We start from the raw sequence: 114,519 nt of genomic DNA on the forward strand, positions 1-114,519 counted from the left end.
TCGAACTGGCCTTCAAGCGCCTGAAAAGCCTGATCGGCCTCAAAACCCCGCCCGGAACAAGTGAAACGTCCGCCAGACCCTGGGTTCTGGCCCACCTGATCATGGCTTTGCTGCTCGAACCGCTCACCAGCGAGTTCGAGGTCTCTCCACACTCAGCCAAGGGCGCCTGACAAGCCCCACTGTGTGGCGGCGCCTCAAGAAACTGACCGCGTGGCTGCGAAACACAATCATCGTGCAGCCAACCATCGCTCAGATCCGTGCAAACATCCAAAAGATCGACCGGCACCTGCGAGAGCCGACAAGAAAAAAGCGAAAATACCAATCAATGAAATTCATAAGTTAGCGCGTATGGGCCTTGTGCCGGGACCTGTCAGGTGTTTGCGGCCTATAGAGGCCCCACCCACCCGGAATGGTTGCTTGTGCAGAAAACTCGAGAAAAGAGAGACAAAAACCCCCGGAACCTTCCGGTCCCGGGGGCCTGAAACTCAGCAGTCCTTTAGACTGATCAAGCCGTCAGGCCAATCAGGCCTTCAGGATGGAGCGGCCGGCGAAACGGGCCTGGGAGCCCAGTTCCTGCTCGATGCGCAGCAGCTGGTTGTACTTGGCAAGCCGGTCGGAACGGGCCAGCGAGCCGGTCTTGATCTGCCCGCAGTTGGTGGCAACCGCGAGGTCGGCAATGGTTGCGTCCTCGGTTTCGCCCGAACGGTGCGACATGACGGCGGTGTAACCGGCCTTGTGGGCGGTTTCCACGGCGTCCAGCGTCTCGGTCAGGGAGCCGATCTGGTTCACCTTCACGAGGATCGAGTTTGCGGTGGCGCTGGCAATGCCCTGGCGCAGACGGCTGGTGTTGGTCACGAACAGGTCGTCGCCCACCAGCTGCACGCGGTTGCCGCACAGCTCGGTCACGGCCTTCCAGCCGGCCCAGTCGTCTTCGGCCATGCCGTCTTCGATGGAGATGATCGGGTAACGGGCGGAGAGGTCGGCGAGGTAAGCGGCCATCTGGTCCGAGTCGAGCGTCTTGCCTTCACCGGCCAGAACGTACTTGCCGTCCTTGTAGAACTCGGTGGAAGCGGCGTCGAGCGCGAGGTAGATGTCCTCACCCGGCTTGTAACCGGCCTTCTCGATGGCCTTCATGACGAAGCCGATGGCAGCGTCGGTCGATTCGAGGTTCGGCGCAAAGCCGCCTTCGTCACCCACGTTGGTGTTGTGACCGGCGTCCTTCAGGGCCTTCTTCAGCGTGTGGAACACTTCCGCACCCATGCGCAGCGCCTCGGAAAAGTTCTCCGCGCCCACCGGCATGATCATGAATTCCTGGAAGTCGATCGGGTTGTCCGCATGGGCGCCGCCGTTGATGATGTTCATCATCGGCACCGGCAGCAGGCGGGAAGACGCGCCGCCGACATAGCGGTAGAGCGGCAGGCCGGAGGACTGGGCAGCAGCCTTGGCAACGGCGAGCGACACGCCGAGGATGGCGTTGGCGCCGAGACGGGCCTTGTTCGGGGTGCCGTCCAGCTCGATCATGGTCTGGTCGATGTGGATCTGGTCTTCCGCATCAAGGCCACCGATGGTGTCGAAGATCTCGCCGTTGACGGCATCGACGGCCTTCAGCACGCCCTTGCCCAGGTAACGGGAGCCGCCGTCGCGCAGCTCGACAGCCTCATGCGCACCGGTCGAAGCACCGGAAGGCACGCCGGCGCGGCCAAAGGCGCCGTCTTCCAGCAGCACGTCCACTTCAACGGTCGGATTGCCGCGGCTGTCCAGAATTTCGCGCGCCGTGATATCGACAATGGCGGTCATTCGTATCTCCTCGAGATCAGCCCGGCCGGCCTTCCGGCACGGGCAAGGTAGGTTCCGGACATTCGCCCGGCCATTTCAACGCTGCAAGCGGCAGTCAGCCGCAGGAGCAAACTCAGGACTGCGCGGCGGCCTTCACCACGCGGTCAATGTCGCGCACCGTCTTCAGCAGTGCGCCCAGATCCTTCAGCGGCACCATGTTCGGACCATCGGACGGAGCATTGTCCGGGTCGTCATGGGTTTCGAGGAAGAGCCCTGCAATACCTGCAGCGGCGGCTGCACGGGCGAGAACCGGCACCATGGTGCGGTCACCGCCTGTGGAAGCCCCCTGCCCGCCCGGCTGCTGAACCGAGTGGGTGGCATCAAACACCACCGGCGCACCGGTGCGCGCCATGATGGGAAGAGAGCGCATGTCCGTGACAAGCGTATTATAGCCGAAGGAGGCGCCGCGCTCGGTGAGCAGCACATTCGGATTGCCGCTCTCGACGATCTTGGCCAGCACATTGGCCATGTCCCAAGGCGCCAGGAACTGGCCCTTCTTCACATTCACAGTCCGCCCCGTCAGGGCAGCGGCGACGAGAAGGTCCGTCTGGCGGCAGAGGAAGGCGGGGATCTGAAGGATATCAACAACTTCCGCAACCGGCGCACACTGGGCCTCGTTGTGGATGTCGGTGATCACCGGCATGCCGAATGTCTCGCGCACTTCGGCGAAAACCGGCAGGGCTTCCTTGAGGCCAATGCCGCGCCTGCCCGTCAGAGAGGTGCGGTTTGCCTTGTCGAAAGAGCTCTTGAAAACAACGGGAATGCCGAGATTTCCGGCGATTTCCTTTACCGCCGCTGCCATCTCCAGCGCGTGGGCGCGGCTTTCCATCTGGCAGGGACCGGCAATGAGGGAGAAAGGCGCGTCATTGGAGAATGTGACGTTGCCAACAACGACTTCCTTGTTCGGAGTCACCATGTGCAGATCATCCTTTGGGCGTAGGGGCCAACGGGGGTCTGCATACAGGCCTTTTGCCCCAGCCGCAACAGCACAGCGCCACAAGCAACCCCGTTTCGCATTTGCGAAAAATTTGATATTCAGAAGGTGTTGCTTGCAATCTTGCCATGTTTCGGCGCCAGCGTGAGCAACCGGTAGCATATTGACCGGACAAACAGTCCACGTGTTTCAGGAGTATTTCATGAGCAGACCGATCCGCAAGGCCGTATTGCCGGTGGCAGGTCTCGGTACGCGTTTTCTCCCCGCGACCAAGGCCGTTCCGAAGGAGATGCTCACAATTGTTGACCGCCCGATCATCCAGCATGTGGTGGACGAAGCCCGCGCTGCCGGTATCGAGCACATTGTTTTCGTGACAGGCCGCAACAAGCACGTCATCGAGGATCATTTCGACATCAATTACGAGCTGGAAGACACCCTGCGCCGCCGCAACAAGGCCGCCGCGCTGGAGCTTCTCGACAAGATCCGCCCGGATGCGGGCTCCACCAGTTTCACCCGCCAGCAGGAGCCGCTGGGCCTTGGCCACGCCATCTGGTGCGCCCGTGACATCATCGGCGACGAGCCCTTCGCCATCCTGCTGCCGGACGTGATCGTCAAGTCGCAGAAGAGCTGCCTTGCCCAGATGGTGGACGTCTACAACGAGCGCGGCGGCAACGTCATCGCCGTTGAAGAAGTGCCGGAAGACCAGACCCACCAGTACGGCATCGTCAAGCTGGCCAATGGCCCGCGCAACCGCGCCATGCCGATCGAAGGCATGGTGGAAAAACCGGCTCCGGGCACCTCCCCGTCCAACCTGATGATCACCGGCCGCTACATCCTGCAGCCGGAAATCTTCAAGCTGCTCTCCGAACAGGAGAAGGGCGCAGGCGGTGAAATCCAGCTGACCGACAGCATGATCAGGCTGATGGAGAACCAGACCTTCACCTCGCTGCAGTTCGAGGGCCGCTCCTATGACTGCGGCTCCAAGATCGGCTTCATCGCCGCCAACATCGCCTTCGGCCTGGAACAGTCCGACATTTCCGGCGAGCTGATGACGATCATGTCCGACCTGACCCGCGCCAAGGCCGCCGAATAAACGGCACTCCGGCAGCAGAGCATTTCAAGGGGCGGAGCAATCCGCCCCTTTTCTCTGCACACACCCACTCTCCTCCCGAAAACGTGACGAAACAGGCAGATCCCATTTCCGTTTTCTGGCGTAGTCTCATCATGTTCCACACGCGAGGAGACGCGCCATGAACAAGGTGGCCAGAAGGGTGATGTGGGTTTTATGCGGCAGTCTGGGCCTTTTGCTGTCCCCGGACCCGGCAGCGCTGAGGCTCGGGCCTCAGGCGGTTCAGGCCGAAGACGCCTCGGGCCAGGAGTTCCGCCAGCTCATCCAGCAGCAGATGCAGGCCTTCCGGCGCAATGACGCTGCGGGGGCCTTTTCTTTTGCGACGCCCGGATTGCAGCAGCAGTTCATGACGCCGGACATCTTCATCAACATGGTGAAGGAGGTCTATATGCCGGTCTACCGGCCGAAGAGCGTCAGCTTCGGCAAGCTGCGCCAGACCAAGAACGGCCCCGTTCAGGAGGTCTTCGTCACCGGTCCCGATGGGGATGACTGGCTGGCGCTCTATTCCTTCGCACAGCGGGAAGACGGCACCTGGGGCATCTCCGGCTGCATCCTGCGCAAGGACAAGGGCTTTCAGGCCTGAGGTTTTCTTTGGACGTGAGCCGGCCTGCGACGCATCGGGCAAACACTAGGGCCCCATCCCCACCTCACGCGCCGTCCCGGCCTTGTGCCGGGACCTGTGAGGGACGCAGTCGCGTAAGATTGCATGCCTAGCCTGCGGGTACCAGACCTAACGTCCGAAGGGGGGCGAACGCGGTACGCACATCACAGGCCCCGGCACAAGGCCGGGGCGGCGCGGAAAGTGTGAGGTGGGCTGCAAAATGGCGAAGCAGGCAGCGAGCCACGCCATCCCCTCACAGCGGCGGCAGGTCGCCCCTGGCCCAGCCTTCCTTGACGCTGAGGCGGTGGTCCTCGAAGCGGCCGGCCTCGATGGCATCGCGCATGCCCTGCATGAGCTGCTGGTAATAGGCAAGGTTGTTCCAGGTCAGCAGCATGGCCGCCAGCCCCTCGCCTGCCTTCACCAGATGATGCAGATAGGCGCGCGAATACTCACGCGCGGCCGGGCAGTCGCTTTCCTCGTCCAGCGGGCGCGGATCATCCGCATGGCGGGCATTCTTCAGGTTGATCTTGCCGCGGCGGGTGAAGGCAAGGCCATGGCGGCCGGCGCGGGTCGGCATCACGCAGTCGAACTGGTCGATGCCGCGGGCGACGCTCTCCAGAATGTCGTCCGGCGTGCCGACGCCCATCAGATAGCGCGGCTTGTCCACCGGCATCACCGGTGTGGTGACTTCCAGCATGCGCAGCATCACCTCCTGCGGCTCGCCCACGGCAAGGCCGCCGACCGAATAGCCCTCGAAAGGCATGGCCGCGAGACTTTCGGCGGAGCGGATGCGCAGATGCGGCACGTCGCCGCCCTGCACGATGCCATAGAGCCCTTGCCCCTTTTCAACGCCGCCCATGGCCTCGAACTTGGCGCGCGAGCGCTCGGCCCAGCGGAGCGACAGTTCCATCGCCCGCTGCACTTCCTTTTCAGGGGCCGGCAGGCCGATGCATTCGTCCAGCTGCATCTGGATGTCCGAGCCCAGCAGCCCCTGAATTTCGACGGAGCGTTCCGGCGTCAGGTGATAGCGCTGGCCATCGATATGGCTCTGGAACTTCACGCCCGTCTCGTCCAGCTTGCGCAACTGCGCCAGCGACATGACCTGAAAGCCGCCTGAATCGGTCAGGATCGTGTGCGGCCACTTCATGAAGTGATGCAGGCCGCCGAGGCGCGCCACGCGCTCGGCACCGGGGCGCAGCATCAGGTGATAGGTGTTGCCCAGCACCACATCGGCGCCAAGCTCCCGCACCTGATCGGTGTACATGGCCTTGACGGTTGCCTGCGTGCCCACGGGCATGAAGGCAGGCGTGCGCACAAGGCCGTGCGGCGTGGTGATCTCCCCGCGCCGGGCCATGCCATCGTTCGCAAGCAGGCGGAAGGAAAAGCGCTGGGTGTCACCGGTCATCGGTCGGTCTCGTCGTGGGCGGCGATGCTTCCGGCGGCAGGAAACAGCAGCGAGCTGTCGCCATAGCTGTAAAACCGGTAGCCATCGGCAATCGCATGGGCATAGGCCGCGCGCATGGTCTCGAGGCCGCTGAGGGCGGACACCAGCATGAACAGCGTCGAGCGCGGCAGGTGGAAATTGGTCATCAGCGCATCAATGGCGCGGAAGCGGTAGCCCGGCGTGATGAAGATGCGGGTCTCGCCCCGGAAGGCGGCAAGCCCGCCGGGCCCTTGCGCGGCGCTCTCCAGAATGCGCAGCGAAGTGGTGCCCACGGCAACCACCTTGTTGCCCCGCGCCCGCACCGCCTTCAGCGCCGCAGCGGTTTCGCCGGAAATCTCGCCCCATTCGGCGTGCATCTCGTGCTCGTCCGTGTCATCGGCCTTCACCGGCAGAAAGGTGCCGGCCCCCACATGCAGCGTCACCGTGTGGCGCTCGATGCCGCGTGCATCCAGCATCTCGAACAGGCGCGGGGTGAAATGGAGGCCCGCAGTCGGTGCCGCCACGGCGCCTTCCTTTTCCGCATAGATGGTCTGGTAGTCTTCCCGGTCCTGCGCATCTTCGCCGCGCTTGGCTGCGATATAGGGCGGCAGCGGAATGTGGCCGGTGGCGTGGATGGCGGCGTCGAGATCCGGCCCCGAAAGATCAAAGACGAAGAGCACTTCGCCCGTGTCCTTTTTCTCCGCCACTGTCGCATCCAGCACACTGGCCATGCAGGCCACGCCCTCACTGGCCGCACCAAAGCGCACCCGGTCACCGGGCACCAGCTTTTTGGCCGGGCGGACGAAGGCCCACCAGCGGCCGGCACCGGCACGCAGATGCAGCGTGGCGCCAATGGTGGCGATGGCCTCACCGCGCTGGCGCGTGCCTTCCAGCTGCGCCGGGATCACCTTGGTGTTGTTGAAGACAAGCGCGTCACCGGGCTGCAGCAGCGCAGGCAGATCGAGCACGCCCCGGTCCTCCAGCACAGGCCCGCCCTGCGGGCGCACCAGCAGCATGCGCGCCGCATCACGCGGCCGGGCGGGCCTCAGGGCGATACGCTCGGGCGGCAGGTCGAAGTCGAAATCGTCAACGCGCATGGGGCGGTTCTTCAGCAACGGTGTCGGAGCAAGGGCACAAGCAATCGGGCGCGGCAGATCCGATCCGCCACGCCCGCGCAACATGATGCCGGTTTCCCGGCTCATACGAAAATCAGGCGTCCGCCGCAACCTTCAGCGACACGATGCTGTCCGGGTCACGGACCGGCTCGCCGCGCTTGATCTGGTCGATGTTTTCCATGCCGGAGATCACCTCACCCCAGACGGTATACTGGCCATCGAGCCAGGGCGCGTCGGTGAAGCAGATGAAGAACTGGCTGTCGCCGGAGTTCGGGTCCATGGCGCGGGCCATGGAGCAGGTGCCGCGCTTGTGCTTCTCCTTGGAGAATTCGGCCTTCAGCTTCTTGCCCGAACCGCCGGTGCCGGTGCCATGCGGGCAGCCGGTCTGGGCCATGAAGCCCTCGATCACGCGGTGGAAGACGATGCCGTTGTAAAAGCCCTCGCGGACCAGTTCCTTGATGCGGGCCACGTGGGCCGGCGCAAGGTCCGGACGCATTTCAATGACCACGGCTCCCTTGGTCGTTTCCATCAGGAGCGTGTTTTCGCTGTCCTTGTAGTCTGCCACTTGGATCTCCAGTTCGGATGCTTGTGTATGAACGGGTTTTAGCCTGCACAGCGCCGCGGTCAACCCGCGTCGGCAGCAACCGTCATCTTGATGATCTTGTCCGGGTTGGCGGGCGGCTCGCCCTTGGCAATCTTGTCGACGAATTCCATGCCTTCGACCACTTCGCCCCAGACCGTGTACTGGCGGTTCAGCCAGTCGCCATCGGCAAACATGATGAAGAACTGCGAATTGGCGCTGTTGGGCGATGCGGCGCGGGCCATGCCGAGCGTGCCGCGCTTGAAGGGCGTGGCGGTAAACTCGCCGGCGAGATCCGGCTCGTCCGATCCGCCCATGCCGGTGCCGGTGGGGTCACCCGTCTGGGCCATGAAGCCGTCGATGACGCGGTGGAAGATCTGACCGTCATAGAAGCCTGCGCGGGTCAGCTTCTTGATTCGCTCCACATGATTGGGCGCAATGTCCGGACGCAGGCGGATGACGACGCGGCCATCCTTCAGATCCAGATAAAGGGTGTTCTGAGGGTCGAGGGTCTGCGCCTGCGGCATCGCGGGGGCGAGGACGAGCGACATGATGACCGCAAGGCAAGCAATAATGCGTTTCACGCGATGCTCCTGATGCAACAAAAAACTGGAACGGCTGAACGCTCAGCCCTTTTCCGCAGCCCGGGCCGCAGCCCGGGCCGCAAGCGGGCCTGCAACCGGTGCCGGGACAAAGGGGGTGATATCACCGCCCATGCGCGCGATCTGACGCACAAGCGTGGCAGTGATGTGACGCACACCCGGTGAAGCAGGAAGAAAAACGGTATGAACTTCGGGCACCATGGTGCCGTTCATGCCCGCCATCTGCATCTCGTAGTCGAAATCCGTGCCGTCGCGCAGGCCGCGGATGAGCATGCCGGCGCCCTCGGCCTTCGCCGTTTCCACCACAAGCCCGCTGAAGGACAGAACGGACACCCGCTCCCCCGCCCCTGCCCCGAGCCGGTCCGCCACACAGGCGCGGATCAGATCCGCCCGTTCCTCGAAGGAGAACATCGGCGTCTTGCCGGGGTGGACACCAATGGCAACGATGACCTTGTCCGCAAGGCTGAGCGCCTGCACAAGCACATCGAGATGGCCGTTGGTGATGGGATCAAAGGATCCGGCGTAAAGGGCGGTACGTGTCATGGCAAAGTGATAGCGCCCTTGGCATTGGCGGGCAAGCCGGTGCGGCGTCAGAGAGCACTTGCTTTGCCAGCGGCCTCGCGCCGGTGCGGCGCATGAGACATTTCGAGGCGTGATGCATCAGCTCCGGAAGACTTGGCATGACGCTGCGTTTCCGGCACCTGAAACCCGCCTGCCGTTCACTGAACGCAGTTTCAACGTGTTCACATAACGTTGACAATTTGTTTAGCCAGCTTGGCTGGACACGGGGCCCGAACAGGCCCATATCCCACCCATCATGAACACGACATTCCTCTCCTCCCTGAGAGACGGGCTCTTTTCGCGCGTCTCAACTCCTGTTGCTTTCTGGCTGGCGGCGCTGGCCGGACTTGTCCTCCTCATGGGCGCGGGCATTGCCCGCCTCGAAACGATTGCCGCTCCTGCAGCGCCTCTGCCCGTCACGCCCGGCAAGGCGCTGGTGAAGGACCCTTACGGTTGCGCCGAACTGAAGTTCCTGAAGGAAGAGCCGGCCTGCTCCTACCGCGCCCGCGACGACCGGCCGCGCAACGGCGGCCCGGCTCTCTGAATTCCGGCGCTCTGAATTCTGGCTCTCTGAATTCTGGCGCTCTCATCATGGCAGCAGGCCGCCCGATCCGGATCTGACCCAAGGTAAGCTCCGGCAGGATCGTGGCGGCCTGCAGCTTTTTCGTGACAACTTGTGATGCCGGTCACGGAACCAAAGCCGTTTCTGAGGTGTTATGCTCTCACAACCTGACCAGATGGCAGGAGAGAGCCAGATGACGACGCAGCACAGCTTTACACCGCATGTTTCCGTTACCGCCAGCTTCAACATTGCCAAGTTGAGCTTCGCAGGAGTTGCCGGACTTTTTGCGCTGGCCATCCTCGGCGTCTTTGCCTCCGTGGCGCTGGCCTTCGCCCAGTTCGAAACCACCCAGACCGCTCAGGCCACCAAGGGCAACCGGGTCGAAGCCAGCCTTCCAGCCGCCTGTGATGGCCAGAGCTGGGGCAACTGGTCCGCCGCCTGCCTCGCCACCCTCAACGGCGAACGCACGGTGCGCTCCATCTCCACCACCACAGTGGAACAGCGCCCCGGCGGCCCGGTTTCAGTCCTCGTGCGGACCCCGATCGAAGGCTGATCCCCACCCCAGACCTCCTCCCTCCCCCAAACTTCCCCCCGCGACTGAAGGCGGATGAGAGCAGCAGCCTCATCCGCCTTTTTGTTTGGGGATGGGGCATTCCTGCCCTTTGACTTGAGCCTCACCCGCAGCTCTCCAGCGAAATTCTAAGCTCATTTCATTTTGTAAAGTCGACAAGAGATGGTTTTTTGTCGAGGTCGAAAAGGCAGGCAACAAGTGCTCGACGGGCGAGTTGCTCTGCGAATGGACGCAACCATGTCCAGTCTTCTAGATGCGCCTTGGTGCTACCGTGCAAAAACTGACTTCTCGCCGTACCATAAATGTCCCGGACGATCTGTGCTGTAGTCAATCCATCCGCGTGTATTAGCGCATCATCCCTCAGCCCTGTACGTACACACAGCAGCGACAGTATGCCTTTATCGCCACCAGCACCCGCCAATGTATCCAAAGTAGACGCAAAATGTGTGACCGCTAGGAGACTCTCATCGGCTCGACAACCTTCGTAAAACCAGCGCAACGCGATCTCCAGCTTCTGGATTACATCGATTTGCTTTTGATCGGATATCCCCGTCGCGATGTATGTTGCTATAGCGCCGATCTGGCGCAACATCGGGCGGTTGCTTTCAAGTTGAAGCTGGAAGTCCTTGAGGTCCATTCGTGGCCCGGAGGGCATGCTTTGCCGTTTGTAGCTTGCTGAAACCGGGCCGTTGTCAGATAGCCACAGCAAGACACGCCGTGAAGGCAGATCGTCGTAACTCAGATGCAAGCCACGCAACACATTGGATGGCTTGTTCCACATGAGCGACACGGCTGTCTGGAGCAAACGGGCTATACGAGCGCCCCGGTCTTCGGCAAAACTCGAAGAGAAACCTTGTAGTACAACGCTAATAACAAAAGGAGCGCCTCCCACCGCATCAATGATGGAACGTTCCGCATGCTGTTCCCAGCTGGGTTTGCGAGCCTTTATTTTCTTACCAGCCCAAACTTCCTGGAGACGTTTCAGTGTCTTTTTGGAGATCTGCCCCTTCTCCTGAAGACGCATCGCCCACATGTCGCGGGATTCGACTCTTGCAGGACCGACTTCAAAGGACGAGTGCTCAACATTGATCCACGTCGTCCCGAAAGCAAGTTCAACGGACGGTGGCTTTATCAGTTTCAGCTGCGCAATCGAGGCATTGATCTGACGTTTCAGCCATTCCCCTGCTATTTCATTGGTATCGGAAAGCTCGAGAGCTGATAATGGGTCGCCAAATATTTTGCGAACGGTGGCCGTCCAGTCGGCTTGTGAATAAGCAAACTTTATTCCCGGCGCGTTGGAACGCGCCTTGCGCGCTATCGCAGCGATCGCTTTATCGATTTTGGCGCTTACAAAAACTTGGCGACCGTCCGACAAACCGATGATGCTAGGGAACGATAGGTCGCCGTCCTCGTCATCGAAGGGAGGCTCTTTGTCTTCAAGTCGCTTAAGTTCGCGGACAATTTCTTCGTAGTGGTAGAGAACAGGCTTCATAGCCAAAAGCTATTCTAATTATGTCCGAGACGTCGAGAGAAAACGATTAACAGCGGCAGCGGAGCGGAGATCCGGGACCGGTGAGCCACGGGCTATCTGCTTGACCATCAGACAAAACCAATCAACACCCCGGCTCACCGGTCCCGGATCGCGCAGGGCGCGTCCGGGAAGACGATGGAGGGGTGGGAGATGAGCGGCGCGAAGGAGTTAGAGCTGCCCACACAGAACGGCCCTCAGATTGTTGACACACCTTCGGCCTCTCCATCGTCATCCTCGGCCTTGTGCCGAGGATCTGCAAAAGTCAATGGCTTGCAGATGGCCGGGACAAGCCCGGCCATGACGAAAGAGAAGAAGGCCTGCTTTGCCATCATCCTCGGGGCCGCACATATTGGATGGCCCTGAAGGCGTACCCAGGCTTGGGGTTTTGCTGGCTCACACGTGAGGCCATGCGTTTTTTTTCCCCACCCTACCTCTCCATCGTCATCCCGGACGCAGCGGAGCGGAGATCCGGGACCGGTGAGCCACGGTCTTGCGGCTCTGGCTCTTGGGACAACCAACTTATACCCCGACTCACCGGTCCCGGATCGCGCGGGGCGCATCGGGATGACGATGGAGGTGGGAGAGAGAAGAGGCGCAAGAAAGCGAAAGACCGCCCGCATGGGACAGCCCGGAGCGCGATAACAAAGCAGGAGATCGGCTCCTCCGTCATGGCCGGGCTTCTCCCGGCCATCTGCAACTATTGATTTGTATAGATCCCCGGCACAAGGCCGAGGATGACGATGGAGAGGTGGCCATGCAAGGCAAAAGGGCCGCCCACACGGGACGGCCCTTGTTCGTTTCAGCGAGAACACCGTGCGGCTTAGTCTTCGCCGCCAGCCTCCGGGGCAGCGTCCTCACCGCCAGCGTCACCACCACCAGCTTCCGGGGCAGCGCCCTCACCGGCAGCACCCTCAACGGCGATGCCGTCCACGGCGTCTTCGCTGTCGTCTTCCTCGCTGACGCGTTCCACGGCGACGACCTTTTCGTCATCGGCGGTGTTGAAGACGATGACGCCCTGGGTGGCGCGGCCGGCGACGCGGATGCCGTCAACCGGGCAGCGGATCAGCTGGCCGCCGTCGGTCACCAGCATGATCTGGTCGCGGTCTTCCACGGGGAAGGAGGCAATCAGCGGGCCGTTGCGCTTGTTCACCGCCATGGCCGTGATGCCCTTGCCGCCGCGTCCGGTCACCCGGTACTCGAAGGACGAGGTGCGCTTGCCGTAGCCGTTTTCGGAGACGGTGAGGATCACCTGTTCCGCCGCGCTCATTTCTGCGTAACGCTCCTGCGGCAGTTCGCCTGCTGCGGCTTCCTCGCCGTCCTCGGCCACGGCTTCGCTGCCCGCGTCATCGGCCTCCCCGCGCATCAGGCGGCGGAGCTTCAGATAGGCGGCACGCTCTTCCGAGGTGGCGTTGAAGTGGCGCAGGATCGTCATGGAGATCAGGCGGTCATCGTCGGCCAGATTGATGCCGCGCACACCGACCGAGTTGCGGCCCGCAAAGACGCGCACATCGGAGACGGGGAAGCGGATGCACTGGCCGGCCGCCGTCGTCAGCATCACATCGTCATGCTCGGTGCAGGTGAAGACGCCGACAATGCCGTCGCCCTCTTCCAGCTTCATGGCGATCTTGCCGGAGCGGTTGATCTGGGTGAAGTCGGACAGCTTGTTCCGGCGCACGGTGCCGCGCGTCGTGGCGAACATCACGTCCAGATCGCCCCAGGTGTCCTCGTTCTCCGGCAGCGGCATGATCGAGGAGATCTGCTCGCCGGGCTCCAGCGGCAGCATGTTGATCAGCGCCTTGCCACGCGACGTGGGGCCGCCCAGCGGCAGGCGCCAGACCTTCATCTTGTAGACGATGCCGCGCGAGGAGAAGAACAGCACCGGCGTGTGGGTGTTGGCCACGAACAGGCGGGTGACGAAATCCTCGTCCTTCGTCGCCATGCCCGAGCGGCCCTTGCCGCCCCGGCGCTGGGCGCGGTAAGTCGCCAGCGGCACACGCTTGATGTAGCCGCCATGGCTGACGGTGACCACCATGTCCTCGCGCTGGATGAGGTCTTCGTCCTCCAGATCCGCGCCGCCTTCCACCAGCTCCGTCTTGCGGGGCGTGGCGAAGTCGTTGCGGATGGACAGAAGTTCCTCGCGGATGATCTGCTGCACCCGGGCGCGGGAACGCAGGATTTCCAGATAGTCGGAAATCTCGTCGCCGAGCTTGTTTAGCTCATCGCCGATTTCATCGCGGCCAAGGGCGGTCAGGCGCTGCAGGCGCAGGTCGAGGATGGCGCGGGCCTGTTCCTCGGAAAGCCGGTAGCTGCCATCGGCGTTGACGGTGTGGCGCGGGTCGTCGATGAGGCGGACCAGCGGCTCCATATCCTTGGCCGGCCAGTCGCGGCCCATCAGCAGGGCGCGGGCGGTGGCCGGGTCCGGCGCGGTGCGGATGAGGTGGATCACCTCGTCGATGTTGGCAACGGCGATGGCAAGGCCCACCAGCACATGGGCGCGGTCGCGCGCCTTGGCCAGCAGGAAGCGGGTGCGCCGGCCGATGACTTCCTCGCGGAAGACGACGAAGGCCTTCAGCATGTCCATCAGCGTCATCAGCTCGGGGCGGCCGCCGTTCAGCGCCACCATGTTGCAGCCGAAGCTCTGCTGCAGCGAGGAGAAGCGGTAGAGCTGGTTCAGGATCACGTCGGCGACGGCATCCTTCTTCAGCTCGATCACCACGCGCATGCCGAGGCGGTCGCTTTCGTCGCGGATGTCGGAGATGCCCTCGATGCGCTTTTCACGCACCAGTTCGGCGATCTTCTCGATCATCGTGGACTTGTTGACCTGATAGGGGATCTCGGTGACGATCAGCGCCTCGCGCCCGGCGCGGATCTGCTCTACCTCGACCTTGCCGCGCATGACCAGCGAGCCGCGCCCGGTTTCAAAGGCCGAACGGATGCCGGAGCGGCCCAGGATCGTGCCGCCGGTCGGGAAGTCCGGACCAGGGATGATCTCCATCAGCTCGCCGAGGCTGATCGCCGGATTTTCCATCACGGCAATGGCGCCGTCGATCACTTCGCCCAGATTGTGCGGGGGAATGTTGGTGGCCATGCCGACGGCGATGCCGCCTGCGCCATTGACGAGCAGGTTCGGGAACTTCGCCGGGAGGACGACAGGCTCGGTCTCGGAGCTGTCGTAGTTCTCCTGGAAATTGACAGTATCCTTGTCGATGTCATCCAGAAGCGTGTGGGCAACCTTCTGCAGACGGCACTCGGTGTAGCGCATGGCCGCAGCCGGGTCACCGTCCACCGAACCGAAATTGCCCTGCCCGTCGATGAGCGGCAGACGCAGCGAGAAGTTCTGCGCCATGCGCACGAGGGCGTCATAGATCGCGCTGTCACCATGCGGGTGATATTTACCCATCACGTCACCGACCACGCGGGCCGACTTGCGGTAGGGCTTGTTCCAGTCGTAGCCGTTCTCGTGCATCGAATAGAGGATGCGCCGGTGAACAGGCTTGAGCCCGTCCCTCACGTCGGGAAGCGCGCGGCTGACAATCACGCTCATGGCGTAATCGAGATAGCTGCGCTTCATCTCATCCGTGATGGAGACGGGGCGAATGTCGGACGGCAGGGATGCGCCCGGCGTACTTGAATCCTGATCGGCCAAGGAGTTGCTCGCCTTCTCTCTTTATGCTGCGCCGTTTATAGCCGATTCCGCCCTGCTCTCCAAATCGCTCTGCCCCGGAGCTGTCAGATATTCGCCATGCTCTTCAATGACTTACAGCGACAATTCACAACCCCCGGAAAAGAATGCGGCAGCATGCGGGCAAAATGGCCCGCTGCGCTGCTATAAAGAAGCACATGGTCACCGGAATCCTTGGGGGGAATGGTCTTGATCGAGTTCATCCTGAACGCATTTGCCACGCTCTTCGTCACCATCGATCCGGTGGGTCTGGCGCCCATGTTCCTGGCGCTGACCGCGGGCGTCTCGGCCGCCGACCGGCGCCGCGTGGCGGTGCGGGCGACGCTGACGGCGGGGGCCATTCTCTTCGTCTTCTTCTTCAGCGGCCAGACGGTGCTGAACCTTCTGGGCATTTCCGTGCCGGCCTTCCGCGTTGCGGGCGGCCTGCTGCTCTTTGCCATCGCCTTTGAAATGGTGTTCGACCACCGCAACAAGCGCAAGTCGGAGACGGCCGAGAAGGCCGTGGTGCACAGCCGGCAGGATCTGCAGGCCCTTGCCGTCTTTCCGCTATCCATCCCGCTCATAGCAGGTCCTGCGGCCATTTCCGCCGTCATCCTGCTGTCGAGCCAGGCACCGGATACGGCGACCTACGCCGGGGTCGGTGGCGTCATCCTCAGCATCCTTGCCTGCTGCATGGGCGCGTTCCTGCTGGCCGACCGGATCGAGCGGCTGATGGGCGACACGGTGCAGATGGTCGTCACCCGGCTTCTGGGCGTGCTTCTGGCGGCCCTTTCCATCCAGTTCATCGCCGACGGCGTCATTGCCTTTGCCAATGGCGCCATGGCGCCGTGAGGAAGATCACGGCCTGAAAAGATACGGCCTGAGACAAGGACATCTCAGGCCGTTTCCCTCACGCCCGGCCATCCTCCCGCAGCACCACATAGATCGCCGGGATCACCAGCACGGTGAGCAGCGTCGAGGATGCAAGGCCGAAGAGCAGCGAAATCGCCAGCCCCTGGAAGATCGGATCGGTGAGAATCACCGCCGCGCCGATCATCGCCGCCACAGCCGTCAGCAGGATCGGCTTGAAGCGGATGGAGCCTGCCTCCAGCAGCACATCGCGCAGGGAGCGTTCCGGCTTGCGGGCATGGCGGATGAAATCCACCAGCAGGATCGAGTTGCGCACGATGATGCCCGCCAGCGCGATGAAACCGATCATCGAGGTGGCCGAGAACGGCGCGCCGAAGATCCAGTGCCCGAGCAGGATGCCGATGAGTGTCAGTGGCACCGGCGTCAGGATCACCAGCGGCAGGGTGAAGGAGCGGAACTGCCCCACCACCAGCACGTAGATACCGAGCAGCGCAACGGCAAAGGCCGCGCCCATGTCGCGGAAGGTGATGAAGGTCACCTCCCACTCCCCGTCCCACAGAAGCACGGTTTCGTCATCGCTGACAGGCTGGCCGTGATAGCTGATCTGCGGCTTCGGCAGATCTGCCCAGCTTGCGGCATCGATGCCATCCGCCACCGCCAGCATGCCGTAGATGGGTGCCTCGAAGTCCCCGGCAAGCTCCGCCGTCACCAGTTCGGCCGGGCGGCCATTGTGGCGGTAGATGAGGTGGGACGCCGGTTCGCGGGTCAGGCGCACCACGTCGCCCAGTTCGACGACACCCCGGCTGCCCGGCATGGCATTGGCGGCCACGGGCGTCGAGAGAAGCCTCTGTCCGAGGTTACGGTCTGCCTTTGGCAGCGCCAGCACGATGGCGAGCGGCGCCCGCCCCTCGCCCCGGTGCGAATAGCCCGCAGGCGTGACGCCGAGAAGCGTGCTGATGGTCTGGTAAACATCGGCCTCCGAGACGCCATGGAACTCCAGATTCTCGCTGTCGATCTCGATGCGGATGCGCCCGGCAGGAAGCCCCTGGCTGAGATCAATGTCCACGATATAGGGCACGGCGGCGAAGATATCCGCGATCCTTAGGGCCACGGCCCGGCGTGTGTCAGGGTCCGGCCCATAGATCTCCGCCTGCAGCGTCGCCATCACCGGCGGTCCGGGTGGCACTTCCACCACCTTCACCGAGGAGCCGCGCGGCAGATCGAGCCCCGCCAGCCGCTGACGGATTTCGAGTGCAATGGCGTGGCTCTCGCGGGACCTCTCGCCCTTCGGCAGGAGATTGACCTGCAGGTCGCCCAGTTCCGGCCCGCTGCGCAGGAAGTAATGCCGCACAAGGCCGTTGAAGTTGAAGGGCGCCGCCGTTCCGGCATGGGCCTGCACCGACAGGATTTCAGGCACGCCGTCCAGCAGCCGGACGGCTTCGCCCAACTGGCGGGCGGTCATTTCCAGCGCCGTGCCTTCCGGCATGTCCAGCACCACCTGCACCTCCGATTTGTTGTCGAAGGGCAGCAGCTTCACCGTCACATGCCGGGTGTAGATCAGCACCGTGCTGGCAAGCGTGGCCACGCCGACCAGCAGCAGGAAGGCAAGCGCCCGGCCCCGCGTCTTCAGCACAGGCCGTGCAGCGGCGCGGAAGATCCGCCCCAGATTGCCCCCGTCTGCCGCATCGTGATGGCCCTCGCCCGCCTTGCGCCCGGCGATCTTCAGCATGGCCCAGGGCGTCAGCACCACGGCGACGAAGAAGGAGAACAGCATTGCGGCGGAGGCCACAGCCGGGATCGGGCTCATATAGGGGCCCATCATGCCGGAGACGAACATCATCGGCAGCAGGGCGGCCACCACCGTCAGCGTGGCGATGATCGTGGGATTGCCAACCTCCGCCACAGCGGCAATCGCTGCCGTGGCCCGGCTGCGGCCATCATTCATGGCCCAGTGGCGGGCAATGTTTTCGATCACCACGATGGCATCATCCACCAGAATGCCGATGGCGAAAATCAGCGCAAACAGGCTAACCCGGTTGATGGTGTAGCCCATCATCTGGGCGGCAAAGAGCGTCAGCAGGATCGTTACGGGAATGACGATGGCCACCACCAGCCCCGCTTGCCAGCCGATGGCCGCCACCACCAGAATGACAATGGACACCGTGGCCAGCGCCAGATGGAACAGCAGCTCATTGGCCTTTTCATTGGCCGTTTCGCCATAATCGCGGGTGATGTGGACGGAAACACCCTCCGGGATCAGCGAGCCTTCAAGGCTCTCCAGATGCTCGCGGACCTCTTCGGCGATCAGCACCGCATTGGCCCCTGCCCGCTTGGCCACGGCAATGGAGACGGCTGGCACCGGCGTGAGGCTGCCGGAGGACGCGTCACGGCCGTAATGCCAGACCTGACGGTCTTCCGTGCCCGCGCCGACCGTGATGGTGGCCACGTCCTTGATATAGACCGGACGTCCATCCCGGCTGGTGATCAACAGGTTGCCGATGGCCGGAATGGTGCCGAGCGTCTGCCCCGCCACAGCCTGCAGCGCCTCACCGTCCTGCCGCACGGTTCCGGCGAGGAACGAGCGGTTGGCGCTGGTGATCTTGCCTAAAAGCTGGTCCAGCGTCACATTCAGCCGCGACAGCCGTTCCGGGTCCGGCTCCACCCGGATCTCGTCCGGGCCCGTGCCCACCAGATAGGTCAGCCCCACATCATCCAGCCGCGCCAGCGATGTGCGCACTTCCTGCGCCAGGCCGTAGAGCGCTGACGGGCTCCAGGTCCCGGCCGAGGCCGCATCCGGGGCGAGCGTTGCCACCACGATGGCCACGTCATCCACCCCGCGCCCGACGACGAGCGGCTCGGGAATGCCGGAAGGAATGCGGTCCATGTTGGCGCGGATTTTCTCATGCACCCGCAGGATGGCGCTGTCGGAGGGCGTGCCGGTCAGAAACCGGGCCGTCACCATGACCCGGTCATCCTGAGTCTGGCTATAGACATGCTCCACGCCATTGATGGCCTTGACGATGGTTTCCAGCGGCTCGGTGACGAGCTTGACCGCATCGGGGGCCTTGAGGCCATCGGCGCTGACCAGAATGTCAACCATCGGCACGGAAATCTGCGGCTCTTCCTCGCGCGGCAGCGTTGCCAGCGAGATGAGCCCGACAATCAGCGAGGCAAAGAGCAGCAGCGGCGTCAGCGGCGAGGCGATGAAAGCGGCGGTCAGGTGGCCCGACAGGCCGAGGCCTGCCTGCGGCGGCATGCCGTTGGGTGTCTGGCTCATGGCAGAACCACCACATCACCGGCGGCAAGACCACTCAGGACTTCCACCTGCGGGCCATCCTGCGTTTCGAACACCTGTCCGCGCTGCACGGTGATGGCCGCAGCGCTGCCGTCCTTGCGGCGCAGCTGCACATAATCAAGCCCGTAACGGGTGGTCAGCGCCGCCTCCGGCACGGCCAGAACGCTTCGGGTGCCCGTGGCGATCTCGACCGGAATCCGTTCGCCGACGAAAAAGTCGCCCATGTCCGGCGCCGAGGCATCGGCAATCACCCGCCCGCCGCGCAACTCCGGATAGACCAGCGTGATCTCGCCGCTGCGCCGGGCAGCGCCCGCCTCTTGCGGCAGGTGCAGGGTGTCTCCGGCCTTCATCAGACCCGCATGGCGTTCGGGCAGCTCCAGCCGCAGGATGAAGCCTTCCCGCGCGATTTCGGCGATGGTTTCACCGGGCATCACCAGCGCCCCAAGCGCAACGGGCACGGACAAGACTCGACCGCTGGCCGCAGCCAGTATTTCGCCCTCCCGCTCCTGCTGATCCAGCACGTCGCGCCCGGCCTCAGCGGCCCTCAGGCTGTTGCGCGCCACCTCCAGCTGGGTTTCCAGCTGATCGACACGGGCCTGCGAGATAGTGCCGCGCGCCAGCAGCTGCCGCGCCCGGCCCGCCTCCGTCTCCAGATTGGCCGCTTCGGACTGCGCTGCCGCAATCTGGGCGCTGAGCGCCTGCCGCCGCAGCGCCAGCTTCTCATCGACGATACGGCCGATCCTCTGACCGGCCTGCAGGGCGTCGCCCTCTTTCACGGCCAGTTCCGTCACCGTGCCTTGCGTGCGGGCCCGCACCGGCACCCGGACGGCCGGTTCGACGGTCGCATAGACCGCCTTCCAGTCGGTCACCTCCAGCGGCTGGACCGCCAGATCAGCCGCACCAGCCCCCGCGGGCAGCAGCAAGGCGGCAATGACAGCGGCCATACAGATCAGGCGCTGAGGATCACAAACGCTGCGCGAACGCGCGGGCGGAAAGGGGCAAGTCGAAGCGGGCATTGGGATTCCCATATTTTCATTATTTTGAAAATATAAAGATAAGCCTCAGCCCTGCCAATGTGTAATTCCCGGTATGCCAGTGCCCGCCCGAACGCCGATTGGCGGCATATTTGGCCAGGCCTCAATGCCCGAACAGCACGAAGGCATAGGTCAGTTCCGGATCAACACCCTCGATCCGCCCGGCCCAGGCATCGCGCTTGGTGGCGATGAAGGCCTTGGAATAGGACATGCCATCGCGCAGCAGGTGTTCATGAAAGCGGATCATGAAACGGGAGGTCGCCCGGTCTGGTATGCTGTCGATGGTCAGCAGCGAGCGGCGGGCACCGGCGATGGCCAGCGCCATCGGCAGACCGCGCACCGTGGCCGTGACCCCGGGGTCTCCCAGTGCGGTTTCACAGGCGGCGATGATGACAAGCCCGGCACCGCTCAGGTTCCAGTCCAGCACCTCGCGGGCATGGACAACATTGTCGGACGGATCATCCCCCTCCCCGCTGTCCTTGAGATCCGCCAGCACGAAACCCGTATTGGTCAGCCGCGCGGCACCGTCATCATCTTCCCGGTAGAAACCATGGGTGGCGAGATGGATGATGGAAGAGCTTTCCGCCCCGGCCCGCACTCCGCTCTCAGTCGCCGTCTTGCCGGTGAGAAGGCTGGGCTTGAAGCCGGCCGCACCGGCAAGCTCCGCAATCGCCTGAACCTCGCTGGCCGTTCCGGGCAAGGGCAACACACTGGCATCCGGCCCATAGTCCAGCCCGCCAGCCAGCAGAATCCCCGCGCCCGGTTCCGGCCTGCTCTGGCTGTCCCGGTAGGCATAGGCCTGACGGCTGGTGATGAGATGCACGTCCACCAGCTCGCCCAGCCGCTTGCCATCTCCTGTCCTCAGTTCGGCAAGCGCCCACTGATAGAGCGAGTCGTCCGGGATGATGTAAAGCGAGCCCGCGCCCTCTGCGGCCGAAGCCAGAACCTTGGCAAGGCGTGTCTCGACCGCCTTCATGACGAAGCCTGCCGGGGCCTCGCCGTCCTTCATGCGGATGGTGCCGATCTGGTTCACCTGCGGCGGCTGGCCGGGGCGTGAGATTACGGCACGGATCTCATAGGCATCCGGATAGCCCCGGCGCTCCAGCGGCCATCTGCGGGTGACCGCAAGATCCACGATTACATCCCCCGCTTCCGGTTCGGCAACCGCTTCGGGAACCGTCACCGGCCCACGGAACCAGGGTGTCACCTCGGTCAGGCCACGCGCCGCACGGGCCTCGTTGAGTGCCTTGCGGGCCTCCTCCATTTCCTGCCGCTGCGGATCGAGCTCATCCGTATAGAGCGCGCCCGTCACCAGCTCGCGGAAGCGGCCGAACTTGCGGAAATAGGTGAGGATCAGCTCCCGGTAGGCCTGGTCATCCGTTGTTTCGGCTTCCCGGCGCAGATCGAGCTCGGTCTGGCGCGTCAGGGTCTTCCAGCTATCCAGCGAGGCGGCGAAGTGGCGGGCAGCATCCGCGTTGTCCCGCGCAAAATCCGCAAAGGCTGCCAGCATGCCGTCGGCCAGAATGCGCGCCGAGCGGGCGGCGCTCAGGCTTCCGGCCGCCGTGACATTCGCCCGCGTCCAGCCGGACATCACCGCATCCAGCTGCCGGAAGCCCTCTGCGGCCTCCTCCGGCTTCAACCGGCTCAGCAGCCGCAGGCGCGCAAGCTCCGCGTCGAAACTCAAGGGATGAGCGTCCGTGAACCGCTCATAGGCCACATCCCGGGCGCTCTCGCGGTAGGTCAGCGCCAGATCATCAAGCCCCCGCCGCTCCGCCTCCGAGGCGTAGAGATCGAGATAGGCCAGTCTCTGTTCGGTTCCGGCGGTGCGCCCTTCAAGCCTGGCAGTATCGCGCAGCGCCCTATCCTCAATCGCCTTCACACCGCTGCGGTAGGCCACATAGTCCCGCCAGGCGGCGATCATCTGGATGTAGCGCGGGGCGTAATCCATGTCGGTGGCGATGGCCTCAAGCGACTTCAGAGTCCGCTCCGCATCCTCCCAGCGCTCCAGATCCAACTGGTCATGGGCAATGTTCAGGGCGGAAGCGAGGGTCAAGGGCGCCGCATTGCCGTATTTGTCATGGCGCCTGAGATAAACGTCAAAGTCGATGATCAGCGCATCGGACGGCAGCTTCAGCGAACGCAGCACGGCTGCATGATTGTTCCTGACACGCCAGTAATCCGGATCGTCCGCCCCGAACAGGCGCCACATCTGCGGCACCATATAGCTGTAGGCCGCCTCCGCCCCCGCCAGCTGCCCGGCGGCATGCATGGTCTGGGCAAGACCGTCATAGGCATCATAGCCCTCCTTGCTCTCCGGCCCGAAGATGCTGAAGAGCTCGTTCATCGCGGGCAGGTGCAGCCGCAGCGCCTCGTCATACGCCCCCGTATCGCGCAGGAAGACGGCATAGTTGAACATGAGGAAGGCGCGGCCGGGGCTCGAGGTGCTGGCGAACAGGGGCGAGGTCATGCCGCGCTCGTAGATTTCGGCCGCCATCTCCGCAGAGGCGTGGGTCATGAAGGCATCACCGCCCTCGGACACGGTGTTGAAGAAGTGGCCGTCCTCGCCGGAGGCCTCCAGCGTATCCAGCGCGTCCATCATTGCCGGAAAGGCCTCATCGTCCCGGTCCGTGGACAGAAGCGCATAGGCCTTGTTCACCAGCGCCCGGTGGTAGCGGCGGGCGTCCTCCGCCTTGTTCTCCTGCGCCCCTTCAACCATCTGCCGCAGCAGGGCATCCTGCTCGGCGGGCTTTCCGGCATTGCCGGCAGCGACAGAGAAATCGAACAGGAAGGCGTCAAGCTCAGCCCCCTCCAGCCGCTCCATCAGCGGAGCCGCCTGCGCAACAATGATGGCATAGGTTTCGGGCCAGCCGCCGGCGGTTGCCGTCCTGTTGACCAGCGTAGTGATGAGCTTGCCCGCCCGCGACGGTTCCTTCTCGGCAAGCTCATGGGTCAGCGCCTGCCGCAGATCATCCCGCTCCGCCACCACCGGCCCGATGTAGCGGGTCATGTCCTGCGGGATGGTGAGGTCTTCTTGCCTCTGTGCAAAGGCAGATGGCGGCAAGGCAGTTCCGCCCAGCAACAGGCCGAGCAGCAGAGCGCCCGTGCTGATTTTCAGCCTCACTGCCCGGTCTCTCAAGACGGCCTGGAAGGGCTTGCGGGACAGGTGAACAGGCGTCTGGCTGAACATGCAGGACGGCTCCATGGACTTGCGCGCAACGGATCACCGCCGCTTTGGACAAGGACTAACGCCCTCGCCAAATTCCGCAAGCCCGAGGAAGGTTCCATCCGGCCTTGCCGGCAGCTCCGCATACAAGGGCGTTCGATTCTGCCGCATCACGCCTTGAAATTGCTCATGCGCCGCACGGGCTTGACCAGCACTCAAGCGGTCAAGTCCGTTGAGTCCTGGTATCAGCCGAGCGCTGCAATCTTCTCACGGAACTGCGCCGTGCCCTGCTCGATCCGGTCAAGGATGACATCCAGCGCCCAGAACTTGTCGAAGATGTCATAGGTGATGGTGCGGCAAAGATCGTGCCGGAAGGTGCCGAGGCGCTGATGGTAGACCTTGGCCAGCTTCGGATAGCCCATCGGCTCGCACATGGCGGCAAGGGCGAGGAACACGGCCAGTTCCTCGGCCAGTTCCGGATGAGAGGTTCCGTGATCTTCCAGCCAGCGGTAGAGATCCGGATGGACATTGTTCATGACGCCGCAGAAGCCCTTGGAGCCTGCCTGCATCGCCGGATAGGCAATGGCCGCATTGGCATTGCTGATGGCAAGCGGCGAGCCTTTGGTCAGGGCGACGCGGCGCTTGACCACGTCCAGATTGCACGAGACATCCTTCAGCATCAGGAAGCGGCCTGTGTCTGCGCAGAACCTGATCTCGTCATCCGTCAGCAGGCGGCGGTAAGGCGCAGGGCATTCGTAGAGGCCCAGCGGCACATCCTTCGGCAGAGCTGCCAGAAGATCATCGAGGCGGGCGCGGAACACATCCGTCCCCTCGTCCTTCTGCGCCAGGCGGTTGGTCACCAGCACCAGCCCGTCAACGCCCGTGGCGGCAATGGCGGTCATTTCCGCCTTCTGGTCTTCGGCGCTGTCCGAGATATGGCCGGAGGCCACGACCGGCACGCGGCCCTTCACCTTTTCCATGGTGAAGCGGGCAAGGTCCACCCGCTCCTCAAGGCTGAGGAACTGCATTTCGGAAGACTGGCAGACGGCAAAGAGCGCCTCGCTGCCATGGGCCAGATACCACTCGATCAGCGCCTCGTAGCCCTCCCAGTCGATCCGGTTGTCCGGGGTAAACGGGGTCAGGACGACAGGCACAATTCCGCCAATAGGAGCGAACACGTCAGGTTCCTTTCAGCACTAAGAACAGGTGAGGTCAGCCGGCGTAGCCGAACATGCGGGGCAGCCAGAGAACCAGATCAGGGAAGAGGATGAGCGCCAGCAGCGCCAGCAGCAGTGCACCAAGGAAAGGCCAGATCTCGCGGATCATGTCCCTGAGGGCGATGCCGGTGACGGCGTTGATGACGAAGAGAACGATGCCATAAGGCGGCGTGATCAGGCCGATCATGCAGTTCACCACGGCAACCACGCCGAAATGCACCAGATCGATGCCAAGTTCGCGGCAGGCCGGCAGGAACAGCGGGATGATGACGAGGATCAGCGTCGAGGCATCCAGCAGACAGCCAAGCAGCAGCAGCAGCACGTTGATCATCAGCAGGAACATCAGCGGCGAAATGTCGAGCGCTCCGGCGAAGGCCCGCATATGCGCCGGAATGTTCTCCGAGGCGACGATGTAGTTGAAGATCAGCGCTCCGCCGATGACGACGCCCACCGAGGCCGACTGCCTCGCGCTGACGCGCATGATGTCCCAGAAGGCGCGGAACGACAGCGCCCGGTAGAACACAACCGACAGGAACAGGGCATAAAGCGCAGCAAGCGCGGCAGCTTCCGTCGGCGTGGTCATGCCGCCGTAGATGCCGACCAGCAGGATCACCGGCATCATCAGCGCCGGGAAGGCATTGACCGTCAGCCGCGGGATGTCGCGCGCCGGAACCGGCTCCTCCAGCTTGAAATTCCGGACGCGGGCAATGCGGGCATTCATCACCATGAGCACAAGGCCCATGATCAGGCCCGGCACCACACCGCCGAGGAACAGGTAGCCGATCGACTGGTCCGAGACGAGCGCATAAAGCACCATCGGGATCGACGGGGGAATGATCGGACCGATAGTGGAGGAGGCTGCGGTGATGGCTGCGGCATAGCCGGCCGTATAGCGCCCGCCCTCGCGCATCATGTTGATGATCAGCTTGCCGATGCCGGCTGCGTCAGCGACTGCCGAACCGGACATGCCGGCGAAGATGAGGCTCGCCACCACATTGACGTGGCCCAGCCCGCCCCGGAAGCGCCCGACGATGGCAACGACGAATCCCAGCAGCCGTTCGGAGACGGTTCCGGCATTCATTATATTGGCAGCAACAATGAACAGCGGCACGGCGAGAATGACATAACTGTCATAGACGCCCTGGATGAGCTGTTCGGCTGGCAGCGCCAGATCCTGCCCGCGCATGGCCACATAGACGATCGAGGAGACGATCATCGACAGGGCAATCGGTGCCCCGAGAGCGGCCAGCGCCAGCAGCACGCCCAGGCAGACGATGAATGCAAGGGTCACAGCCGCCCTCCCCCGCTGGCCAGGATTTCGGCCGAGTTGTCGGTATCGTCTTCGCCGGGCGCTTCTCCGCGCACAATCTTCGCAGCCCGCCAGATGTAGCGGCCGATGATGGCCACAGCGAAAAGCGCGTAGATGCCGAAGACATAATCAAGGCGCCACTTCAGGATGGCGCTCTTCTTGATCTTGTAGAAGGTGATGTAGTCCCAGGTGGCCGGGAGCGCTGCGGCAAAGGCCGCGACAATGACCAGCGCAGCCACAAGCGCCATGACACGGCGCGTGCGCCGGCCGGCAGCCTGATAGAACAGGTCGAAGCGGACGTGGGAGGTTTCCGGGAGGCAGAAAGCCGCCCCCCAGAGCACCACCCACAGCCACAGGGTCATGCTGAATTCCACCGTCCAGCCAAGCTCGATCCCCGGATAGAACCGGAGAAAGACATAGCGGGCGAGGACCTGAAAGATGAAGGTGGCGAACAGGGCGGCGAGCAAGCCCGCCGCCACATGATCCGCCCCGGCCTGCAGGCGGCGGGCGATTTCACGCATAACCTCTATCTCCGGAACTCAGAGGGCGTTGATCTGATCGACCATGCCTTCCGGCCAGGACTTGGAGAAGTCCGACTCCAGATACTGCTTCTGCACATGGGTGCGGAATGCCTCGATATCCGGCGTATAGACCTTGAGCCCCTGATCCTTGAAGAACTGCTCCAGCTCGGCCTCAAGCGCCAGCTGCTTCTGGCGTCCGCTCTCGGCAGCCTCATCGGCCGCCTGCTGCACCGCAGCCTGCTGTTCTGCCGTCAGGCTGTCCCACACCTTCTTGGAGAAGGCGATGTAGTTGAGATCCACCAGATGCGATGTCAGAACGATCTGCTTGGTGACTTCATAGAACTTCACGTCCCGGTTCGTCGGCAGCGGATTGTCCTGCCCGTCGATCGCGCCGGTCTGCAGGCCGGTGTAGACTTCCGTGAAAGCCATCGGTACGGGGCTCGCGCCAAGCGCCTTGCCGAGGAACTGCCAGGCATCGGAGCCGGGCATGCGCAGCTTCAGGCCCGCCAAATCCGCCGGGGTCTTGATTTCCTTGTCGGTGCGCAGGTTGAGCTGGCGGCGGCCAAGATACATGACGGCCAGCAGCTTCACACCCAGCTCATCCTCGATCTTCTTTTTCATCGGCTCCATGAATTCGGCCGCGAACACCTTCTTCTGGTGCTCAGCGTCCTTGTGCAGGTAGCCGGCCGTGAAAATGGAGAACTCGGGGAAGATGGCAGCCAGTTCCTGCGCGGAGGTGATGGCCATTTCGAGGTTGCCGCGGGCAATGGCTTCCAGCTCGGTGCCCTGCTTGAACAGCGAGGCATTATAATGCGGCTGATACTCGGCGAACTCTGCGATTGCCGGGGCGAAGACGGTGGACAGAGCTACGGTGCGGCTGTCGGTTTCGGTCGCAGGCGTCGACATGCGCAGGGTAATCTTGTCAGCGGCAAAAGCCGGCACGGAGCACAGAACGGCAGCGCCGGCGGAAACGGCAGCAACCGTGCTCAGAAACTTGCGGCGGGTAAGGCTCAGATCCATCGTATCCTCCCAGATCATCTCTTGTTACGGCCCCGGTCATGCTCCTCCATGCCGGCGGCCGCCCCGGCCTCCGGCAAGCGTGAAATTCACCCCACTGGAAACCGGCGTGACAATGTCGTAACATGTCAGTGCGCGGTTAGCAATCTGGGTAAAGCAAGAATGAACACGCAGGCGACGGTCAGGGAGAAGTACCGGACCCCGGACGGGGACGCCACGGCACAGAAGCCTGTCTCGTTGCGTCAGGCCGCCTATGAGGGGATAGAGGAGATGCTGAACTCCGGCCGCCTGCGGCCCGGCCAACTCATCAGCCAGCGCGAGCTCATGGACATGACCGGCGCAACGCTGGGGGCCGTGCGCGAGGCCATCCCCCGGTTCGAGGCAGAAGGCCTGCTGGTGACCGTGCCCAAACGCGGCCTGATGGTGCCGGGGCTCGACATTCACTTCGTTCGTGACGCCTATCAGATGCGCCGCCTGCTCGAAGTCGCAGCCCTGCCGGAGATCGCCGCCAAACTCGACCCTGCCTTGCTGAGAAACTGGATTGCCCGGCACCAGGAAGGCCAGGCGCAGCTGTTGCAGGCAGACCCCGCAGGCCATGACGCCGCGGCCCACATGATCCAGCATCTCGACTGGGAAATGCATGAGGGCCTGATTGCGGCGCTGGGCAATGCGGTGATGAGCAACGTTTACCGCGTCAACGCCATCAAGGTGCGCATGGCGGTGCAATCGCAGATCAAGGTGACACCGGCCAATGCGGTGCGCGTCATCCGCGAGCATCTGGCTTTTCTGGAGCCCATGGCGGAGGGGCGGCATGCCGAAGCGCAGCAGGCACTGGCCCACCACATCACCAATTCCATGCGTATCGCGCTGGGCGAACCGATCACCGGCGGCCCGTAATCCGCTCGCCGGACCTGATGTCAGGCGCTGGCCTGCTCCAGCGTGCGCACGGCAAATTCACCGCGCAATTCGCCGTAAACGGCCGCCTGCACCTGAATATGCGAACGCATCAGCCGCTCTGCCGCAGCCGTGTCCCCTGCCTCCAGAGCATTGAGGATATCCCGGTGCTCCTGCATGGAGGCGCGCAGCCGGTCTGCGGCCGAAAGCTGTGCCTGCCGGAAAGGCCTGAGGCGCCGCTGCATGGCACGCGTTTCTTCCGCCAGAAAACTGTTGCCGGAGGCATCGTAGATCAGGCCGTGAAAGATGGCGTTCTCGTCATAGTACTTGCGGAAGTCGCCGGCGGCGAAAGCCCGCTCGCACCCGTCCGCAGCCCGCCGGAGAAGCATCAGCTGAGCGGCCGTGATCCGGGCTGCTGCGAGACGGGCACACCAGGCCTCAAGCTCGGCCATGACCTCAAACATCTCCACCAGCCGCACGAAGTCGGGCTGGCGGACGAAGGCGCCGCGGTTGTGGATAAGTTCGACAAGGCCGGAGGCCGCCAGCAGCCGCAAGGCCTCGCGCAGCGGCGTGCGCGACACGCCAAACTCACGGGCCAGCGACACCTCGTCCAGCCTTTCGCCCTGGCTAAAACGCCCCTCGGCAATAAGACCTTCCAGCTGCTCGAAAATATGCTCTGCGGTTGGCAGTCTGACAGTGCTCACAGCCGTTCTCCTTCTCCCGCAAATCTCTATGGCGGGAAGCCGGACTTCCCGCAAGGTCAAGACAGCGTAGCACCCGATTGCATGTAGAGTGTCATTTTTTGTGTACAAAATCAAAAAATCGCGTACGCTGACAATGTAACAAGCTCGAAACGGGCAAGAGGGGAAGATTGATGAAGCTTTTGACGACTGCCGTGGCAGCGATCCTGCCTGCATGCCTGCTCTCCACCTCAGCACTCGCCGGAAAGGCGGACGATACACTCAATATTGCCTTCACGAAGGAAGTTGAGCACATCGATCCCTACTTCAACACAGCACGTGAAGGCCTGCTTCTGGCGACAGCGATCTGGGATGAACTGGTCTACCGCGATCAGGAGACCGGTGAATACAAGGGCGTTCTGGCCACCAGCTGGAGCTGGGTTGACGACAAGACGCTGGAACTGAAGCTGCGCGAAGGTGTCAAGTTCCACAACGGCGAGGCATTCGATGCCGACGACGTCGTCTACACCCTGAATTACACCGTCGATCCGAAGAACGGCATCAAGGCCACCGCCAAGACCAGCTGGATCGATCACGCTGAAAAGGTGGACCCGTACACGGTCCGCATCCACACCAAGGGCCCCTTCCCGGCCGCCCTCGAATATCTCGCCAATGGCGTGATAATTCACCCCAACGAATATTACGCGGCCGTTGGCCCGGATGGCGTTGCCACCAAGCCGGTCGGCACAGGCCCCTACATGGTCACGTCCATGGACCCGGGCAAGCACTATGTGCTGAAGCGGTTTGATGACTATGTCGAAACGGCCAAGCCCAAGGCCTCCATCGGTACCGTCGATATCCGCACCGTTCCGGACACCAACACCCAGATGGCCGAGCTGTTCAGCGGCTCCGTTGACCTCGTCTGGGGCGTGCCGGCCGATCAGGCGGAAAAGATGGCGACGCTGGAGCAGTTCCAGATCATCAACGCCCCGACCATGCGCGTAGGCTATCTGTCGATGGATGCCGCCGGCCGCTCCTCCCCCGGCACGCCGATGAAGGATGTGCGGGTGCGTCAGGCGCTCTATCACGCCATCAACCGTCAGGGGATCGTCGATGCGCTGCTGAAGGGCTCGTCGCAGGTGGTGGACAGCGCCTGTTCGCCCGTTCAGTTCGGCTGCGATCAGGACCTGCCGACCTATGCCTATGATCCGGACAAGGCTCGCGCCCTTCTGGCAGAGGCAGGATATCCGAACGGCTTCGAGATGGACCTTTACGCCTACCGTGACCGCCCGCTCGCCGAAGCCATGATCGGCATGCTGGCTGGCGTGGGTATCAGGGCCAACCTCAACTACCTGCAATATTCGGCCCTGCGGGAAAAGCGCCTCAAGGGCGAGGTTGCGATCTCCTTCCAGACCTGGGGCTCGAATTCCATCGCCGATGTGTCAGCCATCGCCAGCCAGTTCTTCAAGATGCAGGGCGAGGATGATGCCCGTGACGCGGAGCTTCAGGCCATCCTCGACAAGGGTGACTTCTCGGTGAATGACGACGAGCGCAAGGCCGCCTACAAGGAAGCCCTGACCTACATCGTCGACAAGGCCTACTGGGTGCCGCTGTGGACCTATTCGTCCAACTACGTGATGGGCCAGGACGTGTCCTTCACTCCCACCCCGGACGAGCTGGTACGGTTCAACGAGATCAGCTGGAAATAAGCTCCTGATCCGCCGGAGCCGGGTCCGCCCGGCTTCGGGCCGACCGTGCCTTCGCCCCCCCCCGGGCGAAGCTGCGCCAAGACAAGACCGGAGGCGGCAAGCCCGTCTCCCTTCCTTTTCATGCAGGCGGCAAGATGCTCAAATTCATTCTCTCAAAACTCGGACTGGCGGCCCTTGTAGCGCTGACGGTCTCCTTTTTCAGCTTCATGCTGCTGTTCATGGCAGGCGATCCGGCCATCGCCATCGCCGGTCATGAAGCCCCGCCGGAAGCCATTGCCGCCATCCGGGCCCAGTATGGCTTCGACAAGCCTTTGCTGACCCAATACGCCGAGTGGCTGATGCGGGCGCTCTCCGGCGATTTCGGCATGAGCTACTATTTCAAGGTGCCGGTGGCTGATCTCATTGCCGACCGGCTGCCCGTCACCTTCATCGTCGGCAGCCTGGGCATGAGCTTTGCCCTCATCGTTGCCATTCCGATGGGCGTCATCGCCGCCGCCTTTCCGAACACGATCATCGACCGCATCGCCCTGACCATCGCCGTCGTCGGTCAGGCAATCCCGAGCTTCTGGTTCGCACTGATCCTGATCGTCATCTTTGCCGTCAATCTCGGGGTCGTTCCGGCCTCCGGCACGCGCATGTGGACCGGTTACATCCTGCCCATGGTCGTGCTCGGCTATTACGCCACACCCGCCATCATGCGCCTGACCCGTGCAGGCATGCTGGAAGTGCTGAACGCCGATTACATCCGCACCGCCCGGGCAAAGGGCCTCAACTGGCGCATCATCATGTTCAAACATGCGCTGCGCAACGCCATCATCCCGGTCGTCAGCCTCGCCGCCGTACAGCTTGGGTTCATGTTCGGCGGTTCGGTGATCGTGGAAACCATCTTCGCGCTGCATGGCGCCGGGTATCTCGCCTGGGAATCCATCTCCCGCAACGACCTGCCGACCCTGCAGGCGCTCATCCTGATCTTTGCGATGCTCTACATCGTCTTCACCTTCCTGGCCGATGTGCTGAATGCCTGGCTGGACCCGCGGCTGAGGAGCGCCTGACATGAGCACACCGTCTTCAACCCCGGCCACAGTTGCACCACGCGTTGCGCTTTCGCCCTCACGCCAGATCCTGCGCAGGGCCTTCCGCCACAAGGGCTTTCTCATCGGCTTCATCATCGTCGCCTTTACGGCCGCCGTAGCGCTGCTGGCACCGGTCCTTGCCCCGCATGATCCCTATCATCAGGATCTTCTGATGCGCATGAAGCCGCCCGTCTTCATGGGGGGCACCTGGGACCATATTCTGGGCACCGACCAGCTCGGCCGCGACTATCTCTCCCGCCTCATCTATGGCGCCCGCATTTCGCTGCTGATCGGCCTTGTGGCTGCGATGATCTCCGCCGTCATTGGCACTACGCTGGGCGTGCTTGCCGGTTATTTCGGCGGCCGCGTCGATGCGGTGGTGATGTTCATCCTGTCCGTGCGCCTCGCCCTTCCGGCCACGCTGGTGGCGCTGGCGGTGGTGGCCATTTTCGGCGGCTCGCTGCAGGTGGTGGTCACCGTACTCGGCCTGCTGCTGTGGGACCGCTTCGCCGTGGTCATGCGCGCCGCCACCATGCAGGTGCGGCAGATGGACTACATCTCTGCCGCCGAAGTGCTGGGCGCCAGCCTGCCGCGTATCCTGTGGAAGGATGTGCTGCCCAACGTGATGAATGCGCTGATCGTCGTCATCACGCTGGAAATGGCCCATGCCATCATTCTGGAAGCCGCCCTCTCCTTCCTCGGCCTCGGCGTGCAGCCGCCGCTGCCGTCCTGGGGGCTGATGATCTCAGAAGGCCGTCCCATGATCCTGTTCGAGAGCTGGCTGATCACCATCCCCGGCATCGCCCTCTTCGCCCTTGTTCTCGGTATCAACGTGCTGGGCGATGGCATCCGCGACATCACCGCGCCTGAAGGGAGAAACTGATGACCATGACCGGCAACACCGTTCTGTCCATCAAGGGCCTGACCATCGACCTGCCGGAAGGCGGCGACCGGCCCCATGCGGTGGAAAATCTCTCCGTCGAAATCCGCGAGAACGAGATCCTCTGCATCGTCGGAGAGTCTGGCTCGGGCAAGTCGATCACGTCCTTTGCCGCCATGGGGCTGTTGCCCAAGGCGCTGAAGCCATCGGCCGGAGAGATCTGGTTCGAGGGCAAGGATCTGCTCAAGCTGTCCCCGCGCGAGCACATGCAATTGCGCGGCAACCGCATGGGCATGATCTTCCAGGAGCCGATGAGCGCGCTCAACCCGTGCTACACGGTGGGAGAGCAGATCGAGGAAGTCTTCCGCGCCCACACCACCATGCCCCGCGCCGAGCAGAAGGCCCGCACGATCGCGCTGCTGACGGAAGTGCGCCTGCCCGATCCGGAGCGGATCTATCATGCCTATCCGCACCAGCTCTCCGGCGGCCAGCGCCAGCGCATCGTCATCGCCATGGCGCTGGCCATGGAGCCGCGCCTGCTGATCGCCGACGAGCCAACGACGGCACTGGACGTGACGACGCAGGCGCAGATCCTGAGCATGTTCAAGCAGCTGAAGGAAACCCACAAGGCCGGCATCCTCTTCGTCACCCATGACTTCGACGTGGTAGCGGAACTGGCCGACCGTGTGGTGGTGATGCAGAAGGGCATTGTCGTCGAGCAGGGCACGGCAGACGAGGTGCTGAACCGGCCGAAACATCCCTACACCCGCATGCTCATCGACGCGGTGCCACGCAAGCACAGCGGCAAGGGCGGGCCGGAAACCGGCAAGCCCGTGGCTCTCAAGGTCGCCGGCATCGAAAAGACCTTCCGCTCCCCGCGCAGCCTGTTCAAGCCCGCAAGAACGGTCCATGCGGTGCGGCCCATCGATTTCGAGGTTCTGCAGGGTCAGACCCTCGGCATTGTCGGCGAGTCCGGATCGGGCAAGACCACACTGGTGCGCTGCCTGATGGGTCTGGAAGAGCCGGATGAAGGCTCGGTCTACATCGGCAACGAGCGGCTGGACATTACGACAGCCGCGGGCCGCCGCGCCTTCCGCCGCCACATCCAGATTGTCTTCCAGGACCCTTACGGCTCGCTGAACCCGCGCCGCAAGATCGGCGACCTACTGCTCGAAGGCCCCACCAACTTCGGCGTGCCGCGTGCGCAGGCGATGGAAAAGGCGAAGGAGCTGCTCAGGATCGTCCGGCTGGAACAGGATGCCCTCGACCGCTATCCGTCCCAGTTCTCCGGCGGTCAGCGCCAGCGCATTTCCATCGCCCGGGCGCTGATGGTCGATCCGAAGATCCTGATTGCCGACGAGGCCGTCTCGGCGCTTGATGTATCGGTTCAGAAGGACGTTCTCAAACTATTGGCGGATATCAAGAAAAAGGTCGGCCTGACGATCCTCTTCATCACCCACGACCTGCGGGTGGCGGCCGAGATTTCCGACCATATCCTCGTGATGCAGAAAGGCGTCGCGGTGGAATATGGCACGGTGGACGAGGTCTTCGGCAATCCGCAGAACGATTACACCCGCCAGCTTCTCTCCGCCATGCCCGGCCGTGGCTGGGAAGTGCCGGACATCGCCGCCCTTGGCCCCGCCATTCCGGCGGCGCAACCCATCCCAGCATGAGCATTTCAGACATGACCACACGACAGGACCTCATCGCCGCCGCCTCCCGCTATGTCACGGAAGGCGGGCTGGAAACCGATCTCGCCCGGCTTGTGGCGCACAAGTCCGTCAGCCAGTCCGAAGGCACGCCGGAAGACCTGATGGCCTATCTCACCGGCGAAATGCAGCCGATGCTGACCGCCATGGGCTTTGACGTGGCCATCCATGCCAACCCGCGTCCGGGCGGCGCGCCGCTGCTGACGGGTATGCGCATCGAGGATCCCGCGCTGCCCACCGTGCTGGTCTATGGCCACGGCGATGTGTGCAATGGCGAGTCGCACCGCTGGCGCGAGGGCCTCTCTCCCTTCGTGCTGACCCGCGAGGATGACAAGCTTTACGGGCGCGGCACCGCCGACAACAAGGTGCAGCATCTGATCAACCTGAAGGCCATGGAACTGATCCTCAAGGAAAACGGCCGCCTCGGCTTCAATGCCAAGGTCATCATCGAGATGGCCGAAGAGACCGGCTCCTATGGGTTGAGGGATTTCTTCGAGGAGAAGAAGGATCTGCTCGCCTCGGACGTGCTCATCGCCTCGGACGGCCCGCGCCTCGCCGCTGACACGCCGACCATGTTCATGGGCTCGCGCGGTGGCATGGGCATCGATCTCACCGTGGATCTGCGCCCCTCGGACCATCACTCCGGCAATTTCGGCGGGCTGCTGGCGGATCCGGCGATCATCCTCGCCCACGCCATTGCCTCGATCACCGACAAACGCGGCCAGATCCGCATCAAGGAATGGCTGCCGGACAGCCTGACACCCGACATCCGCGCCGCCCTCAAGGATCTGCCGCCCCGGCGCCATGATGCGGACTGGGGACAGGAAGACCTGACGCCATCGGAGCGCGTCTTCGGCTGGAATTCCGTTGCCGTGCTCGCCATGGCCAACGGCAACATCGATGCCCCGCAGAATGCCATCTCCGGCAAGGCACGGGCGACGATCCAGTTGCGCTTTGTGGTCGGCACCGATGTGGAGGGCGTCATCCCTGCCCTGCGCCGGCATCTGGACAGGGAAGGCTTCCCGCAGGTCGCCGTGAAGCCTTCGCGCGGCGAAGCCTTCCGCGCCACGCGCTTCCCGCCGGATCACCCCTGGGTCAAGTTCGTGGAACAGTCGCTGGCGGAAACGGCCGGCAAGAATCCGCATGTGCTGCCGAACCTCGCCGGTTCCCTGCCCAATGATGCCTTCACCGAGATCCTCGGCCTGCCGACCATCTGGGTGCCCCATTCCCACGCCGAATGCGGCCAGCACGGCCCCAACGAGCACGTGCTGCTGCCGGTGATGGAAGAAGGCATGCGCCTGATGACCGGGCTGTTCCTGGACATCGCGGAAAAAGGCCAATCCCTGCCGCGCCGGAGGTGAGAGGGGACAAGGTTTCAAGGGGCTGGGCTAAAGGGGCACAATCCTCAGTGCACGCCCCCCGCCGCGCCGTCCCGGCCTCTGTGCCGGGACCTGTCATGGACGCACGATCCTGAAGAAATTAGCGCGACCCGCAACCTCTTTGCCGTCATCCCCGCGCAGGCGGGGATCCAGTAACCCCGGTATCAGCCATCTCCCTTTCCGGGCGTACTGGAACCCGGTATTGCGCGCTGCGCGCCAAACCGGATGACACTCCGGGCTCGCGCAGTCACGCTTGCGTGAGCCTCCGGCCCATTCCCGGCCTCCCTTGTTGGTTCTCCCGATCCCCTGCCCCATATGCGGGTGACGCCCCGGGCGGCCTAGGCTGCCCGGGGCTACCCCTTGTTCAAGCTGCGGAGATCCTTGATGCCCCTGTCACGCCTCTTCCCCCTTGGTCTTGCCGCCCTCATGGCGGGCGCCGCACCTGCTGCCATTGCGCAGGAAACCGTCCGCTCCAAAGCCGCAGATTTCAGGATCGTGGAAGTCGCCACGGATCTGGAGCATCCCTGGGGCCTTGCCTTCCTGCCCGATGGGCGGATGCTCGTCACCGAGCGGCCGGGACGGCTGCGGATCGTGGGTGCCGATGGCAGCCTGAGCGCGCCGCTGACCGGCCTGCCGGAGATCTACGACAGCGGCCAGGGCGGGTTGCTGGATGTGATCCTCGATCCGGATTTTGCTTCGAACAGCACCATCTACTTCTCCTATTCCACGCCGGTGGAGCGGCGCGGCACCACGCGCATTGCCAAGGCAAAACTGACGGATACAGGGCTGGAGGACGTGACCGTCCTCTTCACCGCGACGACGCCGGGCTCGAACGGACGCCATTTCGGCTCCCGGCTCGTCATCGGGACAGACGGCTATCTTTACGCCAGCATCGGCGACCATGGTGCAGACGATACGGCGCAGGATCTGTCGCTGCACTCGGGCAAGATCATCCGCATCACGAAGGATGGCGCGCCTGCACCGGATAACCCGTTCCTCGGCACCGCTGGCGCGCTGCCGGAAATCTACACCTATGGCAACCGCAATCCGCAGGGCATGACGCTGACGCCAGACGGTGAGATCTGGGCCAACGAGCACGGGCCGCGCGGCGGCGATGAAGTGAATGTCATCAAGGCCGGGCTCAACTTCGGCTGGCCGGAAACCACCCACGGCCGCGCCTATTCCGGCCTTCCCATGGGCGAAGGGCCGGAGAAGGAAGGCGTGACGCCGCCGATCCAGGTCTATGTGCCCTCCATCGCCCCATCCGGCATGGCCTTCTATCAGGGCGATGCCTTCAAGGGCTGGCAGGGGGACCTGTTCATGGGCGCTCTCGCGCTGACCCATCTCAACCGGCTCGACATGGAAGACGGGAAGATCGTGGGCGAGGAGCGGCTGCTGGAAGACAAGGGCTGGCGCATCCGCGACGTGCGGACAGGCCCGGACGGCTTCCTCTATCTCCTGACGGATGCGGAAGACGGCAAGCTGGTGCGGCTGGAACCGGCAGGCTGAACTCAGTAACCGCCAGCCGAACGCCCATCGATGGTCACCCGGCTGGCGGTCACGCCATCGGGCCCCGTTGAAAGCCCGGCAGCACCGCCGCGCACCTGCGTGCCATTTTCCGGGCTGGATGTGATCACTGCACCGCCAACGCCGACCGAGGCGCAGCCTGCCGGAACAAGGGCTGCGGCCAGCACGGCCGCAAGAGCAAAGGCGCGGGAGGGATCTGGAACAAGGCGCATGACGGTGCTTCCTGCATCTGAAATGGCTCGATCTGCCGCCTCACAAGCCGGATACGGCCGGAGACGCACAGATCGTCTTCATTCCGCAGCATGCAGACGCGCATGGCAAAGATGCGGCAGAATGAAAGGCGTTCCGGGGGGCGGCACGGCACCGACGCGCAAGGGGCAGGAATAGACCTCGGAAAGCACCTCCGTCGTCAGCGTTTCGGCCGTCGCGCCGCAGGCAATCACCTGCCCCGCTTTCAGGGCCAGCACGCGCGCCGCATACATGGCCGTCAGGTTGAGGTCATGCATCACGGCAACGACACCGCCTCCGGCCCTTGCGTAATCTGCGGCCAGATCCATGATCATCAGCTGGTGGTGAATGTCGAGACTGGCGACGGGCTCGTCGAGAAACAGCCAGCGCGGCCCTTCCGGCCCCACCGGCTCCCAGATCTGGCACAGCACGCGGGCCAGCTGGGCCCGCTGCTGCTCGCCGCCGGACAGCGATTGATACTGCCGCCCGCCGAAGCCGCTCAGCCCGACCCGCGCCAGCGCTTCCCGCACGCGCGAATCCACCGGGGGCGTGCCCGCCCCGCCAAGCCGCACCAGTTCGGTCACGGTCAACGGAAAGGCGATGGCCGAGCTTTGCGGCAGCACCGCGCGGAAGCGGGCCAGCACAGGGAACGGAACGGTTCTGAGATCATGGCCGTTGAGATGCACTTGCCCGCCATGGCGGTGCTCGCCGCAGATGGCCTTGAGCAGCGTGCTCTTGCCGGAGCCATTCGGCCCGGCAATCGCCGTCACCTCGCCCGCCCGCGCCTCGAAGGACACCTGCCGTACGATCTCGCCCCCGGAGAGCGAGACGGTGAGATCCTTCACATCCAGCGTTGCCATGTTCATTACCCCAGCGAAAAGCCCCGCCGTGTCAGCAGGATCCAGAGGAAGAAGGGCGCGCCGGCCAGCGCGGTCAGAATGCCGATGGGCAGTTCGGCGGGTGTCACGATGGTGCGCGCCACCGTGTCGGCAAGAAGCAGCAGGCTTGCCCCCAGCAGCGCCGAGGCAGGCAGAAGGTAGCGGTGATCAGGACCGATGGTCAGCCGCAGCAGATGCGGCACGACGATGCCGACAAAGCCGATGCCGCCGCTGACGGCCACGCTTGCGCCGGTCGCCGCCGCCACGGCGACGATGCTCAGCCGCTTCAGCCGCTGCACTGGAATGCCCAGATGGCCTGCCGCCGCCTCGCCCAGAACGAGTGCATTCAGTCCGCGCGCCATGAAGGGCATGGACAGAAGGACGGCGGCAATCACCGGGGCACACATCAGGATCTTGTCTGTTGTCGCACCCGCGAGCGATCCGAGAAGCCAGAAATTGATATCCCGCAGCTGCCGGTCATCGGCGGTGAAGATCAGGAATCCGATGGCAGCCTGTGCCAGCGCAGCCACCGCAAGCCCTGCCAGAAGCATGGTCGCCACGTCTGTGTAGCCGCCGCGCGTGCCGATCCGGTAAAGCAGTGCGGTGGCAGCAAGTGCACCAAGAAATGCGGCAACGGGCAACGCCAGAATGCCGAACGTGACCATCAGACCGGCCGGCAGCCAGGACCCCGCAACGATCATCAGCGCGGCCCCAAGGCCTGCCCCTGACGAGACGCCGACGATGCCGGGGTCGGCCAGCGGATTACGGAACAGCCCCTGCATCAGCACGCCGGAAACCGCCAGCCCCGCGCCCACAAACACACCCACGACCATGCGCGGAAAGCGGATGTCGGCGAGGATGATCCGGTCGCGCATGGCCATGGGGCCCTCGCTCTCCCGGCCCGTCAGAATGCCGGCAAGAGCATCAAGACTCGCAAGTCCGGTCGGGCCGGTCATCAGCGCCAGCAGGATGGCCAGGAAGAGCAGAACGGTCAGCCCGGCAATCACCGCCTGCGCCCGCCCGCTGCGGTCCCCTTCGAGAGGCCCGTGCTCTGCGGCCATGGTTTCAGCTGCTGTCATGGCCATCTGCCGGTCCCTCACTGGCTGGCCGCAGCGGCCTTGTCAAAGGCCTCGGAAAGCTCACGCACGGCATCGGCGGTGCGCGGGCCAAAGCCGATCATGAACAGTCCGTCCATCCGCACGACCGCCCCGGCCTGCACGGCAGGCGTCAGCGACAGCGCCGCATTGGCGCGCATCTGGTCCAGCGTTGCATCATGCTGGCCACCGCGCTCCATCATCAGAATAACGTCGGGCTTGGCTTCGGTGATGGCCTCATCGCTCAAGGGCTTGTAACCGTTGAAACCGGAAACCGCGTTGACGCCGCCGGCAAGCTGAATGACAGCGTCGGCAGCCGAGCCTTCACCCGAAGCCATGATCCGGCCGCCCTGCATGGACAGGATGAAGAGCACGCGCGGTTTGACCTGACGCTTGGCCGCAGCTTCCGCCACAGCCTTGAGATCGGTTTCCAGCTTCGCCGCCAGATCTTCCGCCTTGTCTTCCAGCCCCAGCGCCTTGCCCACCACCCGCACCTTTTCGGCAACGCCTTCTGCGGTGTATCGGTCCGGCACCATGACGAGCGGCACACCGGCCTTCTTCAGCACATCCAGCGCTTCCGCCGGGCCGCTGCCCTCGATGACCAGCAGGCCATCGGGGGCGACCGCCAGCACGCCTTCTGGCGACAGGGCACGCATATAGCCCGTATCCGGCAGCGCCAGAGTCTCGGGCGGATAGGAACTGGTGCTGTCCCGCGCCACCAGACGGTCTTGCGCGCCAAGAGCGTAGACCACCTCCGTCACGGCTCCGCCAACGGAGACGATCCGCTGCGCCCCGGCAAGAGAGACAGGCTCCTGCGCATGGGCTTCGGGCGCCGTGAAGCCAAGACCAAGACACAGCAGCGCTACGGCCATGGGCGTGAGCGGCAGGCTGTACGCACGGGAGAGAGAAGAAAGCAGACGCATCATCTTATCCTTGCAAGGCGCCGGGCTCATTCGGCTGCAAACGGGAGTGCCACTGTCTGCGGAGCAAGGCGCGGCAGGTGTTCCACCAGTTCGCGCCAGTCGCTGCGCTCATGGTTGCCCTCGCCGCGCACGCCGAAGAACTGGATGATCAGATTGCCATCCGCACCATAGGCTTCCAGCGACGTCACATGCCCCACATCCGCGCCCTTGCGCACGGCCCAGATCTCGCTGATGTGGTCGAGCCGCAAGTGCAGATGGAAGGTTGGGTCCATGACATTGATCCACGGCCCCATCTCCTTGATGTTCATCACAGGACCGGAGTGGATCTGGACGCATCCCCGGTTGGCGACGAAGCACATCAGCGGGATCGCGTTGTCAGACACGAGCCGCAGCATGGCGCGGATGCTTTCACCATCCACCTGCCAGGCCTTGTCCTCGCCCGCCAGCGCCAGCGCATTGATGCGCTCGATGTCGAGTTCACGCAGGATGTTGAAGAACTGATGCGGATCGTTCATGGCTGACCAGCGGCTGCGCAGATCACCCGCCTTGCTGCCATCGACAGGCCGGCAAGGCTCAGCCTGCGGGCGCTGCGGGACTGTGCCGAGGCCCGGCGTCTGGTCCGCGCGTGCAAGGCGCTCCACCAGCGCCTCATAGGCCTCCAGATTGGAAGCCGCACGCAGATGCACCTTGAACACGGCCTCTCCATGGGCGTCGAACACCTGCAGGCTGCGGCGCGGGCCCTGATCAGAGGGCTTTTCCACCGCAAAGGCATGCACCCAATGCGATGGGAACATGCGGGTGTCGATCTGGCTGCCCAGCATCAGGCCGGTGCGGGTGCCGTTCACGAACTTTTCAAACGGCCCGATCTTTTCATGGACGGCGCTTTCGTTGCGGGTCAGAGCCATCACCTCCCCCACAGCCTGCATGCCCTCGCAGATGCCGGCCATCGAAGCCTCGACACGGCGCACGCCATGGCCGCAGAACGCGGCCACAAGCTGTGCTTCGCTGATCCCCAGTTCCTGCGCCAGATCGCGCTCACGGCGGTCCGGATTGGCGCTGACAGCGGCGCGGATCTCCTCCGGCGCCAGATCGCGATAGGCAGTAGACGTCATTGTTTCCCCCGGTTTTCTGGGCGCCCTGCTGCTGACAGCAGGCAAGCGTTTGCAGAACGCGTTTCAAGCATGGTGCGTGATGAGAACCGGCGGCCGGAAGCTGGGGTTTTGCCTGGCAGGCCCGCCGTTCTGTTCAAATTCATCCGGCGGCCCAACCGCGCCAGATCCCGCAAAAAATGCTGATCCGCGACAGGATTGCCACCGCCGATAGTTGACTTCAATATTCATCTTTTGTATCGACCGCAATACCTGAATACGTTAATCAGGTTTTAGAGTTTGAAAGTTCAGCGAGCGAGCCCTTTGCCAGCCAGCGAGACACACCAGAAAGAGGCACATAAAATGACTCGCGGACGGGGCACGGCAGGGTATTGGCTGAGCGGCGTGGCGCTGATTGCGCTCGCATATGCTGGCAGCGCAAATGCGCAGCAGGCACCAGTGGCAGAAAAGGCGGCAGACAAGCCGCAGGCCACGACGCCACTGCAGAAGATCGTTCTCGGCGCCGGGCAGGAAAAGGTCGCAATCGATACGCCCCAGGCAGTGACGGTGATCGATCAGGAGCAGATCGACAACGCCCAGGCGACAACCATCGGCGACATTTTCAGCCAGACACCGGGCATCACCGTGGTGGGCAGCGACCGCATCGGCGGCCAGGCCTTCAACATCCGCGGCATCGGCGATCTGGGGTCGGCGGACGAGTCCAAGATCATCATCACGGTCGATGGCGCCAACAAGTTCTTCGAAATGTACCGCATGGGCTCCTTCTTCTCGGACCCTGAGCTCTACAAGCGTGTCGAGGTGCTGCGCGGTCCCGCCTCCTCCACCCTGTATGGAGCCGGCGCCCTCGGGGGTGTCATCAATTTCGAGACGAAGGATGCGTCCGATTTCCTTGAAGACGGAGAAACGGTGGCAGTCCGCCTGAAGACCGGATTTGACAGCAACAAGAACGGTCTGATGACTTCGGCCATTGCCGCCATGCGGCTTGGGCCCAATACCGAAGCCCTGATCAACGGCAACTTCCGCCGCTCGTCCGACTACGAGACGGGCAATGGCACCCGTGTGGTGGGCTCGGCATTCGACAGCTTCTCCGGCCTTGCCAAGGTCACCCATCACTTCGGCGAGAACAACGAGCAGTCGGTCCGCCTGTCCTATGAGCGCTGGCAGAGCGACGCAGACAACACCGCCTATTCCCAGACCGGCACGCTGGATGCCTTCGGCAACATCGACCGCGAGATCACTGACCAGACGGTGGTTCTGGCCTATGCGAACCCGGCCAGCGACAATCCGTTCCTGGATCTGAAGGTCAATCTGTCCTTCTCCGACACGCAGGTCGCGCAGAACAACGCCCGTGCGCCGCTGGCCTCCATGATGCGCTCGCCCGAGCTGTTCTATGACGCAGACTACGGCTACCGCACCTGGCAGGCGAAGGTGGAAAACACCTTCGAGTTCAAGGGTGACACCTGGGAGAACTATCTGACCGCCGGCACGCAGGTCAGCTACCAGGAGCGCACTGCCAGCACCAAGGGCGGTGCGGGCTGGATCGACTTCCATCCGGAAGGCACGGACACCAAGGTCGGCGTCTTTGCGCAGAACGAGTTCATCTGGAACGACCGGCTGACCATCACTCCGGGCATGCGCCTTGACTATGTGACCGTGCGCCCGGACAGCGTGATCCCGAACGCATCGACCCAGTCCGACTACGCCTTCTCGCCGAAGCTCGCCGCGCTCTACAAGTTCACGGACAGTTTCTCGGTCTTCGGCTCGGTTGCCCGCACCGAACGCCTGCCGACACTGGACGAACTGTTCTCGACAGGCCCGCGCAACGCGACCTACCCCGGCGGGCGCAGCGTCAGCCTTGACCTGAAGAAGGAGGAATCCTTCAACTACGAGGCCGGCTTTGCCATCAACCGGCAGAACCTGTTCCAGGACAACGACAGCATCGCGCTGAAGACCACCGGCTTCTACAACGATCTGACGAACCTGATCACCACCGGTCCGCAGCGCCAGCGCACGGCTGTGCCTTACTATGTGAACGTTCACAGCGCCCACATCTACGGCGTGGAACTCGAAGCCGCGTATGACTCGCGCTACGTGTTCGCCAGCGCCGCCTACAGCTGGACGCGCGGCAAGAACGAAACCACCAATACCGCACTGACAACCATTCCGGCTGAAACGGTTGCCCTCACGCTTGGCGGCCGTATACCGGACTACAACGTCAATTTCGGCTGGCGCGCCAACTTCACCGGCTCTGCCGATGCCGGCGCCACCACAGGCCCCTTCCCCGGCTATGCCCTGCATGATGCCTTCGTGAACTGGAAGCTCGATGAGGGCCAGTTCAAGGGACTGGAGCTGCGCGCCTCCGTCGAAAACATCTTTGACAAGCGCTACCGCAACAATCTCTCCGGCGATGACGGCAAGGGGCGCACGTTCAAATTGTCCGTCAACAAGAAATTCGGATGGTGACATGACACTGGCACGCAAATTCGAAGTGATCGCAGCCGCCGCGCTGTCGGTCTCCACTCTCTCCGGTGCAGCTCTGGCCCAGACAGGCCCGGCTGCGGCAGAAGGGGTCAAGCTGGAGCTGAACCGTGCGGCGGATGCCGGCAACGGCTGCCTGCTGACCTTCGTTGCCACCAATGGCACCGGGGCAGCGCTGGAGACGGCAGGCTTCGAATTCGTGCTTTTCAACAAGGAAGGCCTGGTGGACCGCATGACCGTCTTCGACTTCGGCGCCCTGCCGGAAGGAAAGACGGTGGTCCGCCAGTTCCAGATCCCGAACCAGCCCTGCGCGGGCATCGGTTCCATTCTCGTCAACGGCGCATCCGGCTGCAAGGCAGCCGCTGCCAGCCCGCTGTGCAGCGCGCCGCTGACCACCACAAGCCGCACTGACATCGGCTTCACCCGGTAAGGACACGGACATGCTGGATTCTGCCTATCTCGCCCCGATCTTCAGCTTCATCGAGCTTGGCGGCTCGGTTGTCGCCATCATTGGGCTCATGTCGGTTGTCGCCGGTGCCATTGTCATCGCCAAGTTTGTCCAGTTCGCCCGCTTCCGCACCGCCCGTCCGGGCCGGGCCCGGGAAGCAGCCGGCCTGTGGCGGGCCGGCCGGCGCAAGGAAGCGCTGGTGCGCCTCGCACGCCCGGTCAGTGCCGCAGAACATGCGGTCGTCACCGCCATGCGCCTGACGGCAGCCGGCCAGATGGACCGCAGTGCCATCGAGGACGAGATTGCCCGCGTAGCAACCCAGCAGCTGCATTCGCTCCAGTCCGGCACCCGCGCACTCGACAACATTGCCCAGCTGGCTCCGCTTCTGGGTCTGTTCGGCACGGTTCTGGGCATGATCGACGCCTTCCAGGCGCTGCAGAATGCGGGAGATGCGGTTGATCCGTCGATCCTCGCCGGCGGCATCTGGGTGGCTCTGCTGACCACCGCAGCGGGTCTTGCCGTCGCCATGCCGGTGGCTGCCCTGCTGGCCATGTTCGAATCCTGGATCGAGGCCGAGCGCATTGCCGTCGAGACCCTGAGCGCACAGGTTCTGGTGGATGTTGCCCATCATGACCACGAGCGCCATGCGCCTGCCGCTCAGGATGGTGCTGCACTCGGGAAGGTCTCCCATGCGCATTGACATGCCGCAGCGGCGCAGAAAGCCGCTGTCGATGACCTCCCTCATCGACGTGATCTTCCTGCTGCTGCTGTTCTTCATGCTGTCCACCACCTTCACCCGCTTTGCGGGGGTGGATCTGGGCAAGCCCGGTCAGGCTGGCGGCGGCGCCTCCGGCACACCGGGCATCCTCGTTTTTGTCGAGGCCGATGGCCTGCGCATCAACGGCGTGACCGTATTGCCCGAAGAGATGGCAGACCGGCTGTCAGGCCTGCAGGAGAAGGGCGCGACCTCTGCCCTTGTCGTCGCCCGTGAGGGGGCCAACGCCCAGGCCCTGATCGACACCGTCCAGACCGTGCGCCGCCTTGCGCCGGCGCTCACCCTGCACGTCGCCCGCTAACGGCTGCGGAAGCAAGGAGCTACAGACATGGCTGTGCGGATCCCGCGCGAAAAAACCAAGCGGCAGATGGAGACAACCATCTCGCTGATCAACATCGTCTTCCTGATGCTGATTTTCTTTCTGGTCGCAGGCCAGCTTGCGCCCCCGGCCGACAAGCAGGTCGATCTGGTGGAGACCACGGATGCGGAAAATCTGCCGCCGCCGGAGGCGCTTTATGTGCGCGCGGATGGCACGCTGGTGTTCCGCGGCCAGCCCACGGATGCGGCTTCCTATCTCGCCGCCAACCCGCTGCCCGCCGAAGGGCCGGACAGCCTGTTGAAACTCGGTGTGGACCGCAACCTTGATGCGGCACGTCTCGTGGAAATCGTTGACGAGCTCTATGCCGCCGGTGCGCCGGCAATCCGTGTCGTGACACGGAAGGCAGGCACGCAATGAAACTGAGACCCTGGCATCTGGCAGCTGCTCTGATGGCCTCCGTGAGCCTCCATTTCGGCGCGGTCGCACTGACTGTGGACACGTCCGGGGAGCCTGCCCTGCTTCAAGGCGGCGGTGGCGGGGCCGTCTCCATGCTGGGCGAAGCCTATGCGGACATGCTGACCGCAGGCGATCCGGACACCGCCAACGCGGTTGCCGCCGAGTCGCCCGACACGCTGGCGCCGGTTGATCCCGATGCCGCCGAACCGGAGACGCAGGAGCAGATCACCGCGCAGGATGTCCCGGTGCAGGAAGCCACCGAGACGCCTGTTCAGGAACCACTGCAGCAGGTGGCGGAAGTTCAGCCGCAGGATATCCAGCCGCAGGAGATCGCGCCGGTGGAAGAGCTGGCCATTCAGCCGCTAACAAGCGCGGAGGCCATCGCGCCGGTCAATGAGACGCCGGAGGAGCCGGTGACCGCTGTCGAGCCTGTTCCCGTGCCGGAAATACGGCCGAAGGATCTGCCCGTCAAGGTGGCCGAGGCAAAGCCCGTCCAGCCGGTGAAAAAGACCCAGACGAAGAAACCGGAAGCACAGCGCCAGCCAAGCACACAGAAGGGCAACAGCAGGGCGAATGCGGTTCAGGGCGCGGGCGGCGCCGCCGATCAGGTGGCCTCGCAGGGCAGTTCCGAAAATCAGGGCCGGTCAACGATCCTCGGCAATTCGGACCGCACCAACTACAAGGGCCAGGTTCAGCGCGCTCTGCAACGTGCTATGCGCCGCGTCCGCTCCCGGGATTCGGGCCTTGCCACCGTCTCCTTCGTCGTCAGCAAGGATGGCAGCGTTTCGGCCATTCGCATCTCCCGCAGCTCTGGCAATCCGCAGGTGGATGAAGTCGCGCTGGAACTCGTCCGCCGCGCCGCGCCCTTCCCGCCCATTCCGGCAGAGGAAGGCAGACCTACATGGAGTTTCAATGTTCCCGTCGAGATCGCGCGCCGCTAAGCTGAGTTGACTGGCCTGCCGACCGCATGACGGCAGGCCACCATACAGACAGAAAGCGGAGAACACCGATGCCTGCACCGGAAGATGCCACGATGATGACCGCCAGCGACGGACTTGATCCGGCCATACGCGGCACAAGGTGGCAGCACCGCAAGACAGGTGGCATCTACCGGATCGTTGGCAAGTGCCGGATCGAGGCTACAGGCGAAGAAGCCTTCCTCTATCAGGGGACAGATGGCACCATCTGGGCCCGCCCCTGCGGCGAATTCATGGACGGGCGGTTCGAGCCGCTGGACGCAGACTGAGCCTCAGGCCGCGAGAATCCGGTCTTCGAGCCGGAAGCGGAAGATGCGGGCGATCTGGGCCAGAGCGGTTTCAAATTCGGCCTGCGGGCTGTTGCCAAGCCGTGCCTCGAAAGCGTCGAGGATCATGTGCTTCGTTGCGCCCTTGACCGCAAAAATGAACGGGAAGCCGAAGTGGGCGCGGTAGGCATCGTTGAGCGTGGTGAAACGGGCAAATTCTTCTGCCGTCAGCCGGTTAAGGCCAGCGCCCGCCTGTTCCTTCCGCGAATCCTCGGCAATGTCCCCGGCAATGGCGGCCCTGCCCGCCAGATCCGGATGGGCCCGGATCAGCGCCAGCTGCTGCTCGTGCGAAGCCGCGCGCATGGCTGCTTCAAACGCGGCAATCAGATCCTCCCGCCGGACAAAAGGCCCCGCCGCGAATGCATCCTCCGCCACCCAGGGCGAGTGCTCTGCCACATCCGCGAAGGCGGCCATGAAGGCCTCGTGATCGAGCCCGGCAAGCAAGGCTTCCGAAATGGGAAAGGCAATCGGCGTGGCGGACATGAGGGTGTGCTCCAACTGTCTTTTGTCCCGGTCCATTCACTTGTTCTGGGCGATCCAGCGGCCCAGTTCCTCACGCTGCTCCGGGGTCATGCCCGTCTCGTTGCCGAGCGGCATGGCATCGGAGAGCACGGACTGGGCCATCACCTGATCAGCATAACGCCGCAGCTCTGCCAGCGTTTCCAGATGAATGCCCTTGGGCGCGTCCGTGAAGCCTCCTTCATGGGTCGGGGTTGCCGCATGACACATGGCGCAATGGCTGCGGATCAGCGTCAGCGCCGTGGCATCGGAAACAGCCTCGCCGCCGGAGAAGTCACGCGGGGCGGTCATCACCAGCGCTGCGGCAAAGCCAAGCGCGGCGATGGGCAGGCTCCACCAGTAACGGTTCAGCGGATCGCCCGCCTCATGCCGGTTGAGGAAATGCCGCACCATGCCGCCCATCAGCAGCACGAGGCCAACGAGGAGCCAGGCCTGCGGATGGCCGGTGAGCATGGGATAGTGGTTCGACACCATCATCAGCAGTACGGGCAGCGTCAGATAGTTGTTGTGCACCGAGCGCTGCTTGCCCATCTGGCCCAGCCTCGGGTCCGGCGCCTCACCGCGCAGCAGGCTGGCGACGATCTTCTTCTGGTTGGGGATGATCAGGCCGAACACATTGACGGCCATGATCGTGCCGATGAATGCGCCCACGTGGATCAGCGCTCCGCGCCCGGAGAACACCTGCGTGAACATGTAGGACGCAGCCATGATCAGCGCGAAGACACACAGCGCCAGCAGCGGCGTGCTGCGGCCGATGGGCGAACGGCAAAGCCCGTCATAGATGAACCAGCCTGCCACAAGGCTCAGAACGGAAATCAGAACCGCCTCTGACGGCAGCATATGAAGCTTATTCACATCAATCAGATAGGACGATGCGTTGAAGTAATACTGCACCACCAGCAGGGCAAATCCGGTCACCCAGGTGAGATAGGCCTCCCACTTGTACCAGATGAGATCCTGCGGCAGGTAGGCCGGGGCAACCGTGAACTTCTCCACGTGATAGAACCCGCCGCCGTGCACCTCCCAGGCCGTGCCGTAGACGCCCTCGCGCATGCCCTCGCGCTTGCGCAGCGAAAGATCGAGGGCGATGAAATAGAAGGACGTGCCGATCCAGCCGATGCCCACCACCAGATGGGCCCAGCGGAAAAGCAGATTCAGCCATTCAGCGGCAAAGGTCATGGTCATGGGCAGGCTCTGGATCGGGATTGTTATTATCTGAAAGACATGCGCAGCCCCGCCGGAAGGCCCGGCCGCGCACGGTCATGGTGCAAGAGCAAACCGGCCCGCAGGTTCCGCACCTGCGGGCCGAAGCTCTTTTTACTGCGGCAGCTTGTCGTCGATGCCCTTGACGTACCAGTTCATGCCGAGGATGGCGCCGTCGTCGAGACGCACGCCGTCAGCAGCGGCTTCCGAACCGTCCTGCTTGGTGATCGGGCCGGTGAAAGGCTCCCAGCCGCCCTTGATCTTCTCTTCGGTTTCCTTCGCCATGGCGACGACATCGTCCGGCAGGTTGGTGTAGGGCGCCATCACCACATGACCTTCCTTGAGGCCGGCCCAAGTCTGCTCGCTCTTCCAGGTGCCGTCGAGGACAGCCTGAACGCGCTCAATGTAATAGGGGGCCCAGTCATCGATGATGGCGGTCAGCTGCGACTTCGGTGCGAAGTTGATCATGTCGGAGGCCTGACCGAAACCAAGCACACCGCGCTCCTCGGCCACCTGCAGCGGTGCGGTGGAATCGGTGTGCTGCGAGATGATGTCCGCGCCCTGATCGATCAGCGCCTTGGCCGCATCGGCTTCCTTAGCCGGATCGAACCAGGAATTGGCCCAGACGATCTTGACCTTGAAGTCCGGGTTGACGGACTGGGCGCCGAGCAGGAAGGCGTTGATGCCGGAGACCACTTCCGGGATCGGGAAGGAGCCGATGTAGCCGGCGGTGCCGGTCTTGGACATCTTGGCCGCGATCTGGCCGATGATGTAGCGGCCTTCGTGGAACTTGGAGTTATAGGTCGCAACGTTTTCGGCCGTCTTGTAGCCGGTCGCGTGCTCGAACTTCACGTTCGGATACTTCTGCGCCACCTTGATGGTCGGGTTCATGTAGCCGAAGGAGGTGGTGAAGATGATGCCGCAGCCTTCACGGGCAAAACGCTCGATGGCGCGCTCGCTGTCCGGGCCTTCCGGCACGTTTTCCAGATAGGCGGTCTCGACCTTGCCGGCAAAATGCTTCTCGACAGCCTGGCGGCCCTGGTCGTGCTGGTAGGTCCAGCCGAAGTCACCCACCGGGCCGATGTAGACGAAGCAGGCCTTGAGATCGGCAGCCTGAGCAGTTGCAAGCGAGCCGGCCAGTGCGGCGGCGGCGACAGTGGCTTTCAGCAGAGTCTTCATTTTGACACTTCCCCTTCGGTTCTCGTTGGGACCGGGTATGCAGCGGGTCCAAAGATGGCGGCCGGGACCGGACCCCATTGAGGTCCCGGCTCGGACCGGATGTCAGCGATCCGGCACGAACGGCTTGCCGAGGCAGGCCGGCGTATTCACGAGCGTCAGGCGCCGGTTGGCGGAAATCAGCACCAGAACGATGATGGTGGCGAGGTAGGGCAGGCTCGACAGAAGCTGCGAGGGAATGCCCATGCCCTTCGCCTGCGCATGGAAGGTCAGCACCGTGACCATGCCGAAAAGATAGGCACCGGCCACGACGCGCCAGGGCAGCCAGGAGGCGAAGACCACCAGCGCCAGCGCGATCCAGCCGCGCCCCGCCGTCATGTTCTCCACCCACTGCGGCGTATAGGCGAGCGACATGTAGGCGCCCGCAAGACCGGCGCAGCCGCCGCCGAACAGCACTGCCAGAAAGCGCACCTTCAGCACCGAATAGCCAAGCGCATGGGCCGAGGCATGGTTGTCGCCCACGGCGCGCAGGATCAGCCCCATGCGTGTGCGGGTCAGCATGTAGGAGACACCGGCCACCAGGGCGAAGGCGAGATAGACAACGGCATCCTGCCCGAACAGCACGGGCCCCAGGAACGGCAGGCCGCTCAGGAGCGGAATCTCGAGCTTCGGCAGCTTGAGGCCCGGAACCCCGATGAAGCTCTCCCCCACAAGACCCGACAATCCGAGGCCGAAGAGCGTAAGCGCCAGCCCGGTGGCCACCTGATTGGTGACAAGGCCCAGCACCAGGGCGCCGAACAGGGCCGACATGGCCATTCCGGCCGCAATGGCCGCGAAAATGCCGAGCGTGCCGGAGCCGGTGAGATTTGCGGCGGCAAAGCCGGTCACCGCGCCCATCACCATCATGCCTTCCACGCCGAGATTGAGAACGCCGGAACGCTCGACGACCAGTTCGCCGATTGCCGCCAGAAGCAGTGGCGTTGCCGCAGTGATGACGGTGAGAAGAATGGCTTCAAACATGGGCGCCCTCCCCGGAATTTTCAGAAAGCACCTTCCGGTGCAGGCGGACGCGGTAGAAGATCAGGGTGTCGCAAGCGAGCACGAAGAACAGCAGCATGCCCTGCACCACGCTGGCAATCTTGTCGGAGATGCCAAGCGACGCCTGCACGCTTTCCCCGCCGATGTAGCTGGACGCCAGAACAACACCAGCCACGACAATCGCCAGAGGATTGAGACGGCCAAGGAAGGCGACGATGATGGCGGTGAAACCGTAGCCCGGCGAGATGGTGGGCAGCAGCTGGTTCAGCGAGCCGGACACCTCCATGATGCCCGCAAGGCCCGCCAACGCCCCGGAAAGCGCAAAGGCGAAGACCGTCATCCGCTTGGCCGAGAACCCTGCGAATGCGCCGGCCCGGGGGCTCTCGCCCAGCACACGGATCTGATAGCCGCGCAGCGAGCGCGACAGCACCACCCACAGGAGAAGCGCAACGCCGAGGGCCACGAAGACGGATACCGACAGACGCCCCATCCCAAGGGACGGCAGCGTGGCGGAAGCCGAGAACAGGGCCGTCTCAGGGAAATTGAACCCCTGCGGATCGCGCCAGGGGCCGCGCACCAGATAGTCCAGCAGCAGATTGGCCACATAGACCAGCATCAGGCTGGTGAGGATTTCGTTGGTGCTGAAGCGGGTCTTCAGGATGGCCGGGATCATGGCATAGGCCGCCCCGCCAAGCGCGCCGCAGAGAAGCATCAAGGGCAGAGTGTAAAAGCCCTGCAGATGCGGGAACATGACAGGCAGGATGGAACCGGCCATCGCCCCAGCCACAAACTGGCCTTCCGCACCAATGTTCCAGTTGTTGGAGAGGTAGCAGACGCTGAGGCCGCAGGCGATCAGCACCAGCGGCGTCGCCTTCACCAGCACCTCCTGCAGGGACCAGGCTTCCGTCAGCGGCTCAATGAAGAACCGGAACAGCGCCTCCAGCGGGTCCGCGCCGGACATAGCAAAAAGGATGCCAGCGCAGATCATGGTCAGCATGACCGCGATCAGCGGGGAAACGGCGGTCATCAGCCCGCTGTGCTCGGTGCGCTTGACGAGTTCGATACGCATCACGCGCCCTCCCCGGACAGACTTGCAGACGAAGGCTTTTCCGCACCGCCCGCCATCAACAGGCCGATCCGCTCCAGCGTCATGGACGAAGCAGGCTCTGCCTGAGACAGGTGCCCGCGCGAAATGACGGCGATGCGGTCGGCGATCTCATAGATTTCATCAAGGTCCTGGCTGATGACCAGAACCGCAGATCCCTTGCGGGCAAGATCCAGCAGGCACTGGCGGATCAGAGCTGCAGCGCCTGCATCCACGCCCCAGGTCGGCTGGTTGACCACCAGAATGCCGGGATTGCGGCTTAGCTCACGGCCAACGACGAATTTCTGCAGATTGCCGCCCGACAGCGATCGCGCCTCCGGATCGTCATGGGACATGCGGATGTCATAGGCCCGCGTGATGTGCTTTTCCATCTCCCCGGCCCGGCCATAGGCGGCAAAGCCGGAGCGGACCAGATCATCGCCGGTGGAATGGCGCGTCAGAATGATGTTGTGCGACAGCCGCATGCCGGGCACTGCACCATGGCCCAGCCGCTCCTCCGGCACGAAGGCCGCCCCGCGCTGGCGGCGGCGGGTGACGCTTTCATTGCCGCAAGGCGTGCCATCGATTTCCACCATTCCCGGCGCGCAGCGCCGCTCACCGCTGATGGCATCGAACAGTTCGCCCTGCCCGTTTCCGGCAACGCCGGCGATTGCCACGACCTCACCGGCGCGCACGTCCAGATTGACGCCCGCCAGCGGCACGGAGAAAGGCGTCAGCGGACTTGTCGCAAGATTGCGCACGGCAAGGCGCACCGGTCCGCTGCCCGTCAGCGCGCCGGAGCTGGTCACATGCGAGACATCGGCACCGACCATCATGCGGGCAATCGAGGCGGGGGTTTCCAGCGCCGGATCGCATTCGCGCACGAAGCGGCCATGGCGCAGAATGGTGGCGTGGTGGCAGATGCGGCGCACCTCGTCCAGCCGGTGGCTGATGTAGAGCACCGCGCAGCCTTCGTCCGCCAGGCGCTTCAGCGTCACGAACAATTCGTCCGCCTCCTGCGGGGTCAGGACGGACGTCGGCTCATCCATGATGATCAGGCGCGGCGCCTGCAGCAGGCAGCGGACAATCTCGATGCGCTGGCGTATGCCGACCGGCAGATCGGCCACCAGCGCATGCGGGTCCAGCGGCAGGCCATATTCGCGGGAGACCTTTTCGATCCGCGCCGCCAGCTCGCGCATGGAGCCGGGTTTCGGCAGCGCCAGCGCGATGTTCTCGACAACGCTCAGGGCCTCGAACAGGGAAAAATGCTGGAACACCATGCCGATGCCCAGCTGGCGGGCGGCGGCGGGGCTGTTGATGCGCACCTTGCGCCCGTCCCATTCGATGGTGCCGGCGTCCGGTTGCAGAGCGCCATAAAGGATCTTCACCAGCGTGGATTTGCCCGCGCCGTTTTCGCCGAGGAGCGCGTGGATTTCACCCTTGTTGATGGTGAGATTGACCGCATTGTTGGCCGCGATGGCGCCGAAATGCTTGCTGATGCCGCGCGCATTCAGCAGCGGCGCACCTTGCGCCCGCCGCACCATGCCCCCAGCGGCCTGCTGCCCATCTGCGGTCTGATCGAGACTGCCCACTCCACACTGCCCCTTCTGCCGTCGGGTTCACCCCGCGTTATTGACCGGCTTCTGCCCCTGCGCAAGAGGCTGATTGTATAGACCTTCCAGCTTTACTGCCTCATTTTTAATCAGGAGCTCAACAGCAACAGAGGCCGCGATGGCCGCCGGCAATTTCGACTTCACCCCACCTGCCCCGATGGGGCACACCAGCCCGCCAACCTGCCGTTCCGCGAGCCCCCGGCGGCGCAGGCGGCTCGTGAACCGCGCGCGCTTGGTCTCGCTTCCGATCACGCCGACATAGGCAAACCGGTCCTGCGCCAGCGCTGCCGCCACAATACCCTCATCCAGCGCATGGGAATGAGTCATGACGAGAATGAAGGCACTGTCCGGCGCATCCTTGAGCAAGTCCGCCGGGCGGCTGACGCTGACGTAGCGCAGATTTCCCGGCATCGCCGGTGGAAAAAAGTCCGGCCGGCTGTCTATCCAGGTGACGTCAAAGGGAAGCGGCGCCAGCGCCAGCACCACCGCACGGCCCACATGCCCGGCCCCGAACAGCCACACGGGCTGAAGCTCCAGCCCGAAACGCTCGGTGAGACTGCCATCCGCCAGCTGGAAATCCGGCCCGGCGGGCAGATCCCCCAGCACCTGCCGCTGCAGGGGCATGCCTTCCTGCGTGAAAGCCGCCCGGACCGCCAGCTGTCCGCCGCGCTCCTCCTGCGCATGCACCAGCGCCCGCACGGGTTCGATATCCTCTGCCGTGAAATGCTCCAGCGCCAGATCGACCCTTCCGCCGCAGCACTGGCCGAGATCCGGCCCCAGCGACACACGGCGGAAGGCAAGCCCCCTTCGGCCTTCGCGCATGCCGGAAAGCGCCCAGCGGATCGCCTCGAACTCCAGCGTTCCGCCGCCGATCGTGCCGGAAATGCTGCCATCCGCGCGCACGGTCATGCGCGCACCCGCCTCACGCGGGGCGGATCCGGCCGATGCTGCGACGGTGACGAGGCAGCAGGCCCCGTCCTTGCGCAGCTCATCCAGAATCCGCCGCCAGAGGATCATCGCGCGCCTCCCGCCTGCCGCATGGCCTGCACCGCCTTGAGGATCGCTTCGGGTGTAGCTGGCGCATCAAGCTGCGGCACTGTGCCCGGACGCAGCGAGGCAACCGCATCAGTAATGGCGCAGAAGACGGAGTTGGCGAGCATCACCGGCGGCTCACCCACCGCCTTGGAGCGGTAGATCGTCTCCTCCGGATTGCCCGGCGAGGCATAGAGCGCGACGTTGAACTCGGCCGGTGTGTCCGATATGGCCGGGATCTTGTAGGTGGAGGGAGCATGGGTGCGCAGGCGCCCCTGCTCGTCCCACACCAGTTCCTCGGTTGTCAGCCAGCCCATGCCCTGAATGAACCCGCCCTCGATCTGGCCAATGTCGATGGCCGGATTGAGCGAGCGGCCCACATCGTGAAGGATATCCACACGGTCCACGGTCATCTCGCCGGTCATGGTGTCGATGGTGACTTCGGATGCCGCAGCACCATAGGCGAAATAGAGGAACGGGCGTCCACTGGCGCTTTCCCGGTCCCAGGTGATCTTGGGGCTGGCATAGAAACCGGCATCGGACATGTGGACGCGGCCCATGTGGGCAAGCTTGGCGAGTTCCGCCAGGCTCATCACGTGGCTTCCGGCACGCACCTGATTGCCGGCGAAAACAACGCTGTCGGGCGCGCAGTGGAAGTGCTCAGACGCAAAGGCAATGAGCCTGTCCTTGATGGCGCGTGCCGCATTGCGTGCAGCCATGGCGTTCAGATCAGTGCCGGAAGAGGCAGCCGTCGGCCCGGTGTTGGGCACCTTGCCGGTGGAGGTGGCGGTGATGATCACCTTGTCGAGGGTGACGCCGAATTCCTCGGCCACCACCTGCGCCACCTTCTGATAAAGCCCCTGCCCCATCTCAGTGCCGCCATGGTTCAGCTGGATCGAACCATCGGTGTAAAGATGCACCAGAGCCCCGGCCTGATTGAGATGCTTCAGCGTGAAAGAGATGCCGAATTTCACCGGCGTCAGCGCCAGCCCCTTGCGCAGCACGTGGTTGCGGGCGTTGAAAGCGCGCACCTCTTCCCGGCGCTGCCAGTAGGCGGAAGTGACCTCCAGCTGCTCCACGATGGTGTGCAGCGTCTGCCACTCCTCCACCACCATGCCATAAGGCGTCTGGTTGCGGGCCCAGTCATAGAAATTGCGCTTGCGCACTTCCAGCGGATCGAGCCCCAGCGTGATGGCGATGGCATCGATCATCCGCTCCGCCGCCAGCATGCCCTGAGGCCCGCCGAAGCCCCGGAAGGCCGTGTTGGAGCAGGTGTCGGTGCGCAGGCGGCGGCTGCGGATCTGGGCGTCGGGATAGAAATAGCTGCTGTCCGCATGGAACATGGTGCGATCCACCACGCCCAGCGACAGATCTGCCGAATAGCCGCAGCGGGCGAAGAAAGTCATGTCCACGGCGCGAATGCGGCCCGTATCATCGTGGCCAACAGCCCAATCGACACGGAAATCATGCCGCTTGCCGGTCATGATCATGTCGTCGTCCCGGTCGAGGCGCAGCTTGCAAGGCCGGCCAGTGACGCGGGCAGCAAGCGCGGCAAGGCAGGCCCACTGGTTTGCCTGCGATTCCTTGCCGCCAAAGCCGCCGCCCATGCGGCGCACATCAACTGTCACCAGCGCATCGGGCACGCCCAGAACCTTGGCCACCACATGCTGAACTTCGGTCGGATGCTGGGTGGAGGAATGAACCTGAACGGCCCGATCCTCGCCCGGAATGGCCATCGCTATCTGGCCTTCGAGGTAGAAATGCTCCTGTCCGCCCACATGGAACGTGCCGGATTGCAGGTGTCCGGCACTCGCCAGCCCTGCTTCCGGAGCACCGCGCCGGAACTGGTAATCCGGCAGAACGGTTACGTCAGCAGCGATTGCATCTTCAACGGAGATGATTGGCGTCTGCGGCCCAACATCAATCTGCGCAAAGCGTGCTGCGCGGCGCGCAGCATCCCGGCTGGTGGCAACGACGGCAAAGGCCACCTGCCCGTAAAAGAGGATTTCCTTGTCCGCCAGAACGGGATCGCCGCCAAAGGAGGCTGAGCAGTCATTGAGACCAGGCACATCGGCAGCGGTCAGCACTGCCACCACACCCGGCGCATTGCGCACAGCCTCAAGATCCATCGCCAGCAGCGGCCCGCGCACCGCATGGCGCGCCCAGCCCGGCACCACATGCAAGGTGCCCTGCGGTTCAGGCATGTCGTCAATATAGACCGCCGTGCCCGTGACATGCCGTTCGGCGCTGTCATGAGGCAGCGACCGATGCACATGGGTCAGCGCCTCTGCGCCTTCCGTAATGGCGGTTTCATGCGGCGCGTTCATGATCGCCTCCTTCCGGCTGAAGGGCGGGCAGACGCAAGGGCTCAGCAGGACCGGCGATTTCCATCAGCGCCTTGGCCAGCAGGGAACGGGCAACTTCCATGCGATAGGCCGCACTCGCACGCATGTCAGTGATCGGCTTGAAATCGTCCTGCAGTGCCCGGATGGCCGCGCCCCAGGTGGCAGGATCATCAATGCGCGCTCCGGCCAGAGCTGCCTCTGCCCCCAATGCCCGGCGCGGTGTGGCCGCCATGCCGCCGAATGCTATCCGCGCAGCGGTGATTTCGCTCTCCACGACCGTCAGATTGAAGGCGGCCATGACGGCGGAAATGTCCTGATCAAACCGCTTCGACACCTTGTAGCACCGGAAATGCTGGTTCGCCCCCGGACGCGGCACGAAGATGCCAGCCACGAATTCGCCCGGCTGCCGGTCCTGCTTGCCGTAGTCGATGAAGAAGCTTTCCAGAGGCAAATCGCGCAGATTGTCGCCCTGCTGCAATTCGATGCTGGCGCCAAGGGCAATCAGCGCCGGTGGCATGTCGCCGATGGGTGAACCATTGGCGATGTTGCCGCCAATGGTGCCCGATGCGCGGACCTGCTTCGACCCAATGCGCCCCAGCAGCACGCCGAGATCCGGCGACAGAGCGCGCAGCGCCGGTTCCGCCGCCGCATAGGTGGCCGCAGCGCCAAGAATGATGCCCTCTTCCGAGGCTTCGACCCGGTCCATGCCAGCCACATGGCCAAGCCAGATGATGCGCGGCAAGGACTTCAGACTTTTGGTGATCCACAGGCCCACATCCGTGGCGCCGGCCACAAGCGTGGCATCGGGAAACTGGCTGTAGAGTGCGGCGAGGCCTTCAACCGTCGCTGGAGCGGCAAAAAAGCTATCGGTAGAACCGATGAACACATCCCGGGAATCCGCGAGCCGCCGCAGCGCTTCGCGGGTTTCGGCAGCACGCCAGGAGAAGGCGTCATCCGCAGCCTCGAAACAGCTCGCCAGTGCTGCATCGATGATCGGCCGGTAGCCGGTGCAGCGGCAGAGGTTCCCCGCCAGCCATTCCGTCACTGCCTTGCGGCTCTTTGCCATGCCTTCCGCGTGATAGAGCGTGAAAAGGCTCATGATGAAGCCCGGCGTGCAGAAGCCGCATTGTGAACCGTGCAGATCGCGCATGGCCACCTGAACCGGATGCAGGCGGCCATCAGAGGACAAATCCTCCACCGTCACCAGCTCCGCACCGTCGATCATGCCCAGAAGCTGGATGCAGGCATTGACAGGCTGATAGGTCAGCCTGCCGCCAATCACCCGGCCAAGCGCCACCGTGCAGGCGCCGCAGTCGCCCTCGCCGCAGCCTTCCTTGGTGCCGGTCGCCCTTTCGGTGAGGCGCAGATAGTCGAGCACCGTATCCATCGGCCCGATATCCGTGAGCTCCACCACTTTTCCTGCCCGCAGGAAGCGGATCGTGTCCCGCATGGCTCAGCTCCCCCTGTAGGTCGAATAGCCGTAGGGCGAGAGCAGCAGCGGCACGTGATAATGCTCGCGCGCATTGGAAATGCCGAAACGGATCGGGATCATGTCGAGGAAGGCAGGCTCCGTCACCGGCGCGCCGCTGGCCTTGAGGTAATCTCCGGCAAAGAACCGCAGCTCATAGATGCCGGGACCGAACTCCGATCCTTCCAGGATAGCCCCATCAACCCGGCCATCGGCGTTGGTTTCCACCCGGCGCAGGCGCGAGGGCTTCGGCTCCACCGCCCAAAGCTCGATCACAAGTCCTGCCGCAGGCTTGCCCAAGGCGGTATCAAGGACATGCGTGGTCAGACGGCCCATTCTGCTCTCCCTCTCGTCCGGCCCCGGGCTGCCGCGCGTCCGCAAGCCCGGGCTGGCTGGCGCCCCGCGCCAGCCGCAATTTCTCAACCCTGAGGTTGCCTTACTTTCCGGGGAAACAATAGAACCGATTAGGGGGCGGAGCGATGCCTAAATGGCATCAATCAACGGCAAGTGCTCTTTGATGGCGAGCATGGCATGATCGTAGAACATGCCCGGCGCCAGCCCCAATGCCCTGAGCGAAGAGGTGACGACTGCCAGCCGGTCCGCCTGAAGCGGCGCATCACCCAAGGGCCGGAAGACCAGAAGCCCGCCAGCGAGATCTGCTTCAAGCCCGATCTTGGTCTGAAAACTGACCACCGCCCCGCGCCGCGTCAGCGCCCGCATGAAGCTGAGGGAATTGGCTTCCACATAGGTGCGGATGTTGCCCGGCAGGCGGGCGAGCGCAGCATCGATGCGGGTGCGCAGCGACAGGCCTTTGGCAGGCAGCGCCAGCGGATAGCGCAGGCAATCGGCCAGTGTCAGATCCCCTGCATGGCTGGCCAGCGGATGATCCGGCGTCATCACGGCACCGATCACCAGTTCATGGGCGAAAGCGGTCGTGAGAGCGGATGTGCGCGGCGGATCGAAGGTAAAGCCGATATCTGCTTCTGCCCGTTCCACCATGCCGGTCGCCTGCAGGGCACTCGTCACCGTCACGGACACGTGGATTCCGGGGTAGGACTTGCGGAAGGAGCCGATAATCTGCGGCAGGATGGAATCGGCCACGCTTTCGACCGTCGCAACCGACACGGTGCCGCGCCGCAGGCCCTTCAGGGCGTCCAGTTCCGCCACCGTGCCTTCAAAATCGGAATATGTGCGCCGCACATGGGCAAGCAGCACCTCGCCTGCAGGCGACAGGCGCAGGCCCCGGCCCAGACGCTCGAACAGGGCAAGGTCCAGCGCTTCTTCGAGCCACAGGATCTGCCGGTTCACCGCAGAGGAAGCAACATTCAGCTGACGCGCTGCAGCGCGGATCGATCCGGCTGCGGCGACAGCCGCAAAGTAGCGCATGGCGGGCGCATAGAGACTGCGCGACCGGTCAGGTTCGGCTGGCTTGCGCCCGGTTTCCATGCCCGCTCACCTCTTCAGCCCGAAATGCCGCCAGCCTTATTCGGGCAGCATCACCGATGTGCCGGTGGTCCTGCGCTCCTCCAGATCCCGGTGCGCGGTGGCAGCATCGGACAGCTTGTAGCGCTGGTTGATCTGGATCGAGACGACACCCTGCTCCACCACGTCAAACAGCTCACCCGCCGTTTCCTCAAGGTCGGAGCGGGCGGCAATGTGATTGAACAGCGTCTGGCGGGTGGCAAACAGCGAGCCTTTCTGCGCCAGCATGCCGATGTTGAAATCAGTAATCGGGCCGGAGGATTGGCCGAAGGAAGCAAAGAGGCCCATGAATTTCAAGCAATCGAGCGAACCGGGGAAGGTGTCGCGGCCGACGGAATCATAGACCACATCGCAGCCCTTGCCGCCGGTGATCTCCTTCACCCGCTCGACGAAGTTCTCCGTCCGGTAGTTGATGACATGGGTGTAGCCATTGGCCCTGGCGAGTTCCGCCTTTTCGTCCGAGCCGACGGTGCCGATCACCGTTGCGCCCAGATGTGCGGCCCATTGACCGGCAATGAGGCCCACACCACCGGCAGCGGCATGAAAGAGGATGGTTGAGCCAGGGCCAACCTTGAAGGTGCGGCGCAGCAGGTAGCGCGCCGTCATGCCCTTCAGCATCATGGAAGCGGCAACGTCGCTGGCAATCGTCTCCGGCAGCTTCACCAGGCGGTCAGCCGGGACAAGGCGCTCCTGCGCATAGGAGCCGAGCGGGCCGACATAGGCAACCCGGTCGCCCGGCGCCACGTGGGACACGCCGTCGCCCACCTCGGTTACCACGCCCGCGCCCTCGTTGCCGGGAATGAAAGGCAGGCCGTTCGGCGCCGGATAGAGCCCCGTGCGGTAATAGACATCGATGAAGTTCAGCCCCACGGCCTCATGGCGCACCCGCGCCTCACCCGGCCCCGGCTTGCCCGGCTCGAAGGCCTCCCAGGTCAGAACCTCGGGACCACCGGTCTGATGAATGCGGATGGCATGAACCATGATGTCTCCTCCAGATCATTTGCGCCGTTGCGGCAAAATCAGCTCATGTCTGCGGGCAGCACAAGGCTGATCCCGCACACGGCATTGTCGCGCGCAGGATAAAGGCAATACCGCTCAATGGGAAAGCTGCTTTCTGACGTGAAAGCGGCCCGTGCTGCCTTCCGGTCAGGCGTAGCGTTCCAGCGCCTGATGCACGGCCGAAACCGTCAGCAGGTAAAGGCTGGAGATGCCAAAGACCCAGGCCATCGGCTCGCTTAGGGTCATTTCGTTCCACAGGCCGATGCCGGCCGCAGCAAGCCAGACAGCGGTCATCACCAGCGTCAGCGGACGCCAGCGCTTGACGCGCACCGGATGGACGAAGCGCACCGGCATGAAGGTGAAGAGGCAGCAGGCCAGAACAACGGCAATGGTAAAGCCCTGCGAGGGCGACAGAAGCATCAGGCCGAAGACGACCATGTTCCAGCAGGCCGGGAAGCCCTTGAACGCCTTGTCATGGGTCTTCATGCCGTTGTCGGCGAAATAAAGCGCACCGGTGAAGACGACGAGGCCACCGCAGATCCAGTTCCACGGGCGGTCCAGCATGGGACCGGCGGCCAGGGCGAAGGCGGGCAGGAAGACGTAAGTGGCGTAGTCGATGACGAAATCCAGCGAGGCGCCGGACCAGCGCGGCAGCCGTTCGGCGATGTTGTATTTGCGCGCCAGGGGGCCGTCGATGCCATCCACCACCAGCGCAAGGCCGAGCCAGACGAACATTTCCTGCCAGTTGCCGCGTGCGCCAGCCAGGAGCGCAGCAAGAGCAATCGGCGCGCCGGAGGCTGTCAGCACATGAATAAGGAACAGCGCCGGCACATGGGACCGCTTTTCAGGGGTAATGTCAGTCACGGCGTTCACTTTCCCTTCGCCCGGCCTGCCTTGCGGCAATCCGGATGCCGGTGCCTTCAACGGCACATCTGTCCACGCTTTCACGCTTCTTGCGCGCGGCAGGCAACAACCTGCCAAACCGGTTCTCTGAACCGGATGCTGGCACGCCCCTGCCCGCATCCGTGACTAAACACGCGACCTGGGCATTGGTTCCCACCACGCCCGGCTCACACCTGCGCAAGCAAGATCAATGCACCTGTTTGGGCAATATTTCAATATCATGACAGGCAGCAATGCGGGATTTTCCGGAAAACCGGCGGATTTCTGCGAATTTCAGCTCAAATTTTCCCGCTGAGAACCAGCGTCGCCCCCATCAGGGACAGCCCCCAGAGCAGCAGGAAAACGCCGGTGGCCTTGTAGAACCAGCGGCTCGGCAGGTTCTTTTCCAATGCCATCACCGCCCCGAGCAGCCCAACCCAGATGATGTTCATGATGCCGACCGCAAACATCACGGTCATCAGCGCCCAGCAGCAGCCAAGGCACGCCAATCCCTGAACGAGGCCTTCCCGGTAGAAAGAAACGGCAGATCCACCGGTGGCCGGGCTTGACCAGCGCGGATACCAGCAGCGCAGCAGGCAGGCCTGTTTGGCCGGGGTGAACTGGTACAGCCCGGCGGCGATGAGCGTCGTCGCCGAGAACACCAGCGACACCGGGGCCATCATGGACGACAGCAGGCCATAGCCGGTCAGCAGCCATTGAACCAGCGTCGCGGCAAGCGCATAGGCCGTCCAGATGGTGAGATAACCGAGCGCCAGCAGGCTGACCGTCGCCGTGGCAGAAGGACCGGAGACGGCATGAGCTCGGCGTTTCGCATGGGCCAGAAACACCGGCATTGCCGATGGCAGCATCATGGCCAGCGTCATCATCATCCACATGAGGAAGACAAGCGCCGCTCCGCCCGCCCCCCAGTGCTCGGAGGGCATGCCGAATGTGGTGGCGCCAGCAGGAAGGCACAGCACGGCAAGTGCAGCGCGGACATCCTTCGGCAATCCGTCGAAAATATTGAAGGCGTTGAAGAGCCCCATGCCCGGCCCGGCTTCGCTCATGTCCATGACCGGAACCATGGAGGCCAGCACGGCAGCAAGATACAGCCATCCGGCCACCGCCAGCAGACTGCACAGGAGGATGACGAGATGGCGTCCGCCGGATGCATCGCTGCCCCCGGTCTTTTCCCCAGCTTCCCTAGCCTTGACGTTCTCAGGCATTGGCGCACTGCTGCTCATCTTGTCCGCTCCTGCCGTCCACCGGTCAAGTGTTCCGGCCCCTGCAGCGAAAGCACTTGCCTGTCAGTGCCATACCCCTTACCCCGGCGCGGGGCGCGACGCTTTGCGCAAGGTCAAGGCCTTGCATTTCGCTCATGGGGCACCATCCTGTCCTCAACAGGTCAAAAGATCAGGCCACAGATCGGGCAAGAGACATGAACACAGCTTCCGCAGCAGGCACGATGGACAAGGCAGAGGGCCAGAACCGCACCACGGATTTTGACGCTGCCGTCATTGGTGCGGGCCCGTCCGGCATGACCGCTGCGCTGCTGCTCGCCCGCAGGGGCTTGCGCACCGTTCTCGTCGCGCCGGAGGTGAACACCAAAGACGCCCGCACCACAGCTCTGTTGCAGGCCTCTGTTGCCCTGCTGGACGAAATCGGCGTCTGGGACAAGCTCGCGGGCCGGTCTGCACCTCTGGCCCATATGCGCCTCATCGACGACACCCGCCGCCTGATCCGCGCGCCCGAAACCACCTTCGATGCCTCGGAGCTCGGACTGGAGGCCTTCGGCTACAATGTGCTGAACCGGGAGCTGAACGCGGAGCTGGAAGCTGCAATCAACGCGGCTGGCGGCCTCACATGGATCAGGACCCGCCTTGCGAAGCTGGAGCCTGCCGAAACAGACGTGCGCCTGACGCTCGAAGACGGCACCACGCTGACGGCTGCCCTTGCCGTGGGCGCCGACGGCCGCAAATCCATGGTGCGGCAGGCTGCCGGGATTGATATCCGCGAATGGTCCTATCCGCAAATGGCGCTGGTGATGAACCTGGAGCATGACCGGCCGCATGGCTCGGTCTCCACCGAATTCCATACCCCCACAGGCCCCTTCACGCTGGTGCCGCTGCCGGGGCGCATGTCGTCGCTCGTCTGCGTCGTCACGCCGGAAACGGCCACCCATCTCAAGGCCTATGAAGATGGCGCGCTGGCGGTGGAGCTGGAACGGCGCGCCCATTCGGTGCTCGGCGCCTTTCGCATTGCCAGCCCGCGTCAGGTCTATCCGCTCAGCGGCATGATCGCCAGGAAAGCCGCCGCCAACCGCTGCGCCCTCATCGGCGAGGCGGCGCATGTGTTCCCGCCCATCGGTGCGCAGGGGCTCAATCTGGGCCTGCGCGATGTGGCCGATCTCGCCCGGATCGCAGGCGAGGCGAAGGCCCGCGGCGAGGATGTGGGCAGCGCTCTGACGCTCGCCCGCTATGACAGCGCCCGCAAGCCGGACATCACCAGCCGCACCACGGCGGTGGATCTCCTCAACCGCTCGCTGCTGACGGATATGCTCCCCGTCCAGGCCCTGCGCTCCCTCGGCCTCTACGCCGCCGGCCGCTTCCCGCCCTTGCGCAAATTCCTGATGCGCGAGGGGATTACGCCAAAGGCAACCCGGCTGCTGCCGTTCTGACGGGAGCGCCCCTCCCCACCTCCGTCAAGCCGTGGCATGACGGAGGGTGGGTTGAGCGCTCTGCTCTACTCACCCCAAGCCTTGCCCCAGGCATCAGGCCCCCTGCCTCCATCGTACGGTCGCCCCGCCGCTCTGCCTCCCCGGCGTACTGTCTTCTCCCCGCTGCGCTGTCTCCCCGCACGGCATGCCCTCCCCGCTTTCGTCATGCCACGGCTTGACCGTGGCATCCATTCCCCGAGCTCGCCGCACGGGGACAAAACACGAATGATTTGCTGGGTGGAGAGGCAACGGCATGGGTGCCACGGCCGAGCCGTGGCATGACGGAGCGGGTGGCGTGGCTCGTTCGTCACCTTCAACGGCCATGGCGTCTAGCCGTTTGAGCACCCAATCCATATCCCCGAATACAAATCAGGCCCACGGTTTCCCGGAGGCCTGAGAAGGTCTTGCGGTGCGGTCCGGGTCAGGCCGTGAAGGGCCGGGTGCCGGAGGCGTCCTTGATTTCGGTCGGCAGGCCGATGCGGTTGAGGATGGCGAGGAAGGGCTTGGGGTCAAGCTCCTCGACATTCTTCAGCGCGCCAACGTCCCAGGTGCCGTCGGCGATCAGCATGGCGGCAGCGACCGGCGGCACGCCGGCGGTGTAGCTGATGCCCTGCGAACCGACTTCGTTGTAGGCTTCCTTGTGGTCGGCCACGTTGAAGACGAGCACTTCGGCCGGCTTGCCGTCCTTCTTGCCCTTCACCAGCGTGCCGATGCAGGTCTTGCCGGTGTAGTCGGGCGCGAGCGAGGACGGGTCCGGCAGCACGGCCTTGACCACCTTCAGCGGCACGACTTCCACGCCTTCCGCCGTCTTGACCGGCTGTTCGGACAGGAGGCCGAGGTTCTTCAGCACGGTGAAGACGTTGATGTAATGGTCGGAGAACCCCATCCAGAAGCGCACGTCCGCCTGCGGATAGTTGGCCGAGAGCGAGTGCACCTCGTCATGGCCGGTCATGTAGGTCTGCTGCTCGCCGACGACCGGCATGTCCCAGACCTTGCCGACCTCGAACATCTTGTTCGACTGCCAGGCGCCCTGCTGCCAGGAATAGACCGTGCCGGTGAACTCGCGGAAATTGATCTCCGGATCGAAGTTCGTGGAGAACCAGCGGCCATGCGAACCGGCGTTGATGTCGATGATATCGATCGACTCGGGCTCGGTCACATATTCGTCGATGGCAAGGCGCGCATAGGCGTTGACGACGCCCGGGTCGAAGCCGACGCCCAGAATGGCGGTGACGCCCTTCTCAGCGCAGCGCTCGCGGCGCTGCCACTCGTAATTGCCGTACCAGGGCGGCGTCTCGCAGATCTTCTTCGGGTCTTCGTGGATGGCCGTGTCCATGTAGGCCGCACCGGTCTCGATGCAGGCTTCCAGCACGGTCATGTTGACGAAGGCAGAACCGACGTTGATGACAATCTGCACGCCGGTCTTGCGGATCAGGTCCGCAACGGCGGCAGTGTCCATCGCATTGAGGGCATGGGCTTGAAGAACACCCTCGACCTTCAGGCTGCCTTTTTCGCGGACGCTGTCCAGAATCCGCTCACACTTCGCAACGGTGCGCGAAGCAATATGAATGTCGCCGAGCAGGTCGTTGTTCTGCGCACATTTATGCGCGACAACCTGCGCTACGCCACCGGCGCCGATGATGAGTACGTTGCGCTTCATTTCGCCCATAGTCCTCCTTGGGTCTCTAAGGGTTGCACAGCCTCAAGCTGAGGCTGAAATCACGACAGGGCCGCCGTGAAATCGTCATAGGTGAAGTCGCGGGCAAGGCGCACGGAGCCATCCAGTTCCTTCACCGCAATCGCCGGCATCTTCACGCCATTGAACCAGTTCTTCTTGACCATCGTGTAGCCCGCTGCATCCTGAATGGAGAGCCGGTCACCGGCAGCCAGCGGCTTTTCAAAGCGGAACTCGCCGAAAATATCACCCGCAAGGCAGGACTTGCCGCAGACCATCCACTCGTGATCACCCGCATTGGGCTCAACCTTGGCGCTCTGCCGGTAGATCAGCAGATCCAGCATGTGTGCCTCGATGGAGCTGTCGACGATGGCAAGGTTCTTGCCGTTGTGCAGCGTGTCCAGCACGGTCACTTCCAGCGTGGCGGACTTTGTGATCGCCGCCTCGCCGGGCTCCAGATAGACCTGCACTTCGTTTTCGCCCGCAAAGCGCTTCAGCCGCTCGGCAAACTTCTCCAGCGGATAGCCCTCGCCGGTGAAATGAATGCCGCCGCCGAGGCTGATCCATTCCATCTGGCGGATGAGGAAGCCGAAACGCTGCTCGATATGGCCGAGCATGCCGTCGAACCGGTCAAAATTCGCGTTCTCACAGTTGTTGTGGAACATGAAGCCGGTGATCTTGTCCGCGACCTTTGCGATCGTCTCCGGGTCATGCTCGCCAAGGCGCGAGAACGGGCGCGCCGGATCAGCCAGATCAAAGTCCGAGGTGGATACACCCGGATTGACGCGCAGGCCGCGCACATGGTTTGCCGACTGGCTCTCGAAACGCTCCAGCTGGCCGATGGTGTTGAAGATGATCTTGTCGGACGAGGCAATCACCTCGTCGATCTCATCCGGCGCATAGGCCACAGAATAGGCGTGCGTCTCGCCGGGGAATTTCTCCCGGCCGAGCTTCACCTCATAGAGCGACGACGAGGTGGTGCCGTCCATGTAGTGGGACATGAAGTCGAACACGGACCAGGACGCAAAGCACTTGAGCGCAAGCAGCGACTTTGCGCCGGAGGCTTCACGCAGCCATGCGATCTTCTCCATGTTCGGCAGAAGCTTCGACTTGTCGATCAGATAATAGGGGGTGGAAATCATCTCGTGCCCTTTGCGGATCCGGTCCTGAGGACAGGGACAAAACCTGTTGCGGGGGGGCTGTACCCCCTTTGGCCGCAACACTCAATGAAAATCGGTACGCGGGGATGAATTAGACGTCTTTTCCGTGCCAAAGGGCAAATAGGAAAAGCCCCGCTGCAAGGCCTCACGCGGGACGCCCCTGTAAAAAACAGAAAGCCATGGGCGCTGTAACGCAAGAAAAATTCAAAACTGATTTTCAACACATGCCGGAGCGTGCCGCTGCTGCAAGAGGTGGCACAGCAAAACGAAAGAGACGGTAGAGGTTACGAAAGCACGCTGAATGTTTTTCTTGAGCCGGCCAATCAAGCAGCCGCGAACCTTCCGGCAGAGGAAGATGACAATGCGCCGGGAATGCAGGCAGCCTCAGGCCTTGCGCTCCCAGCCGCCGCCATCGCGCTGCTGCCAGTAGGTGACCTCAGCCCCCTGCCCCTTGAACAGCTTCCAGTGCTGACGGGCCTCGGCCAGAGCTTCCTGATCATTGCCATCGAACATGACGACGACACGGCCATAGCCCTCGATGGGGGGCGGCGCGGCCCGGTCCACCAGAAAACGCACCTCAGCCCCATTGGGATTGTCCGGACCTGTGGTCAGGAACACCGGCTGATGCTCGGGGAAGCCGTCGGCGATGGTACCGTGCGGCAGAAACTCATGATCGGAGAAGCTCCACAGATGCGCATCCAATGCGGCGCAGCGCTCATCCGAGCCGCATTGCACCACGGCCTTCCAGTCCCGCTCCAGGCATTTCATCAACAGGCCCGGCAGCACGTCTTCCAGCGGCTGGCGGGTCAGATGGTAGAACAGGACTTCCGTGCTCACTGATGATTCCTCATGTGTTTCCCGGAGTTCATCCGGGTGGCAGGGTGCCATGCCTTCGCCCCGATTGCATCCGGCACCGCGCCCTTTGTCACGGCATCGCCACAATGGTGATGCTGCCGCGCAACATTCCGGGGCAATCCGGCAGAGTGTGACGTAACCCGATAGACAAGGCACCCGGCATCTAGCATTAACCGCTCGCAAATGCGCGGCTGGTACGGTGAATAAACCGGAAAACATTCAGATCGATTCTGAATGAACCGGCGCAGAAGTTTCAGGGCCGTTTGCGGCCGTTTCCCCGGGGGTTTTCATGCTTGTTCGCGTTGCGTTGTTCTTCACAGTGGTCATGGGTCTGGCCGGGGCAACAGCAGCACTTGGGCTGGTGGTGACGGAAAACACCACGCAGTGCCAGTCCTACAAGGCCTGCTGAGCACCTGTCCCGGCTTCGCGGAGCTTCCGCATCCTGTGAAGAAGTGGTCTGAAAACCCGCTGGAAAACCGGCGGGTTTTTTGTTGAAAACCTGTGGATAAAATGCGCCGCGCTTGACCTGCAGCGCCTCACTCGCCGCTCTTGCGGCGCATCGCAGCTGCAAGCTCATCCTGTCCGTGTGCGGCAAGTTCCTGCGCGACGGCGCGGCGGTTTGCCTCGGGATGGTTCTGGTTCAGCTTGGACTTTGCCTCGATCCGCACGACAGAAATCTCCAGCGCAACGATCTTGCTGATCATGTCCTCAAGATAGTCGGCCGGGGCATCGCCCATCTTCCAGGCGCCTTCCCCGTTCAGCGCCTTTTCGCGGCGGCTGGTCAGCAGGCTGACGGCCCGGCGTTTCGCGGCGGGCTCCCGCAGCCAGCGGATATGGCCATGGACATGCACCACCTGATAGTTCCAGGTCGGCACCACCCGGTGCGTCTCGGCTTTGCCCGGATACCAATTGGGGCTGACGTAGGCGTCCCCGCCCTGGAAAATGGCCAGCACCGGCGCACCGTCCGGCACCTCTTCGTGCATGGCATTTGCCAGCGCCACATGGCCGGTGAGCCTGTCACCGGACCGCAAGAGCGGCAGATGATTGGCACAAAGCCCGCCCGGCGCATCAGCCACCACCGCCGCCAGCGGAAATGCGCTGATCAGGCGCTCGACTTCATCGGGATCGGCTTCGGCAAAATGCGCGGGCGTATACATCGCCTCCCCCGGCAGAAGTTAAGCAGGGGCGGCAGCAGCTAGGCCGCCGCCCCGGACCTGTATCAGCTTTCGTAGTGGTCACGCACCAGCTGGTCGAGCAGGCGCACGCCGAAGCCGGACGCCCAGCCCTGGCTGATCTCGTCCTTGACGGAGCCCATGGCCGTGCCGGCCACATCCAGATGCGCCCAGGGCACATCATTGACGAAGCGCTGCAGGAACTGTGCGGCCGTGATGGAGCCAGCGGTCCGCCCGCCGGTGTTCTTCACGTCCGCATTGGGGGTGTCGATCAGCTTGTCATAGGCCTTGGACAGCGGCAGACGCCAGACGCTTTCGCCAGTCGTCTCGCCAGCAGCAAACAGGCGCTGTGCCAGTTCGTCGTTGTTGGAGAACAGCCCTGCATTCTGGTTGCCAAGGGCGATGATGACGGCGCCGGTCAGGGTGGCCAGATCAATCATGAGCTTCGGCTTGAAGCGCTCCTGCGTGTACCAGAGCGCATCGGCCAGCACGAGGCGGCCTTCGGCATCCGTGTTGAGGATCTCGATCGTCGTGCCGGACATGGCACGCACGATGTCACCGGGACGCTGGGCATTGCCATCCGGCATGTTCTCGACGAGACCGATGATGCCGATGGCATTGACCTTTGCCTTGCGGGCAGCCAAGGCATGCATGAGACCGGTGACGGCCGCGGCCCCGCCCATGTCGCCCTTCATGTCTTCCATGCCTGCAGCGGGCTTGATGGAAATACCGCCGGTGTCGAACACGACGCCCTTGCCAACGAAAGCGACCGGGGCCTCATCCTTCTTGCCGCCGTTCCAGCGCATGATGACAAGCCGCGGCGGGCGGACAGAGCCCTGCGCCACACCAAGAAGCGCTGCCATCTTCAGCTTCTTCATTTCCTTTTCGGTGAGGATCTCAATCTCCACACCGAGCTTTTCGAGCTTCGCAGCGCGGTCTGCGAATTCCACGGGCCCGAGCACGTTGGCCGGCTCATTGACCAGATCGCGCGCAAGCAGAACACCCTCGCCGACAGCCTCTGCATCTGCGAAGGCCTTCTTGGCAGCCTTGGATTCCGGGCCGATGATATTGAGCGTCAGCTCGACCGGCTGGCCATCCTCATCTTTCTTTGTCTTGTAGGCATCGAAGCTGTAGGAGCGCAGCTTTGCCCCGAGCGCGAACTGGGCAGCCGCATTTGCGCTCACCTCACCACCGCCGGGAAGCTCCAGATAGACGATGGCATCGGCGGCACGGGCGCCGGCGAGCGCCGCCTGCACGGAACCGCCGAGCTTCAGCCAGTCGGTGTCCTGCATGTCCTGCGCCTTGCCGAGGCCGAAGACGAAAAGACGGTCGAGATCAAGCCCGCCGGGAGCCACGAGATCCAGCTTCGAGCCGCGCTTGCCCTTGAAGCCGCCGGCACCGGCCGCCCGGGCAAGACCGCCCGGCAGCGCATCCAGCAGGCCTGCGGCCAGCGGGCCGGCGGTCAGAGAATCATCGGCCAGAACGACAGCGGCAGGAGCCGGCGCAGCCGAAGCCTTGCCGAATTGGATTTTCGTAAGCTTGTTCATTTTTCCATCTTGGGTTCACCCGCCCGTAAAAGACGGGCCAGGATGCTGCAAATTCCATCAATGTGGCCTGATATGCCTTGTGCAGCAAGCCTTTGCCGAATAAATCTGCAGGCGGGCAGTCAGCTGCAGGCCAGCCTCCGGTGGCATTCAATTGCCATGATCGGATGTGACAGGTCTGCGGTCCAACCGCATTGCAGTCCGGCAGAGAGAATGAAGACACTCGAACGTTACATCATCCGCCGGTCTGTTTTCGTCTTCACGATGACCCTCGCTGCCATGACCGGCGTGGTGTGGGCGACGCAGGCCCTGCGCCAGCTGGATCTGGTCACGTCCAAAGGGCAGACCATCGTCCAGTTCATCTCCATCACGATGCTGGCGATGCCGTTTCTGGTGGTCATCGTGGCGCCTTTCGCGCTGATGATTGCCCTGATCCTCGTCCTGAACGCCTTGTCGAGTGACAGCGAGCTGATTGTCATCAATGCCACCGGCGGCTCCCGCTATCTCGTGCTGCGGCCTGTGCTCATTTTCTCTCTTGGTATCTGCCTGCTCACCGGGGTGATGTCGCTTTATGTTGCGCCGGAGGGGCTGGCGCGGCTGCGCGATGAAATCACGCGGGTGCGGGTAGATCTTGTGGCCAACATCGTGAAGCCCGGCCGCTTCATTTCCATGGCAGATGGCCTGACCTTCCACATCCGCAACCGCTCCGGTGATGGTGCGCTGGACGGCCTCCTGCTGCACGACACCCGTGATCCGGCGACGATTTTCACATATGAATCAGAGGTCGGACACATTGTGGAGATGGAAGGCCTTACTCTGCTGGTGATGCAGAATGGCACGATCCAGCGCCGTCCGAAGACGAGCGGCGACATATCGATTGTCCGTTTCCAGTCCTACGCCTTTGATCTTTCGAGCCTGATCCCGGATGCGGCAGAGCCAGTCTACAAGGCAAGCGAACGTCCGACCTGGGCTTTGATCCACGATCCCGAGCCGGATGAATTCGCCCGCCTTTATCCGCTGCGCATCAAGGCCGAGCTGCATAACAGGTTCAGCCAGCCGCTCTATGCCATTGCATTCGGCTTGATTGTGTTCGCGTTTCTGGGACAGGCGCGCACAACACGGCAGGACCGGGGGCTTGCCTTGCTGGGCGCGCTTGCAGGCTGCATCCTGCTGCGCACGGCAGGCTTCGGCGCAACCTCACTTGCAGGCAGTGAGGCAGCCCTCATCGCCGCCTATTATGTTGTGCCTGTGATAGGGATCATCCTGCCCGCCTGGTTCATCCTTCAGTCCGATACGGGCGCGGCGCCGCACTGGCTTGCGAGGCTGATCGAACGGATCACCGACTTCAGCGAACGCACCCAGGCGAGGCTCGCTGGCCGCCGCATGTCGAAGGGAGCCTGAACCTCATGCTGGGAGCCACCCTCTCCTTCTATTTCTCGCGGCGGTTTCTGCGGTCCATCCTCGGGTTGTTCCTGCTCGCAGCGATCCTGATCTTCCTGTTCGATGTGCTGGAGCTCCTTCGCCGTGCCGGTGAGCAGGGAGACCTGTCCGTCCTGCGTGTCAGCATCATTTCGCTTCTGCGCGTGCCCCTCCTGCTCGAACAGGTCATCCCTTTTGCTGTCCTGTTCGGCGCAATTTCGGCCTTCGTCACCTTGAGCCGCGGCCTGGAACTGGTCGTCACACGGGCGGCCGGCATTTCCGTCTGGCAGTTCGGCGCGCCGGCAGCCATGGTTGCGCTCATCCTCGGCGTACTTTCGGTTGTCGTTTACAATCCCGTCGCCGTCTGGATGCAGCAGCAGTCAGATCAGGTGGCAGCCGGTCTCTTTGGCGGTGAGGAAAGTTTTCTGCTGCAGACGACCAATGCCGTCTGGATGCGTCAGGATGGCCTGGATGGAGAATCCGTTCTCAATGCCGACCAGCTTCTTGCACAAGGCACCATCCTGCGGGGTGTGACCATCTTCACCTTCAATCGCCAAGGCCGCTTTGATGAGCGGATCGAAGCGCGGGAAGCCGAGCTGAACGAAGGTTACTGGGTGCTCAAGGACGCGACTGTCTACCGCACCAATGCCGATCCGCAGCGCCACAACACCTATCGGGTCAGCACATTCCTGACTCCGACCGAAGTGCGGGAGAGCATCGGCTCGCCCGAATCAATTTCCTTCTGGAACCTGCCCCGCTTCATCGAACTGGCCAGCCGCGCAGGCCTGCCTGCCTATCGCTATACACTGCAATATCAAACGCTTCTGGCCCGTCCCCTGCTTTTATTAGCGATGGTTCTCATCGCAGCAGCAGTTTCTTTAAAGGTTTCGCGCTTTGGTGGGCTCGGCAAGATGATTCTGGGTGGAATCGCCGCCGGGTTCGTGCTTTACGTTCTCTCTGAGCTCGCACGCGATCTCGGAGGGGCTGGCATAGTCCCGCCGGTGGTAGCTGCCTGGGCCCCAGGTGTGTTTGGAGTTCTCATGGGATTGACGATCCTGCTCAATCAGGAAGACGGCTAAATGGCGGATATCATGCGTCTCAAGTCGCGCTTTCTGAAGAAAGGTGCATGTGCCCCGGCTCGCGGTCTTATGATTCGCGGCCTCGGGACCGTTATTGCCTGCTCGCTGATCACGGCTCCCTGGGCAGCGCCTGTTGCTCTTGCACAGTCTCCCACGTCTGCGTCCGTATCGACGAACGTCAATCCGAACGCAGACATGCTGCTGGAGGCCGATGATCTCACCTACGACTACGACCGGGACAAGATTCTGGCGCGCGGCAAGGTGCAGATTTTCTACGACGGCTACACGCTGGAAGCGGACGAAGTGATCTTCGACCGCGGGTCTGCGCGCATGTTTGCCAAGGGTAACGTCAAAATGGCGGAACCTGATGGGAACATCATCACGACGCAGGAGATGGAGCTTACGGACAATTTCGCCGAAGGCTTCGCCCGTTCGCTGCAGGTGGACTCGCCCCAGCGCACCAGGTTCATCGCTGAGAGTGCCAATCGCGAAGGCAGTAACGTAACGACCTTCAACAATGGTCTCTACACAGTGTACACGCGCCAGCCTGCAGAGAAGCCACCGCTCTGGCGTCTGCGTGCGCAGAAGATCATCCACAATCAGCAGGAAAAGGTTGTCCGGTTCGAGGACACCCGGCTGGAATTCTTCGGAATGCCGGTGGCCTACATTCCGTACCTGTCGATGCCGGACCCATCCGTCAAACGCAAGTCCGGCTTCCTGACGCCGATAGCCTCGATTTCGTCCAATCTGGGTTATGGCGTGACCGTGCCCTATTATTGGGCGCTCAATCCGCATTATGACCTGACTGTTGCCGCTACCGGCTTTACCGAGCAGGGGGCTTTGGGAACCGCCGTGTGGCGCCAGGAGCTGGAACAGGGCAAGTACCTGATTTCGGGCGCGCTCATTTCGCAGAAAGATCCCTCCGCCTTCCTGACCAAGAGTGGGAACCGGACCTGGCGCGGCGTGCTGCACACGGAGGGTGACTATATCCTCTTCAACAGCTGGTCGCTGACATGGAACCTGACCTACAAGTCGGACCGCTCCTTCCTGTCGGACTATCAGCGCTTGAACATCGGCGGCGCCAGCGATCTTTCTGAGGTGGCCCTCTCCCGGAACTGGCAGAGAAACGCCATCAGCGTCCATGCCTACGCCTTCTCGATCTCTCAGGAAGACTACGACACCACCGCAAATGCACCCATCGGTCCGTTCGAACGGGTGGGGTCGAAGCTGCAGGACAAGCAGCCGTTCGTCTTCCCGGTTGCCGATGTCAATTACGTCTTCGATCAACCGATCGCAGGTGGAGAGCTGTCGTTCAAGAGCAACTTCACCAGCCTGACTCGCGCCGAAACCGACGCCTTTTCTGTTAATGGCGAGAACCGCTACCGCGGTGTGGACGGAACATTCTCGCGCTGGAGCATGAACACCCAGTGGCGGCGTACCCTGATCGATCCGATCGGACAGATGTTCACGCCTTTTGCCTATGTGCGCGGCGATCTGTTCTTCCTTGGCTCACAGGACAAGAACGTCACCACGCTGACGGATGAGGCCTTTGTTGGCCGCGTCATGCCTGCTGTGGGCCTGGAGTACCGGTATCCCTTCATCGCCAGCTTCAGCGGCGGCAACCAGATCATCGAGCCCATTGCTCAGATCATTGTGCGCCCGGATGAACAGCGCATTGGGGAACTGCCGAACGAAGATGCCCAGAGCCTTGTCTTCGACACGACAACCCTGTTCGCCTATGACAAGTTCTCGGGCTACGATCGTGCAGAAGGCGGAAGCCGTGCAAACCTTGGCTTAAGCTACAAGTTCCAGCTTGATAGCGGCGAGTATCTGAGTACGTTGTTCGGCAGGTCCTTCCAATTGTCTGGCCGGAACTCCTTTGCCAAGCCGGATCTGTTTGGCTCAACACTCGAGTCAGGCCTTGAGACCGGTGAATCCGACTATGTGGCAGGCTTCGCGCTGGATACGCGGCGCGGAGTCACGCTCGGTTCGCAGGCCAGGTTCGACGAGAAGGATCTTTCCGTGCGTCGCCTGCAGGTGCAGGCAACCGGCAGCTATGGCCCTGTTGTCAGCACCCTTGCCTATGCATTCATGGACAAGCAGCCCAAGCTTGGCATCAATGCGGACCGGGAAGAAATTCTGGCCTCGAGCAGCCTGCGGATTGCGGAGAACTGGCGCCTCTTTGGCGGCGTGCGCTATGATCTGAAGAATGAGAACATTGTCCAGGATTCCGGCGGCCTTGGCTATGATGACGAGGGCTTCTCCCTGTCCCTGTCGTATCAGCAGGATCGCAGCCGCAACAATGGCGAGCCGGTGAACCGGACTGTCTTCTTCCGCTTTGGTCTGCGCACCATCGGCGATACGCAGGTTTCAAGCTCTGCCAACGAGTGACAGAACGAAAGGCAGCCTTCATGCTGCCTTTCGCGCATCCGGCCTCACCGGGAAAGTTCTCTGCCCATCGTTCACGAAATGGTGGCCAGCACTTGCGTAAACGGCTCAATTTGGCCATTGTTTCAGGGCATTGCGTGGATCGAACGACTGACCGTGACTGGTTTGAACATCGTTACACGTCAAAATCATGTCCACGACGTCATAAGGGAGACGCCGGGATCACGTGCCGGCTGGGATGAGATGAAAAAATCACTGATGATCGCCTGCGCCGCTCTTTGCCTTGTGGCGGCAAACCCTGCCGGCGTTTATGCCCAGTCCGCCATCAAGGTGGTTGTGGATGACCAGGCCATCACCTCGTTCCAGATCGGGCAGCGCGCCCGTCTCATTTCCCTGACCGAACGCAAGAGCGGTGCGGCGGCAACGAAGGCCGCACAGGATGAACTCATCGACGAAGTGCTGAAGCTCAAGGAAGCCAAGCGCTACGGAATCACCGTGTCGAAGAAACAAGTCGACGATGCCTTTGCCACGATTGCATCCCGCGTCAAGCTCACCCCCGCCAATCTTGCAGCGGCTCTGCGCCAGAGCGGAGTTGACCCGGAAACGCTTCGTGACCGCCTGCGCACGGAAATCGCATGGTCCCAGATCCTGCGCCAGCGTTTTCAGGGCCGTGTCTCCGTCAGCGAATCCGATATTGCCGCGCAGCTTCAGAAGCTGAAAAGCGGCAAGGATGAGCCGCTGAAGAGCATCGAGTACCGGCTCGAGCAGGTGATCTTCGTGGTGCCTGAAAAGGCATCCGGCGGTTTCAAGGCTCAGCGCAAGAAGGAAGCCGAGCAGCTGCGCAAGAGCTTCACCACCTGTGAGCAGAGTTCCGATCAGGTCCGCGCCTACAGCGAGGTCGTGGTCAAAACCGTCGGTTTCCGCCTGGAAACCGAGCTTCCGGCCGACATGAAGGATGTGATTGCAAAGACGGCTGTTGGCCAGCTCACACCTCCGCAAGTCACACCGCGCGGACTTGAGATGATCGCTGTCTGCGGCAAGCGGGAGCTGACGTCCGATGTGGCGGCCCGCACCGAGATCGAGGACGAGCTGCGCCAGAAGGAAGGCGAGCAGCTGACCCGGCGCTACATCCAGGATCTGCGCCGCCAGTCTGTGATTTCCTACAGGTAACAAACCGGGCAAGGCTCCGCCGATGGCTGACATCCGTCTTCCGCTTGCCGTGACAAGCGGCGAACCCGCAGGCATCGGACCGGATGTAACCCTGCAATGCTGGGCAGAGCGGAGCCTTATGGTGCTGCCGCCCTTCTATGTCCGGACAGATCCCGATCTCTTGCGCAGCAGAGCCGCGCGGCTTGGCCTCGACGTGCCCATCATCGAAGTTGCACCGGAAGATGCCTGCGAAGCATTCTCCAGCGCGCTTCCGGTGGTTTCGGCCGGTCAAAGCGTGGCTGATCTGCCGGGAACGCCGGATTCAGCAACCGCCGCCGCCGTAATAGCTTCGATTGATGCATGTGTGGCCGATGTCCGCGAAGGCCGGGCAGCTGCCGTCGTCACCAATCCCATCGCCAAGAAGACGCTCTATGACGCGGGCTTCCGCCATCCCGGCCATACCGAATATCTGGGAGAGCTGGCCGCACAGTTTGGGGCCGGGCCCCATACACCCGTGATGCTGCTGGCGGGGCCTGAACTGATGGTGGTGCCTGTCACCGTCCATATTCCCCTCAGTGCCGTTCCCGCTGCCTTAACGGTTGACCTCATTCTTGAGACCGCACGCATCGTGGACAGGGACTTCCGGCAACGCTTTGGCCTTTCAAGGCCACGCATCGCCGTTACCGGGCTCAACCCGCATGCCGGAGAAGGCGGCAGCATGGGACGGGAAGACATCGATGTCATTGCCCCTGCCCTTGAGCAGCTGCGGAACGAGGGCATGGATGTCAGTGGCCCCTGGCCAGCCGATACCCTCTTCCATCCGGAGGCGCGCAAGACCTATGACTGCGTGCTCGGCATGTATCACGACCAGGTTCTGATCCCGGTCAAGACCATCGCCTTTGATGACACCGTAAACGTAACTCTCGGCCTGCCATTCGTGCGTACCTCGCCCGATCATGGCACGGCTTTCGATATTGCAGGAACAGGCAAGGCACGGCCGCAGAGCCTTGCAGCCGCCTTGCGCATGGCTGCCGTACTGGCTGAGCCGGAGCATCTTGCCGGAGAATCTTGAATGAGCCAGATCGACGATCTGCCCCCCCTGCGTGAGGTCATCCGCACCCATGGCCTCGACGCGAAGAAGTCGCTCGGTCAGAATTTCCTGCTGGACCTCAACCTGACATCCCGCATCGCGCGCTCGGCCGGTGACCTGTCCGCCTGCACGGTGGTCGAGGTCGGCCCCGGCCCAGGCGGTCTGACCCGTGCGCTGCTGGCCAGCGGCGCGCGCAAGGTGGTTGCCATCGAAAAGGACAGCCGCTGCCTTCCGGCCCTTGCGGAAATCTCGGCGCATTATCCGGGCCGCCTGGAGGTGCTCGAAGCCGATGCGCTGACAATTGATCCGGCCACCTTGAGCGAAGGCTATCCGGTCAAGATCGTCGCCAACCTGCCCTATAATGTTGGCACCCAGCTCCTGCTCAACTGGATCACCTCCCCCACCTGGCCGCCTTTCTGGGAATCGCTGACGCTGATGTTCCAGAAGGAAGTGGCAGAGCGGATCGTGGCCACGGTTGAGGATGATCCCTATGGCCGGCTGGGCGTATTGGCGGGCTGGCGGACGCGGGCGAAGATCCTGTTCGACCTCAATCCGCAGGCCTTCACCCCACCACCGAAAGTCACCTCATCGGTGGTGCATCTCACGCCCAATCCTACGCCCCTGCCCTGTGATCTGAAGGACCTGGAGCGGGTGACGGCGTCGGCCTTCGGTCAGCGCCGCAAGATGCTGCGTGCCTCGTTGAAGGGGCTGAAGGCGGATGCAGAGACGCGCATCAGCGATTGCGGTCTTGCCCCGACGGCACGGGCGGAAGAAATTGATATCGCCGGTTTCGTGGCGCTGGCCCGGCGCTTTGCCGAGGCCTGATCGAAACGCCTGGTCAGAAGCTGACCCGGTCAGCCCAGCAGACGCCGGGCACCGCGCCAGATCAGCCACTGGCGCCGCAGCTGGGAGAGGGAGACCTCGGAGCGCAGCGGGTCATACCCCTTCTGCTCCATTTTCTCCAGAAACGCCTCGACAAGCGTAACCGGCAGGAAGGCTGGCACGATCGCAGGCGTGCAGACCGCTTTCAGGCTCTTCACGCGGCCGAGATGGTGGCGGATATGCTCGCGCATTTCGGCCAGAGCTGCCCCCAACTCGGGCGTTGCCTCACCCCGGAACAGGGTTTCCCGGTCCACTCCATGCCGGTCAAGCACATCGGCTGGCAAATAAAGCTGCCGCCGGGACGCATGCCAGGGCAGAGCACGCAGCAGCCCCGTAAGGCCGTAGGCAACGCCCGCGTGTCCCGCAAGGTCACACGTGCCGGCCTCATCACCGCCCGCCAGAATGATCGAGGCCAGCTGCATCAGCGCGGAGGACGTCTCTCCGGCATAGCCCTCCAGATCATGCAGGGTTGGCATGGGATCGTCGTAAAGATCAAAGACGCGCGCATCAATCAGCCCCTGCAAGGCCGCGACAGGCAGGCGGTAGCGCTCAATGGTGCTGGCAAGTGCTGCGGCCACCGGGTTGGCATTGGCATCACCATGCGCGCTGCCGGCAAGAAAATCCCGCCACCACTGCAGGCGGACCTCGCCGGGCAGAGGATCCCGCACCAGCTCACGCACCCGTGCCACTTCCATGTTGAAGGCATAAAGGGCCATAAGCCCGCCGCGATGCTCGTCCGGTGCGAGCAATGCCGTCAGATAGCGGTCAGGGTCGAACTGGCGCACCAGCGCCTGTGCGTGGTCAAAATTCGTCTGCATTCTTGCCTAGATAGGCCTCTTTCCAGCGTGGACCAGAGCGGTGAACTGCGGATGCAGCCGGATCACACGGCACCGCCCGGTGCTGCTTGACAGATCATTCCACCGCAATCAGCGCTGCAGCCGCCGCACGGTCTTCCGAAAGAAGGACGTTGAGCGTGCGCACGGCCGCGCCTGTGGACATGGGTTCGGCCTTGATCCCGGCCTCGCGGAACAGGGCGCGCAACTCACTTCCGAGAGGCTTGAGCTCATTGCCGGTGCCGATCAGCAGCACTTCGATGTCTTCTGCCTGCTCCAGAACCCTGGAGAAAGCCCCGGGGGTGAGGCCAGCCATACCCGTCACGTCCCAGCCGTGAATGCCGCTTGGCAGGCACAGAATGGAACCGTGATGAGACATGCCTGCAAAGCGGAACCCGCCGCCTCCATAGGAGTCGACGGGCGCGCGTCCGGGGAAGTGAGCCTTGCGGATTTCCATGAAACCGCCTTCAGGCCGTCTTGGCCGCTGACTTGCCGTCCTTGGCACCATCCTCTTCCTCTCCACCGCCTGTGCCGCGCAGGTTGAACAGGATGAGCATGGGAGCCGCGAGGAAGATTGACGAATAGGTGCCAATCACCACGCCGATGATCATCGCAAGCGTGAAGGACTGAATGACCTCACCGCCGAAGATGTAGAGCGCCAGCAGAGCGATCAGCGTCGTCACCGAGGTCATTGTCGTGCGGGCCAGCGTCTCGTTGATCGACAGGTCCAGAAGCTCGGGAAGCGGCATCTTCTTGTAGCGGCGCAGGTTCTCGCGGATGCGGTCATAAACCACGACCGTGTCGTTCAGCGAATAACCGATGATGGTCAGAATGGCCGCAATGCTCGACAGAGTGAAGTCCAGCTGCAGAATCACGAAGAGACCAATCGTCACGATCACATCGTTGAGCGTCGTCAGGATCGCTCCGGCGGCAAACTGCCATTCGAAGCGGAACCAGACGTAGAACAGGATGCAGATCAGGGCCACCGTGACGCCCATCGTGCCGGCGAAGGCCAGTTCACCTGAAACGCGCGGACCAACGATCTCAACGCGGCGGAACTCCACCTGACCTTCGAAGGCTTCGCGGATGTTGTTGATGGCAGCCTGCTGGGACAGCTCGCCGCCATCCTGCTGCTCGATGCGGATCAGCACTTCGTCAGGATCGCCGAACTGCTGCACCTGGACATCGCCGAGGTTCAGACCTGACAGATCGCCGCGGATGGCCGCAAGATCAGCGGGACCTTGCGTCTTCAGCTCGATCAGGCTGCCGCCCTTGAAGTCGATGCCGTAGTTGAGACCCACCGAGAAGAACAGGCCGAAGGAAGCGATGGCAATCAGGATGGACAGCGGAAAGCTGACCTTCCTGAACCACATGAAGCGGTACTTGGTGTTGTCCGGAAAGAGACGGAGCAAAGCCATAACGTGTTTCTCCCGGATCAGAGCGCAAGCTTCGTCGGACGGGCCCTGCGGACCCAGATGGCGACGAGAAGCCGAGTGAAGGTGAAGGCGGTGAAAACCGTCGTCAGGATGCCGATGGCCAGCGTTACGGCAAAGCCGCGCACCGGACCGGATCCCAGCTGGAACAGCACGAGTGCCGCAATCAGCGTTGTCACGTTGGCGTCCACGATGGTGCCGAAGGCGCGGGAGAACCCGGCATCGATCGCCGAAATGGCCGAACGTCCGGCACGGTACTCTTCGCGGATGCGCTCGTAGATGAGCACGTTGGCGTCCACCGCCATGCCGATGGTCAGCACGATACCTGCGATGCCGGGCAGTGTCAGCGTCGCCTGCAACAGCGTCAGCATCGCAAAGATCAGGATCACGTTGACGGTCAGTGCAATGTCCGCAAACAGCCCGAAGCGGCCATAGGCGAGGATCATGAAGATGACGACAGCAGCAGCACCGATGACGGAAGCCAGGCGGCCGGCATCAATGGAGTCCTGGCCAAGGCCCGGACCGATCGCCCGCTCCTCGATCACGGTCAGCTTAGCCGGCAGAGCACCGGCGCGCAGCAGCACCGCCAGATCGTTTGCGGTCTGAACGGTGAAATTGCCAGAGATCTGACCCGACCCTTGAGTGATCGGCTCATTGATGCGCGGAGCCGAGATCACCTCATTGTCGAGCACGATGGCAAAAGGACGGCCGACATTCTGAGTGGTGACCGTTGCGAACTTGCGCGCGCCCGCCGTATTCAGGCGGAAGCTGACAACAGGCTCGTTGTTCTGCTGGTTGATCGAGACCTGCGCGTCGGAAAGATCCTCGCCGGTCATCAGCGGCACTTCCTCAACGAGGTAAGGCATCGGAGGATCATCCACCGAGTTGATCACCACGGTACCTGCCGGCGGTCTGCCCTGCATCGCCTGTTCGGCGGACATGGTGGTATCGACGAGGTGGAAGGTCAGCTGCGCCGTCTGGCCGATCAGCGACTTCAGACGCTCGGGATTCTGCTCGCCCGGCGCTTCCACGAGAATACGGTCGGTGCCCTGGCGCTGGATGTTCGGCTCAGTCGTGCCCAGCTCATCCACGCGGCGGCGGATGACCTCGATCGACTGCTGAACAATTGATGCCATGCGCTGGTTGAGGCCGTCTTCGGTGAAGGTGAAGCGGACGAGGCCGTCATTGTCCACCGAGAGGGCAAACTCATTGACCGAGCCGCCGCCGAACAGGGAATTCACCAGCGGATTGACCAGCGGCTGCAGGCGCTCGCGCACATCGTTCAACCGGTCCATATCCCGGATGCGCAGCTGCACGCTCTCACCCTGGATGCCAAGACCTGTGTAGCCGATGCGCGGTTCCTTGCGCAGTTCATTGCGGATCTCACCTGTCAGCGTCGTCAGGCTCTTCTGGATGTAATCCTGCCGGTCGATCTCATAGAGCAGATAGGCACCGCCCTGAAGATCGAGACCAAGCACAATCTGGCGCTGGGGAAGCCACTTGGGCCAGGATGCAAGTGTCGATGCCGGAAGAAAGTTCGGCAAGACGGACACAATGCCCGCAAGAATCACACCAATGATCAGTGCGATCTTCCAGCGTGCGAAATAGAGCATGTCGAAACGCCTGTATTAAGGCCCGGCACTAAGGGCCGGGCCAATGGGATCCGCAGGGATTGGATTATTCGCCGTCCTTGACCGGCTCGGACTTGGAACGCACTTCCTGCACCATGGAGCGCACCAGACGCACGCGCACGCCGTCAGACAGTTCAACCTGCACTTCCGATTCGTCGACCACCTTGACCACCTTGGCAATGAGGCCGCCAGCGGTCACCACCGTGTCGCCGCGGCGCAGGTTGGCGATCATTTCCTGATGCTTCTTCATCCGCTGACGCTGCGGGCGGATGATGAGGAAATACATGATGGCAAAGATGGCCACGAAGGGCAGCATCTGGATCAGGAAATCGGGGCCACCGGCACCGGTCTGGGCATAGGCAGGGGTAATCAACATCAAGCTCTCCTCGCAGAAGGGCGATTCTCGCCAGTGGCGGATGGCACCACCAGTTTATTTCTGGTTTCGCCTTCATCAGATTGCGCGGACTATACCGAGGGAGCCCCGCAATTCAAGCCATGCTGCAATATTGAGCGTACCGATCCAGCCAAAACCGGCATTTCGGCCCCCTTCCCCGCATGCTAAGCCTGACGAAGACGCGTTTCCTCGCGCCATATAGGCACTCAGACCGCGAGTTACACCTGCAAGATGACCCAAGGCGCCAAAGATTTTCCACAAATCAACCCGGATCTCCAGCTGCTGTCGGCAAAGCTCGACACACTGATCAGCCTCATCGCCCGGGCTGTTCCCGCTGAGCCGTCTGCCCCGGACTTTGCCGCTGCGGACGCTTTTGTCTGGCAGCCTCAGCCGGGCGAACTGTCGCCTGTGCCGAAGGTCAACCGGGTGGACCTGGATCTTCTGTGCGCCGTCTCGCGCGTGCGGGATCTCCTCTTTGAAAACACCATGCGCTTTGCCAAGGGGCTTCCGGCCAACAACGCCCTGCTGTGGGGCGCCAGAGGCATGGGCAAATCATCGCTGGTGAAGGCCGTTCACGGGGCGATCAATTCTGACGGCGGCGTGCCCGCGCTGAAGCTGATCGAGATCCACCGCGAGGATATCGACACCCTGCCCGCCCTGATGAAGATCATCAAGGGCGCCCCGTACCGGTTCATCATCTTCTGCGACGACCTGAGCTTCGATCACGACGACACCTCCTACAAGTCGCTGAAGGCGGTTCTGGAAGGAGGCATTGAGGGACGGCCAGAGAATGTCATCTTCTACGCCACCTCCAACCGCCGCCACCTGCTGCCGCGTGACATGATCGAGAACGAGCGCTCGACCGCGATCAATCCGGCCGAGGCGGTGGAAGAAAAAGTCTCCCTCTCCGACCGTTTCGGCCTGTGGCTCGGCTTCCACAACTGCAGCCAGGACGACTATCTGGAGATGGTCGGCGGCTATGTGCGCCATTTCGGGCTGGAGATCGATGCCGCAACGCTGCGGGCCGAAGCTCTGGAATGGTCGACCACCCGTGGCGGACGCTCAGGCCGCGTCGCCTTCCAGTACATTCAGGATCTTGCGGGAAGGCTGGGCAAGCCTCTGTCGTGAGACGCCAATGTTACGAATCAAAAGGTCCCGGAGCGCTGAAGCACTCCGGGACCTCTTTTTCATATGAGCCTGGCTTGTTTGCCGGCCGTCAGCCCTTGGGCAGATAGCGCGTCGGATCAACCGGACGGTTGCCCTGACGCAGCTCGAAATGCACCTGAGGCTGGCTGACGTTGCCGGTGGCACCCGCCTTGCTGATCACCTGACCGCGCTGGACTTCATCTCCGCGCTTGACCAGTATCTCGCTGTTGTGGGCATAGGCCGAAACCCAGCCATCTGCATGGCGGATGAGCACCAGATTGCCGAAGCCCTGCAGTTCGTTTCCGGCATAGATGACAGACCCGTCACCGGCCGCCTTCACCGGCGTGCCTTCGGGAACCGCCAGATTGATACCGTCATTGCGCGCACCGCCCGGCTTGGAGCCGAACTCGGAGATGACGCGGCCACGCACGGGCCAGCGGAACATCGGGCCGCCAACAGTCTCTTCCGGATCGATGGAAGCCGTCTGCACCGGCTTGCCTTCACCTGCGGCAGAGTTCATCGCCTCTATGGCCGGCTGGGCATTGGCCGGCAGGCTGGATGCGGGAACCTCACGCAGGGCTGCAATCGGGGCTGCAGGCTTCGGCTCGTTTGTGCGGGCAACAGGCTGCGGCTGTGCAGGCTGGGCTGCCGCAGACTGACGCGCGCCTGCAGGCTTGCGATCCGGTGCGGACACGGCTGCAAGCTGCTGCGCCGCCGGCGCTACAGTGCCCGTTGTTGCAGGAGAAGCCCCGGCCGCGGGCAATGTTGTCTGCTGAGCAGAGACACCAGCCGTTGAATAGGTGGGAATCAGGACAGTCTGACCGGCCTGCAGCGGCGCATTCTTATCGATCCCGTTTACGGCTGCGATGGCATCGGCGGGGACACCGAAACGCTGGCCCATGGAAGCGACAGATTCGTTCTGGCGGGCCGTCACACGGGTGCCGCCGGCACTGGACCAGCCGCGCCAGGACCGCTCGCCTTGCGCCTGCGAAAGATCAAGCGCAGACTGGGCAGGCGCAGGCAAAGCGGCAACCGGCTGCGGCGCCGGAGAACTTGAAGACTGCCCAAGCGGCGGCAGCGACGAACCGGAGACAGAACCAGTCGTGCGGGGCGAACCGCCCGAAGCAGGCAAGCCTCCATTGCTCCCGCCATTTCCGGCCACCACGTCCTGATAGGTCGGCTGACCGCCACCGGACTGGGCAAGAATTGAACGCTGATTGGGTGTGCTGCCCGTGTAAATGGGGCCGTCGGCGAAGCGCTCCATGCTTCCGCTGCAGCCCGCCCCGAAGGAGGCCAGTACACAGATCGCTGCGACCCGCAAACGCAGGGAGCTGCGATACTCACGCATCGGATTTGCCATCGCCCTACTCTGATCCACAGTTGAAAACCACTGGCAATGATTAGAAGCGAGTAAGGTTGACAAAGCCTAAACGCAGCATCAACAAAAGGTAAACCGCTTGATTTCCGGGCGCTTACAGCACCTGCGCAATCCCATCACGCAAGGAAACAAGCCGGACTTCGCCAACTTTCGTGCTGTGGTACTCACCATCCGTCTTGCGCATGCGCATGAGATCCTGCTGCTGCCCGGCCGGGCCGACAGGGGCAAGCAGAATACCATCCGGAGCGAGCTGAAGACGCACAGAATCGGGGATGGACGGCACCGAACCAGTCAGGATGATCCGGTCATAAGGCGCACGCTCGCGCAGACCCGTCAGCCCATCGGCATGATGAAACTCGACATTCTGGATCTTCAGGGCGGCAATGCGCTGGCGGGCCAGATTGATCAGGGTTTGATACCGGTCCGCCGTGAAGACGTGCTGGCTCAAGTGAGAGAGAATCGCCGTCTGGTAGCCGGAGCCGGTCCCGATCTCCAGCACCCTGTGGTTCGGCGCAATCTCAAGGAGCTGAACCATTTTCGCCACCAGTGACGGCGCACTCACCACCTGACCGCATTCGATCGGCAGCAGCGAATCCTCATAGGCAAAACGGTGATGGCGGGCAGACAGAAACAGGCGTCGCGGCACCCGCTCGATGGCGGAAAGCACGCGCCTGTCGTTCAGCCCGCGCCGGCGCAGCGACAATACCAGCGCGGCACGAGCCTCCGACTCATCCTGTGTGACCGATTCCGGCCCGGTGTCGAACACCTGCGGCATGCCCCACCCCTTTCAGGCCGTCAATTGCATCTTGCAATCAGGCCAGATGCTCCGCCACCAGCCCGACCAGATCATGCGCGGTCAGATCCAGGCGCAGCGGCGTCACGGAGATGCAATTGGCATTGAGTGCGTTGAGATCGCTGTTACCGACAGGATCATGCGTGCGGGCGGTAAAGCCAAGCCAGAAATACGGGAAGCCGCGCGCATCGACGCGCTCATCCACCATCAGGCCCGTCTGCTCGTGATGGCCCTGCACCGTCACCCGCACGCCCGCCACCTGATCCGCCGGACAGGCGGGGAAGTTGACGTTCAAAAGCGTGTAACGCGGCAGGCTGAAGTCCAGAAGCTTGCGGAACAGCGCCGGGCCATGAGCCTCCGCCGTGGAGTAGTCCGGGTTGCGGCCCTGACCGTAGCCATAGGCCTGCGAGACGGCGATCGAGGGAATGCCGAGGATGGCGCCTTCCATGGCGCCTGCAACGGTGCCCGAATAGGTCACGTCATCGGCGACATTCTCACCCCGGTTGATGCCGGAGAGAATGAGATCCGGCATACCCGGCAGCACCTTGCGGGCTCCCATGATGACGCAGTCGGTCGGCGTGCCGCGCAGGGCAAAGTGCCGGTCGTTCACCTGACGCAGGCGCAGCGGCTCAGAGAGCGTCAGCGAATGGGCGACGCCGCTCTGGTCCGTCTCCGGCGCAACGACCCAGACATCATCGGACAGGGTCTTCGCAATCCGCTCCAGGGCATAGAGCCCCGGAGAATGGATACCGTCATCATTGGTGATGAGAATGCGCATGGTTCACCCGATCTTTTCGAGGCCGCCCATGTAGGGGCGCAGAACCTCCGGCAAAGTGATGCTGCCATCGGCGTTCTGGTAGTTTTCCATCACCGCAATCATCGTACGGCCAACAGCGAGCCCCGAGCCGTTGAGCGTATGCACATAGCGCAGGCCCTTGGCCGCCGGATCGGACGGACGCAGGCGCGCGCTCATGCGGCGGGCCTGGAAGTCGCCGCAGACCGAGCAGGACGAGATTTCGCGGTAGGTGTTCTGCCCCGGCAGCCAGACCTCGATGTCATAGGTCTTCTGCGAGCCGAAGCCCATGTCGCCAGTGCAAAGGGTCATGACACGGTAGTGCAGGCCAAGCTTCTGCAGCACTATTTCGGCGCAGGAGAGCATCCGCTCCAGCTCGTCCTGCGAGGTCTCAGGCGTTGTCACCGACACCAGCTCGCATTTCTGGAACTGGTGCTGGCGCAGCATGCCGCGCGTGTCGCGGCCGGCCGAACCGGCTTCCGAACGGAAGCAATAGGTCAGCGCCGTAACGCGCAGCGGCAGCATGTCTTCCGTCAGGATCTCGCCCGCCACCAGATTGGTCAGCGGCACCTCTGCGGTCGGCACGAGATAGTGGTTGTCACCAGCCTTGAAGAGGTCTTCCTCGAACTTCGGCAGCTGGCCGGTGCCATAGAGGGTTTCGGAATTGACGAGCAGCGGCGGCGACACTTCGGTGTAGCCGTTCTGGGTCGTGTGCAGATCGATCATGAACTGGCCGAGCGCACGCTCAAGCCGGGCAAGCTGGCCCTTGAGCACGACGAAACGTGCGCCCGACAGCTTGGCCGCAACGGCAAAGTCCATGCCGCCGTTGGCCTCGCCCAGCTCGTAATGCTCCTTCGGCGCAAAGCCAAGGCTCAGTTCCGGCTTGTCTCCCCAGGTGCGGTAGACAACATTGCCGCTCTCATCCTCGCCATAGGGCACATCGTCCAGCGGCAGGTTGGGGATGACGCAGAGCGCCTTGTCGAGCGCCTCGTTCAGGCGGCGCTCTTCATCCTCGCCCTCCTGAATGAAGGTCTTGATCTTGGCGACTTCATCGATCAGCGCCTGAGCCGCTGCTTCATCCTTCGTGGCCTTGGCCTTGCCGATTTCCTTGGAGGCCGCATTGCGGCGCTCCTGGGCTTCCTGCAGGCGGGCAATGTGGCTGCGGCGCGCATCGTCGAGCGCGATGAGACGGGCGGATGCCTTGTCGAGGCCACGGCGTGCGAGGGCTGCGTCGAAGGCGTCGGGGTTGTCCCGGATCCACTTGATGTCGAACATGTCAGGCTTCCGCTGAAAGACAGGAAAAGCGGCCCGGACAGACCGGCGGAAGGGGCAAAGGCAAGAAAGCCAGGAAGCGGTTCAGTCCGCCGCTTCGCTCTCTTCCTTCTCGGCCCGCTTGCGCTCGATCATCCGCACCGAAAGAATGGACACTTCGTAGAGAAGCAAGGTCGGGATCGCAAGGCCGATCTGACTGATCGGGTCTGGCGGCGTCAGGACAGCCGCAACGATGAAGGCGATCACCATTGCGTATTTGCGCTTTTCCTTGAGCGTTTGCGAAGAGAGGAACCCGGCGCGCCCCAGCAGTGTCAGCACCACTGGCAGCTGAAACACGAGGCCGAAGGCGAAGATCAGGGTCATGATGAGACCGAGATATTCACTCACCTTGGCCAGATGCTGGATGGCCACCTTGCCCTCGCCGCCCGTCTGCTCCATCGAAAGGAAGAAGCCCATCGCCATCGGCATGACGAAGAAATAGACGAGGCATGCGCCCATCAGGAACAGCACCGGTGTGGCCGCCAGAAACGGCAGGAATGCATGCCGCTCGTTCTTGTAGAGCCCCGGCGCTACGAACATGTAGATCTGCGAGGCAATCACCGGAAACGCCAGGAACAGCGCGCCGAACAGCGCCAGCTTCATCTGGGTGAAGAACCACTCCTGCGGCGCCGTGAAGATCATCTCGACAGGCTTGGCCGATCCCACCGCCTTCAGATAGGGCACCGTCAGGATGTTGTAGATGTCCGTCGCGAAGTAGAAACACACGGCAAACATGATGATGAAGGCGATGACCGACTTCAACAGGCGGGAGCGCAGTTCGATCAGGTGCTCGATGAGCGGCGCCCGGGAAGCGTCGATGTCGTCCTGGCTCATGCTGTCTTGTCCTGGGAAGCAGGTGCAGCCTGTGCTTCTGCGGGGTTGGCCGGAGCAGGCTCGGGCTTCGACGCTGTTTGAGGCTCAACCACGGGCCCGGGCGCCTGAGGCCCCGTCACGGGAACCGCCAGCGGCTGGTCTTCCGTCGAGCTCGCGGCGGAAACGGGCACCGGCGGCGAAACGGGCACGGCAGCATCGGATGCCGGAGCCTGAGGCGCGGCGTCCTTGCCGGCTGCCTTGTCACCTTCAATTGCCTTCCTCAGGTCGCCCAGAGGATTGAAGTTCGAGGCAGCATCGGCGGCCTTGCGCATATCATCAATTTCGGCCTGACGCTCAGCCTCACGGATGGCGTCATTGAAGGTCGACTGAAACTCGTTCGCCATCCGCCGCATCTTGCCGACGATCTGACCAAAGGTCCGCAGCATCCGCGGCAGGTCTTTCGGGCCAACGACAATGATCGCCACGCAGGCAATCACCATAAGTTCAGCCCATCCGATATCGAACATGAATAACCGCCATCCCTAGCGACAAAGCGACTGACGTATCAGCCAGCCTTGGACTGGTCCTGTACCTTGTCGGCAGCAACCGGATCGGCCGGCTTGTGTTCGATGGTCTTGGACACCTCGGGAGCCTTCTCGGCTGTGTCGTCCTCGGCCATGCCCTTCTTGAAGCTCTTGATGCCCTTGGCGACGTCACCCATCAGATCGGAGATCTTGCCTCGCCCGAAGAGCAGGATGACGATCACTGCGATGATCAGCAGCTGCCAGATACCAATACTCATTCCCAGAACTCCCAATGCGGGTCAGATACGCAATGCCCTGCCCTTGTGCACCCTTGCCCCTGGCGCAGGACGCTTGTCCACCAAGCGCCAGACTCAGGAGATGTGGGACCCGGAACACGGCCCCGCAAGCTCCTTCTAGTCGGTTACGGCCTCTTTGGCAAAGGCAAGTACATCCCGTGGATCAAGCTCCACACTCACATCAGAACCTGCAGTAAGGCCCTCGTCACCACGCAACCGCGCCTTCAGGGGCTGGGACAGTCCTTCCACGTCCACAAGCACCAGATCTGCCATCCCGATGAAGCGGCGGCTGAGAATGCGCCCCTTGCAGCCCTTGCCCTCGGCGCCGGAAAGAATCACGCCTTCCGGGCGCACGCAGATGTCCAGCTTCGTGCCGGCAGGCAAGCAGCGCTCCGGTTCCAGCGCCAGCCGGCCCAAAGCGCACTCCAGCCCGTCTGCCGTGGCCACGCCTTCCAGTTCGTTGACCTCGGAGAAGAAGCGGGCCGCAAACCGGCTTGTGGGCTGAAGATAAAGCTCCCGCGCCGTACCGAACTGCACCAGCCGCCCGCGCCGCATGAGGGCGATCCGGTCGCCCATGCGCATCGCCTCTTCCGGGTCGTGGGTCACCATGATGCAGGTCGCCCGCGTCTCGCGCAGGATCATCAGGGTTTCCTCGCGCACATCGTCGCGCAGGCGCCGGTCGAGGCCCGAGAAGGGCTCATCCATCAGCAGGATGCCAGGGCGCGGCGCAATCGCGCGGGCCAGCGCCACGCGCTGCTGCTCGCCGCCGGACAAAGAATGGGGATAATCATCCGCGTAGCCCGCCAGCCCCACCCGCGCCAGCATCTGCCCGGCCACCGAGCGGGCCGCATCCCGGCTCAACTGCGTCAGGCCGAACATCACGTTCTCACGGTTGGTGAGATGCGGAAACAGCGCATAGTCCTGGAACATCAGGCCCACACCGCGTTTCTCGGGCGGCAGGAAGCGGGCAGGCCCGGCAACTTCCTCGCCATTGATCAGCACGCAGCCGGACGTTTGCGGCTCGACACCGGCCGCAATGCGCATCAGCGTTGTCTTGCCGCAGCCCGAATGGCCCAGAAGGCAGAGAATTTCACCCGGCTCGATGCTGAGGCTGACGCCGTGCAGCGTCGGCACGCCGTCATAGGCATGAAAGACATTCTCAAAGGCCAGACCAGCCGCAAAAGCTGCCCCCGCCGTGCCGCGCGCACCCCAGCCGGGGGTATCGCCGCTCTCGGGCCGTTCTTTCAGGGCGGTTGCGCTCATTGCTGCGGTTCCTCTGCTTCAAGCTCTTCGAAATCGAACAGTTCCCCCGTCTCCAGCGGATCTTCATCCGGGGCAAGCGTATCCGAATCGTCAGGCATCGGGACATGGAAGCTGGCGGGAATGGCACTGTCGAGCAGCCCTGCCCCCTTCAGCTCCTCAAGGCCCGGCAAATCGCCGATGACCTCCAGCCCGAAATGGTCGAGAAAGGCATCCGTGGTGCCGTAGGTGACCGGGCGGCCCGGCGTCCTGCGGCGGCCGCGCATGCGGATCCAGCCGGTCTCCATCAGCACGTCCAGCGTGCCCTTGTTGGTCGAAACGCCGCGGATTTCTTCCACCTCGGCGCGGGTCACCGGCTGGTGATAGGCGATAATGGCAAGGGTTTCCAGCGCCGCCCGCGAGAGCTTGCGCTGTTCCACCGCCTCGCGCTGCAGCAGATAGGCCAGATCCTCGGCGGTGCGGAAGGCCCATTTTCCGGCCACCCGCACCAGATTGACGCCGCGCATCGCATAATGGCGCTTCAGCTCCGAGAGAAGGCCATCCACATCCATGCCCTGCGGCAGCCGGGCGGCAATGTCGTCCCGCGCCAGCGGCTCGGCAGAGGCAAAGAGCAGCGCCTCCACCATGCGCAGGCCATCCCGGTCGATCTCATCCGCCATCGCGGGAACCCTCCTGCCGTTTTCTGATATAGACCGGCTCAAACGGGCCGGACTGGCGCAGCTCGATATGCCCTTCACGGACCATTTCGAGGCTGGCGGAGAACGTGCTGGCGAGCACGGTCGCCCGTTCCTGATCGTCCATCAGATAGTCCATCAGATAGGAATTGATCGGCGCCCAGTCCGCCATGCTGCCGACAAGGCGCGTGAGGATTTCGCGCGCCTCCTGCAGTGACCACACGGTCCTGAGCCGCACCCGCACGTGGGTGACCGACTGGCGCTGGCGCTGCGCTGCATAGGCGGTCAGAAGCTCGTAGATGGTTGCCGTCCAGACGCTCTTGCGCTGCACGGCCAGCTGCTGCGGCGCGCCGCGGGCAAACACATCCCGGCCCAGCCGGTTGCGCGCCATCAGCGCAGCAGCGGCGTTGCGCATCGCCTCAAGGCGCTGCAGGCGGAAGGCGAGCGCTGCGGCCAGTTCCTCGCCCGTCGGCTCATCCTCGTTCTTCTGCTCGGGGATCAGCAGCCGCGACTTCAGATAGGCGAGCCAGGCCGCCATCACCAGATAGTCGGCCGCAAGCTCCAGCCGCATCTTGTGGGCTTCCGAGACGAAGGCAAGATACTGCTCCACCAGCGCCAGAATGGAAATGCGGGTGAGATCGACCTTCTGACCGCGCGCCAGCGTCAGCAGAAGGTCGAGCGGGCCTTCAAAGCCGTCCACATCCACGACAAGCTGCGGATCGGACACCGCCCGCTCATTGTCGATGGGCGGGCCTTCCAGAAAGTCCGGCTGTGTCACCATCTGCCGTTTCCTTCACGCGCTGGTTCCGGGCCGCACAAAATCAGGCAAGCCCCGCGCCGCCCAGCAGGTCATCCATTTCCGCCCGCGCCGCAAGCGTATCAAAGCCCGTTTCCGGCACCGGGCGCACAGCGACGGCCCGCACGCAGCGGTCAAGGCTGGCGCCCTGCAGCACCGGCGCAACTGCCGCCACCTGCCGCATCTCTTTGAGATCCCCGTTGCAGTGAAGCGCAAGATCACAGCCCGCAGCAAAGGATTTCGCAGCCCGGCTGCCAATATCGCCGCCCAGAGCCTCCATGGAAAGATCGTCACTCATCAACACGCCGTCAAAGCCGATCTGACGGCGGATAACCTCTTCAATGATTATCTGCGACTGGGTGGCCGGATGATCCGGATCGATATCCTCGAACAGCAGATGACAGGTCATGCCCAGCGGCAGATCCGCCAGCTTGCGGAATGGAAGCATGTCCACCGCTTCCAGATCAGTGCGCGGCGCCCGCACGCGCGGCAATTCCAGATGGCTGTCGACTTCAGCCCGCCCGTGTCCGGGAAGATGCTTGATCACCGGCAGCACGCCGCCTGCCAGCAGGCCGTCACAGGCGGCCCGGGCGAGCGCTGCCACCGTCTCCGGCTCACCCGCATAGGCCCGGTCGCCGATGGCATCCACCGTCTGCGGAAACAGCACGTCCAGCACGGGCATGCAGTCCACGGTGATGCCAAGGGTGGCCAGGTCACTGGCGATCAGCCGCGCGCCGAGAAAAGCGGCGCGCAGGCCCTTTTCCCGGTCCAGCTCATAAAGCGCTCCGAAGCGGCGCGCAGGCGGATAGGACGGGGCGAGCGGCGGGCGCAGGCGCTGCACCCGCCCGCCTTCCTGATCGATCAAAACGGGAGCATCGCTGCGGCCAACTGCCTCACGGAAGGCGGCTGTCAGCGCCCCGATCTGCTCGCGGCTCTCGCAATTGCGGCGGAAGAGAATGAGCCCCCACGGGTCTTCGGCAGCCAGAAAGGCGCGCTCATCCTGCGAAAGTTCCAGCCCCGCACAGCCCGTGATGAATGCCTTCGTCATCAAACACCTTTGCGGGCGTCCTTCCACAGGAACCGCCCGGATCTGTCAGGCCGCACAAAGGGCTGATTTGCACCCTCTGCGCGCCTGGCTCATAAACATGCCCTGAGACCCATGTGCCAATCACAGGATGCCATCATGCGCAAGCGCCACGACACACCCAAGGGACGTCTTCACAGCCTCACGGTCGCAAGCCCCCTGCTGGCAGCCAATCTCCTGGGCGATCCGGCAGAGCGCGAGGTCATCGTCTACGTGCCCCACGGCCTTGATGGCAAGGGGCTTCCGCTTCTCGTCGATCTTGCGGGCTTCACCGGATCGGGCCCCGGCCACGCCGCCTGGAAGAATTTCGGCGAGAACCTGCCCGAGCGGCTGGACCGGATGATCGAAGATGGCATCCTGCCCCCGGTTGTCATTGCCATGCCCGACTGCTTTACCCGGCTGGGCGGCAACCAGTATGTCGATTCGGCCGCCATGGGCCTGTGGGCGCAATATCTCACCGGCCCGATGCTGGAGGCGGTCGAGAGCCGCTTCGGCTGCGGCGGCAAGGGCAAACGCGGGCTTTTCGGCAAGTCTTCCGGCGGCTATGGCGCCATCATGCATGCCATGCGGCACGCGGATGTGTGGTCGGCGGCCGCCTGCCATTCCGGCGACATGGGTTTCGAGCTGTGCTACCTGCCCGACATGCCCAACGTGCTGCGCACGCTGGCACGCAAGGGCGGCTCGGTGGAGCGTTTCATCACCGACTTCGAGGCAGGACCGAAATTCTCCGGTTCCGACATGCATGTGCTGATGTCCCTCGCCATGGCCGCCAGCTATGATCCGGACCCGGACAGTTTCTGCGGCATCCGCCTGCCGGTCACCTCGGGCACCTGCGAGCTCATCCCCGAACGCTGGGCCAACTGGCTGGCAAATGACCCGGCGCAGATCGTCACGCAGCACCTGGACGCGCTTGCAAGCCTCAAGGCGCTGTGGATCGATTGCGGTGACGTCGACCAGTACAATCTCCTCTACGGCGCCCGCCGCCTGCACCAGACGCTGACCGCAAGGGGCGTCGCGCATGTCTATGAGGAGTTCCCGGACAACCACTCCTCTATCGACTACCGGCTGGAGCGCAGCCTGCCGCACTTGGTGAAGGCATTGATGTAAGAGACTGTATTCAAATAAAAAACGCCGGTCAAATGACCGGCGTTTCTATTGGGCTATCTGTCTCAGTTGCGGCGGACGAAGCAATCGCCGCCGGCAGACTGCAGGCTGCCGCAGAGCGCGTCGGCGGCGTCCTTAGACCCGGCCGGAATGCGCACGCGGTAGAACGTGCCGCGGCCTTCGATCTCGATCGGCTCGATGACCGGCGTCTGGCTGCCCAGCACCGAAGGATAGCGGCGCTGAAGGGCAGAATAGGCTGTCTGCGCCTGCTCAGGCGTGCGCTGCGACGTCACCTGCACCACATAGGTGCCCGGTGCAATCGAGGACGCAGCAGGTGCGGAAGCCTGAGCCTGCTGCACGGGCTGCGCGGCAACCGGCTGGGGTGCTGCCGGCTGGGTCAGATTGAGCGGCCCGGAATTGACAGGCTGCGGCGTGGAAGGCTGGGCCGGAACCGGCTGCGGCTGAACAGCAGCAACCTGTGCTCCTGGGCCCGGCTTCACGCGCGGGGATGCGCCCTTGAAAATCGCATCCGCTGCCCGCTGCTCTTCCGGGGTCACCGGCGTCAGCGCTCCTGCGGGTTCCTCTGCGCCCTGCGCGGGCGTCAGGGTTGCGACAGGGGCAAGCGCACCAGCTGCGCTGGGCATGCCCGGCGTTTCAAGTGCCGGGGCCTGCGCAACCGGCGTCGGCGAAACGGTTCTGACCGTCCCGGCCCCGGCCGTATCAGCGCCCGAGGCGCCGTTGATAATCGTGCCGTCAGGCCGCACCACAAGCGTGCGCACCCGCTTCGGCGCCCCCGGCGTCAGATCCGATGCAGAGCCATCCACCGGTGCGGGGGGAAGTTCGGCCGGCTCCGGGCTATCCTGCACGACCATGCGCTCACCATCGGCCGGCTCTCCGCCAACACGGTCATATATGAGCTTGGCGGGCTGGCCGGCACCGCTTTCAGCCGGTTCGGGATAGGTCTTCAGCGGCTCTTCGAGCCCTGCAATCACCTGCGGCGGGCCATCCGGCACGGACGAGCCGCCCGTTCCGAGCAACGCGAAGGCAGCTCCTCCGGCAACGGCCACGCCAAGTACAGCGGCAGCAATCTTCAGGCCCCGGCGGCTGTTGCCGGCATGCGGCGCCGCCTGCTCTTCATACGAGGAATGAGGCGGCAGGATACCGGCGCCCGCAAGGGTCGGATCACTCTCCTGCATGGCACGGGCAACCGCATCCAGATCATAGCCACCCGGAGGGGGGGGGGCCTCGTCCTCGTCATACAGCAACGGCAGTTGCTGCGCCTGCGGACGGCTTTGGGCAAAGATGTCCGCGATGTCGCCTTCAGACAGATTATCTTCGACAGGTCCCGCATCGCGCGGAAGATTGCGCAAGGCATCCGGCCAGGCCATGTCATCGATATCGGCAGTATCAAGGCCGGAAGACATGCGCTCGGGCTCGCGGGCCTTCTGCAGCCTTTCATCGTTGAACAGGGAGCCGACGAGATCATCAAGCTCGGCAAAGCTGGCCGAAGCTTCCTTTGCACTGCGCACGGCTGCATCGGACGCCAGCGACGGCCAGGGCTGCGTTGCATCCGGCACGAAGGGAACAGCAGCGGTCGCCGCCTTGCTCGGCTGGGGCGCTGCAGCCAGCGCTTCGGGATCATAGCCTCCGTAGGACGGCGCGCTGGCGGGCTTGCTCACAGGCTCGGCCTTGGCCTGAGGCATCTGAGGTGTTGCACGCGGCTTGAAGGTCCGCTCTGCCGGTTTTTCTCCCGCAACCGGAGTTTCCTCACTCAGCGCGGAGACCAGCGATCCGGCGAGGGCTGCCGAAAGACTTGCAGCCATGGATCCCGTGCCTGCAGCGGAAGCAGACGAAGCAGGCTCCTCCTGGCCATATCCGGCAAAGGATGAGGCCGGCTGAGCACGGGGCTGCTCCTGAGAACCAGCTTCGATGGCACCCTGCAGCTCATCCTCAAGCCCCTGCTCCAGACTGGCAGCAAAATCAAAGCCGCTTCCCTGATCCAGGGACCCGCGCAAAGGGCTCTGGTCCGCAGCCTCATACCGGCTGCCAGCCGCCGTCAGATTGCCAGCATAGTCCCCGGAGGAATAAGCCTCTTCCGTATAGGTCTCTTCTTCCGGGTAAGCACCAGCATCTCCATAGCCTTCGTCAGCATAGGCAGACGCGGCATAGGGCTGGCTCGGGTAAACTTCGTCGCCATCCATGGCGGCATCGTCTTGCGGATAGCCTGCAAGCTCTTCCGGATCGAGAGACAGGTTCAGGTCAGGGCGCAGACCGGCAACAACCTCGTCCGGAGCACTCTCGCCGGCGTAATAGTTCAGCTCGCCGGAAGACAGCGACGAAGCAAAGGCATCCTCATCCAGCTGAAGGCCGGAAGAGCCGCGCAAGCTGTAGCTCTCCATTGACGGGGCATACTGCTCCGGCTCCGGCTCTTCATAGCGCAACGGATCTCCGCCGCTGCGCAGACCCGGCGTCACGAAAGGCTGCGACACGACCTCAGGGTAGCCGCTTTCCTCGCTGCGGGGCGTGCCATATGGGTCTTCCAGATGAAAGTCTTCAGGCAGGGCTACGGCCGGAGCGCCATAATCCGGCTGCCCGGCATAGGCTTCGTACGGCTCATCCGCGTAGGATCCGGCGCCGGAATAAGCCTCGGCGCCAGCATAGCTCTCCGGCTGGCCGTAAGCGCCCGCTCCCTCGTCACCGCTGTAACCGGCAGACTGGGAAACCGGAGGCTGCCCCGCCGGCTCCCGCAGCAGGTCATCCTGATCCAGCGCTGCGAAGTAATCGCCGCCGGCTTCTGGAGATGCGGGACGGTTGCGGTTGACGATGCGCGCCAGCTGAACCAGCGGATCCTCAGCGCCCAGCTGATCGTCCGTATGCCGTGCGGCAGAATCTGCCTCACGGAAAGAATCGGATCTGGGAAAGTCAGAGCGTTGAGACATATTCGTGTTGCGTTCCACCGATGGCATCCGGCCAGGCCAACTGGCTATCCGGGATCACCCGGCCGGACACACTCTCCTGCCTCAGCGCATTTCCTGGGGGGCGTCGACTCCAAGAATTGCAAGCCCAGAAGCAAGAACCAAAGATACTGCCCTCACAAGAGCAAGACGCGCGAGAGTCAACTCTGTATTTTCAGGGTTAATAAAACGTAATTGCGGCATTTCCTTGCCACGGTTCCAGTGCGCATGCAAGGAACTTGCCAGATCGTGCAGGAAAAACGCGATTCTGTGCGGTTCGTGCGCCTCGGCGGCGGCGTCGACCATCTTCGGCCACATCGCAAGCTTGCCGATCAGCTCCAGTTCGCCAGAATCACTCAGGCCTTCGTAGCTCACCGCAGCCAGTGCAGCGTCCGACAGATCCTGCCCCTTCAGTTCCTCAGCCGCCTGACGCAGCACCGAGCAGCAGCGGGCATGGCCATACTGCACGTAGAAGACGGGATTGTCCTTCGACTGTTCCGTCACCTTCTGGAAATCGAAGTCGAGCGGCGCGTCATTCTTGCGGAACAGCATCATGAAGCGCACCGGATCGCGGCCCACTTCTTCCACCACATCGCGCAGGGTGACGAAATCGCCGGCACGCTTGGACATGCGCACGGGCTCGCCCGCCCGGAACAGCTTCACCAGCTGGCACAGGCGCACGATGACCTCGGACGAACCGCCTGAGATAGCCTTGCCGACCGCTTCCAGACGCTTCACATAGCCGCCGTGGTCGGCGCCCAGCACATAGACCATCTCCTTGAAGCCACGCTCGTATTTCGACAGGAAATAGGCGACGTCGGCGGCAAAGTAGGTGTAGGAGCCGTCGGACTTCTTCAGCGGGCGGTCGATGTCATCGCCAAAACCGGTGGCGCGGAACAGGGTCTGCTCGCGGTCTTCCCAGTCTTCCGGCAGCTGGCCTTTCGGCGGCGGCAGGGTGCCCTCATAGACGAGATCACGGCCGCGCAGCACGTCCAGCATCCGGTCGATGGGCGATTCTCCGCCTTCGTTACGCTCATGCAGGGTGCGCTCGGAGAAGAACACATCGTGATGCACGTTGAGGAGCTTCAGATCACCCCGGATCAGCTCCATCATGCCTGAGATCGCCGCTTCCTTGACGATCGGCAGAGCCGCATCCTCTCCCATCTCCAGCAGCGCCTTGCCATGGGCCTTGGCCAGCTCCTCGCCCACCGGCTTCAGATAGTCGCCCGGATAGAGGCCAGCCGGAATCTCGCCGATCTCCTCGCCCAGAGCCTCGCGGTAGCGCAGGAAGGCGCTGCGGGCGAGCGTGTCGATCTGCGAGCCTGCGTCGTTGATGTAGTATTCGCGGGTCACCTCATAGCCGGCATAGGCCAGCAGGTTGGCCAGCGCATCGCCGAAGACCGCGCCGCGCGTATGGCCCACATGCATCGGGCCCGTCGGGTTGGCCGAAACATATTCCACATTGACCTTGGCGCCGCCGCCCAGTGCGGAGCGGCCGAAATCAAGGCCGCCGCTGACGACAGCGCCCAGAATCCGCTGCCACACCACGGGCTTGACGCGCAGGTTGATGAAGCCGGGTCCGGCAACGCTGACCTCTGCAACTTCGGCATCCTTGGCAAGGGCTGCGGAAATCTGGTCGGCCAGATCACGCGGCTTCATGCCGAGCGGCTTGGATAGAACCATGGCCGCGTTGGTGGCAAGGTCGCCATGGGCCGGATCGCGCGGGCTTTCCACGGTGATGCGGGCAAGATCCTGATCGCTCAAGGGGCTGGGAAGATCGAGCGCCTTGACGGCAGCCTGCACCCGGGTGGTGAATTCAGCAAAGATGTTCATCGTATGGCCAATCTGGCTTGTCTTGAAAAGGAATGGCTTGAGCGCCCCGGTTTCATCCTGGGGCATGTCTGGCGGCGGGCCTAGCCCAAATCCGGTGTATCGTCAAACAGGCGGCGGTGTTCCTCGATGGCATAACGGTCGGTCATGCCGGCGATAAAGTCGCAAACCAGCCGCGCCCTCGCCTCTCCCGAGAGGTCTGCCGCCCCTGACGCCCACTCGCGCGGCATGTCGGACGGGCTGGCCATGTAGCGGGCAAACAGCTCGCGCGTGATCCGCGCCACCAGCTTGCGCACTGACAGCACATCCGGGTGCCGGTACATGCGGGCAAAGAGGAAGCGCTTCACTTCCTTCTCGGCCTTGCTCATCTCTGCGGAGAAGTCCACCACCGCATGCCCTGCCCTGCGGATGTCCTCTGCGCTTTTCGGCTGCAGCTCGCGCAGGCGGCGGATGCCCTCGCGGATCACGTCTTCCACCATGCGGGTGATCTGGCGGCGGACGATCTCATGGATGCGCCGCGGCTCGTCCAGTCCCGGATAGCGGCTATCGACTTCCTGCAGGATGTCCGCCAGGAACGGCACTTCGGCGATGTCCTGAATGTTGAACAGCCGCGCGCGCAGCCCGTCATCCAGATCGTGGGCGTCATAGGCAATGTCATCGGCAATGGCGGCGGCCTGCGCCTCTGCGCTTGGCCAGCTGTCGAAGCGCAGATCCTGCTTGTCCGAATAGGTGCGGATGGCGAAGGGCAGCACGCTGTCCTTGAACTTGCCAAGCGGCGCGCCGGAGGCATCCACCAGCGGGCCATTGTGCTTCACAAGGCCTTCCAGCGTTTCCCAGCTGAGGTTCAGCCCGTCCCATTCCGCATAGCGGTGCTCCAGCGAGGTGACGACGCGCAGCGACTGGGCATTGTGGTCAAAGCCGCCGTAAGGGGCCATGCACTCATGCATCACATCCTCGCCCTCATGTCCGAAGGGCGTGTGGCCAAGGTCATGGGCGAGCGCCAGGCACTCGGCCAGATCCTCATCGAGCCGCAGGGCGCGGGCGAGCGCGCGGGCGATCTGCGACACCTCGATCGTGTGGGTCAGACGCGTGCGATAGTGATCGCCCTCGTGATAGACGAAAACCTGGGTCTTGTGCTTCAGGCGGCGGAAGGCGGTGGAATGAATGATGCGGTCCCGGTCGCGCTGGAAGGGCGTGCGCGTCGGGCTCTCAGGCTCGGGGTGAAGACGCCCCAGCGTCTGCGCCGGGTCCTGTGCATAGACGGCCCGTGCCTGCGCCCCATAACCAAGGCTCGCTACTGTCATTCAAATCACCCCACCTGCAAGCAGACCGTACCGGACGGCATTCCTGACCTTGCGCTTCTGCAATTGACGCAGGCCCAATGCGTACATACCTATTAGTCAAGACAAGGCGCAACTGTGATGACACCCTGTGAATGGCTGGATATGGCCATTTTCCTGCAGAAATCCAGCGCCGCCCCCTTGATGGAAGCCGAAATCATGAGCACAGACACCCTGGAAGCCGCCACTCCGGTCACCTTGAGCGCCCGCGCCGCCCGCCGTGTTGCAAAGATTCTCTCCGGCGAAACGCCCGGCTCCATGCTCCGCGTCAGCGTCGAAGGCGGCGGCTGCTCGGGTCTTCAGTACAAGTATGACGTGGTCACCGCCCGCGAGGAGGATGATCTGGTCATCGAGCGCGACGGCGCCACGGTTCTGGTCGATTCGGTGTCGCTCCAGTACATGGAAGGCTCGGAGATCGACTTCATTGACGACCTGATGGGCCAGTCCTTCCAGATCCGCAATCCCAACGCCGTCGCCGGCTGCGGCTGCGGCACGAGTTTCACGATCTGAGATCACATCACCCCTTCGCAGCGTATTGCCTTCGTGAGGTTGCCATCGTGTGGTCTGCTGCGAAGGCGAAACTGACCAGACTTGCAGACACCAAAACCCTCACGGGTCCCGGCACAAGGCCGGGACGGCGTGGAGAATGTGTCTCCTTTGCGAGCCCGCTGAACACGCTCTGTCCTCAGGCATAATATCCTCCAGAAGCATTTCCACCGCGCCGTCCCGGCCTTGTGCCGGGACCTGTTATGGACGCACTGCCTGAAACACGCTGGCAGCTCCGGGGATACAGCCCCACCCCGCAATGGCGATACCCGAGCACGTTTTCCCGCACGTCCTCAATCCCCCCTCTCTGGCCATCCCCCCACGTGCCTGCTAACACTATCAGCCGGAAAACATGAGATCGGCAGAAGGACGGGCTGCGGGGATGAAGATCGCCACCTGGAACATCAACGGGGTCAAGGCCCGCATCGACACGGCGCTGCAGTGGCTTTCCGAGGCAAAGCCCGATATTGCCTGCTTCCAGGAAATCAAGTCGGTGGACGAGGCCTTCCCTTCCGTGCCTTTCGAGGAACTGGGCTATCACGTCGCCACCCACGGGCAGAAGGGCTTCAACGGTGTTGCGATCCTCTCCCGCCAGCCGCTGGAGGATATCCAGCGCGGCCTGCCTGGCGATGACAGCGACGAGCAGGCCCGCTACATCGAAGCAACCGTTTCGACAGACGGCGGGGCGCTGCGCGTCGGCTGCCTGTACCTTCCCAACGGCAACCCGCTGGGCACGGAAAAATTCCCCTACAAGCTGCGCTGGATGGACCGGCTGATCGCCCATGCCCGCACGCGCCTTGCCGAAGAAACGCCCTTCCTGCTGCTGGGCGACTACAACGTCATCCCCGAGCCGAAGGATGCGCGCAATCCGCAGGACTGGCTGGGCGACGCCCTGTTCCAGCCCGAAAGCCGCAGCCGCTTCCGCAGCCTTGTCAATCTCGGCTTCACCGAAGCCGTGCGCGCCTCGACGGATGCTGCCGAAACCTACACGTTCTGGGATTATCAGGCAGGTGCCTGGCAGCGGAACAACGGCATCCGCATCGACCACATCCTGCTATCACCGCAGGCAAGCGACCTGATGCGCGGCTGCGGCATCGACGCCCATGTGCGCGGCTGGGAAAAGCCTTCAGACCACGTGCCTGTCTGGGTGGATCTTGCGGCGTAAGCCATAACGCCCTCATCTCTCATTGCAAGGCTCTGAGACGCTGATGCATCACGCCTTGAAAAGGCTCAAGCGCCGCGCGGGCTTAACCGGCACTCGATGTGTCAAGCTCGTCATGCGGCGGCATCACGCCCTCAGGCGAAGCTGAATACCCGCCCCTGAATAGCAAAACGCCTGCGGCACGAACCGCAGGCGAAGGTGTCCGTTTGATGCAGATGGGTGGTGTTACCGCAGGGTCGCGGCGCTCAGTGCCTCGGCCGAAGGCGCACGCATCGGCTCGTGCTTGGCTATCCAGGCATCGGCACGGCGGGCAGCGGAGCGGCGGATGTCCTCACTTGCCAGCGAGAAATACCGCTCCTGCATGTCGACGACCCAGCTCAGATCGCCCACGCCCTCTTCAGCCGCATGGGCACGGGCAATGGTCATCCACATCAGCCCGCGTTCGCGGTTCTCCAGCGAGTCGGCCAGGTTGAACAAGGTCTCGCCCAGCAGCGCCTGCGCCCCGATGTGCCCCTTGAGTGCCGCAAGGTTGAACCAGCGCACGGCCATCAGATCGTTGTTCTCGCGGTAGATCTGCCCCAGCTCATACTGGGCTTCCGCATCGCCGAAATACGAGGCGGCGTGGGTGAAGATCTGGCGGGCACGGGCCGGATTGGCCTTGACCTGCGTGTTCTTGATGCCGGTCATGTAGTACTTGCCGAGCGCTACGAAGGCGCTGGACACGAAAGGTGCCTGCGGAGAGGTGGGGCTTTCGTCGCCATAAAGGCTGACAACCTGATTGTAATATTCGAAAGCCTTATAGTCGTCCTCGGCAACGCCGTCACCGGCCGCATACATCTGGCCCAGCTTCCAGGCAGCCATCGGCTGGCCGTTTTCGGCCGCGTAGCGCAGGGAATCAAGGGCAGCCTGCTTGTCGCCGGAATAGTATTTCCTCGCGCCGAGACGCAGCGCCTCGCTCGCAGTCATGCGCTCCGGTGTGATCTGCTCATTGCTGGCCGGTGTTCCGTCGAAAGCATGAGCAGGCACCAGCAGCATGAGCTGCAGACCGGCGATCTGGACGAGATTCCGCAAGATACGCATGACTCTGGATCTCACCTTGGTGCGGACTGGCGCACCTTTTCCGGCCAAAGCTGCAGCGCGGCCGGCAGCCAGCCTGGCCGCCATGCCCGTGGCGCCGTGCGGCGCTGGCCCTGTGTGAATTCGATGGACAGAAAAATACTGCTGCATTCCGGCAGCATTTGGGCCAGCACCATTGAGGCTGTCAGTATTTGCGCTGGCAGCTGTGGCACCATGCGAAAAAAATCTGCGGGAGATGGAACCAAGGAAAGAGGAATGCGTTTCACCGCTGTAAAGACAGACTCGGGATGTCACCCCGCCATTCCCTGTCCTGTTCAACGCAAAGATAACGCGCACACCAAACCCCTGATCCAAATGGCATACACACTGATGCGTATGCCCGCTTGACTGCCTCGCTCTTCATGCCTGCCGCTCATTCCCCCAAGGGGCGGCGGCAATTTGCTGAAGATCATTCTGCCCTTCCATGCCATAAAGGGTTGAAGCCCAATCGTGGCTGAACGGCGGCAATTCCGGCGCCACAAGTCATAGCGCATCACATCGCGTCTGACTGTTGCGGCGGCGCCACAGACTCGCGTCTGTTTTTTGGCCGTTCCCACCACCCCGAGCCCTGCAAAGCTCAAGGTTTCTGCCGCTTCCAGCCTCCAGAGCACCTGCCAAAAAGCAAGCCGGGCAACCATTCACGGCTGCGCGGCGTCTGTTGCTGCTGCATGGCAGGGACTGGCGCGGGGCCGGACGGCCCTTGCACATACCCTGGACGAAAGCGGTTGACATTCGGTTGTCCAGACCGTTCAAAAGCGCCGTTTCGTTGGAAATCCGCGCGGTTCCGGGGCTTTCCCCTTTCGCCGCAGGCTGGCGGCTGAGACAATCGCGCCGAATCGGGCAGCAGCGAATCGGGCTCCGGCAACGGGAACCGGACACACGGCACGGCCATTTGCGTCACACGCAAGGGCCTGCCCCACAGACTATGGAACATGGAAACGGCATGAGCGCAGACGAGGATCTCTTCGCAGGATCAGCAGCAGCGGCAGGAAGTGCGGCAGCCCGGGCAGCCCCGAAGGCGGCCCGCAAGGCAGCCCTTGCAGCCGTCCCGTCCGCCCTGCAGGCAGAGACGGCACCGGCTGCCCCGGCCGAACCGGCACGCCCTGCCCCGCAGCGCAGCCCGGCATCTTCTTCGGGCGAAGATTACACGGCAGCCGACATCGAGGTGCTGGAAGGCCTTGAGCCGGTGCGCCGCCGTCCGGGCATGTATATCGGCGGCACCGATGAAAAGGCGCTGCATCACCTCTTTGCCGAAATCATCGACAACTCGATGGACGAGGCCGTCGCAGGCCATGCCACCTGGATCGACGTTGCCGTTGGCGCCGATGGCTATATCACCATCACCGACAATGGCCGCGGCATCCCGGTCGATCCACATCCCAAGTTCAAGGACAAGTCCGCGCTCGAAATCATCATGACGACGCTGCATGCGGGCGGCAAGTTCGACAGCAAGGTCTACGAGGCCTCGGGCGGCCTGCACGGCGTGGGCTCGTCGGTGGTGAATGCCCTGTCGGAGGAAATGGTGGTCGAGGTGGCGCGGGCGCGCAAGCTCTACCGTCAGGTCTTCCAGCGCGGCAAGCCCGTGGGGCCGCTGGAACTCGTCGGCGATGTGCAGAACCGGCGCGGCACGCTGGTGCGTTTCAAGCCCGACTGGCAGATCTTCGGCAAGGAAGCAAAGTTCGAGCCGGCGCGTCTTTTGCGCATGGCCCGCTCCAAGGCCTATCTGTTCGGCGGCGTCGAGATCCGCTGGCATTGCGACCCGGCGCTTCTGGACGAGAAGGACAAGACACCGGCCGAAGCCGTGTTCCACTTCCCCGGCGGCCTGAAGGACTTCCTTTCCGAAAAGCTGGGCAAGGAGCGCAAGGTCATCGACGACATCTTTGCCGGCAAGCTGGGCCAGCCCGGCAAGCACGGCGCGGTGGAATGGGCCGTCACCTGGTTTGCGGGCGACGGGTTCCTGTCCTCCTACTGCAACACTGTGACGACACCGGAAGGCGGCACGCATGAAGCGGGCCTGCGCTATGCGCTGCTGCGCGGGCTCAAGGCCTATGCGGATCTCGTCGGCAACAAGAAGGCCGCGATCCTCACCTCGGAAGACATCATGACCTCGGCCGCCGGCATGCTGTCGGTGTTTATCCGCGAGCCGGAGTTTGTCGGCCAGACCAAGGACAAGCTGGCCACCAACGAGGCAACGCGCATCACCGAAAATGCCCTGCGCGATGCCTTCGACCACTGGCTGACCGCCTCCCCCACCCAGGCCAACAAGCTGCTGGAATGGGTGATCGACCGGGCAGAAGAACGCCTGCGCCGCCGCCAGGAAAAGGACGTGGCCCGCAAGACCGCCGTGCGCAAGCTGCGCCTGCCGGGCAAGCTGGCGGATTGTTCGGCCAACCAGTCGGAAGGCACGGAGCTGTTCATCGTCGAGGGTGACTCGGCCGGCGGCTCCGCCAAACAGGCCCGCAACCGCAACAATCAGGCCGTGCTGCCCCTGCGCGGCAAGATCCTGAACGTTGCCAATGCCGGGCGCGACAAGCTGGTGGCCAACCAGCAGCTGGCGGATCTGATCCAGGCGCTCGGCTGCGGCACCCGCACCCATTACAAGGACGCGGACCTGCGCTATGAGAAGGTCATCATCATGACCGACGCCGACGTGGATGGTGCGCACATTGCCTCGCTGCTGATCACCTTCTTTTACCGCGAGATGCCGGAGTTGATCCACAACGGCCACCTCTACCTCGCCGTGCCGCCGCTCTACCGCCTGACGCAGGGCGGCAAGACCATCTATGCCCGCACGGACGAGCATAAGGACGAGCTGATGGCCACCGTCTTCAAAGGCAAGAGCAAGGTCGAAATCGGCCGCTTCAAGGGTCTTGGCGAAATGCTGCCGGGACAGCTGAAGGAAACCACCATGGATCCGTCCAAGCGCACCCTGCTGAAGGTGCAGGTGGTGGCGGGCGACGAGGCGGACACAAGCGACACCGTCGAACAGCTCATGGGCAACAAGCCGGAAGCCCGCTTCCGCTTCATCCAGGACCGCGCCGAATTCGCGCATGACCTCGACATCTGAGCGTGAAGCACCCGCTGCAAGCTGACGGCGAAGTCAAGCTGCTGCATTTGCGATGAGAGGCAGGCGCCCATGTGCCTGCTGATTTGCTCCCAACTGGCGCCCTGTTAGCATTAACAGGGCCGTTTCAGGGTCAAAACCTCAGGAAAACATTGACAAGGGGGCCTTTAACTGTAGGGTGGCGCCAATTCCGGACCCGGGCAAGGCTTGGGGCCGGCCGGCTACAGCGACCCAGAATCGGATCCCGTTCTCAATGTCATTTGACACTCTCGGCCTCAGCGAGAAAGTCCTCCAGGCAGTTACCGCTGCCGGTTATAACGAACCGACCGCCATCCAGAAGGGCGCCATTCCCCATGTGCTGGAACGGCGCGATGTTCTGGGCATCGCCCAGACAGGCACCGGCAAGACGGCTTCCTTCACGCTGCCGATGCTCACCCTTCTCGAAAAGGGCCGCGCCCGTGCACGCATGCCCCGCACCCTGATCCTTGAGCCGACGCGCGAACTCGCAGCGCAGGTTCAGGAGAATTTCGAGCGGTATGGCGTCAACCACAAGCTGAATGTCGCCCTGCTGATCGGCGGTGTTTCTTTCGGCGAGCAGGACAAGAAGATTGACCGCGGTGCCGACGTTCTGATCGCCACCCCGGGCCGCCTGCTGGATCACGTCGAGCGCGGCAAACTGCTGCTGCAGGGCGTTGAGATCCTTGTGATCGACGAAGCCGACCGCATGCTCGACATGGGCTTCATCCCGGATATCGAGCGGATCTGCAAGCTGATCCCCTTCACCCGCCAGACCCTGTTCTTCTCGGCCACCATGCCGCCGGAAATCCAGCGCCTGACGGAAACCTTCCTGCAGAACCCGGCCAAGGTTGAAGTTTCGACACGCTCTTCCACGTCCTCGACCATCACCCAGCATCTGGTGGCGACCGGCGGCGAAGACTATGAGAAGCGCCAGACCCTGCGCGATCTTCTCGCCCAGGCCGAAGATCTGCAGAACGCCATCGTCTTCTGCAACCGCAAAGTTGACGTGGCCACCCTGTTCCGCTCTCTGGAGCGGCATGGCTTCAATGTCGGCGCGCTGCATGGCGACATGGACCAGCGCACCCGCATGACCATGCTGGACAATTTCCGCAAGGGGAACCTGAAGCTGCTCGTCGCCAGCGATGTGGCTGCCCGTGGTCTCGACATTCCGGACGTGAGCCACGTGTTCAATTTCGACGTGCCGATCCATGCGGAAGACTATGTTCACCGCATTGGCCGCACGGGCCGCGCCGGACGCCTCGGCGTTGCCTATACGCTGGTTGACGGCGACGACCAGAAGTATCTGGGCGCCATCGAGAAGGTGATCGGCAAGAGCATCGACTGGCTGGGCGAGCCGCTGGACTTTGAAGCTGCCATTGCCGAGCGCAAGGAGCGCCGCAAGGCTGCCCGCTCCGGCGGCGCCAAGACTGAACGCCCTGCCCGCCGCACCCGTGGCAGCAGCCGCACCCAGGAGGCTGCGCCGGAGGAAAGCCCGCGCGAGGAAGCCGCAGAGGTTGCCGAGGCAAAGGCACCCGCACGCACCCGGACACGCCGCCCGCGCAAGAGCGAGACGGCCGAGGTGCAGGATGCTGCACCGGCCGTGATGGCCGAAGATGCACCGCAGCCGCGCATTGCCCCGCAGCAGGCACAGCCGCAGGACACCGGCCGCGAGCGCAACGACCGGAACCCCCGCGACGGCAACCGCAATCAGCCGCAGCAGCGCGACCGCAACGGTGGCAACAATCGCCGTGGCCGTCATCAGGATGATGACCAGCCGGTCATCGGTCTCGGTGATCACATTCCCGCCTTCCTGCTCCGCGATCCGCGTGCCAAGAAGGCATCCTGATCAGGAAGACCGGATATAAACAATAGCGCCGCCGGATCTGTACCTGAACAGAGCGGCGGCGTTTTGCTGCAAAAATCAGCCTGCACCAAATATTTCTGGTGTTGACGCCTTGCGGTACATGACCGCACGGCAAGCATTGTATACCGTAGACAGCAGAGCGCCTGCGGCAGATTTATGCGTAATTTAACCCAGCGTTAAATTACATAATACTAGTGTTACACCATATCGAAGCGCCCCTTTGCAAGTGGCGCTCTTTTTTGGTGGGGGGCCAGGATGGCGGATGCGGAGGACTTTAAGAGAACCATCACCTATGGTGAAGCGGCGCTCTCATATATCCGGCGCAATGTCATTCCCGCCCATCCGCGCAATTACGAGACCTGGTACACCTATGCAGCCGGTTTCAACCAGGCGCTCAACCGCGCGATCAACGATCTGATCGCGACGAAGGGCTCGATTTCAGCCGACGATCTGCAGCGGATCTACTCGCGCTTCCTGTCTCCAAACCGGCTTGGTGACCGGGTAGACGAGGTTGGAACGCGCGTTGCCGAAGAGGTGCAGGACCTTGTCGATGCCATCCGCATCAGCACGGATGCCACGTCAGACTTCGGACGCGCCCTTGATGGTGTTCTGGAACGGCTGCATGAGACGCTGAACGACGAGAAGCTGCGTGACCTGACCTCTGCCATGGTCAAGTCAACCCACGCCGCCATTGCAGCCAACCGCAATCTCGAAAGTCAGCTGCTCGAGTCCAACCGGCAGATCCGGACGCTCAAGGAAAACCTCGAAGCGATCCGCTACGAGTCCCTCACCGACGAGCTGACCACACTCAGCAACCGGCGGCATTTCGACCTTGCCATTGACCGGGCCATTGAGCTGGCCGCACGTACCGGCGAAGGCTTCGCCCTGCTGCTGACGGATATCGATCACTTCAAGAGCTTCAACGACCGGTTTGGCCATCAGACGGGCGATCAGGTGCTGCGGCTCGTGGCTCTGGCCGTGAAGCAGAGCATCAAGGGACAGGACATTGCCTGCCGCTACGGCGGAGAAGAATTCGCCATTATCCTGCCGGAAGCGCAGATCCTCGACGCCATGCACGTGGCCGAACAGATCCGCAAGGCCGTCATGGGCAAGGAACTGGTGAAGCGCTCGACGGGTGAAAATCTCGGCCGCCTGACCCTGTCGATCGGCGTCAGCCTTTATGAAGGCGGCGATACGAGCCAGATGATCATCGGCCGCGCCGATGCTGCGCTTTATGCCGCCAAGCACAGCGGGCGCAATGCAGTCCGCTGCCTGCAGAGCAACGAGATGGCCGCCAATCAGACCGGCAGCCGCGTCGCCTGACACCCGTCAGCGGACAGCGCCCCGTTTACGCTCCATCCAGCCCCATCTGCCAGAAATCAGCCTCCAGAACGCTTGCCTGCCGGAACAGATGCTCCAGCCGCTTCTTGCGTGCCGGTGTCTCATAATCTGCCGCGAGCCGGTCCATCCAGGCGGCAAAGCCGGCGGCGACGTCCTGATAGGCTTCACTGGCGTATTCGCTGATCCAGCGGGCATAAGGGTTCTGCGGGTCTGAGCCGGACGGAGTCTTTGCGAGCCTTGCGCCGATCTCGGCATAGCCCAGCACGCAAGGGGCCAGCGCGACGAGAAGATCCAGCAGATCCCCCTGCCCGCCTGCGTCCAGCACGAAGCGGGTGTAGGCCATGGTCTGGCGCTCTTCCCGCGCCTTTTCCAGATCCTCGCGCGAAAGCCCCCAGCCGGCGCACAGCTCGACATGAAGATCCATCTCCATGTCGAGAATGGCCTTCACCCCGGCAAGCGCGTGGCGCATGTCGCCGAGCGTCGGGCTCTTGTAGATGGCCAGCGCATAGGCCCGGGCAAACTGGATGAGGAATAGATAGTCCTGCACCAGATAATGCCGGAAGGCGGCTTGCGGCAGCGTGCCGTCCTGCATCTGGCGGACAAAGGAATGCTCGACATAGGCCGTCCAGTCCGGACCGGCGGCCTCGCGCAGGCGGGCAAAGAAACTCATGGATCTGCCTTCTGAAGATCTTGGCGAAGGTATCAGGCGAAAGACGTGTCAGGCGGAAAGCGCAGCCGGATCGGCCGCCTTGAGCGACACGGATTCGCCGCAGCCGCAGGAAGACACTTCATTGGGATTGCGGAAGACAAAGCCGGAGCGGAACTTCGTCGTCTCGAAATCCATCTCGCTGCCGATCAGATACAGCACCGCAGACGGATCGATGAAGACCTTTGCGCCATCGGCTTCAATCACATCATCGCCCGGCTGGACGCCGTCCACCAGCGCCATGGCATATTCCATACCTGCGCAGCCGCCCTTCTTGATGCTGATGCGCAGACCGGCCTTGGGCTCACCGGCGCCGTCCACCAGCTCGCGCACGCGCTCTGCGGCGGCGGGGCTCACCTTCATGATCTGCATCTTGCGGGCCAGTGCCATGGGCTTGTTCCTTTGCGGGGGAGATGCCCCCTTCAAATAAACCGGTGGGTATTATATGGGGATTCCGCTCAGCTTTCCAACCGGCTGCCTCCCCTGCCCGCGCTCAATACCAGTTGAGCGCGACGCGGGCTTCCTCGGACATGCGGTCCGGCGTCCACGGCGGGTCAAACACCATGCTGACGTCCACGGCGCCGATGCCGGGCACCGCGCTGATGGCGTTCTCCACCCAGCCCGGCATTTCCCCGGCCACCGGGCAGCCCGGCGCGGTCAGCGTCATGTCCACCTTCACCGAGCGGTCATCCTCGATATCGACCTTGTAGATGAGGCCAAGCTCGTAGATGTCGCAGGGGATTTCCGGGTCATAGACGGTCTTCAGCGCCGCGATGATGTCATCGGTCATCCGCGCCAGTTCCTCGGCCGGAATGGCGGAGGCCGTGTTTCCGGCGGCGGTTTCCGGCTCAGCGGAAACGTGAGCGGGACTGTCATTCATGGGTCGATCCTCAGGCAAAGAAGTCCTGCGCCTTCTGCAGGGCCGCCGCAAGGGCGTCCACTTCCTCGAAGGTGTTATAAAGGCCGAAGCTGGCACGGCAAGTGGAGGTGACGCCATAGCGGGCCAGCAGCGGCTGGGCGCAATGGGTGCCGGCACGCACCGCGACCCCTGCCCGGTCCAGCACGGTGGCCACATCATGCGCATGGGCACCCTTCATCTCGAAGGAGATGATCGCGCCCTTGCCCGGCGCCGAGCCGAAGATGCGCAGGGAGTTAAAACCGGCCAGCTTCTCCGTGGCATAGGCCAGCAGCGATGCCTCATGCCGGGCGATGTTCTCGCGGCCGAGACTATCCATGTAGTCGAGCGCAGCGGCAAGGCCGATCGCCTGCACGATGGGCGGCGTGCCTGCCTCAAACCGGTGCGGCGGCTTCGCATAGGTGACGATCTCCTCGGTCACATCGGCGATCATCTCACCGCCGCCGCAGAACGGGCGCAGCCGCTCCAGCGCCTCCGGCTTGCCATAGAGCACGCCGATGCCGGTCGGGCCATAGACCTTGTGGCCGGTCAGCACATAGTAGTCACAGTCCATGTCGCGCACATCGACGGGCATATGCACGGCAGCCTGACTGCCATCCACCAGCACCTTGATGCCGCGCGCATGGGCGATGCGGCAGACGTCCTTCACCGGAACCACGGTGCCCAGCACGTTGGACATCTGGGTGATGGCGACGAGCTTGGTCCGTTCCGTGAGGGCAGCTTCAAAGGCCTCCAGATCGAAGGAGCCATCCTCGCGTACATAGACCCACTTCAGCACCGCGCCGTTGCGCTCGCGGTGGAAGTGCCAGGGCACGATGTTGGAGTGGTGCTCCATGATCGACAGGACGATCTCATCGCCCGGGCCGAACGTGTCCGGGCCAAGGCCGTAGGACACGAGATTGATGGCCTCGGTCGTGGAGCGGGTGAAGACGATCTCGTCCACGGATCCCGCATTGAGGAAGCGGCGCACGGTCTCGCGCGCGGCCTCGTAATTCTCCGTCGCGGTGTTGGAGAGGAAATGCAGGCCCCGGTGCACGTTGGCGTATTCCTGCGAATAGGCCTTCACCATGGCATCGATGACCGCCTGCGGCTTTTGCGCCGAAGCGCCGTTGTCCAGATAGACGAGCGGCTTGCCGTAGACTTCCCGCGACAGGATCGGGAAATCACGGCGCACGGCGGCAACGTCATAGCCGGTGGCAGGGGCAGCAGCAGTCTGGCTGGCGGTCATCATTCTCTCCAATCAACAGCAGCTAAGGATCAGCCGGCGATCGCCAGCCACTCCCGCACGCGGGTCTCCAGCAGCTCGGTCACGCTCTCGCTGCCGAATTCCTCGATGGCTTCCGACAGGAAGGCGAGCACCAGCAGCGTGCGGGCTTCCGCTTCCGGAATGCCGCGGGCGCGCAGGTAGAACAGCAGGTCTTCATCGATCTGGCCGCTCGTGGCACCGTGAGCGCACTGCACGTCATCGGCGAAGATTTCCAGTTCCGGCTTGTTGGCCATCTCGGCATCTTCGGACAGAAGCAGCGCCTGCGTCATCATCTGGCCGTCCGTCTTCTGGGCGTGCGGCCGCACGATGATCTTGCCCTGATAGACGCCCTTCGCACCGGCGTCGATCACCGTCTTGAAGAATTCCCGGCTCTCGCAGTTCGGCACCGCATGGTCCACCACCAGCGTCTGGTCGCCCAGCTGCTGGCCGCGCACCATGGTCACGCCATAGAGCTTGGCCGTGGAATGCTCACCGGCAAAGGTGACGTAGGACTGGTTGCGGGCAAAGTCGGTCCCGGCGATGAAGCCGAGCGTCTTCAGCTCTGCCTTTGCACCAAGATGCGAGAAGGCGGTGGAGATATGCGGCGCACGGCCCGAGCCCACGATCAGGCGGGTTGCGGTCAGCGCAGCTTCATCGGCCAGCACCTGATCGGAGACGGCGTTGACGACGGCATCCTCACCGGCGGTGACGAAGCTTTCCAGCAGGGTCAGGCTCGCGCCCTTGCCCAATTCGGTCCGCACGCGGGCATAAACCGCGCCGCCAAGCGCC

General features: G+C 63.2%; 99 protein-coding genes (1 of these 99 only partly in view). 33 read left to right on the top strand and 66 right to left on the bottom strand.

The features are described from left to right. Positions 1 to 522 precede the first annotated feature (522 nt). Both eno and kdsA read right to left on the bottom strand, forming a co-directional pair. On the bottom strand, positions 523 to 1,797 hold the full coding sequence (eno, locus tag H163_RS0116105) for a phosphopyruvate hydratase (RefSeq protein WP_019965637.1): 1,275 nt from the start codon (positions 1,795 to 1,797) through the stop codon (positions 523 to 525). Between the two features lie 112 nt (positions 1,798 to 1,909). After that, positions 1,910 to 2,752, bottom strand: a complete 843-nt coding sequence (gene kdsA / locus H163_RS0116110) for a 3-deoxy-8-phosphooctulonate synthase (protein WP_019965638.1) — start codon at positions 2,750 to 2,752, stop codon at positions 1,910 to 1,912. A gap of 220 nt (positions 2,753 to 2,972) precedes the next feature. Between kdsA and galU the strand changes: the two genes are divergently transcribed. After that, positions 2,973 to 3,863, top strand: a complete 891-nt coding sequence (gene galU / locus H163_RS0116115; RefSeq protein WP_040679087.1) for a UTP--glucose-1-phosphate uridylyltransferase GalU — start codon at positions 2,973 to 2,975, stop codon at positions 3,861 to 3,863. A 157-nt stretch (positions 3,864 to 4,020) separates the two neighbouring features. Next, positions 4,021 to 4,482, top strand: coding sequence for a DUF4864 domain-containing protein (locus H163_RS0116120; protein WP_051105412.1), 462 nt, complete (start codon positions 4,021 to 4,023; stop codon positions 4,480 to 4,482). A gap of 271 nt (positions 4,483 to 4,753) precedes the next feature. Here the strand turns inward: H163_RS0116120 and tgt are convergent, their stop codons facing one another. The 5 genes from tgt to coaD form a co-directional block, all read right to left on the bottom strand. Beyond that, entirely contained in the window at positions 4,754 to 5,905 is a 1,152-nt protein-coding gene (gene tgt / locus H163_RS0116125) for a tRNA guanosine(34) transglycosylase Tgt (RefSeq protein ID WP_019965641.1), read from the bottom strand. Beyond that, a complete protein-coding gene (gene queA / locus H163_RS23025; RefSeq protein WP_040679096.1) occupies positions 5,902 to 7,020 on the bottom strand; it encodes a tRNA preQ1(34) S-adenosylmethionine ribosyltransferase-isomerase QueA in 1,119 nt (372 codons plus the stop codon). The genes tgt and queA overlap by 4 nt, the downstream gene beginning before the upstream one ends. A gap of 112 nt (positions 7,021 to 7,132) precedes the next feature. Then, positions 7,133 to 7,567, bottom strand: a complete 435-nt coding sequence (locus tag H163_RS0116135; protein WP_051105414.1) for a peptidylprolyl isomerase — start codon at positions 7,565 to 7,567, stop codon at positions 7,133 to 7,135. Positions 7,568 to 7,662: 95 nt separating this feature from the next. Next, complete coding sequence (locus H163_RS0116140; protein WP_019965644.1) at positions 7,663 to 8,145, bottom strand: peptidylprolyl isomerase; 483 nt, start codon at positions 8,143 to 8,145, stop codon at positions 7,663 to 7,665. A 99-nt stretch (positions 8,146 to 8,244) separates the two neighbouring features. Then, complete coding sequence (coaD, locus tag H163_RS0116145) at positions 8,245 to 8,763, bottom strand: pantetheine-phosphate adenylyltransferase (RefSeq protein ID WP_019965645.1); 519 nt, start codon at positions 8,761 to 8,763, stop codon at positions 8,245 to 8,247. A 274-nt stretch (positions 8,764 to 9,037) separates the two neighbouring features. Here coaD and H163_RS24450 point away from each other — a divergent pair, with 274 nt between their 5' ends. After that, on the top strand, positions 9,038 to 9,325 hold the full coding sequence (locus H163_RS24450; protein WP_019965646.1) for a hypothetical protein: 288 nt from the start codon (positions 9,038 to 9,040) through the stop codon (positions 9,323 to 9,325). A 211-nt stretch (positions 9,326 to 9,536) separates the two neighbouring features. Next, entirely contained in the window at positions 9,537 to 9,896 is a 360-nt protein-coding gene (locus H163_RS0116155) for a hypothetical protein (RefSeq protein WP_026355938.1), read from the top strand. Between the two features lie 157 nt (positions 9,897 to 10,053). Here the strand turns inward: H163_RS0116155 and H163_RS0116160 are convergent, their stop codons facing one another. Further along, entirely contained in the window at positions 10,054 to 11,406 is a 1,353-nt protein-coding gene (locus H163_RS0116160; protein WP_019965648.1) for a hypothetical protein, read from the bottom strand. Between the two features lie 859 nt (positions 11,407 to 12,265). After that, positions 12,266 to 15,016: a DNA gyrase subunit A gene (gyrA, locus tag H163_RS0116170; protein ID WP_019965650.1), complete on the bottom strand. Its 2,751-nt coding sequence runs from the start codon at positions 15,014 to 15,016 to the stop codon at positions 12,266 to 12,268. A 294-nt stretch (positions 15,017 to 15,310) separates the two neighbouring features. Between gyrA and H163_RS0116175 the strand changes: the two genes are divergently transcribed. Then, positions 15,311 to 15,958 (top strand): MarC family protein, encoded by a 648-nt coding sequence (locus tag H163_RS0116175; protein WP_019965651.1) that lies wholly within the window; start codon positions 15,311 to 15,313, stop codon positions 15,956 to 15,958. Positions 15,959 to 16,016: 58 nt separating this feature from the next. Here H163_RS0116175 and H163_RS0116180 read toward each other — a convergent pair whose 3' ends face one another. The 7 genes from H163_RS0116180 to dctP form a co-directional block, all read right to left on the bottom strand. Then, on the bottom strand, positions 16,017 to 19,253 hold the full coding sequence (locus H163_RS0116180; protein WP_019965652.1) for an efflux RND transporter permease subunit: 3,237 nt from the start codon (positions 19,251 to 19,253) through the stop codon (positions 16,017 to 16,019). Next, the gene (locus H163_RS0116185; protein ID WP_019965653.1) at positions 19,250 to 20,215 is read right to left on the bottom strand and encodes an efflux RND transporter periplasmic adaptor subunit; all 966 of its coding nucleotides are present in this window, start codon (positions 20,213 to 20,215) and stop codon (positions 19,250 to 19,252) included. Before H163_RS0116185 ends, H163_RS0116180 begins: the two co-directional genes overlap by 4 nt. A 193-nt stretch (positions 20,216 to 20,408) precedes the next feature. Then, positions 20,409 to 23,492, bottom strand: coding sequence for a CHAT domain-containing protein (locus H163_RS0116190; RefSeq protein WP_160118261.1), 3,084 nt, complete (start codon positions 23,490 to 23,492; stop codon positions 20,409 to 20,411). Positions 23,493 to 23,713: 221 nt separating this feature from the next. After that, positions 23,714 to 24,646: a dihydrodipicolinate synthase family protein gene (locus H163_RS0116195; protein WP_026355942.1), complete on the bottom strand. Its 933-nt coding sequence runs from the start codon at positions 24,644 to 24,646 to the stop codon at positions 23,714 to 23,716. A gap of 34 nt (positions 24,647 to 24,680) precedes the next feature. Next, a complete protein-coding gene (locus tag H163_RS0116200) occupies positions 24,681 to 25,976 on the bottom strand; it encodes a TRAP transporter large permease (RefSeq protein ID WP_019965656.1) in 1,296 nt (431 codons plus the stop codon). Next, on the bottom strand, positions 25,973 to 26,515 hold the full coding sequence (locus H163_RS0116205; protein ID WP_019965657.1) for a TRAP transporter small permease: 543 nt from the start codon (positions 26,513 to 26,515) through the stop codon (positions 25,973 to 25,975). Before H163_RS0116205 ends, H163_RS0116200 begins: the two co-directional genes overlap by 4 nt. Positions 26,516 to 26,533: 18 nt before the next feature. Then, positions 26,534 to 27,535, bottom strand: a complete 1,002-nt coding sequence (dctP, locus tag H163_RS0116210; protein ID WP_026355943.1) for a TRAP transporter substrate-binding protein DctP — start codon at positions 27,533 to 27,535, stop codon at positions 26,534 to 26,536. A gap of 159 nt (positions 27,536 to 27,694) precedes the next feature. Between dctP and H163_RS0116215 the strand changes: the two genes are divergently transcribed. Beyond that, positions 27,695 to 28,429, top strand: a complete 735-nt coding sequence (locus H163_RS0116215) for a GntR family transcriptional regulator (protein WP_081626048.1) — start codon at positions 27,695 to 27,697, stop codon at positions 28,427 to 28,429. Positions 28,430 to 28,449: 20 nt separating this feature from the next. Here the strand turns inward: H163_RS0116215 and H163_RS0116220 are convergent, their stop codons facing one another. Next, positions 28,450 to 29,130: a GntR family transcriptional regulator gene (locus tag H163_RS0116220; RefSeq protein ID WP_019965660.1), complete on the bottom strand. Its 681-nt coding sequence runs from the start codon at positions 29,128 to 29,130 to the stop codon at positions 28,450 to 28,452. A gap of 170 nt (positions 29,131 to 29,300) precedes the next feature. Here H163_RS0116220 and H163_RS0116225 point away from each other — a divergent pair, with 170 nt between their 5' ends. The 6 genes from H163_RS0116225 to H163_RS0116250 all read left to right on the top strand — a co-directional run bounded on the left by H163_RS0116225 (position 29,301) and on the right by H163_RS0116250 (position 37,365). Then, entirely contained in the window at positions 29,301 to 30,815 is a 1,515-nt protein-coding gene (locus tag H163_RS0116225) for an ABC transporter substrate-binding protein (protein WP_026355945.1), read from the top strand. A gap of 134 nt (positions 30,816 to 30,949) precedes the next feature. Then, positions 30,950 to 31,867 (top strand): ABC transporter permease, encoded by a 918-nt coding sequence (locus H163_RS0116230; protein ID WP_019965662.1) that lies wholly within the window; start codon positions 30,950 to 30,952, stop codon positions 31,865 to 31,867. Position 31,868: 1 nt separating this feature from the next. After that, positions 31,869 to 32,771, top strand: a complete 903-nt coding sequence (locus H163_RS0116235) for an ABC transporter permease (RefSeq protein ID WP_019965663.1) — start codon at positions 31,869 to 31,871, stop codon at positions 32,769 to 32,771. Continuing rightward, a complete protein-coding gene (locus tag H163_RS0116240) occupies positions 32,771 to 34,441 on the top strand; it encodes a dipeptide ABC transporter ATP-binding protein (protein ID WP_019965664.1) in 1,671 nt (556 codons plus the stop codon). The genes H163_RS0116235 and H163_RS0116240 overlap by 1 nt, the downstream gene beginning before the upstream one ends. 11 nt (positions 34,442 to 34,452) lie before the next feature. Continuing rightward, positions 34,453 to 35,838: a M20 family metallopeptidase gene (locus H163_RS0116245; protein WP_115336575.1), complete on the top strand. Its 1,386-nt coding sequence runs from the start codon at positions 34,453 to 34,455 to the stop codon at positions 35,836 to 35,838. A gap of 402 nt (positions 35,839 to 36,240) precedes the next feature. Continuing rightward, the gene (locus H163_RS0116250) at positions 36,241 to 37,365 is read left to right on the top strand and encodes a PQQ-dependent sugar dehydrogenase (protein WP_026355946.1); all 1,125 of its coding nucleotides are present in this window, start codon (positions 36,241 to 36,243) and stop codon (positions 37,363 to 37,365) included. A gap of 2 nt (positions 37,366 to 37,367) precedes the next feature. Here the strand turns inward: H163_RS0116250 and H163_RS0116255 are convergent, their stop codons facing one another. The 5 genes from H163_RS0116255 to H163_RS0116275 form a co-directional block, all read right to left on the bottom strand. After that, positions 37,368 to 37,595 (bottom strand): hypothetical protein, encoded by a 228-nt coding sequence (locus H163_RS0116255; protein WP_019965667.1) that lies wholly within the window; start codon positions 37,593 to 37,595, stop codon positions 37,368 to 37,370. A 78-nt stretch (positions 37,596 to 37,673) separates the two neighbouring features. After that, entirely contained in the window at positions 37,674 to 38,477 is an 804-nt protein-coding gene (locus H163_RS0116260) for a heme ABC transporter ATP-binding protein (RefSeq protein ID WP_019965668.1), read from the bottom strand. Then, entirely contained in the window at positions 38,477 to 39,568 is a 1,092-nt protein-coding gene (locus H163_RS0116265; RefSeq protein WP_115336576.1) for a FecCD family ABC transporter permease, read from the bottom strand. The genes H163_RS0116260 and H163_RS0116265 overlap by 1 nt, the downstream gene beginning before the upstream one ends. A 17-nt stretch (positions 39,569 to 39,585) precedes the next feature. Next, on the bottom strand, positions 39,586 to 40,509 hold the full coding sequence (locus tag H163_RS0116270; RefSeq protein WP_019965670.1) for a heme/hemin ABC transporter substrate-binding protein: 924 nt from the start codon (positions 40,507 to 40,509) through the stop codon (positions 39,586 to 39,588). A gap of 23 nt (positions 40,510 to 40,532) precedes the next feature. Next, positions 40,533 to 41,618: a hemin-degrading factor gene (locus H163_RS0116275; protein WP_019965671.1), complete on the bottom strand. Its 1,086-nt coding sequence runs from the start codon at positions 41,616 to 41,618 to the stop codon at positions 40,533 to 40,535. A gap of 339 nt (positions 41,619 to 41,957) precedes the next feature. On the opposite strand from H163_RS0116275, the gene H163_RS0116280 reads away from it, so the two are divergent. The 7 genes from H163_RS0116280 (at position 41,958) to H163_RS0116310 (ending at position 47,337) form a co-directional block, all read left to right on the top strand. Continuing rightward, positions 41,958 to 44,078: a TonB-dependent hemoglobin/transferrin/lactoferrin family receptor gene (locus H163_RS0116280; RefSeq protein WP_026355947.1), complete on the top strand. Its 2,121-nt coding sequence runs from the start codon at positions 41,958 to 41,960 to the stop codon at positions 44,076 to 44,078. A 1-nt stretch (position 44,079) separates the two neighbouring features. Beyond that, positions 44,080 to 44,523, top strand: coding sequence for a hypothetical protein (locus H163_RS0116285; protein ID WP_019965673.1), 444 nt, complete (start codon positions 44,080 to 44,082; stop codon positions 44,521 to 44,523). A gap of 10 nt (positions 44,524 to 44,533) precedes the next feature. Beyond that, entirely contained in the window at positions 44,534 to 45,241 is a 708-nt protein-coding gene (locus H163_RS23035; protein ID WP_019965674.1) for a MotA/TolQ/ExbB proton channel family protein, read from the top strand. Then, positions 45,231 to 45,617, top strand: a complete 387-nt coding sequence (locus tag H163_RS0116295; RefSeq protein ID WP_019965675.1) for a biopolymer transporter ExbD — start codon at positions 45,231 to 45,233, stop codon at positions 45,615 to 45,617. The genes H163_RS23035 and H163_RS0116295 overlap by 11 nt, the downstream gene beginning before the upstream one ends. A 27-nt stretch (positions 45,618 to 45,644) precedes the next feature. Next, a complete protein-coding gene (locus tag H163_RS0116300; protein ID WP_019965676.1) occupies positions 45,645 to 46,052 on the top strand; it encodes an ExbD/TolR family protein in 408 nt (135 codons plus the stop codon). Continuing rightward, positions 46,049 to 47,032 (top strand): energy transducer TonB family protein, encoded by a 984-nt coding sequence (locus H163_RS0116305; RefSeq protein WP_019965677.1) that lies wholly within the window; start codon positions 46,049 to 46,051, stop codon positions 47,030 to 47,032. Before H163_RS0116300 ends, H163_RS0116305 begins: the two co-directional genes overlap by 4 nt. Positions 47,033 to 47,100: 68 nt before the next feature. Further along, entirely contained in the window at positions 47,101 to 47,337 is a 237-nt protein-coding gene (locus tag H163_RS0116310; RefSeq protein ID WP_019965678.1) for a DUF1653 domain-containing protein, read from the top strand. Between the two features lie 3 nt (positions 47,338 to 47,340). Here the strand turns inward: H163_RS0116310 and uraD are convergent, their stop codons facing one another. The 14 genes from uraD to H163_RS0116380 all read right to left on the bottom strand — a co-directional run bounded on the left by uraD (position 47,341) and on the right by H163_RS0116380 (position 63,479). Continuing rightward, positions 47,341 to 47,877, bottom strand: a complete 537-nt coding sequence (uraD, locus tag H163_RS0116315; RefSeq protein ID WP_115336578.1) for a 2-oxo-4-hydroxy-4-carboxy-5-ureidoimidazoline decarboxylase — start codon at positions 47,875 to 47,877, stop codon at positions 47,341 to 47,343. 36 nt (positions 47,878 to 47,913) lie between these two features. Next, on the bottom strand, positions 47,914 to 49,098 hold the full coding sequence (locus H163_RS0116320) for a urate hydroxylase PuuD (protein ID WP_019965680.1): 1,185 nt from the start codon (positions 49,096 to 49,098) through the stop codon (positions 47,914 to 47,916). 132 nt (positions 49,099 to 49,230) lie between these two features. Then, positions 49,231 to 50,295: a BMP family ABC transporter substrate-binding protein gene (locus H163_RS0116325; RefSeq protein ID WP_019965681.1), complete on the bottom strand. Its 1,065-nt coding sequence runs from the start codon at positions 50,293 to 50,295 to the stop codon at positions 49,231 to 49,233. A 102-nt stretch (positions 50,296 to 50,397) separates the two neighbouring features. After that, complete coding sequence (locus H163_RS0116330; protein ID WP_019965682.1) at positions 50,398 to 51,312, bottom strand: ABC transporter permease; 915 nt, start codon at positions 51,310 to 51,312, stop codon at positions 50,398 to 50,400. Further along, positions 51,305 to 52,399, bottom strand: coding sequence for an ABC transporter permease (locus H163_RS0116335; RefSeq protein ID WP_019965683.1), 1,095 nt, complete (start codon positions 52,397 to 52,399; stop codon positions 51,305 to 51,307). The genes H163_RS0116330 and H163_RS0116335 overlap by 8 nt, the downstream gene beginning before the upstream one ends. Continuing rightward, on the bottom strand, positions 52,399 to 53,958 hold the full coding sequence (locus H163_RS0116340) for an ABC transporter ATP-binding protein (protein ID WP_026355949.1): 1,560 nt from the start codon (positions 53,956 to 53,958) through the stop codon (positions 52,399 to 52,401). The genes H163_RS0116335 and H163_RS0116340 overlap by 1 nt, the downstream gene beginning before the upstream one ends. Before the next feature lie 75 nt (positions 53,959 to 54,033). Then, positions 54,034 to 55,044: a xanthine dehydrogenase accessory protein XdhC gene (gene xdhC / locus H163_RS0116345; protein ID WP_019965685.1), complete on the bottom strand. Its 1,011-nt coding sequence runs from the start codon at positions 55,042 to 55,044 to the stop codon at positions 54,034 to 54,036. Further along, positions 55,041 to 57,386 (bottom strand): xanthine dehydrogenase molybdopterin binding subunit, encoded by a 2,346-nt coding sequence (gene xdhB / locus H163_RS0116350; RefSeq protein ID WP_019965686.1) that lies wholly within the window; start codon positions 57,384 to 57,386, stop codon positions 55,041 to 55,043. The genes xdhC and xdhB overlap by 4 nt, the downstream gene beginning before the upstream one ends. Beyond that, the gene (gene xdhA, locus H163_RS0116355; RefSeq protein WP_019965687.1) at positions 57,370 to 58,854 is read right to left on the bottom strand and encodes a xanthine dehydrogenase small subunit; all 1,485 of its coding nucleotides are present in this window, start codon (positions 58,852 to 58,854) and stop codon (positions 57,370 to 57,372) included. The genes xdhB and xdhA overlap by 17 nt, the downstream gene beginning before the upstream one ends. A gap of 3 nt (positions 58,855 to 58,857) precedes the next feature. After that, positions 58,858 to 59,208, bottom strand: coding sequence for a hydroxyisourate hydrolase (gene uraH, locus H163_RS0116360; RefSeq protein ID WP_019965688.1), 351 nt, complete (start codon positions 59,206 to 59,208; stop codon positions 58,858 to 58,860). A gap of 147 nt (positions 59,209 to 59,355) precedes the next feature. Further along, positions 59,356 to 60,318 (bottom strand): LysR substrate-binding domain-containing protein, encoded by a 963-nt coding sequence (locus H163_RS0116365; protein ID WP_019965689.1) that lies wholly within the window; start codon positions 60,316 to 60,318, stop codon positions 59,356 to 59,358. A gap of 36 nt (positions 60,319 to 60,354) precedes the next feature. Then, entirely contained in the window at positions 60,355 to 61,335 is a 981-nt protein-coding gene (locus H163_RS0116370) for a quinone oxidoreductase family protein (protein ID WP_019965690.1), read from the bottom strand. 165 nt (positions 61,336 to 61,500) lie between these two features. Further along, positions 61,501 to 62,217, bottom strand: a complete 717-nt coding sequence (locus H163_RS0116375) for a CDP-alcohol phosphatidyltransferase family protein (protein WP_026355950.1) — start codon at positions 62,215 to 62,217, stop codon at positions 61,501 to 61,503. 317 nt (positions 62,218 to 62,534) lie between these two features. Continuing rightward, positions 62,535 to 63,479 carry a DUF2182 domain-containing protein gene (locus H163_RS0116380; protein ID WP_019965692.1) on the bottom strand — a complete coding sequence of 315 codons (945 nt, stop codon included), beginning with the start codon at positions 63,477 to 63,479 and terminating at the stop codon, positions 62,535 to 62,537. Between the two features lie 194 nt (positions 63,480 to 63,673). Between H163_RS0116380 and H163_RS0116385 the strand changes: the two genes are divergently transcribed. Then, entirely contained in the window at positions 63,674 to 64,912 is a 1,239-nt protein-coding gene (locus H163_RS0116385; RefSeq protein WP_019965693.1) for a UbiH/UbiF family hydroxylase, read from the top strand. Positions 64,913 to 65,372: 460 nt separating this feature from the next. Here H163_RS0116385 and H163_RS0116390 read toward each other — a convergent pair whose 3' ends face one another. The 5 genes from H163_RS0116390 to H163_RS0116415 all read right to left on the bottom strand — a co-directional run bounded on the left by H163_RS0116390 (position 65,373) and on the right by H163_RS0116415 (position 71,360). Then, a complete protein-coding gene (locus H163_RS0116390) occupies positions 65,373 to 66,611 on the bottom strand; it encodes a saccharopine dehydrogenase family protein (RefSeq protein ID WP_026355951.1) in 1,239 nt (412 codons plus the stop codon). Between the two features lie 59 nt (positions 66,612 to 66,670). After that, the gene (locus H163_RS0116395) at positions 66,671 to 67,768 is read right to left on the bottom strand and encodes a carboxynorspermidine decarboxylase (protein WP_019965695.1); all 1,098 of its coding nucleotides are present in this window, start codon (positions 67,766 to 67,768) and stop codon (positions 66,671 to 66,673) included. A 402-nt stretch (positions 67,769 to 68,170) separates the two neighbouring features. Beyond that, complete coding sequence (locus H163_RS0116400) at positions 68,171 to 68,623, bottom strand: DNA polymerase III subunit chi (protein ID WP_019965696.1); 453 nt, start codon at positions 68,621 to 68,623, stop codon at positions 68,171 to 68,173. 554 nt (positions 68,624 to 69,177) lie between these two features. Continuing rightward, positions 69,178 to 69,798: an FMN-binding negative transcriptional regulator gene (locus tag H163_RS0116410; protein ID WP_019965698.1), complete on the bottom strand. Its 621-nt coding sequence runs from the start codon at positions 69,796 to 69,798 to the stop codon at positions 69,178 to 69,180. Positions 69,799 to 69,860: 62 nt separating this feature from the next. After that, positions 69,861 to 71,360 (bottom strand): leucyl aminopeptidase, encoded by a 1,500-nt coding sequence (locus H163_RS0116415; protein ID WP_019965699.1) that lies wholly within the window; start codon positions 71,358 to 71,360, stop codon positions 69,861 to 69,863. Positions 71,361 to 71,570: 210 nt separating this feature from the next. Here H163_RS0116415 and lptF point away from each other — a divergent pair, with 210 nt between their 5' ends. From lptF to rsmA, 6 genes are all read left to right on the top strand, one after another. Continuing rightward, positions 71,571 to 72,758: an LPS export ABC transporter permease LptF gene (gene lptF, locus H163_RS0116420; protein WP_019965700.1), complete on the top strand. Its 1,188-nt coding sequence runs from the start codon at positions 71,571 to 71,573 to the stop codon at positions 72,756 to 72,758. Between the two features lie 5 nt (positions 72,759 to 72,763). Then, positions 72,764 to 73,855, top strand: a complete 1,092-nt coding sequence (gene lptG, locus H163_RS0116425) for an LPS export ABC transporter permease LptG (protein WP_019965701.1) — start codon at positions 72,764 to 72,766, stop codon at positions 73,853 to 73,855. Then, on the top strand, positions 73,856 to 76,246 hold the full coding sequence (locus tag H163_RS0116430) for an LPS-assembly protein LptD (RefSeq protein ID WP_019965702.1): 2,391 nt from the start codon (positions 73,856 to 73,858) through the stop codon (positions 76,244 to 76,246). It begins immediately after the preceding gene. A 240-nt stretch (positions 76,247 to 76,486) separates the two neighbouring features. After that, entirely contained in the window at positions 76,487 to 77,413 is a 927-nt protein-coding gene (locus H163_RS0116435) for a peptidylprolyl isomerase (protein ID WP_208975424.1), read from the top strand. A gap of 22 nt (positions 77,414 to 77,435) precedes the next feature. Continuing rightward, entirely contained in the window at positions 77,436 to 78,464 is a 1,029-nt protein-coding gene (pdxA, locus tag H163_RS0116440; RefSeq protein WP_019965704.1) for a 4-hydroxythreonine-4-phosphate dehydrogenase PdxA, read from the top strand. Then, positions 78,465 to 79,307 carry a 16S rRNA (adenine(1518)-N(6)/adenine(1519)-N(6))-dimethyltransferase RsmA gene (gene rsmA, locus H163_RS0116445; RefSeq protein ID WP_019965705.1) on the top strand — a complete coding sequence of 281 codons (843 nt, stop codon included), beginning with the start codon at positions 78,465 to 78,467 and terminating at the stop codon, positions 79,305 to 79,307. 29 nt (positions 79,308 to 79,336) lie between these two features. Here the strand turns inward: rsmA and H163_RS0116450 are convergent, their stop codons facing one another. From H163_RS0116450 to yajC, 5 genes are all read right to left on the bottom strand, one after another. Continuing rightward, entirely contained in the window at positions 79,337 to 80,182 is an 846-nt protein-coding gene (locus H163_RS0116450; RefSeq protein ID WP_019965706.1) for a phytoene/squalene synthase family protein, read from the bottom strand. A gap of 94 nt (positions 80,183 to 80,276) precedes the next feature. After that, positions 80,277 to 80,654 carry an Mth938-like domain-containing protein gene (locus H163_RS0116455; protein WP_019965707.1) on the bottom strand — a complete coding sequence of 126 codons (378 nt, stop codon included), beginning with the start codon at positions 80,652 to 80,654 and terminating at the stop codon, positions 80,277 to 80,279. A gap of 10 nt (positions 80,655 to 80,664) precedes the next feature. Next, positions 80,665 to 81,615, bottom strand: coding sequence for a protein translocase subunit SecF (gene secF, locus H163_RS24830; RefSeq protein ID WP_019965708.1), 951 nt, complete (start codon positions 81,613 to 81,615; stop codon positions 80,665 to 80,667). 17 nt (positions 81,616 to 81,632) lie between these two features. Beyond that, a complete protein-coding gene (secD, locus tag H163_RS24835) occupies positions 81,633 to 83,243 on the bottom strand; it encodes a protein translocase subunit SecD (protein WP_019965709.1) in 1,611 nt (536 codons plus the stop codon). Positions 83,244 to 83,307: 64 nt separating this feature from the next. Beyond that, positions 83,308 to 83,637, bottom strand: coding sequence for a preprotein translocase subunit YajC (gene yajC / locus H163_RS0116470; RefSeq protein ID WP_019965710.1), 330 nt, complete (start codon positions 83,635 to 83,637; stop codon positions 83,308 to 83,310). A gap of 249 nt (positions 83,638 to 83,886) precedes the next feature. Between yajC and H163_RS0116475 the strand changes: the two genes are divergently transcribed. Continuing rightward, entirely contained in the window at positions 83,887 to 84,783 is an 897-nt protein-coding gene (locus tag H163_RS0116475; RefSeq protein WP_019965711.1) for an ATP-binding protein, read from the top strand. Between the two features lie 88 nt (positions 84,784 to 84,871). On the opposite strand, the gene H163_RS0116480 is transcribed toward H163_RS0116475, so the two are convergent. From H163_RS0116480 to nagZ, 11 genes are all read right to left on the bottom strand, one after another. Continuing rightward, complete coding sequence (locus H163_RS0116480) at positions 84,872 to 86,065, bottom strand: M23 family metallopeptidase (RefSeq protein ID WP_244296124.1); 1,194 nt, start codon at positions 86,063 to 86,065, stop codon at positions 84,872 to 84,874. A gap of 208 nt (positions 86,066 to 86,273) precedes the next feature. Beyond that, entirely contained in the window at positions 86,274 to 86,954 is a 681-nt protein-coding gene (locus H163_RS0116485) for a protein-L-isoaspartate(D-aspartate) O-methyltransferase (RefSeq protein WP_019965713.1), read from the bottom strand. Positions 86,955 to 86,991: 37 nt separating this feature from the next. Next, entirely contained in the window at positions 86,992 to 87,750 is a 759-nt protein-coding gene (gene surE / locus H163_RS0116490) for a 5'/3'-nucleotidase SurE (RefSeq protein WP_019965714.1), read from the bottom strand. 3 nt (positions 87,751 to 87,753) lie between these two features. After that, entirely contained in the window at positions 87,754 to 89,040 is a 1,287-nt protein-coding gene (gene serS / locus H163_RS0116495) for a serine--tRNA ligase (RefSeq protein ID WP_019965715.1), read from the bottom strand. A gap of 81 nt (positions 89,041 to 89,121) precedes the next feature. After that, positions 89,122 to 89,910, bottom strand: a complete 789-nt coding sequence (gene tatC, locus H163_RS0116500; RefSeq protein ID WP_019965716.1) for a twin-arginine translocase subunit TatC — start codon at positions 89,908 to 89,910, stop codon at positions 89,122 to 89,124. Further along, on the bottom strand, positions 89,907 to 90,416 hold the full coding sequence (gene tatB, locus H163_RS24045; protein WP_019965717.1) for a Sec-independent protein translocase protein TatB: 510 nt from the start codon (positions 90,414 to 90,416) through the stop codon (positions 89,907 to 89,909). Before tatB ends, tatC begins: the two co-directional genes overlap by 4 nt. 38 nt (positions 90,417 to 90,454) lie before the next feature. After that, entirely contained in the window at positions 90,455 to 90,691 is a 237-nt protein-coding gene (locus H163_RS0116510) for a twin-arginine translocase TatA/TatE family subunit (protein ID WP_019965718.1), read from the bottom strand. A gap of 135 nt (positions 90,692 to 90,826) precedes the next feature. Beyond that, positions 90,827 to 91,972, bottom strand: coding sequence for an ABC transporter ATP-binding protein (locus H163_RS0116515; protein ID WP_019965719.1), 1,146 nt, complete (start codon positions 91,970 to 91,972; stop codon positions 90,827 to 90,829). Beyond that, positions 91,969 to 92,628, bottom strand: coding sequence for an SMC-Scp complex subunit ScpB (gene scpB, locus H163_RS0116520; RefSeq protein ID WP_019965720.1), 660 nt, complete (start codon positions 92,626 to 92,628; stop codon positions 91,969 to 91,971). Before scpB ends, H163_RS0116515 begins: the two co-directional genes overlap by 4 nt. After that, complete coding sequence (locus tag H163_RS0116525; RefSeq protein WP_019965721.1) at positions 92,618 to 93,424, bottom strand: segregation and condensation protein A; 807 nt, start codon at positions 93,422 to 93,424, stop codon at positions 92,618 to 92,620. Before H163_RS0116525 ends, scpB begins: the two co-directional genes overlap by 11 nt. A gap of 40 nt (positions 93,425 to 93,464) precedes the next feature. Continuing rightward, positions 93,465 to 94,487, bottom strand: a complete 1,023-nt coding sequence (gene nagZ, locus H163_RS0116530) for a beta-N-acetylhexosaminidase (RefSeq protein ID WP_019965722.1) — start codon at positions 94,485 to 94,487, stop codon at positions 93,465 to 93,467. A 135-nt stretch (positions 94,488 to 94,622) separates the two neighbouring features. On the opposite strand from nagZ, the gene H163_RS0116535 reads away from it, so the two are divergent. Continuing rightward, positions 94,623 to 95,630 carry an alpha/beta hydrolase gene (locus H163_RS0116535; protein WP_026355955.1) on the top strand — a complete coding sequence of 336 codons (1,008 nt, stop codon included), beginning with the start codon at positions 94,623 to 94,625 and terminating at the stop codon, positions 95,628 to 95,630. A gap of 62 nt (positions 95,631 to 95,692) precedes the next feature. On the opposite strand, the gene H163_RS0116540 is transcribed toward H163_RS0116535, so the two are convergent. The 3 genes from H163_RS0116540 to H163_RS0116555 all read right to left on the bottom strand — a co-directional run bounded on the left by H163_RS0116540 (position 95,693) and on the right by H163_RS0116555 (position 101,715). Then, complete coding sequence (locus H163_RS0116540; protein WP_019965724.1) at positions 95,693 to 98,566, bottom strand: SPOR domain-containing protein; 2,874 nt, start codon at positions 98,564 to 98,566, stop codon at positions 95,693 to 95,695. An 81-nt stretch (positions 98,567 to 98,647) separates the two neighbouring features. Continuing rightward, positions 98,648 to 100,414: an arginine--tRNA ligase gene (argS, locus tag H163_RS0116550; protein ID WP_019965725.1), complete on the bottom strand. Its 1,767-nt coding sequence runs from the start codon at positions 100,412 to 100,414 to the stop codon at positions 98,648 to 98,650. An 80-nt stretch (positions 100,415 to 100,494) separates the two neighbouring features. Beyond that, a complete protein-coding gene (locus H163_RS0116555) occupies positions 100,495 to 101,715 on the bottom strand; it encodes a deoxyguanosinetriphosphate triphosphohydrolase (RefSeq protein ID WP_019965726.1) in 1,221 nt (406 codons plus the stop codon). Between the two features lie 195 nt (positions 101,716 to 101,910). Here H163_RS0116555 and erpA point away from each other — a divergent pair, with 195 nt between their 5' ends. Together erpA and xth are read left to right on the top strand one after the other, a co-directional pair. Continuing rightward, a complete protein-coding gene (gene erpA, locus H163_RS0116560) occupies positions 101,911 to 102,261 on the top strand; it encodes an iron-sulfur cluster insertion protein ErpA (protein WP_026355957.1) in 351 nt (116 codons plus the stop codon). 418 nt (positions 102,262 to 102,679) lie between these two features. Further along, a complete protein-coding gene (gene xth, locus H163_RS0116565; RefSeq protein WP_019965728.1) occupies positions 102,680 to 103,462 on the top strand; it encodes an exodeoxyribonuclease III in 783 nt (260 codons plus the stop codon). 222 nt (positions 103,463 to 103,684) lie between these two features. Here xth and H163_RS23050 read toward each other — a convergent pair whose 3' ends face one another. Next, a complete protein-coding gene (locus H163_RS23050; protein ID WP_019965729.1) occupies positions 103,685 to 104,539 on the bottom strand; it encodes a tetratricopeptide repeat protein in 855 nt (284 codons plus the stop codon). A gap of 979 nt (positions 104,540 to 105,518) precedes the next feature. Here H163_RS23050 and parE point away from each other — a divergent pair. The 3 genes from parE to H163_RS0116590 all read left to right on the top strand — a co-directional run bounded on the left by parE (position 105,519) and on the right by H163_RS0116590 (position 110,844). After that, positions 105,519 to 107,642: a DNA topoisomerase IV subunit B gene (gene parE, locus H163_RS0116580; RefSeq protein ID WP_026355959.1), complete on the top strand. Its 2,124-nt coding sequence runs from the start codon at positions 105,519 to 105,521 to the stop codon at positions 107,640 to 107,642. Between the two features lie 250 nt (positions 107,643 to 107,892). Beyond that, entirely contained in the window at positions 107,893 to 109,503 is a 1,611-nt protein-coding gene (locus H163_RS0116585; RefSeq protein WP_019965732.1) for a DEAD/DEAH box helicase, read from the top strand. A 273-nt stretch (positions 109,504 to 109,776) separates the two neighbouring features. Further along, complete coding sequence (locus H163_RS0116590) at positions 109,777 to 110,844, top strand: GGDEF domain-containing protein (protein ID WP_019965733.1); 1,068 nt, start codon at positions 109,777 to 109,779, stop codon at positions 110,842 to 110,844. Between the two features lie 25 nt (positions 110,845 to 110,869). Here H163_RS0116590 and tenA read toward each other — a convergent pair whose 3' ends face one another. The 5 genes from tenA to sufD form a co-directional block, all read right to left on the bottom strand. Further along, the gene (gene tenA, locus H163_RS0116595) at positions 110,870 to 111,532 is read right to left on the bottom strand and encodes a thiaminase II (protein WP_019965734.1); all 663 of its coding nucleotides are present in this window, start codon (positions 111,530 to 111,532) and stop codon (positions 110,870 to 110,872) included. A gap of 48 nt (positions 111,533 to 111,580) precedes the next feature. After that, positions 111,581 to 111,958, bottom strand: coding sequence for a HesB/IscA family protein (locus H163_RS0116600; protein WP_019965735.1), 378 nt, complete (start codon positions 111,956 to 111,958; stop codon positions 111,581 to 111,583). Between the two features lie 103 nt (positions 111,959 to 112,061). Further along, the gene (locus H163_RS0116605) at positions 112,062 to 112,448 is read right to left on the bottom strand and encodes an SUF system Fe-S cluster assembly protein (RefSeq protein WP_019965736.1); all 387 of its coding nucleotides are present in this window, start codon (positions 112,446 to 112,448) and stop codon (positions 112,062 to 112,064) included. A 10-nt stretch (positions 112,449 to 112,458) separates the two neighbouring features. Then, a complete protein-coding gene (locus tag H163_RS0116610) occupies positions 112,459 to 113,715 on the bottom strand; it encodes a cysteine desulfurase (protein WP_019965737.1) in 1,257 nt (418 codons plus the stop codon). 26 nt (positions 113,716 to 113,741) lie between these two features. Then, positions 113,742 to 114,519, bottom strand: partial view of a Fe-S cluster assembly protein SufD gene (gene sufD / locus H163_RS0116615; protein WP_019965738.1) — the 3' portion only. The gene runs 530 nt beyond the window's last position; only the last 778 of its 1,308 coding nucleotides appear in the window; its start codon lies beyond the right edge, outside the window — the gene reads right to left on this strand; its stop codon occupies positions 113,742 to 113,744.

The organism is Pannonibacter phragmitetus DSM 14782, assembly GCF_000382365.1.
Taxonomy (GTDB): Bacteria; Pseudomonadota; Alphaproteobacteria; order Rhizobiales; family Stappiaceae; genus Pannonibacter; species Pannonibacter phragmitetus.

What these genes read in the sequence shown, in the direction of transcription:
- argS (WP_019965725.1), bottom strand. Translation starts at nt 100,414, where the DNA reads ATGAACATCTTTGCTGAATTCACCACCCGGGTGCAGGCTGCCGTCAAG.
- H163_RS0116300 (WP_019965676.1), top strand. Translation starts at nt 45,645, where the DNA reads ATGGCTGTGCGGATCCCGCGCGAAAAAACCAAGCGGCAGATGGAGACA.
- xdhB (WP_019965686.1), bottom strand. Translation starts at nt 57,386, where the DNA reads ATGAACGCGCCGCATGAAACCGCCATTACGGAAGGCGCAGAGGCGCTG.
- H163_RS0116325 (WP_019965681.1), bottom strand. Translation starts at nt 50,295, where the DNA reads ATGAAGACTCTGCTGAAAGCCACTGTCGCCGCCGCCGCACTGGCCGGC.
- erpA (WP_026355957.1), top strand. Translation starts at nt 101,911, where the DNA reads ATGAGCACAGACACCCTGGAAGCCGCCACTCCGGTCACCTTGAGCGCC.
- lptG (WP_019965701.1), top strand. Translation starts at nt 72,764, where the DNA reads ATGCTGGGAGCCACCCTCTCCTTCTATTTCTCGCGGCGGTTTCTGCGG.
- H163_RS0116175 (WP_019965651.1), top strand. Translation starts at nt 15,311, where the DNA reads ATGGTCTTGATCGAGTTCATCCTGAACGCATTTGCCACGCTCTTCGTC.
- H163_RS0116140 (WP_019965644.1), bottom strand. Translation starts at nt 8,145, where the DNA reads ATGCCGCAGGCGCAGACCCTCGACCCTCAGAACACCCTTTATCTGGAT.
- xdhA (WP_019965687.1), bottom strand. Translation starts at nt 58,854, where the DNA reads ATGCGGGACACGATCCGCTTCCTGCGGGCAGGAAAAGTGGTGGAGCTC.
- H163_RS0116450 (WP_019965706.1), bottom strand. Translation starts at nt 80,182, where the DNA reads ATGCAGACGAATTTTGACCACGCACAGGCGCTGGTGCGCCAGTTCGAC.
- H163_RS0116555 (WP_019965726.1), bottom strand. Translation starts at nt 101,715, where the DNA reads ATGACAGTAGCGAGCCTTGGTTATGGGGCGCAGGCACGGGCCGTCTAT.
- H163_RS0116295 (WP_019965675.1), top strand. Translation starts at nt 45,231, where the DNA reads ATGCGCATTGACATGCCGCAGCGGCGCAGAAAGCCGCTGTCGATGACC.
- queA (WP_040679096.1), bottom strand. Translation starts at nt 7,020, where the DNA reads ATGCGCGTTGACGATTTCGACTTCGACCTGCCGCCCGAGCGTATCGCC.
- H163_RS0116255 (WP_019965667.1), bottom strand. Translation starts at nt 37,595, where the DNA reads ATGCGCCTTGTTCCAGATCCCTCCCGCGCCTTTGCTCTTGCGGCCGTG.
- H163_RS0116540 (WP_019965724.1), bottom strand. Translation starts at nt 98,566, where the DNA reads ATGTCTCAACGCTCTGACTTTCCCAGATCCGATTCTTTCCGTGAGGCA.
- tatB (WP_019965717.1), bottom strand. Translation starts at nt 90,416, where the DNA reads ATGTTCGATATCGGATGGGCTGAACTTATGGTGATTGCCTGCGTGGCG.
- uraD (WP_115336578.1), bottom strand. Translation starts at nt 47,877, where the DNA reads ATGTCCGCCACGCCGATTGCCTTTCCCATTTCGGAAGCCTTGCTTGCC.
- H163_RS0116525 (WP_019965721.1), bottom strand. Translation starts at nt 93,424, where the DNA reads ATGGTGACACAGCCGGACTTTCTGGAAGGCCCGCCCATCGACAATGAG.
- eno (WP_019965637.1), bottom strand. Translation starts at nt 1,797, where the DNA reads ATGACCGCCATTGTCGATATCACGGCGCGCGAAATTCTGGACAGCCGC.
- surE (WP_019965714.1), bottom strand. Translation starts at nt 87,750, where the DNA reads ATGCGCATTCTCATCACCAATGATGACGGTATCCATTCTCCGGGGCTC.
- serS (WP_019965715.1), bottom strand. Translation starts at nt 89,040, where the DNA reads ATGTTCGACATCAAGTGGATCCGGGACAACCCCGACGCCTTCGACGCA.
- H163_RS0116225 (WP_026355945.1), top strand. Translation starts at nt 29,301, where the DNA reads ATGAAGCTTTTGACGACTGCCGTGGCAGCGATCCTGCCTGCATGCCTG.
- H163_RS0116480 (WP_244296124.1), bottom strand. Translation starts at nt 86,065, where the DNA reads ATGGAGCGCTTCGCCGACGGCCCCATTTACACGGGCAGCACACCCAAT.
- H163_RS0116535 (WP_026355955.1), top strand. Translation starts at nt 94,623, where the DNA reads ATGCGCAAGCGCCACGACACACCCAAGGGACGTCTTCACAGCCTCACG.
- dctP (WP_026355943.1), bottom strand. Translation starts at nt 27,535, where the DNA reads ATGGATCTGAGCCTTACCCGCCGCAAGTTTCTGAGCACGGTTGCTGCC.
- H163_RS0116330 (WP_019965682.1), bottom strand. Translation starts at nt 51,312, where the DNA reads ATGTTTGAAGCCATTCTTCTCACCGTCATCACTGCGGCAACGCCACTG.
- H163_RS0116385 (WP_019965693.1), top strand. Translation starts at nt 63,674, where the DNA reads ATGAACACAGCTTCCGCAGCAGGCACGATGGACAAGGCAGAGGGCCAG.
- H163_RS0116275 (WP_019965671.1), bottom strand. Translation starts at nt 41,618, where the DNA reads ATGACGTCTACTGCCTATCGCGATCTGGCGCCGGAGGAGATCCGCGCC.
- yajC (WP_019965710.1), bottom strand. Translation starts at nt 83,637, where the DNA reads ATGTTGATTACCCCTGCCTATGCCCAGACCGGTGCCGGTGGCCCCGAT.
- H163_RS0116510 (WP_019965718.1), bottom strand. Translation starts at nt 90,691, where the DNA reads ATGAGTATTGGTATCTGGCAGCTGCTGATCATCGCAGTGATCGTCATC.
- H163_RS0116605 (WP_019965736.1), bottom strand. Translation starts at nt 112,448, where the DNA reads ATGAATGACAGTCCCGCTCACGTTTCCGCTGAGCCGGAAACCGCCGCC.
- H163_RS0116600 (WP_019965735.1), bottom strand. Translation starts at nt 111,958, where the DNA reads ATGGCACTGGCCCGCAAGATGCAGATCATGAAGGTGAGCCCCGCCGCC.
- H163_RS0116390 (WP_026355951.1), bottom strand. Translation starts at nt 66,611, where the DNA reads ATGAAGCGCAACGTACTCATCATCGGCGCCGGTGGCGTAGCGCAGGTT.
- H163_RS0116320 (WP_019965680.1), bottom strand. Translation starts at nt 49,098, where the DNA reads ATGACCATGACCTTTGCCGCTGAATGGCTGAATCTGCTTTTCCGCTGG.
- lptF (WP_019965700.1), top strand. Translation starts at nt 71,571, where the DNA reads ATGAAGACACTCGAACGTTACATCATCCGCCGGTCTGTTTTCGTCTTC.
- H163_RS0116365 (WP_019965689.1), bottom strand. Translation starts at nt 60,318, where the DNA reads ATGGAAACCGGGCGCAAGCCAGCCGAACCTGACCGGTCGCGCAGTCTC.
- H163_RS0116395 (WP_019965695.1), bottom strand. Translation starts at nt 67,768, where the DNA reads ATGATTTCCACCCCCTATTATCTGATCGACAAGTCGAAGCTTCTGCCG.
- secD (WP_019965709.1), bottom strand. Translation starts at nt 83,243, where the DNA reads ATGCTCTATTTCGCACGCTGGAAGATCGCACTGATCATTGGTGTGATT.
- tenA (WP_019965734.1), bottom strand. Translation starts at nt 111,532, where the DNA reads ATGAGTTTCTTTGCCCGCCTGCGCGAGGCCGCCGGTCCGGACTGGACG.
- nagZ (WP_019965722.1), bottom strand. Translation starts at nt 94,487, where the DNA reads ATGACGAAGGCATTCATCACGGGCTGTGCGGGGCTGGAACTTTCGCAG.
- parE (WP_026355959.1), top strand. Translation starts at nt 105,519, where the DNA reads ATGAGCGCAGACGAGGATCTCTTCGCAGGATCAGCAGCAGCGGCAGGA.
- H163_RS0116455 (WP_019965707.1), bottom strand. Translation starts at nt 80,654, where the DNA reads ATGGAAATCCGCAAGGCTCACTTCCCCGGACGCGCGCCCGTCGACTCC.
- H163_RS0116310 (WP_019965678.1), top strand. Translation starts at nt 47,101, where the DNA reads ATGCCTGCACCGGAAGATGCCACGATGATGACCGCCAGCGACGGACTT.
- H163_RS0116250 (WP_026355946.1), top strand. Translation starts at nt 36,241, where the DNA reads ATGCCCCTGTCACGCCTCTTCCCCCTTGGTCTTGCCGCCCTCATGGCG.
- H163_RS0116120 (WP_051105412.1), top strand. Translation starts at nt 4,021, where the DNA reads ATGAACAAGGTGGCCAGAAGGGTGATGTGGGTTTTATGCGGCAGTCTG.
- xth (WP_019965728.1), top strand. Translation starts at nt 102,680, where the DNA reads ATGAAGATCGCCACCTGGAACATCAACGGGGTCAAGGCCCGCATCGAC.
- tgt (WP_019965641.1), bottom strand. Translation starts at nt 5,905, where the DNA reads ATGACCGGTGACACCCAGCGCTTTTCCTTCCGCCTGCTTGCGAACGAT.
- H163_RS0116415 (WP_019965699.1), bottom strand. Translation starts at nt 71,360, where the DNA reads ATGAACAAGCTTACGAAAATCCAATTCGGCAAGGCTTCGGCTGCGCCG.
- H163_RS0116260 (WP_019965668.1), bottom strand. Translation starts at nt 38,477, where the DNA reads ATGAACATGGCAACGCTGGATGTGAAGGATCTCACCGTCTCGCTCTCC.
- galU (WP_040679087.1), top strand. Translation starts at nt 2,973, where the DNA reads ATGAGCAGACCGATCCGCAAGGCCGTATTGCCGGTGGCAGGTCTCGGT.
- H163_RS0116155 (WP_026355938.1), top strand. Translation starts at nt 9,537, where the DNA reads ATGACGACGCAGCACAGCTTTACACCGCATGTTTCCGTTACCGCCAGC.
- H163_RS0116515 (WP_019965719.1), bottom strand. Translation starts at nt 91,972, where the DNA reads ATGAGCGCAACCGCCCTGAAAGAACGGCCCGAGAGCGGCGATACCCCC.
- H163_RS0116585 (WP_019965732.1), top strand. Translation starts at nt 107,893, where the DNA reads ATGTCATTTGACACTCTCGGCCTCAGCGAGAAAGTCCTCCAGGCAGTT.
- H163_RS0116285 (WP_019965673.1), top strand. Translation starts at nt 44,080, where the DNA reads ATGACACTGGCACGCAAATTCGAAGTGATCGCAGCCGCCGCGCTGTCG.
- pdxA (WP_019965704.1), top strand. Translation starts at nt 77,436, where the DNA reads ATGGCTGACATCCGTCTTCCGCTTGCCGTGACAAGCGGCGAACCCGCA.
- H163_RS0116270 (WP_019965670.1), bottom strand. Translation starts at nt 40,509, where the DNA reads ATGATGCGTCTGCTTTCTTCTCTCTCCCGTGCGTACAGCCTGCCGCTC.
- H163_RS0116180 (WP_019965652.1), bottom strand. Translation starts at nt 19,253, where the DNA reads ATGAGCCAGACACCCAACGGCATGCCGCCGCAGGCAGGCCTCGGCCTG.
- H163_RS23035 (WP_019965674.1), top strand. Translation starts at nt 44,534, where the DNA reads ATGCTGGATTCTGCCTATCTCGCCCCGATCTTCAGCTTCATCGAGCTT.
- tatC (WP_019965716.1), bottom strand. Translation starts at nt 89,910, where the DNA reads ATGAGCCAGGACGACATCGACGCTTCCCGGGCGCCGCTCATCGAGCAC.
- H163_RS0116485 (WP_019965713.1), bottom strand. Translation starts at nt 86,954, where the DNA reads ATGCCGCAGGTGTTCGACACCGGGCCGGAATCGGTCACACAGGATGAG.
- H163_RS0116430 (WP_019965702.1), top strand. Translation starts at nt 73,856, where the DNA reads ATGGCGGATATCATGCGTCTCAAGTCGCGCTTTCTGAAGAAAGGTGCA.
- xdhC (WP_019965685.1), bottom strand. Translation starts at nt 55,044, where the DNA reads ATGATCCTCTGGCGGCGGATTCTGGATGAGCTGCGCAAGGACGGGGCC.
- H163_RS0116135 (WP_051105414.1), bottom strand. Translation starts at nt 7,567, where the DNA reads ATGGAAACGACCAAGGGAGCCGTGGTCATTGAAATGCGTCCGGACCTT.
- H163_RS0116240 (WP_019965664.1), top strand. Translation starts at nt 32,771, where the DNA reads ATGACCATGACCGGCAACACCGTTCTGTCCATCAAGGGCCTGACCATC.
- H163_RS0116340 (WP_026355949.1), bottom strand. Translation starts at nt 53,958, where the DNA reads ATGGTGCGGCGGGCGCAAGGTGCGCCGCTGCTGAATGCGCGCGGCATC.
- H163_RS0116610 (WP_019965737.1), bottom strand. Translation starts at nt 113,715, where the DNA reads ATGATGACCGCCAGCCAGACTGCTGCTGCCCCTGCCACCGGCTATGAC.
- H163_RS0116475 (WP_019965711.1), top strand. Translation starts at nt 83,887, where the DNA reads ATGACCCAAGGCGCCAAAGATTTTCCACAAATCAACCCGGATCTCCAG.
- H163_RS0116235 (WP_019965663.1), top strand. Translation starts at nt 31,869, where the DNA reads ATGAGCACACCGTCTTCAACCCCGGCCACAGTTGCACCACGCGTTGCG.
- H163_RS0116190 (WP_160118261.1), bottom strand. Translation starts at nt 23,492, where the DNA reads ATGTTCAGCCAGACGCCTGTTCACCTGTCCCGCAAGCCCTTCCAGGCC.
- H163_RS0116280 (WP_026355947.1), top strand. Translation starts at nt 41,958, where the DNA reads ATGACTCGCGGACGGGGCACGGCAGGGTATTGGCTGAGCGGCGTGGCG.
- H163_RS0116265 (WP_115336576.1), bottom strand. Translation starts at nt 39,568, where the DNA reads ATGACAGCAGCTGAAACCATGGCCGCAGAGCACGGGCCTCTCGAAGGG.
- scpB (WP_019965720.1), bottom strand. Translation starts at nt 92,628, where the DNA reads ATGGCGGATGAGATCGACCGGGATGGCCTGCGCATGGTGGAGGCGCTG.
- H163_RS0116215 (WP_081626048.1), top strand. Translation starts at nt 27,695, where the DNA reads ATGAACACGCAGGCGACGGTCAGGGAGAAGTACCGGACCCCGGACGGG.
- H163_RS0116380 (WP_019965692.1), bottom strand. Translation starts at nt 63,479, where the DNA reads ATGAGCAGCAGTGCGCCAATGCCTGAGAACGTCAAGGCTAGGGAAGCT.
- H163_RS24450 (WP_019965646.1), top strand. Translation starts at nt 9,038, where the DNA reads ATGAACACGACATTCCTCTCCTCCCTGAGAGACGGGCTCTTTTCGCGC.
- H163_RS23050 (WP_019965729.1), bottom strand. Translation starts at nt 104,539, where the DNA reads ATGCGTATCTTGCGGAATCTCGTCCAGATCGCCGGTCTGCAGCTCATG.
- H163_RS0116590 (WP_019965733.1), top strand. Translation starts at nt 109,777, where the DNA reads ATGGCGGATGCGGAGGACTTTAAGAGAACCATCACCTATGGTGAAGCG.
- gyrA (WP_019965650.1), bottom strand. Translation starts at nt 15,016, where the DNA reads ATGAAGCGCAGCTATCTCGATTACGCCATGAGCGTGATTGTCAGCCGC.
- H163_RS0116435 (WP_208975424.1), top strand. Translation starts at nt 76,487, where the DNA reads ATGAAAAAATCACTGATGATCGCCTGCGCCGCTCTTTGCCTTGTGGCG.
- secF (WP_019965708.1), bottom strand. Translation starts at nt 81,615, where the DNA reads ATGGCTTTGCTCCGTCTCTTTCCGGACAACACCAAGTACCGCTTCATG.
- H163_RS0116370 (WP_019965690.1), bottom strand. Translation starts at nt 61,335, where the DNA reads ATGGTTCATGCCATCCGCATTCATCAGACCGGTGGTCCCGAGGTTCTG.
- H163_RS0116245 (WP_115336575.1), top strand. Translation starts at nt 34,453, where the DNA reads ATGACCACACGACAGGACCTCATCGCCGCCGCCTCCCGCTATGTCACG.
- H163_RS0116185 (WP_019965653.1), bottom strand. Translation starts at nt 20,215, where the DNA reads ATGGCCGCTGTCATTGCCGCCTTGCTGCTGCCCGCGGGGGCTGGTGCG.
- rsmA (WP_019965705.1), top strand. Translation starts at nt 78,465, where the DNA reads ATGAGCCAGATCGACGATCTGCCCCCCCTGCGTGAGGTCATCCGCACC.
- H163_RS0116410 (WP_019965698.1), bottom strand. Translation starts at nt 69,798, where the DNA reads ATGTATACGCCCGCGCATTTTGCCGAAGCCGATCCCGATGAAGTCGAG.
- H163_RS0116305 (WP_019965677.1), top strand. Translation starts at nt 46,049, where the DNA reads ATGAAACTGAGACCCTGGCATCTGGCAGCTGCTCTGATGGCCTCCGTG.
- uraH (WP_019965688.1), bottom strand. Translation starts at nt 59,208, where the DNA reads ATGGGCCGTCTGACCACGCATGTCCTTGATACCGCCTTGGGCAAGCCT.
- kdsA (WP_019965638.1), bottom strand. Translation starts at nt 2,752, where the DNA reads ATGGTGACTCCGAACAAGGAAGTCGTTGTTGGCAACGTCACATTCTCC.
- H163_RS0116160 (WP_019965648.1), bottom strand. Translation starts at nt 11,406, where the DNA reads ATGAAGCCTGTTCTCTACCACTACGAAGAAATTGTCCGCGAACTTAAG.
- coaD (WP_019965645.1), bottom strand. Translation starts at nt 8,763, where the DNA reads ATGACACGTACCGCCCTTTACGCCGGATCCTTTGATCCCATCACCAAC.
- H163_RS0116205 (WP_019965657.1), bottom strand. Translation starts at nt 26,515, where the DNA reads ATGCGTGAAATCGCCCGCCGCCTGCAGGCCGGGGCGGATCATGTGGCG.
- H163_RS0116335 (WP_019965683.1), bottom strand. Translation starts at nt 52,399, where the DNA reads ATGCGTATCGAACTCGTCAAGCGCACCGAGCACAGCGGGCTGATGACC.
- H163_RS0116230 (WP_019965662.1), top strand. Translation starts at nt 30,950, where the DNA reads ATGCTCAAATTCATTCTCTCAAAACTCGGACTGGCGGCCCTTGTAGCG.